Origin of the sequence: Ornithinimicrobium cerasi (assembly GCF_003702705.1) — a bacterium.
GTDB classification, from domain to species: domain Bacteria; phylum Actinomycetota; class Actinomycetes; order Actinomycetales; family Dermatophilaceae; genus Ornithinicoccus; species Ornithinicoccus cerasi.
On sequence record NZ_QZMN01000002.1, the window covers coordinates 55,977 to 168,415 of the forward strand.

Consider the following 112,439-nt stretch of genomic DNA (forward strand, 5'->3'; position numbering starts at 1 on the left):
GTCGCGCGCCTGCATGACGATGTTCTCCAGTCCCATGCTCCTCACCGTAGGGGTCGCCCCGGACGGACGCCGTCCACGACACCGTCGCGTGGCACCGTCCTGGTGGCACGATGAGGGGGTCACAAGGTGCGGGACGGAGAGGAAGAGCGCGATGTGGTGGCAGGACCTGCTGTGGGGAGTCTGGAACGGGGTCACGGCCTGGGTCGTGTGGGTAGCGCACGTGTTCGGGGCGTGGGAGCGCTTCCCGGTGTATGACGTGGAGCGCACCGGGAACTGGTACGACCTCGGCTTCCTCCTCGGTGCGGGCTCGCCGCTGCTCGGCATGCTCGGCGGGCAGCGGGCCGCGCGCTCCCGGCGTTAGCGTCCCGAGCCGGCCCCGGCCGGAGGGACGACGGGCAGGGCGCGGCGCGAGGTGATGCGTCGGGCCCCTCCGGTGAGCGGGTCGGTGAAGGTCACCTCGCGCGCCACGAGCTGCAGAGGGGTGGTGAGGTCGTCGGGCTCGACCTGCCGCACCGTGGGGTACAGCGGGTCGCCGACGATCGGGATGCCGAGGCCGGCGAGGTGCACCCGCAGCTGGTGGGTCTGCCCGGTCGCGGGCGTGAGCCGGTAGCGGGCGGGGTCGCCCGGCTCGAGCAGCTCGACCGTGGACTCGGCGTTCGGCTCCCCGGGCTCCACCCGTGCCTGCAGCTGCCCTCTGTGCTTGACCAGCCGGTCCCGGACGGTCACGGGCAGCGGCAGGTCCGGCCGGAACGGCGCCAGCGCCTCGTACGTCTTGCGCAGCCCGCCGGCCTGGACCATCTGTTGGTACGGGGCCCTGGACCCGCGGCGGGTGGTGAGCAGCAGGACCCCGCTCGTCAGCCGGTCCAGCCGGTGGACCGGGGCGAGCTCGGGGAGGTCGAGCTCCCGCCGCAGGCGGACGACCACCGTCTGCACGACGTGCGAGCCCCGCGGCATGGTCGCCAGGAACGGCGGCTTGTCCACGACGAGAAGGCCGGTGTCGTCGTCGCGCAGGAGCACGCTCACCTCGCCCGGGACCTCGACCTCCCGCGGCAGGTCGCGGTACAGGTAGACGGCCGCCCCCGGCTGGTAGGTCGTGCCGGCCCCCACCGGTGTCCCGTCGCCCAGGAGCACCTCCCCCGCCCGGACGCGACGCCATACCCCCTGCGCGTCGGCCGTGGTCGCGACGAGGAAGTCGACCACCGTGGGCCACGATCCGTCGACCGGCATCCGGACGCGGGCAGGCCCGAGGCCCTCACGCTGCGGGAGCGGGGGCTCGGGCCTGCCTCGGCGTGCCACCGGGACGGGGCGGGGTCAGTCGCGGGTGAGCTTGCGGTAGGTGACGCGGTGCGGGCGGGCCGCCTCGACGCCGAGCCGCTCCACCTTGTTGTCCTCGTAGGCCTGGAAGTTGCCCTCGAACCAGTACCAGCTGGCCGGGTCCTCCTCGGTCCCCTCGTAGGCGAGGATGTGCGTCGCCACGCGGTCGAGGAACCACCGGTCGTGGCTGATGACGACGGCGCAGCCGGGGAACGCCTCGAGCGCGTTCTCCAGGGAGCCGAGCGTCTCCACGTCGAGGTCGTTCGTGGGCTCGTCGAGCAGCAGCAGGTTGCCTCCCTGCTTGAGGGTCAGGGCGAGGTTCAGCCGGTTGCGCTCACCGCCGGAGAGGACGCCCGCCTTCTTCTGCTGGTCAGGACCCTTGAAGCCGAACTGGCTGACGTAGGCGCGGCTGGGGATCTCCACCTGGCCCACCTGGATGAAGTCGAGCCCGTCGGAGACGACCTCCCAGAGGGACTTCTGCGGGTCGAGGCCCTCGCGGGACTGGTCCACATAGCTGATGTTGACCGTGTCCCCGACCCGGACCGTGCCGCTGTCCGCGTCCTCGAGCCCGACGATGGTCTTGAACAGCGTCGTCTTGCCGACACCGTTGGGCCCGATGACGCCGACGATCCCGTTGCGGGGCAGGGTGAACGACAGCCCGTCGATGAGCACCCGGTCACCGAAACCCTTGCGCAGGTCCTTGACCTCGATCACCTGGCTGCCCAGGCGGGGACCCGGGGGGATCTGGATCTCCTCGAAGTCCATCTTGCGCGTCTTCTCGGCCTCGGACGCCATCTCCTCGTAGCGGGCGAGGCGTGCCTTGCTCTTGGTCTGCTTGGCCTTGGGGTTGGAGCGCACCCAGGCCAGCTCGGTCTCCAGGCGCTTGGCCAGCTTGGCGTCCTTCTTGCCCGCGATGGCCAGGCGCTCGCGCTTCTTCTCCAGGTACGTCGAGTAGTTGCCCTCGTAGGGGTAGAGGTGACCGCGGTCCACCTCGGCGATCCACTGGGCGACGTTGTCGAGGAAGTACCGGTCGTGCGTCACGGCGAGCACGGCGCCGTGGTAGGAGGCCAGGTGCTGCTCCAGCCACTGCACGGACTCGGCGTCCAGGTGGTTGGTGGGCTCGTCGAGCAGCAGCAGGTCGGGCTTGGAGAGCAGGAGCTTGCACAGCGCGACGCGGCGACGCTCTCCACCGGAGAGGACGGTGACGTCGGCGTCCGGGGGCGGGCAGCGCAGCGCGTCCATGGCCTGCTCGAGCTGGGCGTCGAGGTCCCAGGCGTCGGCGTGGTCGATCTCCTCCTGCAGCGTGCCCATCTCGGCCATGAGCGCCACGAAGTCCGCGTCCGGGTCGGCCATCAGCTCGCCGATCTCGTTGAAGCGGTCGACCTTCCCCTTGATCTCCCCCAGGCCCTCCTGCACGTTGCCGAGAACCGTCTTGTCCTCGGTGAGCGGCGGCTCCTGCAGGAGGATGCCCACGCTGTAGCCGGGGCTGAGGCGCGCCTCACCGTTGGAGGGCTGGTCCATGCCGGCCATGATCTTGAGGATCGTCGACTTGCCGGCGCCGTTCGGTCCCACGACGCCGATCTTGGCGCCGGGGTAGAAGGACATCGTCACGTCGTCGAGGATCACCTTGTCGCCGACCGCCTTGCGGGCGCGCGACATGGTGTAGATGAATTCGGCCATGCGTCCCAGGGTATCGGCCGCGCGGCGGCGCTCCGAATCGCCGACGGGCCCCGGACCGGCGCCGGGGCCCTCGGCGTACCCGGTCTCAGGCCGCCGGTTCGTGGGCGAGCAGCTCGGCGGCGGCCTCGTCACTCACCTCCCCGTTCTCGTCGGCGTACTCCTCCAGCCGGTCCGCGTCGGGGATCTCCTCCTCGGGGTGGTACTCGTCCACGCGGTCCAGGCCGTAGCCGACGCTGCCCTTGGCGAAGCTCGCCGTCCCGAACGACACGTCCGGGCCGACGGCGTCGGCGTCGATCGTCGCGTTGGCCCTGGTGCCTTTCTCGGTCGACCACTCGCTGAGCCGGAAGCGCCCGTGGGCGATGACCGGGTCGCCCTTCTTGAACGTCAGCAGCGCGTTCGCCCCCATGTCGCGCCAGCAGAGCACGTCGAAGAAGGTCGTGCCCGTCGTCACCCACCGGCCCGACTCCTTGTCGTGGCGTCGGTTGTTGACCGCCACGGCCAGCACCGCGAACGGCTCCCCGGACCGGCTGCCGATCCGCAGCTGCGGGTCGCGGGTCAGGTTGCCCATGATCGTCATCCTGCTGTCCACCATCGTTCCCCTCCTTGGTCGCGCCCGTCGGCGACGGGCCGTGCCCCCACCCTGCTGCCCGGGGCAGGGTCCCGGGAACCCCGCGGGCCAGGGCTGTGGACGACGCCGTCACGCCGGAGGAGGGTGTGGACGGGCGGGCCTCAGCCGTGCGACGGTGACGGTGCCGCCCCGGGCACCTCGAACCCCAGCTCGTCGGCGTAGCACCACCACCAGTCCTCGCCCGGCTCGAAGGACCGGACGAGGGGATGCCCGACGGCGCGCCAGTGCGCCGTCGCGTGCTTGTTGGGCGAGCTGTCGCAGCACCCCACGTGCCCGCAGGTCATGCACAGCCGCAGGTGGACCCACCTGTCGCCGGTGCGCAGGCAGTCCTCGCACCCGTCGGCGGAGGGTATGACGTCGCGCACCTGGTCCAGGTGCGAGCAGCTCGTCGCCACGTCGGGTCCTTCCTCGGGGGTCGTCCCGAGGCTACCGGGGCGACCGCCCGGCCCGCAGCCGTGGCGCCGCCCCGGACCCGCAGCCGTGGCGCCGCCCCGCCCGGCAGCCGTCAGGAGGCGGCGCGCTCCAGGTGCTGACGCGTCTTCTCGTGCCGGTCCAGCACGGCCAGGACCGGCCGCCGCACGTGCTGGTAGGACACCTCGTCGATGGCCTCGTCCAGCCGCTCCTCGATCACCCGGCGACGGCGCCGCGCGCCGACCCGCGCCGCGGCCGCGGACAGGACCGCCAGCAGGAGCCCGCCGAGCAACCCACCCACGAGCAGCGCCAGCGGCACCGGGACCGGCCCCCAGAACGGCGCGTCCACCGGCATCTGCGCCCAGCCCAGGACGGCCAGCAGCACGAGCCACAGCAGACCGACCACCGCCGCCGCCACGAGGAGGAGCTGCAGGACCCCGACCACCGGCCACCAGACAGGGGTCCGGGTCCGCAGGGGCGTGCCGACGACCGCCTGGTCGAGGGCGTCCGACAGCGTGTCCTCGTCCGGGATCGCCGCCTCGACGAGCGCGTCCGCCCAGCGTGGGGGCAGTGGCGCCCCGGCCTGCTCGGCGACCTGCCGCGTCGCCAGCTGCACGTTGGCACGGGCCGCCGGCGTGGGGCTCGGCAACGAGGAGCGGCCCAGGACGGCGCGCACGTCGGACGGGGCGATCCCGGCCGGGCCGGCGCTGTCGTCGCCCAGGCGCAGCCGCCTGAGCGGGTCGGGGCGCAGCCCGGACAGCCACCGGGTCACCGGCCAGCCGGCCCGCGCGTGCGACTGGCGGACGTAGTCGCGCTCCACGGCGTCGAGCACGACGGGCACCCCGGAGGCCACCTTGAGCGCCTGGTGCAGCCGACCGTCGGCCTCCTCGGAGAAGGTCGGCGTGGCGGGAGCCACGCCCTCGCCGACGTGCTCCGCGGCGGTGCGCACGTCGCCGGCGAGACGTGCCTCGGCGGCGGTGCGGGCCCGCACGACGCTGCCGATGCGCCCGCGCAGCTCGTCCAGGCCGGTGCCCATCCGCGCGGAGGTCGCGATCACCTCGTGGTCACCCGCCCCGTCGCTGCGGACCAGACGACGCAGGTCGTCGCGGACCCTGTCGAGGTCGCCCTCGCCGCGGAGCCGGTCGGCCTGGTTGAGCACGACCAGCATCACGGTCTCGTGATGGCGCAACGGTCGCAGGTAGTCGTCGTGCATCCGCGCGTCGGCGTACTTCTGCGGGTCGGCCACCCACACGAACACGTCCGCGCGCTCCAGGATCCGGTCGGCCTCGACGCGGTGCCGCAGCTCCCGCGAGTCGAAGTCGGGCAGGTCCACGAGGACCAGGCCCTCGAGCGGGATGTTCTCCGGGGTGGGGGTCACATGGTGACGGTTGTGGATGCCCAGCCAGTCCAGCAGCTCCCCCGACTCCTCCTCGCCCCACACCGCGGCCGCCGCCTCGGCGGTCGTCGGTCGGCGCGGGCTGATGACCGAGACGTCCTCCCCGACGAGGGCGTTGAACAGGCTCGACTTGCCCGAGCCGGTCGCCCCCGCGAGCGCGACCACGGTGCGCCCGCCCTTGAGGGCCCATCGCTCCTCCGCCCGCGCCACCACGGCCCGCGCCCGTCCCGCCTCCTGCGGGTCGAGCTGATCCCCACCGACGTCCAGGCCGGCGCGCAGGGCCTCGGCCCGCTCGGTGAGCGGCAGCTGGCCCTGCGACGACTTCCGGCGCCCGATCATCGGGCCCCCTCCACCGTGGACGCGGCCGCCTGCAGCTCGGCGATCGCGCTCGCGTCCACCGGTACCTCCTCCAGGGCCCGCTCGAACCGGGCCCGCTCGTCGTCGTAGAGCTGCTGGGTCCGCTCCATCAGCGCGTCACGCGCCTTGACCGCCATCTTCCGGACGGCCTGGTCACCGAACACGGCCTCCAGGAGCCGCTGGGCCAGGACCGCCGACCCCGCTCCCACCGCCACCTCGGCCCCCGTCGGGATGAACACCGTGGCGTGGAAGACCACGATCATCAGCAGCACGCCCAGCCCGTTGACCCCGAAGGCCAGGTAGCGCGCCGTGGCCCGTCGCGACCCCGCCTCCTCACGGACCAGCTCGAAGATCTCGCGCTGCCAGTCCCGGATGAGCCGCTCCACCGTCTCGGGGAAGTCGGGCGAGGCCTTGCCCAGCTCCGGATGCGCCTCCAGCAGCTGCGGGCCGCCGGCGGCCGACTTCCACGCGCGGGTGGCGGTGCTCGCCGCGACCTGGCCGTGGGAGGTGATGAGCGCCGCGGCGCCGGTCTGCAGTGCTTCGCCCAGGGGCTCGGAGGTGACCTGCTTGCCGGTGAACCACGCCCCGACCCGGTCGCGCATCCGACCGACCCCGACCTCGACCGAGCGCAGGAACTCCCCCGTCCCGACCAGCTCCTGCCAGCGCGCGAGCACCTCGCCGCGCAGCAACGAGCCGTCGTTGATCCCCGCCTCGACCCCGGCGAGGGCGTCGGAGTATGCCGCGCGCGGCGCCTCCGCGAGCACGTCCCGCGCGGCGTCCTGCGCCCTTCCGGCCACGACGAGGCCCTCGGCGCGGGCGCCGAGGGATCCCAGCGTCCCGGCCAGGGTCCGCCGGATCACGACCGAGCGCGCCCGCGCGTCGCCGGCGAGCGACTCCAGCCAGCCCCGCAGCCGCCGGACGTCGCTCCCCGGGATCCGGCCGTCGTCCAGGTCGACCTCGTTGATCGTGAAGATCGGCGACTTGCCCAGCCCCTGCTCCTTGAGCATCGACGCGAGGTGCAGCCGGATCTGCGAGAGCGCCTCCGGTGGCACCCGGTTGAGCACGACGGCGACCGAGGTGCCGCGCTCGCTGGCCTCGCGCAGCAGGTCCCAGGGGACGGCGTCGGCATACCGGGCGGCGGTGGTGACGAAGAGCCAGAGGTCGGCGGCGGAGAGCAGCTGCTTGGACAACGAGCGGTTGGCCTGCACCACCGAGTCGATGTCCGGTGCGTCCAGGAGCGCCAGCCCGGAGGGCAGCGCGCCGGAGGGCACCAGCCGCACCGAGCCCGGGTCGTCCGAGGTGAGGCTGCGCTCCCCCACGACCCGGGCCAGCCCGGGGAGCACCCGCTTGTCGGTGAACCAGCGCGTGTCCGCCTGGTGGTGCACGAGCACGGAGGCCCGGGTGGTGGGCCGGATCACCCCGGTGGCCGTGACGTCCTCCCCGACGACCGAGTTGACGATCGTCGACTTGCCCGCGCCGGTGGACCCCCCGACCACCGCCAGCAGCGGGGCGTCGAGCGAGCGGAGCCGGGGAAGGACGTAGTCGTCAAGCTGCTGGACCAGCTCGCGCTGGCTGGTCCGCGCCGCGTCGGCGCCCTCCAGGTCCAGGGGCAGGCGCACGGCGCCGACCGACGCCCGCAGCCCTTCGACGGCAGCGAGAAGGACAGCGGGGTCTGAGGTCACGCCCCTAGTTTCGCAACTCGGGGAGCCGCAACCAAAGTGAACCGACCTCAGCGCGTCGCGTCGGCGTGCGCGAGCAGGCCGCGGGACTCCGCCAGGAAGGTCTCGGCATGGTCGCCGAACCAGTTCCCGATCTCCCGGAACCGTGCCACGAACTCTTCCCGGTCCCCCCGCAGCAGCAGCTCGAAGGCCTGCGCGTAGCGGGTCAGGTAGCGCTGGATGAGCGCCACGACGTCCGGGGAGGCGGTGATGATGTCGTAGTAGAGCTCGGCGTCCTGGGCGAACAGCCGGCCGACCATGACCAGCTCCAGCCGGTAGATGGGCGACGACAGCGCGAGCAGCTCGTCCAGGTCGTGGTCCTCGTGGGCGAGGTGCCAGCCGTAGACGAACGTCGAGAAGTGCCGCAGCGCCTGGATCAGCCCCATCAGCTCGTCGTGCGTCTCAGCCGGCAGCTCGTGCACCCGCGCGCCCCACAGCCGGATCTGCTCGACCAGCCACCGGGACGCGGCCTCGTCGCGGCCGGGCACCACCGCCACGACCTGCTTGGCGAGGCTGTCCACGTCGGGGCCGAACATCGGGTGCAGCCCCAGGACCGGCCCCGGGTGCACCTCGAGCATCGTCGCCATCACCGCTCGCTTGGTGGAGGTGAGGTCGACCAGCAGGCAGCCGGGGGGCAGCGGGGGCAGCGAGCGCAGCACGGCGACGGTGTCGTGGATCGGCACCGAGACCACGACCAGGCCGGCGTCCGCGACCGAGCGGGCCACCTGCTCGGGCGGGTCGTCGCGCTCGACCACGCGCACGTCATACCCGGAGAGGGTGAGCATCCGCGCGAAGAGGGAACCCATCCGGCCCCCGCCGCCGACGACCACCGCCGGCCCCAGGTCGGGGGCCCGGCGGGTGAAGCCCATGTTCTTCTCGTGCGTGTAGGACTCGCGCATGCAGCGCCGCAGCACGTCCTCGACGAGGTCCGGCGACAGCCCGCGCTGGGCGGCGAGCGCGCGCTTGGCGGAGATCATCGCCGCCTCGCGGTCGGGGGCGTAGATCGGCAGCCCGTGCCGTCCCTTGACCTCCCCGATCTCACCCACCAGCTCCAGCCGCCGGGCGAGGAGGTCGAGGATCTGGGAGTCCACGTCGTCGATCTGTGCGCGCAGCGCCGCCAGGGGCTGGTCGGCCCCCGCGTTCCCCTCGGTCATGGGAGGTGATCCTATCGGCGGGTCCGCCTACACTCGGTTGCGGTCAGGCCCCCGTAGCTCAATGGATAGAGCACCGGCCTTCTAATCCGTAGGTTGCGCGTTCGAGTCGCGCCGGGGGCGCACGAGCGGGTGCTGTCCTCCCCCGCGTGGGGCGTCCGAGCACCGGACTGGGCCGCGGGCCACGTCGGAGCCGCGTCCCAGTCCGGTGCGCGCCGGTCGCTACGCCCTCGCCGAGCGGGCCAGGGCCTCGCGCACCTGGGCCGCGTGATCCTCGTCGTCGAAGCGGTCCGTGAGACAGATCAGGCCGTCCGTGCACGCGATGTACTCACCTGGCGGCATGCCCGCCTGATCCAGGTCCGGGCCCGTGGTGACAGGCACGATGTTGAACAGGTGCCTGCTCAGCCATTCGGACAGCCACCGCGGACTCAGCGGGCCACCGCTCTGCAGCGCGACGTCCGGGTGAGCGTCGAGGTAGTCCGCGATCGCCTGGTTAGTCGGGACGATGACCAGGGTCTGCAGATTGCTGTCGCCGAAGGCGTCGGTGAGCCAGTCCGACTCCAGCGCTGCCAGGAAGGTGTCCGTCTGCCCCGGCTGACCCGGCCCCTGGGAGGCGAGTGATCTGAGTGTCTCCAGGATCGTCATGCTGGGTGGCTGCTGACCCTCCACCCCGGTCGTCGCCTCCTCTGCGGCGGGCGGGTAGGAGCTGGTGACCGAGTCGGTGAAGGACCGTGCGGTGATACCTCTCGTCCAGTCGTACTCGAAGTCGACCGACAGCGTGGCCGTGACCTTGAAGTCGGCCCCGACAGGCACGCGGTAGATCAGTGCCGGGCTCCACTCGTACCCGGCGTAGGAGGCCCGGAACGGGTTGGCGGGCACTGCCGGCGAGACGAATCCCACGCCCGGCAGGTCGGTCCGCCACTCCATCGAGCTGAGGGTCGGACGTGCGGCGAACCTGACGGAGTCCGAGGAGAAGCTGACACCGACGCTGGCGTTCAGTCCGATCTCGGCTGATCCCTCGGGACCGTCCGGCCCGACACCGCCGCCCCCACCGACGCTCCCGCCGAGGGTGAAGCTGACGCTCACCTGCTCCACCGTGCTGTTGGGCCCGAACTCGACCACCTTGGCGTGCGGTGTCGGGGAGGAGATGACCAACGAGTGGTAGTTCGCGAAGAACCCGACCGAGACCCAGTTGGCTTCCGGCTTGTCCGGAGAGCCGGAGATCCCGTGGAAGACGGTTCCCACGAGGAGGTAGAAATCATCTTCCAGAGTCGCGGCCGTGCGGACCAGTTTGTAGACCCCGATCTCGCCGGAGAAAGTCAGCTGCTGCTTCTTGGTCGGCACCGTTCCCCAACCAAAATCGTCACCCCCGTCCCGGACCTTCTGTAGACCGTCCAGCCTGCCGACCTGGCGCCAGACGCCAGGGTCCTCGATGTTGTACGTCACGATCTGACCCTTCCCCGAGTCATGAGGGTGATCCGTCGCTGACGACCGAGGTAAACTTCGGGAGGCGACGAATCGATGTCGTGCACGCGTTTCAGCGCGGGTTGGACCGGCCACTGTGCATCATCGAGAGACGTTGCTGAGCCCCCGGTCGGACAACTACCAACAGGACGATCCTCGCGCAGGATCGGCCCCGGCGCAATGGCTGGGACCGAGGCTCGGGGAGCCGTTCCTCGTGGATTACCGGTCCGTCTCGGCCGAGGCAGCAGCGGGTGTGCCGCGCCGGCCCGTCTCAGCCGTCGGTGCGGGTGTGGCGGGCGGCGATCTGCTTCAGGGTGGCGGTGTCCGGGCCTGGCTGCGGCACGAAGATCGCCTCCCGGTAGTAGCGCAGCTCGGCGATGCTGTCGACGATGTCGCCGAGGGCGCGGTGGCCTCCGGTCTTGGCGGGGGCGTTGAAGTAGGCGCGGGGGTACCAGCGGCGGGCCAGTTCCTTCAGGGAGGAGACGTCGACGATGCGGTAGTGCAGGTGGGCGTCGAGCTCGGGCATGTCCCTCGCCAGGAAGGCCCGGTCGGTGCTCACGGTGTTGCCGCCGAGCGGCGCCTTCCGCGGCTCCGGTACGTGCTCCCGCACGTAGGCCAGCACCCGTGCCTGCGCCTCCTCCAGGGTGATGCCCTGCTCGAGCACCTCGATGAGGCGGGAGGTCGTGTGCATGTCGCGGACGAAGTCGGTCATCTGCTCCATGGCCTCGCGCGGCGGGCGGATGACGACGTCGACGCCCTCGCCCAGCACGGTGAGCTCGGCGTCCGTCACCAGACAGGCCACCTCCACCAGGGCGTCGGCGACCAGGTCGAGCCCGGTCATCTCGCAGTCGATCCAGACGATGCGTTCAGCAGCCACGACGGGAGAGCCTAACCCTCCCGGCTGACGGGTAACCTCGGCGCCATGGTCCAGCCCGCCCGCTCGTCCCAGCCTGCCCCGGACGGGTCCGGGTGGGAGCACCTGATGACCTATCAGCCGGACGCGCCCTCACCCCGCAACGTCACCCGACGGCCCCTCATCCGCCGTGTCCTGGTGTGGAGCGCCGTGCTCACCGTCTTCGCGCTCGCGGCGCTGGTGATGGGGGCGCTCCTCACCGAGTCCCTCGGCCTGGTCACCGTCGGGCTGGCCCTGGCGACCTCGACGCTCGCCCTGGGGATCGTCGTACCGACGTTCCTGTGGGTCGACCGGCTCGAGGCCGAGCCCGCGCGGCTGCTCTGGTTCGCCTTCCTCTGGGGTGCCCTGATCTCCACCCTGATGGCCATCGTGCTCAACGAGCTCGGGGTCGCCTTCTTCGGCGGCCTGCACGAGGACCCCCTGGTCATCGGGGCGGTCGTCGTGGCGCCGGTGACCGAGGAGGTCGCCAAGGGCCTGGGGGTGCTGCTCATCTTCCTGGTGGCCCGGCGCGAGTTCAACGGGGTCACGGACGGCATCGTCTACGCCGGGATCGTCGCCGCCGGTTTCGCCTTCGTGGAGAACATCCTCTACCTCGGCAACGCCTACCTCGAGGTGGGCACCCCCGGGCTGGTGGGGTTGTTCATCATGCGCTGCCTGGTCAGCCCCTTCGCCCACCCGATGTTCACCGTCTGCATCGGCCTGGCGCTGGGCCTCGTCGCGCACCGGCGCCGGGCCTCCTCCGTCTGGGTCGTGCTGCTGGGCCTGGCGGCGGCGGTGCTGCTGCACGCGCTGTGGAACTACAGCGCGGTCGCGGCCGCAGAGTCCTTCGTGGCGATCTTCGCCATCGTCCAGGTGCCACTGTTCGTCGGGTTCCTCCTGCTCCTGCGCTGGGCCTCACGGCGTGAGTCGAGGCTGCTCCGGGACCTGCTCACCGGCTACGGCCTCAACGGCTGGTACACCCCGGCCGAGGTCGCGATGCTGGCCGACCCGGGCGAGCGGCGCCGGGCTCGGCAGTGGGCCCGGCAGGCAGGTGGACGACGGGCCGAGCGGGCGATGCTCGCCTTCCAGGACGAGAGCGGCGAGCTGGCGATGGTGCGCAAGCACGTCAACCTGCAGGGCCCCGACGCCCACTGGGCCGCCCGCGAGGAGTCGCTGCTGCGGACGATCACCGCGCACCGGCGAATCTTCGTCCCGGGGGTGTGAACGTCCGGGTCAGGTCCCCGCGACGATCCTCGCGTAGACCACCGTGTTGTCCCGGTAGTGACCGGTTCCCGGGTCCCAGGACCCGGCACAGGTGATCAGTCGAAGCTCCGGTCCGGGTGTGTCGCCGTAGACGGCTGCCGTAGGGAAGGAGTCCTTGGGGTGCTGCTCGACGCGGTAGACCTCGAAATCGACCTGCGTCCCGTCCTCTCGGCTGACGGTGACCCGGTGACCCGACGCCAGCTCGGCGAGCCGATAGAAGACCGATGGGACTCCGGCGGCACCGTCGACATGACCCAGCAGCACCGCCGGACCGTCGTCGCCCGGCCGCGGTGACCCTGTGAACCACCCCGCCTGGTCGTAGAGCGCGCCGGAGGCGGGGACCTCGAGCGTCCCGTCGGCGTTCAGACCCAGTGGCTGCAGGACCGAGCTGACCCCGATCGCCGCTACCTGCAGAGTCGAGGGCCGTCCTGTCGGCGCTTTCGCGTCTGCCTGGTCGGACGTGGGCGGCGCCGGATCCTGCGTCGCGTCGCGAGGGGACGCGTCCGGGCCCTCGGCCGGTACCGCCTTCACCTCTGGCAGCGGCGTCTCGCCCTGCGCCTCGCTCGGCCGGGGCGCTTCCGGCCGCTCGGCGACCGTCGGCGTGGCCGCGCGAGTCACGAGACCAGGCGGGTCGTCGGCAGCAGGCCCCGCAGGCAGGGCAGGGACGCCGGCGACGGCAGGCGCCGCGGCAGCCCTGAGATCGGCGGGGACCCACGGCCAGTCCTCGGCGATCATGAGGGTGGACAGCCCCAGGGCGAGGAGGGCCCAGCAGCAGGTCACAGCCACCTGGCGATGGCTGTGATCTGCTGCCCGGTGTCGCGCTGCCCGGTGTCGAGCGGTCACATCACCCGGTGGGAGCCCGTGGAGCGGGTCATGACCAGTCCGCCGAGACCGATGACGATGGCCAGGAGACCAGCTGCGAGCATCAGGGCATCCATCCCGCCGGCAGGTGAACCGCCGGTCTGCACACCTCCGACCGGCCAGGTCTTGATCTGACCGTCACTCGGCTCCGTGGGCTGCGGCTCGGTGGGCTGCGGCTCGGTGGGCTGCGGCTCGGTGGGCTGCGGCTCGGTCGGCTGCGGCTCCGTGGGCTGCGGCTCCGTGGGCTGCGGCTCCGTGGGCTGCGACTCCGTGGGCTGCGGCTCCGTGGGCTGCGGCTCCGTGGGCTGCGGCTCCGTGGGCTGCGGCTCCGTGGGCTGCGGCTCCGTGGGCTGCGGCTCCGTGGGCTGCGGCTCCGTGGGCTGCGGCTCCGTGGGCTGCGGCTCCGTCGGCTGCGGCTCCGTCGGCTGCGGCTCGGTCGGCTGCGGCTCGGTCGGCTGCGGCTCGGTCGGCTGCGGCTCCGTGGGCTGCGGCTCGGTCGGCTGCGGCTCGGTCGGCTGCGGCTCGGTCGGCTCCGGCTCCGTGGGCTGCGGCTCGGTCGGCTGCGGCTCGGTCGGCTCCGGCTCGGTCGGCTCCGGCTCGGTCGGCTCCGGCTCGTCGATGCACGTGGGGACGGTGATGGTGTTGGTGTCCAGGGTAACCGCCCCGTTGCGGGCCAGGAGGCGACCCTGCACGGTCACGCCGGTGGTGGCCGTGATCGAGGTGAGCGCCATCACGGTCCCGGCGAAGGCCGTGGCGGTCCCGAGCGTCGCGGAACTGCCCACCTGCCAGTAGACATCGCACGCATCGGCGCCATTGATGAACACGATCGAGCTGCTCGAGCCCGTGATCAGGGTGCTGGCGGCCTGGAAGATGAACACTGGGTCCGTCTCATTCGCACCATCGAGCGTCAGCTGTCCGTTGAGGGCGAGGGTCGCCCCGGTATACACCCCCGGGGTGAGCGTCTGTCCGGCGAGGTCGGCGGTGATCGTCACGTCGGTCGGTCGACCGGCCGCGTCGTTGTAGGCGATGGTGAGATCGTTCTGCGCGATGCCGGCCGGTGCGTCGGCCGCGTGGATCTCGCCGTTGACCAGGCCGGGTGGGAATCCCGTGACGGCGGACCCGGGGGATACGCCCAGGTTGCCGTTGATCACGGAGGGCCCGGTGTTGGTCACTGTGGAACCGGCGAGGACGGCGTAGCCGGCTGCAGTCCCGAGACCGACGCGAGGAACAGCGGCAACCGGGCCCACCCCGGTCATGACGACCAGGGCCAGAGTGATCCCCAGACCGAGAATCATGGCGAAGAGTTTTCGGGGCAGGAAAGATTGTTGAACGATGGCGTGGGATGGCATGAAAGCCCCAGACTGAGCGCAGAGCGCGGATGTAGCAGAAAAGCCAGTCGACCATGGAAGGAGAATAAAGTCAATTGCGAAACAATTCTGACCAGGCGTTTTTCATCGGCCCGGGCAACACCTCCGCGAACATATTGTCCGAGCGAAGACCCTAGCTCCTGCCAGACCCCGCTCTGACCAATTGCACCCGTTAATGAGTAAAGGTTTGACAGGTTCGGTCACGTTTTGGCAAAAGTGCCCCATGGGGACGTGCACCAGCCCCGGAGAATACCCATGAATGATTTTTCCACCTCCGACCCACCTGCAGGGTTTCGGAGGACCTCGTCGACGTCCCACCGACGCCGTCGTCGCTGCTGGTGAGAACAGGTAGACCCCGATACCCGCCTGGCGCGGAGATCGGGGCCTACCTTCGACGATGTCTGGCTGTCGTTCCTACCTGGGGTGAGTGACGGGACTTGAACCCGCGACATCCGCGACCACAACGCGGCGCTCTACCTGCTGAGCTACACCCACCATGCGTCACCCTGCGCACCTGGGGTGCGTCCGGACAACGCGGACCATCCTACCCCCTGCCCGGGAGTGATCCGAAACGCGACCCTCAGTCGCGGCCGCGCCCCTTGAGGCCGACCTTGCGGCCCGCCCCCCGCAACCGTCCGGCCGCGGTCATCCGCAGCTCGCGCGCCTCACGCACCAGCGCGGCGGACTTCTCGGCCTTCTTCTCGGTGCCCCGGGCGTCGCGCGGCGGGAGCTGGATGACCTCCTCGGCCGGCATCCCGGCGGCAAGCTCGCGGCCCCGCTCGAGCTCGGCGTCGAACTCGGCGCCGAAGATCAGGGCGACGTTGGTCAGCCACAGCCACAGCAGCAGGACGACGACCCCGGCCAGGGTGCCGTACGTCTCGTTGTAGGAGCCGAAGTTGGAGACGTAGAAGCCGAACCCGGCGGAGGCGATCGCCCACACCACGATGGCGAGGATCGCACCGGGGCTGACCCAGCGGAACGACGGCGGGCGCACGTTGGGGGTCCCCCAGTAGAGCAGCGCCACGATGAGCACGACCACCACGAACATGACCGGCCACTTGGCGATGTTCCAGACGGTCGTGAACGCCCCGCTCAGCCCGATCGCCCCGAAGATCACCTCGCTGACCGAGCCGGAGAGGACCAGCAAGCCCGCGACGAGCACGATCATGATGAGGATGACGAAGGTCAGCAGCAGCAGCCAGGGACGCAGCTTCCAGACCGGCCGGCCCTCCTCGACCTCGTAGATCGCGTTCATCGCCCGGCTGAAGGCGTTGACGTAGTTGGAGGCCGCCCACAGCGCACCGAGCAGACCCAGGACGAACGCCAGCCCGGCCGCCTCGCTGCTCGCGAGGTTCTCGATGACCGGCCGCACCGCCTCCAGCTGCGTGCCGGCGCCCATCTGGTCGAGGATGTCGAGGAGCGAGCTCACCGTGGCGGTCGGGTTGCCGAAGAGCCCGATGACCGAGACGAACGCGATGAGCATGGGGAACATGGACAGCACGCTGTAGTAGGTCAGCGCGGCCGCGAGGTCGGTCCCCCCGTCGCTGCCGAACTCGGCCACCGTGCGCTTCAGCGTCGCCTTCCAGTCCGGTGCGGGCAGGTCGGTCGGGCCGTCAGGCGCCTGGTCGTCGGCGGCGTGGAACTCCTCCGAGCTCTTCGCGCGGCTCACGGTCTGGCGTGCTTCCTGGTGCTGGTCGGTCACCCGGCCAGTCAAGCACGGGCACGACGAAGGGGCAGGTCGTGTCGACCTGCCCCTCCGGAACCGTGCGCCCACAGGGACTCGAACCCCGAACCCGCTGATTAAGAGTCAGCTGCTCTGCCAATTGAGCTATAGGCGCAACAGCAGAAAACTCTAGCACCGCAGGGCGTTCCGACCCAAAACGCGCGGGGTCGAGCACCACCTCCAGGGTGCCTGACGACATACGCGAGGATGGGTCCATGCGCGCACTCGTGAAGCCCACCGCCGGGCCCGGTCTGGAGCTCAGGGACGTCCCGGAGCCGGACCCGGGGCCGGGTGAGGTGAAGATCCGGGTGCTGCGGGCGGGACTGTGCGGGACGGACCTGCACATCGAGGGCTGGGACGACTGGGCCGCGTCGATGCTCCGGCCGCCGCTGGTGGTGGGCCACGAGTTCTACGGCGAGGTCGTCGAGCTGGGCGAGGGCGTCTCCGACGACGAGCGATACGGGCTCCGGGTCGGCCAGCGGGTCTCCGTCGAGGGGCACGTGGTCTGCGGGGCCTGCCGCAACTGCCGGGCGGGCCGGCAGCAGATGTGCGTGCGCACCTCCAACCTGGGGGTGAACCGGGACGGCGCCTTCGCCGACTACGTCGTGGTGCCGCACACCAACGTGTGGGCCCAGCCGGACCTCATCGACCCCGAGCTGGGCGCGCTGTTCGACCCGCTGGGCAACGCGGTGCACACCGCCCTCTCGTTCCCGCTGACCGGGGAGGACGTGCTCATCACCGGGGCCGGGCCGATCGGGGTGATGGCCACGGCGATCGCCCGGCACGCAGGGGCGAGGTATGTCGTGGTGACCGACCTGTCGGACGGCCGCCTGGCGCTCGCCAGGGAGGCCGGGGCCGACGTGGTCGTCAACGTGGGCAGGGAACGGATCGCCTCGGCCCAGGAGCAGCTGGGGATGAGCGAGGGCTTCGACGTGGCGCTGGAGATGTCCGGCAGCCCGAAGGCGGTCGCCGAACTCATCGAGAACTGCACGCACGGGGCCAAGGTGGCGCTGCTCGGGCTGCCCGGGGAGCCGTTCGCGATCGACTGGGGCAAGGTCATCACCCACATGCTCACCCTCAAGGGGATCTACGGCCGGGAGATGTACGACACCTGGTACAAGATGACCTTCATGCTGCAGACCTCCGAGGTGCTGCGCGACCGGGTCCGCTCGGTCATCACCCACCGCTTCCCTGCCGAGCAGTGGCAGGACGCCTTCGACGTCGCCCGCTCCGGCGAGGTCGGCAAGGTCATTCTGGACTGGAGCTGAGGAGAGCCATGTATGCAGTGCGTGACCAGCTGCGCGCGGAGCTGGACCAGATCGAGGCCGACGGCCTCACCAAGCGTGAGCGCCTCATCACCACCCCGCAGTCCTCGCACATCGGGACCACCGGCGGAGAGGCCCTGAACTTCTGCGCGAACAACTACCTCGGGCTGGCCGACCACCCCGACATCGTCGCCGCCGCCCACGCAGCCCTGGACGACTGGGGCTTCGGTATGGCGTCGGTGCGGTTCATCTGCGGCACCCAGACCCAGCACCGCGACCTGGAGACGGCGATCGCCGACTTCGTCGGGACCCAGGACTCGATCCTCTTCCCCTCCTGCTTCGACGCCAACGGCGGCATCTTCGAGGTGCTCCTCGGGCCGCAGGACGCGGTGATCTCCGACGAGCTCAACCACGCCTCGATCATCGACGGGGTCCGGCTGTGCAAGGCGCAGCGGTTCCGCTACAAGAACCGCGACATGGACGACCTGCGCGCCCAGCTGGAGGCCGCGAGGGACGCCGGTGCCCGCAGGACGCTGGTCGTGACCGACGGCGCGTTCTCGATGGACGGCTACCTGGCCCCCCTGGCGGAGATCTGCGACCTCGCCGAGGAGTTCGGCGCGATGGTCATGGTCGACGACTCCCACGCCACCGGCTTCGTCGGCGAGGGTGGCCGCGGCTCCCACGAGGCCTGCGGGGTGATGGACCGCGTGGACATCGTCACCGGCACCCTCGGCAAGGCGCTCGGCGGCGGATCGGGCGGCTTCGTCGCCGCCCCCACGGAGGTCGTCGAGCTGCTCAAGCAGCGCGCCAGGCCCTACCTCTTCTCCAACGCGGTCGCCCCCTCGGTCGTCGCCGGGTCGCTCAAGGCCCTGCAGATCGCGCGCGACTCCGACGAGCCGCGCAGGGTGCTGCGCCGCAACGCCGAGCTCTTCCGCTCCCTCATGACCGAGGCCGGCTTCGAGCTGCTCCCCGGCGAGCACCCCATCGTGCCGGTCATGTTCCCCGGCGAGGACGGGGCGCGCACGGCCTCGCAGGTCGCGGACGCCATGCTCGCCCGGGGCGTGTACGTCATCGCCTTCTCCTACCCGGTCGTGCCCAAGGGCCGGGCCCGCATCCGGGTGCAGCTGTCCGCCGCGCACTCCGAGCAGGACGTCCGCACCTGCGTCGAGGCGTTCGTGGCCGCGCGCGACGAGGTGGGCTGAGCGTGGGACGGCCCGGACGCTGATGGCCGGGCGTTCGCTCACGGAGGAGGAGGCGCTGCGTGCCCTGCACCGTGCCTCCCGGGTCAACGCGGTGCCGCTCGTCGTGGGGTGGCTGCTGGCCGGCACGGTGCTCGTCGCGGTGCGGCTGTGGCTCCGCGACAGCACGCTGACCGGGTCCCTCCTCTTCGGCGGCGGGATCGCGGGGCTCGCCCTGCTGGTGCAGCTGGCCGCGGAGACGCGCCGGGCCGCGGGCCTGCGGCATACCCGGGAGTGGACCCACCTCGAGCGGGCGACCGTCACCGCCCGCTCCGGACGGAAGGTGTCGGTCAGGGGCCGAGGTGGCCGCTCCGTCACCGCCCCCGTCCAGGCTGCCTGGTCCTTGGACGCGGACACCCCGGTGTGGGTGGGACCCCGCCTCGCCACGGGCGAACGGATCGTGCTGGTCCGCGACTCCAGCGCCGCCTGGGCCTCTCCCGTCCACGCGGCCACCGGCGAGGCGATCAGGACCTAGCTGGACGACCCGACGGGGGTGGCCGCGGTGCCCGCTCTCAACTCACAGGGGGAAAGTCCCACCCCCACGGTGATGCATCTGCCGGGCGACATGGTTGGCGCCTGTGAGTTGGGGCGAGGGGCGGCTGCGCGAGCGGGAGGGTCAGGTCGGGAGGGTGGCTCAGGCTGACGAGGCGCAGCCCCCGGCGCCGCACGCGCACCCGCCCAGCGCGTCCCCGCCGCACCCACCACCACCGGCGTCGAGCGCCGCGGCGCCGGCGAGCTCCTGCGCCGACCGCGGACGGGCGCCGATCCGCTCCCCCAGCGTGGCGAAGACCTCGACCAGCCGGCGGACGTGCCACTGGTGCTCGTCCAGCTCGTGACGGTGCACCGCCGACGAGACGAGCCGGTCCGCGATCCAGCGGGCGTGGCCCGCGGGGCTCACCGACGAGTCCGTCCCCCACCACACGTCGACGGGGCAGCGCACGTCGCCGGGGTCGACGTCCCACGGCTCCTGGACCTGCGCGAGGTCGGTGACGATCCCCTCCGCGCCGGCATGGGCGCCGAGGTGCAGCTCGAGCTGGTCGCGCAGGAACACCGGGTCCTGCACCGCCAGACCGTGCAGGCCGCGCTGCTGGTCGTCCATGTCGAGCAGCCACTCGCGCCGCCCCATGCCGGGGCTGCCGGGCTCCTCCACGCACGGGGCGACGGGCCAGACCAGCGTCAGGGCCGCCACCCGCTCCGGGTGGACGGCCGCGAGGGCGAGCGCCGCGGCGCTGCCGCCCGAGCCGGCGAGCACCCCGACCGGACCCACCAGACCGGCGGCGTCCAGCACGGCGACGACGTCGGCCGCCAGCGTGCGGACCGGACGGGGCTCACCCGCGGGTGAGTCGCCATACCCGGGGCGGTCGAAGGTGAGGACCCGCAGACCGAGCGCGTGCAGGGCGTCCCGGGAGGGTGTCCCGCTGAACCGGGAGCCGGGGGTGCCGTGGAGGGCGACCACGGGGACACCGTCCGGGTCGCCCTGGACCCGGTAGGCAAGGCCGGTCGCCGTGGTGAGGAGGTCGGGCGCGCTCGTGGTCACCCGGCCATCGTCTCAGAGCCAGCCGGAGCGCTTGAACGTCCGGTGGAGCAGGGTGACGACCACCACCATCAGCAGGAGGGCCAGCGGGTAGCCGAGCAGCCAGTGCAGCTCGGGCATGTGGTCGAAGTTCATGCCGTAGATCCCGGCGATGAGGGTGGGCACGGTGATCATCGCGGCCCAGGCGGAGATCTTGCGCATGTCGGAGTTCTGCTGCACCCCGATCTGCGAGAGGTGAGTGGCAAGAACGTCCGAGAGCAGCGCGTCGTAGGACTCGATGTCGGCCAGCACCGCCGAGAGGTGGTCGGCCACGTCGCGGAACTGGAGGCGCAGCTCCTTGGACCGCACGATGCCCCCCTTCTCGACGAGCTGGTGCATCGAGAACCGCAGCGGCTGCGCCGCCCGACGGAACTCCAGCACCTCCCGCTTGAGGCGGTAGATGGTCGTGGAGTGGGACTGGTTGCCGCCGCCGAAGACGTCGCGCTCGATCTCGGCGAGGTCCTGGGCGACCTCCTCGTCGATCTCCTGGTAGGTGTCGACGACCTTGTCGACGATCGCGTGCAGGACCGCGACGGGGCCCTCGCGCAGCAGCTGCTGCTCGTGGCGCTCGAGCCGCTCGCGCACGTGGTGCAGCGGCGCGACGTCGCCGTGCCGCAGGGTGACGGCGACGTGGTCGCCGATGACCGCCATGATCTCGCCGGTCTCGATGTCGGAGGTGCTCTCGACGTAGCGCAGGGTCTTGACGACCGCCAGCACCGTGTCGTCGTAGACCTCGATCTTGGCGCGCTCGTTGCCCGCGAGGACGTCCTCGACCGCGAGCGGGTGCAGCGCCAGCTCGGAGACGACGAAGGCGAACTCCTCGGCGCTGGGATCCTTCAGGCCCACCCAGACGAAGTCGTTGTCGGGCGCCCCCTCGGCCCGGAGCCGGGCGAGCGCGTCGCCGAGGTCGACGCACTCACCACGCTGCCCGCCCCGGTAGACCGCCTGGTCGACGATCACGGGCGGGCGTCAGCCCTTGTTGAACGTGCGGCGCAGCAGCCCGAGGAGGAGCGCGGCGCCGGCGGTGCCACCCAGCACCTTCGCGAGGCGGTCGAGCCGCGGCTCGCCGTCCGCGTCGAAGGCGGCGTCGTTGGCCTTGCCCTTGAGCGAGGCGATGGTGTTGGTCTTGATCGTCTCGGGGCTGACCCGGTAGGCGAGCTCGTCCACCGTGCGAGCCAGTCGGTTGCGGGTCGCGGCGAGATCGGCCTCGATCTCCTTGGGCGAGCGGGCGGGCTGCGTGCTGGCCATCTGCGTGTGTCGTCCTCTGGGAGGGGGTGTCGGTGTCCTTTGAGACGATAACGCAGAACATCGGCCCACGAACCCCGGAGGAACACCCATGACGCGTCTTGAGCCAGGTCAGCCCGCCCCCGCCTTCACCCTCCCTGACGCCCAGGGCCGCGAGGTGAGCCTGTCCGACTTCGCCGGGCGCAAGCTCATCATCTACGTCTACCCCGCCGCGATGACGCCCGGCTGCACCACCCAGGCCTGCGACTTCCGGGACAACGAGGCGGTGTTCACCAGGGAGGGGTATGCCGTGGTCGGGGTCTCCCCGGACGCCCCGGCGAGGCTGGCGCAGTTCGCGGAGAAGGAGTCGCTGCCCTTCCCGCTGCTCTCGGACGAGAGCAAGGAGATGCTCACCGCCTACGGCGCGTACGGCGAGAAGCAGAACTACGGCAAGACCGTGGTGGGGGTCATCCGCTCGACGTTCGTCGTGGACGAGCAGGGGGTGCTGGAGGTGGCCAAGTACAACGTCAAGGCCGCCGGTCATGTCGCCTCGCTCGCCAAGCAGCTCGGGGTCGACCTGGGCTGAGGGTGGTGTCGGGGTGCGCCCGGCGGGACTCGAACCCGCACACCGCGAGGCACAGGAACCTAAATCCTGCGTGTCTACCAGTTCCACCACGGGCGCGCGAGGGGCCACTCTAGCCATCCCTCCGGGCAGCCGGACAGGCGGTTTACTGACAGCCTGGGTCCCGGAGGTCTAGCGTGCGCTCATGACCACCCCCGCCCGCCGCGCCAGGCCCGCCCTCGCCGCCCTCGCCCTCGCCGTCCCCTTCGTCGTCGCCGGTGCCCCGGGCGCGTCGGCGGCGCCACCCACCGCCGTCTACGACGCGCTCGGTGACTCCTACGCCGCCGGGTTCGGGACCGCCCCCTTCTCCCCGCCGTGCGCCCGTTCGCCCCTCGCCTACCCGGAGGTGCTGGACGGGAGGATGCGGATCGACCTGGACGACTTCGCCGCCTGCTCCGGGGCCGTCGCCGCACCGGTGGGGAACACCATTCACGCGCAGCTGGGGGCACTGGACGCGGAGACCGACCTGGTGACCATCTCGATCGGCGGCAACGACATCGGCTGGGCAGCAGTAGTCGTCGCCTGCCTCGGCGGGAGCGACGCTCAGTGCGACGGGGCGATCACCGCCGCGCGCACTGCCGTCACCACCATGCTCCCGGGTCTCCTTGACGACGCCTACACGGCCGTCGACGCGGCGGCCCCCGACGCTCATGTCGTGGTGACCGGGTATCCGCACCTCCTCTCCCCCGAGTACGGCGCCTTCCTCGGTGCCTCGGTGGAGGAGCAGATGGCCCTCAACGCCGCGGCCGACCTGCTCAACAGCGTGATCGCCGCGGAGGCGGCCGAGGCCGGTTTCCAGTACGTCGACGTGACGAAGCGTTTTGGCGGCCACGGCGCCAACTCGCCCGACGCCTGGATCAGCCCTGCCAACTTCCACCCCACCGCGGACGGCCAGAACGCCTACGCCGCGGCCCTGACCGCCGCGATCAAACCCCGCGACCTTCGCTGAGGCGCGCCAGCATCGTCGTCGCCTCGTCGTCGTCCGGGTCCAGCTCGACCGCCCGGCGCAGGTGCCGGCGGGCGTCCTCGAGCCGCCCGTCGATCTCGTGGGCCCAGCCGGTGTTGAGCTCCATCTGGGCCGAGTCCGGCTGGACGCGCTGCCACAGCTCCAGCAACGCCCAGGCCAGGTCGGTGCGGTGCATCTCGATCACGCCCCACACCGCGTCCGAGAACCCGACCTCGTCCAGGTCGACCTCTTCGGCGTCCGCCTCCGCGAGCCGGCGGTAGAGCTCGGCGGCGGGGGTCACCCCAGACCTCTCGAGCACGGGCGCCAGCGGCACCGTGACCGGTGGCAGAGGCGGGTCGGCCAGCTCCTGGCCGAGAAGCACGTCGAGCGCCGTCTTCGTGAGGGTGAAGGTCGGGGCGGTGTTGCTGTCGGCCAGCACGACGACCCCGACCCCCCGCTCGGGCACCATGGCCAGGCTCGTGCTGAACCCCGGGTCCTCGCCCGAGTGGCTCACCACGGCATACCCGCGGTGCGTGCCCCGGAACCAGCCGAGCGCCATCTCGGCGTGCCACTGGCCCCCGGCTCCGCCCTCGGAGGTCCACATGGTCTCGTGGCTCCGCGGTGACATCAGCCCGGCACCACCGGCCAGGTGGGCGACCATCCACCGGCCCAGCTCGGCGGCGCTGCTGTGCAGGGTGGAGCTCGGGGCGTGCCGACGGGTGTAGGGGTAGGCCCCGTCCACCACCCTCGGCGGCAGCCCCAGGTGCGGGAGGGCGCCGAGGTGGGCCGGCACGTCGGCGCGCAGGAAGGTGCTCGTCGTCATCCCGACCGGCTGGAGCACCCGCTCCCTGACGGCGTCCTCGAACGGTCGCCCGGCGACCGTCGCGACGAGGTGGCCGAGCAGCTCGTAGGCCGCGTTGGAGTAGGCGAACCCGGCGCCGGGGTTCCGCTCGAGGGTCCAGCCGGCGACCCGGGCCGCGAACCGGGCCAGGGCGCCGTCGTCGAGCTCCGGCTCGTGCCAGCCGTAGTCGCTGACGTCGCCGAGGCCGGAGCGGTGGGACAGGAGGTGGCGCACGGTCATGCCCCCCGCGCGCGGGTCCGTCCACGAAAGGTCGGGCAGGTATGCCGTCACACCCGCGTCGAGGTCGAGCTCGCCCGCCTCGACGAGCTGCAGCACCGCGGTCGCGACGAACGTCTTGGACACCGAGGCGAGGTGGAACAACGTGTCCTCGGTGACCGGGTCGCCGGTCCTCACGTCGCGGGCGCCGAAACCCCTGGTCTGGACACGGTCCCCGTCGTGCACCACGCACATGGCCACCCCGGGCAGCTGCCACGACTCCACGAGGCGCTCGACGAACGGCCACAGCAGGGACTCGACACGCTCCTCGGTGCTCACCGGCGGGCTCACGCATCGGACGATACTCCTGACGCACGGGCCGAGGCGGTCCCCGGCCCGGTCAGCCCCGGGCGCCGTCCCCGCCGAGGACGTGCAGCCCGACGGTGGGCACCCCCGGCGCGAGCACCTGCCACCCGTCGCCCCACGAGCCCACCTCGGAGACGACGATGTCGACCAGCTCCACGGTGGTCAGGCACAGCACCGTCGGCCCGGCTCCCGAGACGACGGCGGCGTGGCCCTGGGTGCGGAGCCGGTCGACCGCCTCCATCGTCACGGGGTAGACCGGGCGGCGCTGCTCCTGGTGCAGCCAGTCCTGCGTCGCGTCGAGCAGCAGACCGGGCTCGCCGGTCAGGGCGTGCACGAGCAGCGCCGAGCGCCCGGCCTGTCGCACCGCGTCCGAGCGGGGCACCTGCGGGCCCAGCACCGCCCGTGCGGTGGCCGTGTCAAGGCGCGCGCCGGAGGGGAGCAGCACGACGGGGACGACGTCCCGGTGCAGCACCGGGCGCGCCGTGCGCACCACCTTCGACGTGGGCATCCACGAGACCGTCAGGCCGCCGTAGGTCGAGGCCGAGGAATTGTCCGGGTGGCCCTCGGCGATCCCGGCGTGGGTGTTGACCAGCCCGAGGTCGGCCTCGGTGAGGTCCCCGCCCCGGGCCAGCGCGAAACCCAGCCCCAGCCCGCCGACGATCGCCGCCGCGGACGACCCCAGCCCGGCCGACATCGGGATCCCGTTGCGGCAGGTCACCCGCAGCCCGTAACCGTCCAGCCAGCCGATCCCGCAGGCCTCCAGCGCCTCCCGCAACCGTGCGACGACGAGGTGGCGCGCGTCGGTCGGCAGCGCCTGCGACCCCTCCCCCTCCAGCTGCACGCGGAGGCGACCGGACTGGGGGAGCACCTCCACGGCATACCCGTCGAGCAGTCCCAGCGCCAGACCCACCGCGTCGAAGCCGGGGCCGAGGTTGGCCGAGCTCGCGGGCACGCCGACCTCGACGGTGAGGCCCGGCTCGAGCGCGGCCATCACTCCAGGCCGAGCGCGTCGGCGGCGCTCACGACGTCGACGCTGACCCGGACCGGCTCCACGTCGGAGCCGTCGGCACCGCGCAGCGCCCACTGCGGGTCCTTCAGACCGTGCCCGGTGACCGTGCAGACGATCGTGGAGCCCGCCGGGACGAGCCCCGCGGCGTGCGTCTTGAGGAGGCCCGCCACGGAGGCGGCCGAGGCAGGCTCGACGAAGATGCCCTCGCGTGCCGACAGCAGGCGGTGCGCCGTGAGGATCTCCTCGTCCGTGACCATGTCGATGAGCCCGCCGGACTCGTCCCGGGCAGCCTCGGCCTGCTGCCACGACGCCGGGTTGCCGATGCGGATCGCGGTGGCGATGGTCTCCGGCTGGTCGACCGGGTGGCCGAGCACGATCGGGGCAGCACCCGCGGCCTGGAAGCCGAACATCCTCGGCAGGCGCGTCGCAGGTGCCACGCCGCCGCCGCCCGGGGCGCCGGGATCGGCATACTCGGTGTAACCCCGCCAGTAGGCGGTGATGTTGCCGGCGTTGCCGACCGGCAGGCAGTGGATGTCGGGCGCGTCGCCGAGCGCGTCGACGACCTCGAAGGCGGCGGTCTTCTGGCCCTCGATGCGGGCGGGGTTGACGCTGTTGACCAGCTCGACGGGGTAGGCTTCGGCGAGCTTGCGGGCCAGCGTGAGGCAGTCGTCGAAGTTGCCGTCGACCTGGATGAGGGTGGCGCCGTGGGCGATGGCCTGGCTCAGCTTGCCCATCGCGATCTTGCCCTCCGGCACCAGCACCCCGCACGTCATCCCGGCCTTGGTCGCGTACGCCGCGGCGCTCGCGCTCGTGTTGCCGGTGGAGGCGCAGATGACGGCCCTCGCCCCCTTCCGTGCGGCGTCCGAGATCGCCGCGGTCATCCCCCGGTCCTTGAAGGAGCCGGTGGGGTTGAGGCCCTCGTACTTGACGTGGACCTGCCCCCCGACCAGCTCCGAGAGGTGCTCGGCGGGGATCAGCGGCGTCCCGCCCTCGCGCAGGGTCACGACGTGCTCGGTGATCGTCGCGGGGAGACGGTCGGCGTACTCGGCGATCACGCCGCGCCACTGGTGCGCCATGTGCGGGTCCTCTGGGTGCGGGGGGAGGTCGAGGCAAGGGTATGCCGTGCCCGGCGCGCGCCCCCACGCGCACCGTCCGGGCTACGGCAGGAGGTGGACCAGGTCCTCGGCGAGGGCCCGAAAGGCCTGCCCGCGGTGGGAGACCGCGTTCTTCTCCTCGGCGGAGTGCTCGGCGAGGGTCCGGCCGTCGGGGCGGACGAGCAGCGGGTCGTAGCCGAAGCCGTTGCCCCCGCGCGGCGCCCGGGCCAGGACGCCGCGGCAGTGTCCCTCGCGCACCACCTGCGCCCCGTCCGCGGTCACCAGCGCTGCCGCGCACACGAAGCCGGCATCCCGGTGCTCGTCGGGGACGTCGGCGAGCTGGGCCAGGAGCAGCCGGTTGTTCGCCTCGTCGCGGTCGAGCCCCGCGATCTCGGCCAGCGGCCCCGCCCACCGGGCGGAGAAGACCCCCGGCGACCCGCCGAGCACGTCCACCGCCAGCCCGGAGTCGTCGGCGAGCGCGGGCAGGCCGGTGGCGCGGGCGGCATACCGGGCCTTGATGAGCGCGTTGTCGGCGAAGGTGACCCCGGACTCGACGACGTCCTCGAGCCCGTCGAAGGAGTCCAGCCCGACGAGCTCGAGCCCCGCCGTCTCCAGCGCGACCGCGAGGATCTCGCGCAGCTCGACGACCTTGTGCGCGTTGCGCGTCGCGAGGACCAGGCGGGGGTCCCTCACCGCGGGCTCACCACGTGGGCGGGCCCTGGTCGACGTCGGCGCCGACCTCATGGGCGTCGGCGCCCCCCATGTCGTCGGCGCCGAAGGCCGCGGCCTGGCGCGCCGTGAGCTCGGCGCACCCCTCCGCCGCCAGGTCGAGCAGCGCGTCGAGCAGCTCCCGGTCGAACGGGACGCCCTCGGCCGTGCCCTGCAGCTCGACGAACCGCCCGTCCCCGGTCATCACGACGTTCATGTCGGTGTCCGCGCCGGCGTCCTCCTCGTAGTCGAGGTCGAGCACCGGCTCCCCGTCGACGATGCCGACGCTGACCGCGCACACCGACCCGGTGATCGGCTCGGCGTCCGCGGCGATGAGCCCCTTCGCGCGGGCCGCCTCGACCGCGTCGACCAGGGCGACGTAGGCGCCGGTGACGGCGGCGGTGCGGGTGCCGCCGTCGGCCTGGAGCACGTCGCAGTCGAGCTGGAGGGTGTTCTCACCGAGCGCCCCGAGGTCGACCACCGCCCGCAGCGAGCGCCCGATGAGCCGGCTGATCTCGTGGGTCCGGCCGCCGATGCGGCCCTTGACCGACTCGCGGTCGGAGCGGGTGTGCGTGGCGCGCGGCAGCATGGCGTACTCCGCCGTGGTCCAGCCCTGCCCGGAGCCCTTGCGCCAGCGCGGGACCCCCTCGGTGAACGACGCGGCGCACAGCACCCGCGTCCGGCCGAACTCGACCAGCACGCTGCCCTCGGCGTGGTCGAGCCAGTTGCGGGTGATGCGGATGTCGCGGAGCTGGTCGGGGGTGCGGCCGTCGTGGCGGGAGCCGGTCGTCATGCCCTCAGCGTATGCCGTGCCGTTCCCCCGACGCCTCAGCCGTTGCGCGCATCCCGCCAGGCCAGCCAGGCGTCCAGCTCGTGGAGCGCGAAGTCAGGCCCGTCGGCGCTGATCGTGAACAACCGGGCCCCGGCGTCGTGCAGCTCCTGCGCCTGCTCCCCCGGGGTCCCGCGCACCGCGGTGGAGACCTCCACCTCGCTCATGTCGCGCCCCACGTCGTCGCCGTGCCGACGCAGGATCTCGAGCTTGCGGCGCAGCGTGTCCACGTCCGAGAAGGAATGCCAGATGGTCGCGTGCTCGGCGACGATGCGCAGCGTCTTGCGCTCGCCGCCGCCACCGACGAGCACCGGGATCGGACGGGTGGGCGCGGGGTTGAGCCGTGCCCAGCGGTCCCGGATCCGCGGCATCGCCTCGGCGAGGGCGTCCAGCCGCGAGCCGGCGGTGCCGAACTCGTAGCCGTACTCGTCGTAGTCGCGCTCGAACCAGCCGGACCCGATGCCGAGGATCAGCCGGCCCGGGCCGTCCTCCCCCGCGCTGATGTGGTCGACGGTCCGCGCCATGTCAGCCAGCAGGTCGGGGTTGCGGTAGGAGTTGCACGTCACGAGCGCGCCGATCTCGGCGTGCTCCGTCTGCTCGGCCCAGGCCGCCAGCATCGTCCAGCACTCGAAGTGCTCGCCATCTGGCGGGCCGCTGAGCGGGTAGAAGTGGTCCCAGTTGAAGATCACGTCGACGCCCGCCTCGTCGAGGCGCCGCACCGCGGCCCGCAGCTGCGCGTAGGAGGCGTGCTGCGGCTGCAGCTGGACGCCCAGGCGGGTGGGGCGGTCGGTCGGTGTCGGCATGCGTCCCAGCCTGCCACGGCATACCGTCGAGGGCATGGCACCGAGGAACGACGGCAAGCGCGAGGATCCCGGCCCCAGCGTGAAGGACCCGGAGGTCTACGAGGCCCTGCGCGAGGACGGCGCGAGCAAGGAGAAGGCGGCGCGGATCGCCAACGCGGCCGCCAACAGCTCCCGCTCGGAGGTCGGCGAGCGCGGCGGTCACGCCGAGAGCTACGAGGACCGGACGGTCGAGGAGCTGCGGGACCGGGCCGGAGAGCTGGACATCCAGGGTCGGTCCTCGATGACCAAGGACGAGCTCATCGACGCTCTCCGGAACCGCTGACCGGCTCCAGCGGCACGACGAACCACGGCAGCATCGCCTGGGTGATCGGCCCGATGACCAGCGCGTAGGCGACCGTCGCCAGGCCCAGCACGCCACCGAGCGCCCACCCGACCAGCACGACCGCCACCTCGAGCGAGGTGCGCACCAGCCGGATCGACCGGCCGGTGCGACGCGCGAGCCCGGTCATCAGGCCGTCCCGCGGCCCCGGACCGAGCTGCGCGCCGATGTACATCGCCGTGGCCATCCCGTTGAGCAGCAGCCCGGCCACGACCAGCAGCAGCCGGGGTGCGAGCCCGTCGACCGCGGGGATGAGCGCGATCGCCGGGTCGACGACGACGCCGATGAGCACGGCGTTGGCCACCGTCCCCAGACCCGGAGCCTGACGGATCGGGATCCACAGGAGCAGCACGACCACGGACACCGCGATCACCACCTGCCCGAAGGTCAGCGGGACGTGCCGGGCAACGCCCTGGTGGAGCACGTCCCAGGGCATGACGCCCAGCGTCCCGCGCACGAGCAGGGCCATCGACACGGCGTAGAGCACCAGTCCGACGACGAGCTGCGGCAGCCGCCGGCCCAGACGCCCGGCGCGTAGCTGCTGCAGCGGCCCGTGCCCGGTGAGCTGGCGGCGAGGGTCGGCGGCGCGGGCGCGGGCCCGCTCGGCGGTCATGGACCAAGCGTTCATGAGCCCCACCCTGCCCGCGACTGGACCTCACCTCCATAGCCACTTTCCGGCCGGTGGCCCTCAGGTGGCTATGGACACCCAGTCCACTTCCCACCACCCTGGGGGTATGCCGCGTCTCGTCACCGCCACCCGCGTCGCCTCCCTCGTCGGTCCGCTCGTGGACCGCGGCGACGCCCCGGCCTACTCCCGGCTCGCCGACGCGCTGCGCCAGGTCATCGCCGACGGCCGGATCCCGCAGGGCACCCGCCTCCCCTCCGAGCGAGACCTCACCGGCCCGGTCGGTCTGAGCCGGACCACCGTCACCCGGGCCTACGCCGAGCTGCGGGAGCAGGGTTACGTCCTCACCCGACGCGGCTCAGGCAGCGTCGCCCGCGTCCCGGACGTCCCCGGCGGCCGGGTCGACCACCTCCTGGCGCCCAGCAGCCTCGGCGACGACGGGCGCGTCGTCGACCTCACCTGCACCGCCCAGGGCGCCCCGAGCGGGCTCGTGGAGGCCTACCAGCGGGCGCTCGAGCAGCTCCCGACCTACCTCCAGGGCACCGGCTACTACCCCAGCGGCCTGCCCGCCCTCCGCGAGCGCATCGCCGCCCGGTTCACCGCACGCGGCCTGCCCACCGACGCCGACCAGGTCCTCGTCACGGCCGGTGCGCTGGCCGCGGTCGCCACGGCCTGCGGCCCCCTCGTCGGACGCCGCGCGCCGGTCCTCGTCGAGAGCCCGACCTACCCCAACGTCGTCGCCGCCCTCCAGGGCGCCGGTGCCCGGCTGGTCGCCCACCCCCTGGACCACCTCACCCAGGACTGGGACGTCCCGGGGCTGGCCGCCGCGGTCCGCGCGAGCGGCGCGCGGGCGGCATACCTGATCCCGGACTTCCACAACCCCACGGGTGCGCTGATGGGCGCCGGGCAGCGTGCCGAGGTCGCGCGGGTGCTGCGCGGCGCCGGCGTGGTCGCGGTGATCGACGAGTCGCTCGTCGACCTGTCGCTGGAGGGTCAGGTGATGCCGGGCCCGCTCGGCGCGCACCTGCCCACGGCGGTGACCGTCGGCAGCGCCAGCAAGAGCCTGTGGGGCGGGCTGCGGGTGGGGTGGCTGCGGGCGCCGCGCGGGCGCGTGGACGAGTTCGCCTCCAGCCGGCTGCGCCTCGACCTCGGCGCCCCGGTCATGGAGCAGCTCGTCGTGACCCACCTGCTGGACCGGTACGACGAGATCCTGGCCGAGCGTCGCGCCCACCTGCGCGAGGGCCGGGACGCGCTGGTCGCCGGGCTGGCGCGCCACCTGCCCGACTGGCGGGTGCGTGTGCCGGCGGGCGGCATGGCGCTGTGGTGCGCGCTGCCCTCCCCCGGCTCGACGGCGCTGGCGGTCGCGGCCCGCTCGCACGGCGTCGTGCTCGCCGCGGGACCGGCGTTCGCCCCGGCAGGAGGCATGGACGGCTGGGTCCGGCTGCCCTACTCGCTGCCCGCGGACCAGCTGGCGGGGGTGCCCGAGCGGCTGGCCGCCGCCTGGGACGACGTGGTGCGGGGTCGCGTCCGGCCCGGGCTCGCCGGCGCGCGTCGGATCATCGCCTGAGACCGCGTACACTGGAGGTGTTGCTAAGGGTTTCGCGCGCCGGGTGGCTGGGACGGCGCGCACGTCCATCGACGGACCTGTCGAAAGGCGACCCCCGTGTCACCCACCCAGTCCTACCACCAGCTCTTCGCCCTGACCGGGCCCCTCTACATCGCGATCGCCTTCGTCGGCCGGATCCCGCTGGCGATGTCGCAGATCGCCTCCCTCCTCGCCGTCTCGGCAGCGACCGGGTCCTACACCGCCGGCGGCGCGACCGCCGGTGCGCTGGCCGTCGCCAACGCCGTGGGTGCCCCGGTGGCCGGTGCCCTCACCGACCGGGTCGGTCAGCGCTCCGTCCTCCTCGTGCAGAGCGTCCTGGGCACCCTCGGCCTCGCCGCGCTGGCCCTCCTCACCGCGACGCACACCGCCGGCGAGGCGTGGTGGCCGCTCCCCCTCGTCGCCGCGCTCGGCGGGGCCTTCGTCCCGCAGGTGGGCACCATGGCGCGGGTGCGCTGGCGCCCCATCAGCCGCGCCTCGCGGTCGCAGGACCCGCGCGTCATGGACGCCGCCTTCTCCTACGAGGGCGCGGCGGACGAGGCGTCCTTCGTGCTCGGCCCGGCCCTCGTCGGCGTCATCGCCGCGGTGGCCGCCCCGGTGACCTCGCTCGTGGTGGCCGCCCTCCTGCTCGGTGCCTTCGGCACCTGGTTCGCGATCCACCCGACCGGTGCGCTCGTCGGCCCGTCACCCCGCGCCACCACCGCCACGCGGGGGCGCCTGATCACCCCAGCGCTGCTCGTCCTGGGCGCCACCCAGCTGAGCATCGGGATGCTCTTCGGGTCCGTCCAGACCGGCACCTCGGTGCTCACGACGCAGGCGGGCAACCCGGGTCTGACCGGTCTCTTCCACGCGCTCCTGGGGGTCGGCAGCGTCCTCGCCGGGCTCGCCGTCGTGGCGCTGCCCGAGCGGTACGGCTACGTCCTGCGCCTGCGCTGGTTCGCCGCCGCCCTCGTCCTGCTGGCGCTGCCGCTCCTCGCCGTCGACACGCTGGGCGGGCTGGCCCTGGTGCTGCTCGGCCTGGGCTTCGCGGTCGCCCCGTCGATGATCACCACCTTCACCCTCGCCGAGCGCGTCACGCCGGTCCGCCGGCTGGGTGCCGCGATGACGCTCCTCGCCGCCGCCACCGGGACCGGGTATGCCGTGGGCGCCGCCCTCGCCGGACGCCTCGCCGACCTCGGCGGGCACGCCCCGGCCTTCGCGGTGACGGTGGTCGCGACCGTGCTCGCGCTCGCGCTGGCCCTGCTGGGCGGGCGTGTCGTGCGGCGCTCCCCGGGGGCGCAGGCGGAGCTGGCGGACCGGGCCGGCAGCACGGTCCCCGAGACCGCCGAGCTCGAGCCCGTCGGCTGAGCCGAGCTCCCTGACCCGAGCTCCTCGGGGCCATCACGGGCGCGCCGGACGGGGTGCGATGCGATCGATGTGCGCGGCTGTCGCTGGCCGCCATCGATGTGCGCGGCTGTCGTGTCACGAGCAACGCCCTGGCGACCACCGTGACACGAGAGCGCCTTCCCAGGGTGGCTCGCAGGTGCGGTGGGCGCCCGGGTGAGGTGGGGGCGGGCAGGGTGGGCGCCCGGGTGAGGTGGGCGGGGTGGCGCGGGGTGGGCGCGCGGGTGGGGCCCCCGGTCAGCCCACCGAGACCCGGACGGTGTGCCAGCCGCTGGCGCCGTCCGGCGCCGGAGGGGCGGGCAGGTCGGTCTGCACCTCGCCGGCCCCGTCGGTGGCCCGCACGCTGAGGACATGCTCGCCGGTGGTCGCGTCGGGCCAGGTCCAGCGCCACAGCCGCCAGGCGTCGACGCTGGGCTCCTCGAGCAGCTGCGCCTCCTGCCAGGGCCCGTCGTCGACCCGCACCTCGACCGCCGTCACGCCCCGGTGCTGGGCCCACGCGACACCGGCGACCGTCACCTCGCCCGGCCCCACCGTGTCCCGCGCCCGCGGCACGTCGATCCGCGACGCCGTCTTGATCGGCCCACGCTCGGCCCAGCCGCGCGGCGTCCAGTAGCCCTCGTCCGCGTCGAACCTCGTCACCTTGAGCTCGGTGACCCACTTGGTCGCGGACACGTAGCCGTAGAGGCCGGGCACCACGAGCCGCACCGGGAACCCGTGCTCCGGCGGCAGCGGCTCGCCGTTCATCGCGACGGCGATGAGCGCGTCCCGGTCGTCGGTGAGCACCTCGAGCGGGGTGCCCGCCGTCCAGCCGTCCACGCTGCGCGAGAGCACCATGTCGGCCTCCGGCTGCACCCCGGCGCGCGCCAGCAGCTCGCGGACCGGCCAGCCCTGCCAGCGGGCGTTGCCGACGAGGTCGCCGCCGACCTGGTTGCTCACGCAGGTGAGCGTGACCAGCGCCTCGACGTGCTCCTCGGCGAGGAGGTCGGCATACGTGATCTCCACCTCCTGGTCAACCAGCCCGGTGACCCGCAGCCGCCACTCGGCGGGGTCCACCCGGGGCACCCGCAACGCGGTGTCGATCCGGTAGAAGGACTCGTTCGGCGTCAGGTATGCCGAGTGGCCGGGGACGTCGCTGACGGCACCGGCGGGGACGGTCACCCGCCGTCGCGGGGCGGGCAGCGACACGGCCCTGGCCACCGCCTGGGCGGCGCGGCCGGCCCCGGCGAGCGCCTGGCCCGCGACCACGCCCAGGGCGCCGAGGACGGTGAGGCCCCCGGCGGTCGCGAGCAGGGTGCGCCGCGAGGGTGCGGACCCCGCCGCGACCCTGCGCGAGCGGTGGTACCCGGCAGTCCCGTTCGCCGGCTCAGCGCCGCGGGTCAGCGCGGTGTGCCGCTGCAGCAGCTCCGACAGCACCCAGGTGCCTGCCAGCACCCCCAGCCCGGTGGGCACCAGGTCCAGCGGTGCGGCTCCCGCCCGGGAGAGCACGGCGGCCACGCCCACGACCCCGACCAGCGCGAAGCCGGACAACCCCACGGTGCGTCGACGCGCCGCCAGCACGCCCAGCCCGGCGCACACCAGGGTGAGCACGAGACCCATGCCGATCCCCAGGGCCAGCTTGTCGGCCGTCCCGAAGGTCGCCACGGCCCAGTCCTTGAGCCACGGCGGCGTGCGGTCGACGAACGCCCCACCCACCGCCAGGAGCGGCGACGGGGTGCCCACCGACCCCAGCCACGACGTCCAGGCAGCCGCGAGCAGCTCCGCGACGCCGAGGGTCACCGCGCCGGCGGCGACGCCGGCGGCCGCGGGGGTCAGCCGCTCCGGCCGGGAGCTGGGCTCAGGACCCGCCGGGTCGACCCCCGAGGGGGCGGGGACGGTGCTGGAGGAGGCGGCGGGCGGGGGCATACCTCAATGGTGCGGGACGAGGCTGCGCGAACGCTGACCACGGCGTGGCGACGTCAGCGCCAGACCCCACAGCGCGAAGCCGGCGGCGAGCGCCTCGCCGACGATGCTGACGACCTTCTCCGGGGACCAGAGGGGGTCGTACATCGACGGGATCGGACCGATCGCCGGCACGTCGACGAAGTGGTAGAGCAGTACCGGCCCGAGCGCGGACAGGGCGACGGCGGCGGCCAGGGCATAGGTCCACCAGCGCGGCAGCACGAGCAGGAGGAGCGCGACCGCGGCCGCGACGGCCCCCTGCAGGCGGAACAGGTTGCCGCCGCCGATCCCGCCGGGCGCCGCGATGTCCATCACCGGAGCCATCCGCAGGTGGACGAAGGCGTCGACGACCAGCCCGAGGACCACGACGGCACGCACCACGACCTCCCGGGTGCCGGTGACGGGAGCGTCACCACGGCGGGAGTCGGCCCGGGTGGCCGCGCGGCCGGTGGTCATCTCAGCCCTCCTCCACGACGAGGGTGGCCTTCATGTTGGGGTGCGGGCGGCAGAAGAAGGGGAACTCCCCCGCCTCGTCGGGCGCGGTCATGGTGACCTCCTCGCCGGGGCCTACCTGCACGTCGAAGGTCGTCTCGTCGTCCGAGGTGACCGTGTGGCCGACGTTGTCCTCGTTGCGGATGGTGATCTCGGCGCCCGGGGCGACCGAGTCGGGCACCTCGTACTCGAAGTCCGCGATGACGATGGTGACGTCCTCGGCCTCCACCTCGTCGTCGTCCGAGGTCTGGTCGTCGTCAGACGTCGTCGCGTCCGCGCTGGCGTCGGAGGTGGCGGCGTCGGAGGTGGCGGCGTCGGAGGTCTGCGGGGCGATGGTCTCGGTGGTCGGGGCGGCTGCCGGGTCGTCGTCGGTCCCCACGCAGGAGGCGAGGAGGCCGACGGAGAGCACGAGGGCGGAGCCGCGCAGGAGAAGGCGGGGCGCGCCGGGGGCTGGGAGCGGTGTGGTGACGTCCATGGTGGTCATACGGGCGGTCGGGCCGCAGGGATTGCCCTGGACGGGCACCCTCGGGTCAGAGCCGGGCGCTCGCCCAGGTCCGCCCGCTCTCGGCGACCAGCTCGATCCCGGAGACCTCGCCGTCCGCCACCGGCACCACCCAGCTGTTGGGTCGGTCGTCCGAGAGGTCCCACGTGCCCACGTCCCTGCTCGAGCCGTCGGCCAGGCGCAGCCGGCAGGTGTAGGTCCGACCTGCCTGCCCGCCGGTGACGTCGATGACGAGCACGTCGCCGCGGTCGTCGTAGCTCGGCGCGGCGTAACCCACCGTGGTCCCGTCGGCGGTGAGCAGGGCCGCGCTCCAAGGGGTGGGGGTGTCGTCACCCTCACCGGTCAGGTATGCCGTCGCGCCGGCTCCCGCGGCGACGCCCAGCACCGCGGCGGCGGCTGCCCAGAGGACGGTCCGGCGGCTCGGCGGCCGGCCGCCGTCCGGGGCGGGGAGGGCCTGGCCCCGCCGCGCGTCGGCGAGCGTCGCCAGCGCCGCGCTCTCGAAACCGGGCGGCGGAGCGACGCGGGGGACGGCGGGCAGGACCAGCTCGACCGCGTCGGCCACCTCGTCGTACTGCCTCCGGCACGAGGGGCACAGCGCCAGGTGCGCGGTCACCTCGTCGCGCCGGGCACGGTCGGCGTGACCCAGCGCCACCTCCACGAGGTCGTCGTCCTCGGCGTGCCGGTCGTCACGGGGTACCGGCTGCTCAGCCATGCTCCTCCTCCATCACTGCCCGCAGCCGGCGCAGGCCGGTGCGGATACGGGTCTTGGCGGTGCCCAGGGGGATCCCCTCGCGCTGGCCCACCTCGGCGGCGGTGCAGCCCCCCAGGACCGCGAGCACGACCGCCCGGGCCTGCTCCGGGGCGACGGCGTGCAGCCGCCGGACCGCCTGCTCGGTCTCGAGGCGGTGCACGGCGCTCTCCTGCAGGTCTGGCGCGGTCGCGGTGGCGTCCTGGACGAGCTGGCCGAGGAGGTCGTCGTCGGTGGGCGTGCTCCGCCGCGCCCGGACCGCGTCGATCGCCGCGTTGCGGGTGATCGTGAGCAGCCAGGTCAGGACGGAGGCGCGGCGCACGTCATACCCCCCGGCGGCACGCCAGGCGCGCACGAAGACCTCCTGGGCCACGTCCTCGGCCAGGGCGGGGTCACGGGTGATGCCCACGGCCAGCCCGAAGACGGCGCCCTGGAACCGTCGCACGAAGGCCGCCGAGACGGCGGGGTCGTCGAGAGCGAGGCCGGCCAGGAGGGCGGCGTCGTCCGCGCGGTCGGCGCGGGACACGGGGACCATGTCTGAGGGTACGGGCGGGAGCGTCGCGCGGATTGCGGTGTGACGCGGCTGACACGCCGGCGGAGGTGGTCTACGACGTAGGATAGGAGCAGGACGACCGCCTCGGCGGCACCCCGTCCGCCGGTCGCGTCGCCCCTTCGACGAAGGAGTGGGCGTCATGCGTGTCACGGCCAGGATCCTCCGGTGGTCCGCGGCAGGTGTCCTGCTGCTCGTCGCCGTCCTCGGCGCGGTGTTCGCGGCGGGGTATGCGGCACAGGACCAGTCCGTGCTGTTCACCACCGTGGCGGCGGCGGCCTGGGTGGTGGCCGCCGGGGCCCTGGGGTGGCTCGCCCTGCGCGGGACCGGCCTCGCGGTGCCCACGCTGCTCGCGGTCACCGTCGCGGTGGCCGTCGTGGCGGTCCTCGACGCCCGGTTCGACCTCTTCGCGCGGAACACGCGTGGACCGGTCATGACCGTCGCCGTGCTCGCGCTGTTCGTGCCGCTGGCCCTGCTGGGTCTGCGGCGCGCGACCGAGGCCGGCCTGATGCTGCTGCTGGTCGGCGCAGTCCAGCTGCTGAGCTCCGGCCTGCTGCAGTCTGTCGCCGACGGTGAGCCGCAGTGGGGCAGGCTGCTGGCCGGCTCGTCGGGGGTGGTGGTGATCCCGGCGCTGCTCGGCGCGGCGCTCCTCCTCGTCGCGGGGCGGGTGGACCACGACCACGTCAGCTTCCGGAGCACCCCGCACGGGTTCCGCACGGCCCACTGACCGACCTCGGGCGTCCCGGCCGGCTGGTGGCCGGGGCGCCCGCCCACGCCGGGGAGCCCTCGACCCGGCGGCTACACGGTCAGGGTGAGGTCCGGGCGCGCGAGCTCGACCTCCCCGCGCCACACGGGGGCCGCCTCGGCGACGGCCTCCTCGGGACGCGTCCACGGTGGCAGGTGGGTGAGCACCAGCCGCCGCGCGCCGGCGTCCACGGCCGCCTCGGCCGCGCGACGGGCCGTGAGGTGCACGCCGCGGGTGGTGTCCCGGCCCTCGAGGTAGGAGGCCTCGACGAGGGCCAGGTCCGCGTCCGCCAGCAGCGGCCGCAGGCCCGGGCAGCTGTCGGTGTCACCGGAGTAGGCAAGGACCACGCCGTCCGCCTCGACCCGCACCCCGAACGCCGGGACCGTGTGCCGGACGGCGTGCGGGGTGATGCGGAACGGGCCGACCGTGACGGGGACGCTGTCGAGCAGCTCGGAGAACGTCATGCCCCGCATCGGCTCGGGTGCCTCGACGCCGTAGGCGCGGGCCATCCGCTCCCCCGCCCCCGCGGGGGCGTGCACCGCCAGGTCGCCCTCGGCGGGGCGCGGGCCGTGCGCGCGCAGCACCCGCAGGCCGGTGAGGTCGAGGCAGTGGTCGGGGTGGAGGTGGGAGAGGACCACGGCGTCCAGCGCGAGCGGGTCGGTGTGCCGCTGCAGCGCACCGAGAGCGCCCGAGCCCAGGTCGAGGAGGATCCGCCAGGTGCGGCCGGCGTGCTCCGCGGTGACCAGGTAGCAGCTGGCGGGCGAGTCCGGGCCCGGGAGCGACCCGCTGCACCCGACGACGGTGAGGTCCATGGGTCCATGGTGCATGGTGCATGGTCGGCGCACCCTGGTGGCCTCAGCCGCGGCGGGCGACGGCGAAGACCCGGCGGAACGGCAGCACCACCCCGTGCCCCCGGTCCGGGTAGGCCTCCCGGAGCCGGCGGCCGAGCTCGGCCTCGAAGCGGGAGCGCAGGGGCTCCGGCAGCGCCTGGAGCGTGGGCCGTGCCCCGGTGCCGGACACCCAGGTGAGCACGGGGTCCTGGCCCCGCAGGACGTGCAGGTAGGTCGTCTCCCACGCGTCCACCTCGCAGCCGCACGCCTGCAGCACCCGCAGGTAGGTCTGCGCGTCGTGCGCCCGGGGGGTGGCGACGCCCTGGGTGTGGGCCGCGTAGTCGGCCTCGGCGGCCAGGTCGCGGCGGATCGTGTGGCTGGGCTCGTCCATGTTGCCGGGGACCTGGAGGGCGAACCAGCCTCCTGGCGCCACCCGGTCCACGAGGTCCGGGAGCAGCGCCAGGTGGTCCGGGACCCATTGCAGCGCAGAGTTGGTGACGACGACGTCGGAGGGCGGACGCGAGGTCCCGGACCGGGCAAAGTCCTCGATGGTCGCCACCCGGGCGGTGACTCCCTCGACCCGCCGTGCCCGCTCCACCATCTGCGGGCTGGAGTCGAGGCCCAGCACGTCGGCGCCCGGCCACCGCTGCGCCAGCAACCGGGTGAGGTTGCCTGTGCCGCAGCCGAGGTCGACCACGGTGGCCGGGCCGGTCGCGGCGATGCGGGAGAGCAGCTCGACGAACGGCCTCCCGCGCTCGTCGGCGTAGGTCAGGTAGCGGTCCGGGTCCCAGGTGTGGGCCATCGGTGTCTCCTCGGTGGGTGTCCTGACGCTGTCCTCGCCGGGCCGGCCGGCTCAGACCCGCTCCTCGGCCCTCCCGACGAACGCCCGGTGCACCTGCTCGACCTCCGGCCCGAGGAAGCGGCGCGCCAGGAAGGTGAACCCCTGGGGGTCACCGGTGGTCAGCCACTGGTGACCGGGCTCCGCGTCGGGCGGTGCCAGGAGGCCACCGTCGGTGAGCACGCGGAACAGGTCCGCGGCCGTGGCGGCCGCGGAGGAGACCAGCGTCACCCCCTCACCGAGGACGTACTGCAGGGCCGAGGTGAGGAGCGGGTAGTGGGTGCACCCGAGGATGAGGGTGTCGATGCCCTCCTCCTGCAGGGGTGCCAGGTAGTCGCGCGCCGTCCCGATCACCTCCGGCCCGCTGGTGACGCCCGCCTCCACCAGCTCCACGAAGCGCGGGCACGGTCGTGAGAAGACCCGCACGTCGGGCGGGGCGGCGACGAAGCTGTCCAGGTAGGCGCGCGACTGGTGCGTCGCCTCGGTGGAGATCACGCCGATGCGGCCGGAGCGCGTCACCGCCATCGCCCGGCGCACGGCGGGGCGGATCACCTCGACGACCGGCACGTCATACCGCTCCCGGGCGTCGGCGAGCACCGCGGCGGACGCGCTGTTGCAGGCGATGACGAGCGCCTTCACCCCGTGGTCCACGAGCCGGTCGAGGCACTCCAGCGCGTACTGGCGCACCTCGGCGATCGGGCGGGGTCCGTAGGGCGTCCGCGCCGTGTCGCCCAGGTAGAGGACCGACTCCTGCGGCAGCTGGTCGAGGACCTCGCGGGCGACGGTGAGCCCGCCGTAGCCCGAGTCGAAGACCCCGATCGGGGAGTCGGTCATGCCGGCTCAGCCGTGGTCGTCCGCGGCCACGAACGGGTTGGCGAGCACGCCGATCCCCTCGACCTCGACCTCGCAGCGCTGCCCGGCCGTGATCGGTCCGACGCCGGCGGGCGTCCCGGTGAGCAGGATGTCCCCCGGCAGCAGGGTGAAGGCCGCCGAGGCGTGCGCGACGATCTCGGGCACACCGAAGACCATGTCGGCGGTGGTGCCGTCCTGGCGCAGCTCGCCGTCGACCGTCGCGGTCAGCCGCAGGGCGGACACGTCGAGGTCCGTCTCGATCCACGGCCCGATGGGCGTGAAGGTGTCCATGCCTTTGGCCCGCGCCCACTGCCCGTCGCGGCGCTGCAGGTCCCGGGCGGTGACGTCGTTGGCGACCGTGTAGCCGAAGATGACCGACCGCGCGTCCTCGGCGGCGACGTCCTTGCACATCCGGCCGATGACGACGGCCAGCTCCGCCTCGTAGGAGATCTCCTGCGCGAAGGAGGGGATGACGACGGGGTCGTCCGGGCCGCAGACCGAGGTGTTGGGGATGAAGAACATCATCGGCTCCGCCGGCAGCTCGGTGCCCATCTCACGCACGTGGTCGGCGTAGTTGCGCCCGATGGCGACGACCTTGCTCCGTGGGATCACCGGCGCGAGCAGCCGGACCTGGTCGACCTCGAACGTCTCCCCCGTGAGCTCGATCCGGGTGTAGAGCGGGTCCCCGGTGATCTCGGCGATCCTCTCCCCCGCCCCGTCCACCAGCCCGAACCGCGGGTCGTCCCCCGTGATGAATCGACAGATGCGCATGCGCCAAGGGTATGGCGTGCCCGCGCGGCTCTCGCGCGCGGCGGCGCGGGTGCCGGCGAGCGAGGTCTGGACGGCGCGGACTGTCGAGCTGCAGACTGGCGGCACCGCCACTCCGCCACGACCTGAAGGACACCCCATGAAACTCAGGCACGCTGCCGTCGGCCTCGGGGCCGTCAGCCTCCTCGCCGCGGGCGCCGCGCCCGCCGCGCTCGCAGGCCCGGCCGACACGACCTACCTCGTCATCAGCAACAGTCAGACCCTGCCCAAGAACCTCGGCGCGGCCGTGACCAGGGCGGGGGGCACGGTGACCAAGACCTACCCGTTCGGCGTCGCGGTCGTCGAGGCGGGCGCCTCCTTCCGCGGGGTCGCCGGCACCACCGTGGTCCGCGACACGGGTTTCGACGCGGACCTCGGCACCCACGTGGCGTTCGACGCCGAGCAGCTGCCGCCCAGCTCGGGCAACGACGACGCCCGCTTCGACCTGCAGTGGGGTCACGTCCCCGTCGGTGCCGTGGAGGCCTGGGAGGACGGGGTGACGGGCGAGGGGGTGCGCGTCGCGGTGCTGGACACCGGTTTCGACCTGGACCACCCGGACCTCGTACCGAACGTCAACCTGGCGCTCAGCGCGGACATGACCGGTGAGGGGCTCTCCTACGCGCTCCCCGATGCCTTCAGCCACGGCACCCATGTCGCGGGCACGATCGCGGCGGCGGACAACGGGTTCGGGACCATCGGTGTCGCGCCCGACGCCGAGCTGGTGCTGGTCAAGGTGCTGGGCGACGCGGGCTCCGGGTCCTTCGAGGACGTGATCGCCGGCATCGACCATGCGACCGACGTCGACGCCGACGTCATCAACATGTCGCTGGGCGGCCTCGTCCCGCGGACCGAGGACAGCAACGAGGTGACCAAGCTGGCCGACGCCACCTACCGGGCCGTCCGCCACGCCTACCAGAACGGCACGACCGTCGTCGTGGCCGCCGGTAACGACGAGCACGACCTCGACGGTGACGGCAACATCCTCAACCTCCCGGCCTCGGCGCCGCACGCGATCCGGATCTCTGCCTACGCCCCGACCGGCTGGGCCTCGGAGAACTGGGACGGCAACTTCTTCGTCCCGGCCACCTACACGAACTACGGCACGTCCGGCATCACCTTCTCCGGCCCCGGCGGTGACGTCGCCTACCCGACGAACGAGCCGTGCACCGTCGGCGGTGTCACGCAGCCGTGCTGGGTCTTCGACCTCGTCTTCAGCACGGGGTCCAACCTCAACCCGGCCATCGCGTCCTACTACTGGTCCGCAGGCACCTCGATGGCCGCACCGCACGCCGCCGGCGTCGCGGCACTCATCATCAGCGAGCACGGCGGGGAGATGAGGCCGGCCCACGTCGAGCGCGAGATGCGGCTGCGCGCGATCGACGCCGGCAAGCCCGGGACCGACGACTTCCACGGTCGCGGCGCGGTGCACTCCGGTCACTGACCCACGGCCGTCCGACAGCCGCCACCGGGAGCCCCCGGGGGCGGTTGTCTAGTCTGAGGCATCGTGGAGGTGCTTGCCGAGCAGGTATGGCGTGGACGCGCGGCCGCCCACGCGGCCGCCGTCGCGCAGGTGTCCGCCGACCGCGTCGAGCGTCGCGTCTCCGGACGCACCCACCCCGTGGACGACTTCCTCTGGGAGTACTACGCCTTCCGCCCGGCGCAGCTCGCCCGGTGGCACCCGGGTCCGGGCGTGGGCCTCGAGGGCGCCGCCGAGCGTGCCTCCTGGGGCTCCTACCTCGTGGACGGGAGCGGCACGGCATACCTCGACGTCCCCGGGTTCCTCGCCAGACGGGGCCGGACGGTGGAGTTCGTGCGCTCGCTGCTGACCGCGACGCTCGCGCGGCCGGGGCGGTTCGGCTGCTTCGGCCTGCACGAATGGGCGATGGTCTACCGGGCCGACGACCAGGAGGTCCGGCACGGAGGCTGGCCGCTGCGGCTGGGGAGGGCCGGGACCGACGAGGTCGTGGAGTCCCACACCCTCGCGTGCTCGCACGTCGACGCCTACCGGTTCTTCACCCCGGACGCAGCGCCGCGCAACACGCTGACCCCGACCCGCGAGGGGCAGCTGGCGGGTGAGCAGCCGGGTTGCCTGCACGCGGGGATGGACCTCTACAAGTGGTGCTTCAAGCTCGCCCCGGCGGTGCCGTCGGACCTGACGCTGCAGGCCTTCCGGCTGGCCCGCGACGTCCGCGAGCTGGACATGCGCGCGGCGCCGTACGACCTGCGCGGCCTGGGGTACACGCCCGTCCGTATCGAGACGGCCGAGGGCAAGGCGGAGTACGTCGAGGCGCAGCGCGCCTTCACCCAGCGCTCGAACGCGCTGCGCCGCGAGCTCGTGGCGGCCCTGGACGGTCTGGCTCAGACCAGCCGGTAGAGCCAGCCGTGGCTGTCCTCGGCGCGTCCGTACTGGATGTCGAGGAGCTCCTGGCGCAGCGACATCGTCACCTCGTGGGAGTCGGGCATGGTGAGCTCGCCACCGTTCCAGGCCAGCCGTCCCACCGGCGAGATGACCGCAGCGGTGCCGCACGCGAAGACCTCGGTGATCTCGCCGGAGGCCACGCCCTCCCGCCACTCGTCGATGGTGAACTTGCGCTCCTGCACGTCGAGGCCGCGCTCTCGCGCGAGCTCTACGAGCGAGGAACGGGTGACCCCGGCCAGGATGGTGCCGGTGAGCTCCGGGGTGACGACCCGGCCGTCGGCATACACGAAGAAGAGGTTCATGCCGCCGAGCTCCTCGACGTAGCGGTGCTCGGTCGCGTCGAGGAAGACGACCTGGTCGCAGCCGTGCTCGATCCCCTCGGCCTGGGAGGCGAGCGAGGCGGCGTAGTTGCCGCCGCACTTGGCCGCCCCGGTCCCGCCCGGCGCGGCCCGCACGTAGAGGTCGCTCACCCACAGGCTCACCGGGGTGAGCCCACCGGCGAAGTAGGACCCTGCCGGGGAGGCGATCACGCTGAACAGCGCCTTGTTGCTGGGTCGCACACCCAGCGCGGCCTCGGTGGCGATCATGAACGGGCGCAGGTAGAGCGAGGTCTCACCCGACCCGGCCTCCGGCACCCACCCCTGGTCGAGGGTGACGAGCTCCTTGATCGCGTCGAGGAACATCGTCGGCGGCAGCTCGGGCAGCGCCAGCCGGCGGGCCGAGGCGTTGAGCCGCTCGGCGTTGCGCTCGGGCCGGAAGGTCCACACGGACCCGTCCTCGTGCCGGTAGGCCTTCATCCCCTCGAAGATCTCCTGGCCGTAGTGGAACACCGCGGCCGACGGGTCGAGCTGGAGGGGGCCGTAGGGGACGATCCGGGCGTCGTGCCAGCCCTGCCCCTTGTCCCACTCGACCTGCACCATGTGGTCGGTGAAGACCGCGCCGAAGCCGGGGTTCTGCAGGAGCCTGGCGATCTCCTCGGGAGAGGTCCGCGAGCTCGCGTCCCGCTCGGTGACGGCGAAGGAGGTGCTGGGCGACGTCGTAGTCATGGGTCCGAGACTAACCGGACGCCGTGCCTCAGCGGATCCAGCTCATCATGGCGCGCACCCGACGCCCCACGCGCTCCAGCGGGTGCGCGGCCCGGGCCGCCTCCCTGCGGCTGGTCGCGCCGGAGGCCGGGTCGGAGCCGGGCCGGCCGTCCGGGCCGTGCTGCGTCGCGAACCCGCCGTCGACGATCTGGTCGACGCGCTCCTTCAGTCCGTGCACGACCGCCAGGTAGGCCACCTCCTCCTCGACCCCGCGCGCCACCAGCTCCTCGAAGGCGCGCTCGACCATACGCTGCACGGGCGCGTGGAGGTGCGCCTCGGCATACGCCACCGCCTCGGCGTCGTGGGCCAGGGTGGTGACGATCGCGCCGGAGCGCAGCGCGCCCATCGCCGCGGCGTAGGCCGTCAGCGTCGCCCACGCGGCGCCGCTGCCGTCCCGGGCAACGGCCACGAGGGCGGGGCAGCCGCGACCGTCGAGGTACTCGTCGCGGACCCGGTCGCCGTCGCCGACGGCCTTCAGCATGGCCAGGTCGACGCCCTCGGGGACCGCGAGACCCGCCTCGCGGACGATCCCCGCGGAGGTGACGATGACGAGGTCACCGGGCTCGGTGTGCTCGGCGACCAGTCCGCGCAGGGCCGCCGTGTCGTACTCACCGTGCCGCTCGACGGAGCCGGGGAGCAGGACGACGTCGCAGCGGCGCACCGCCTCCTCCGGCGAGGCGACGGACAGGCCCTCGGTCTCGGCGCGGGCGGCCAGCCGCGACTCCGGGGAGACCCCGACCCACACGTCCACCCCGCTGTCGCGCAGGTTGAGCGCGTGCGCGGCGGCCAGCGCGTCGTAGCCGATCACCGCGACCTGCCGGTCCTGCAGGAGGGACAGGTCGGCCGAGTCGGGATCCAGCACGCTGCTCACGTCCCCACCCTACGCACCCGGTCGCCGGGGGAGCTCAGCGGAGGAAGAGGGCCCGCAGCCGCACCGTCGTCAGCCACAGACCGGCCGCGGTCATCCCGACGAAGTAGCCGACGTGGAGCACGGTCATCGCGGTGAGGTGCCCGACCGAGAGCTGCCGCATCAGCTCCACCCCGTGCCACAGGGGCATCGCCATGACGAACCACTGGATCGCCTCGGGGTAGACGCTGATCGGGTAGAGGGTCGCGGAGAAGAGGAACATCGGCAGCATGACGAAGTTCACGACGTCCATCTGCTGGAAGTTCTTCAGGTAGCTCGTGACCGCCATCCCCAGGGCCGCGAAACCGAACGCGATGAGCACCGCGACAGGCACCATCGCCAGCGCCCACCACGACGAGACCAGCCCCATCACGGCGAGCACGCCGAGGAAGCCGAGCGCGTAGACGAAGCCGCGGAAGAGCGCCATGAGGATCTCGCCCAGCGCGACGTCGAGCGGTCCCAGGCTGGTCTGGAGCATCGCCTCGTAGAGACGGGCGAAGCGCAGCTTGAAGAAGACGTTCCACGTCGAGTCGTAGATCGCCCCGTTCATCGCCGACGTCGCCAGCAGTGCCGGCGCGATGTAGGCGGCGTAGGTGATCGGGCGCCCGCCGGGGCCGCTCACCTCGCCCACGAGACCGCCCATCCCGATCCCCATGGCGAGGAGGTAGAAGACCGGCTCGAAGAAGCCGGAGAGGAGGATCATCCAGTTCTGGTTCCTGATGACCGTGAACCCGCGCTCGAGGACCGCCCCGACGTTGCCGGAGGTCAGGCCCGCGAGCACCGGGGGTATGGCGACCCGCCGGGCGGGCGTGGACGTGGTCACGAGCGCAACCTCCGGGTGTAGACGCGCACGGCCAGCACCATGCCTAGGACGGTGAGGCCGAGGAGGAAGGACAGGTGGAGGAGCACCATCGGCAGCGGGACGTCGGCGCCGTAGGTGGCCAGCCGCGCCAGCTGGGTGCCGTGCCAGACCGGGGAGATCCAGCCGATCCACTGCAGGTAGACGGGCATCACCGAGAGCGGGAAGAAGGTGCCCGCGAAGAGGAACATCGGCATGACGAGGAAGCGCTGGATGAAGGCGAACTGGAGTCCCTCGTCCTTGACGGACGCGGCATACGCCTGGAGGGGGGCGCCGAAGGCGGTGGCGCTGAGCACCCCGATCGGGATCACCAGCAGGGAGGTCGACCACCCCGACGGGGTCGCGCCGAAGGCGACCATCACGGCCCAGAAGATGGCCGACTGGAGCACGAAGCGGATGACGACGGCCAGCAGGTGCCCGAGCGCGATCTGCCCCGGCGAGACCGCGCTGGCGAGCGGCCCGTAGTAGAGGCGGTGCCACTTGAAACCGCCCATCACCGGGTAGGTCAGCTCGCCCGAGACCGACATCACCACCGTCGAGACGAGCAGCGCGGGCGCGACGAAGGTGAGGTAGTCGACGCCGTCCACCGAGCCGACCCCGCGGGTGACGAGGGTGCCGAGGCCGACTCCCATCGCGATCATGTAGAGCAGCGGCTGCCCGACCGAGTAGAAGAGGATCGGCCAGAAGTAGGCGCGCATGCCGCGCAGCGTGGTCTCGGCGTAGTACCAGACGCCGAGGCGTCGGGCCCGCTCGGCCATCACCGCGTGCGAGGGGGCGCGTCCGGAGTAGGCGAGCCGGTTGGTGTCCAGCTCGACCCCGCCGGCGCGGGTCTGGGGCTCAGTCAACGAGCGACCTCCCGGTGAGGCGGAGGAAGACGTCCTCCAGCGAGGAGCGGCGGACCAGCGAGGTCACCGGGTGCAGGCCGCGCCGGGTGATCTCCTCCAGCGCCCCCTCGCCGTCCGGGGTGTAGATGAGGATGCGGTCCGGCAGCACCTCGTTGCGCACGCCCACCCCCTCCAGCTCGGCGACGACCTGGGCGTTGCGCTCGGAGCCGAAGCGCACCTCGACGACCTCCCGCGTGGAGTGCTCCCGGATGAGCTGCGCCGGTGAGCCATGGGCCATGATCCGACCCTTGTCGACGACGATGAGGCGGTCGCACAGCTGCTCGGCCTCGTCCATGAAGTGGGTGGTGACCACGAGGGTGGTCCCTGCCTCCTTGAGCCGGAACAACCGGTCCCACAGGATGTGCCTGGCCTGCGGGTCGAGGCCGGTCGTGGGCTCGTCGAGCAGGAGGATCCTCGGCTCGTTGACCAGCCCGCGGGCGATGGTGAGGCGACGCTTCATGCCACCGGAGAGATCGCCGACCTTGGCGGTGGCCTTGGCCTCGAGCTGGGCGAAGGCGAGCAGCTCGTCGGCCTTGGGGCCGAGGTAGGAGCGGGGCAGCCCGAAGTAGCGGCCGTACATGACGAGGTTGTCGCGCACGCGCAGCTCCTCGTCGAGGTTGTCCTGCTGCGGGATGACGCCCAGGTGCGCCCTGACCTCCGGCCCCCTCTCGGCGGGGTCCATCCCGAGCACCTGCAGGGTGCCGCCGGAGCGGTCGAGGGTCCCGCCGATCATCCGCATGGTCGTCGACTTGCCCGCGCCGTTGGGCCCGAGGAGCCCGAAGCTCTCCCCCGGCTGCACCTCGAAATCGATGCTGTCGACGGCCGCGAAGTCGCCGTACATCTTGCGTAGGCCCTCAGCCCGGATCACAGGTGCAGTCACGTCGCAGGATCGTACGTCCGCGGACGGACAGACCCGAAACCGTTTTGGCCGGCCCCCGCGACCTGTGCACCCCAACCGGTGTTCTGCGGTTGAAATATCACGTGCACATGATCATCTGCGATGCACAGGTCGGGAGGGGATGTTCGGGAGGAGGGGATGTTCGGGAGGAGGGGATGTTCGGAAGGAGGCCGGGACGGGGGCGGCCCTCAGCCCCGGGCGGTGTGCACCGCCGCGAGCCTCGCCATACCCTGCCCGAGCTCCGCCCAGGCCCCGTCGAGGGTCAGGACGGCGGCGGTGCCGGTGGGGACGTGGTCACGGACGCTCGCCAGGGCGGTGCCCGCCGAGGCGGTCTCGTCGGCGAGGGTGAGGGTGAGGGTGCTGATCGAGGGCTCGTGGCCGACGGCCCAGACGGTCCCGACCCCCTCCGGGGTCTCCCGGACCGCCTCGAGCACCCCCTGGGCACCACGCTCGTACAGAGCCCTCCCCGCCCAGACCTCGGCGTCGTCGACCCCCGCACCGACGAGCAGGTGGTCGGTGGTCTGGCGGGCGCGCGCGGCGGTGGAGACGAGGACGAGGTCGGGCAGGAGCTCCTCGTCGGCGAGCCACCTCCCGAGCGCCAGGGCATCGGCCCCGCCCCGGTCGACGAGCTCGCGCTCGTGGTCACCACCCGGGTGGGTCCGCTCGGTCTTGGCGTGCCGGATCAGGACGAGCGTGCGAGCCATGACGCCACCGTAGCGCGGTGGACGGCCCGGTCGCGGCGCTCCTAGGATCGGGTCACGGGCCCGGCCCGTGCTGCACCCGGTCACGCACCAGTACGACTCAGCGATGAGTCCACCCGCACGGTGGTCCCGTCTGGCCACCACCGCGTCGGTCCGCAGAGCCAGACGCGCTCAGGGGAGATGGCGATGCACGACGACGACACCGGATGCGGCTGCTGCGGGGACGAGGGGCCGTACTTCTTCGACGAGCAGGGCGACCTCGTCGAGGACTGGGGGGAGGGTGCCGACTGGTCCGCGCCCACCCCGCCGCACCTCGCCGCCGGTCTGCGCGAGAGGGTCAGGCCCGAGACGGCGCGCCCGGTCCTGCGCCAGCGGTCCTGCGGCCTGCCGGTGCTGAAGGGCTCCTGGCTGATCGAGCTGACCTCCCGGGTGCGGGAGCCTGCGGTCGCGCGGCGCTCCATCCGCGGTCCGATGCGCATCGAGGTCCAGGAGCGCGCGCTGCGCATCAGCGGTGACATCTACGTGCACAGCCTGCCCGACCCGAGGACCGAGCGGTCGATGCTCACGCGCGTCGTCCACGACGGGGACGGGTCCGCGGACGACCCGACCTACCCCCAGCTGCCCCCGAACCAGTACTCCTGGTACTTCCGCTCCACGGGGGTGAGCTACGCCTCCGGCGTGCTCAGCTTCGGGCTGCGACGCCACCTGTGGGACCGCACCAGCCAGGACTTCGTGTCCGAGGACGCCGGCAGCATGCGGCTCACCTGCCGTCGCTCGATCCTCGCCCGCAGCGGATCGGCAGCGGTGCTGAACGGGACGGCCACGATCGGCGGTCGGCTCTACGACGTCCGGGCGACGAGGACCTCGACCATGTACCGCGGTTGCGCCGTCGAGGTCGACGTGATGACGGGGCGCTCGTGGCCGCAGTCCGCCATGCACCAGGGCGTCGCCCGGACGTTCCGCGACGTCTTCGCCACCAGCGGGTGGGACGTCAGCGTCCGGGTCGACGAGCTCGGTGTGCCCGACGACGCCAGCCTGTCGATGGCCGAGCTGCAGACCCTGCTGACCACGCACAGGGCCCCCGGCTCCGGTGACCCCTGGCGGCTCTGGCTCCTGGTGGGTTCGGCCCAGGGCGGGCTGTTCGGGGTGATGTTCGACGACGACTCCGTCCCCCGCGAGGGTGCCGTCGGCTTCGCCGACGCGACCCTGGGCGACCAGTCGTTCATCGAGCCGTCCGCCCGGAACCAGCCTCTCGACGCGGTGCCCGCCGCCTTCCTGCGCACCCTCGTGCACGAGGCCGGTCACGCGCTCAACCTCTTCCACCCCAAGCACGACACGCACAACCCGCCCATCGGCACCGAGATCATGAACCAGACCGGCGACGTCATGGGCTTCGCCTCCGCCACCGACACCTACCCGGGCAACGCGACGTTCGCGTTCGCCCCGCACGACCACGACTCGCTCGTGCACGCCCCGGACCCGCAGGTGCGCCCCGGCTGGAAGAACTTCGGCTGGGGTCACGGCAGCCTGTCCGCCGGGGTGCCCATCCCCGCGGACGCCGCCGGCCTGCAGGTCGGCGACGACGCCGAGGACCTCGCCCTGACGATCGACCTGCCCACCGACACCTTCGTGGGAGAGTTCGTCACCGCCTCGGTGACGCTCACCAACACCGGTGCCGAGCCCCGGACGGTCACCGGCCGCCTCAACCTGGCCGAGGGCTACCTGCGCTTCCACCACGTCCTCCCGGACGGGGCCGTGGAGCAGGTCCGCGACGTCATCGTGGCCTGCGGTCCGCGCGCGGTCACCGAGCTGGCCCCCGGCGAGTCGATGACCGCGCGGATGCAGGTGTTCTTCACCAGCGAGGGAGTCACCTTCGAGCAGCCGGGCACGCACGTCGTGCGGGCCGAGTTCGTGGCCGATACCCTCACGACCGTGCGCAGCAACCGGGTCCGCGTCCACGTCCGCACCGCGGCCACCGAGACGGAGGTCGACATCGCCGAGCAGACGATGGACGCGGGGGTCGGCCGCGCCTTCGCCCTGGGAGACTTCGGCAGCGATCTCGACGCCAGGGCGCGCCTCGTCACCGTGGCGGAGGCCCACCACGACGTGGACACGGGCGGTGCCGCGGCCCTCGTGCTCGCCAACTCCCTGGCGCGTACCCACACGGACTACCGACGCTCCGCCCGGCGGTCGGGCGGAGGGTCCGACGGCTCAGGAGACCACCCGACGGACGACGCGGCACCCGGTGCGGAGGACGTGACGGCCGGTGCGGACGACGTCGGTGCGGGAGCGGCGGCGTGGGGGGTCGACGCCACACGCGAGGCCGCCCCGGACGAGGCCAAGCACTTCCTCGACCTCGCCATGCAGGGGCGCACGGCCGAGGAGATGGTGCACCTCGCAGCCACCGTCGCCAGCCCCGTCGAGGCGGGTGCCCCGGTCGTCGGAGCCGCGATGACGCGGGCCCGCCGGGCCCGCAAGGGCAAGGCCGACCTCGCTGCCGCGGAGGCCATCGTGGCCGACTTCGGGACGGCGGCCCCTTCATGAGCGACTCGGGGATGAGCGACTCCGGCGCGAGCGACGTCGGGATGAGCGACTCCGGCGCCAGCGACTCCGGCCCGGCCAGCTCCGGCGAGAGCGACACCGGCCTCAGCGACGCCGGCCTGCGACTGGTTCTGGACGTTCCGTCGCCGTCCGGCCTGGACGAGGTGCTCGTCGGCCGGGTGAGCCTGACCAACGAGACCACCGAGCCGGTCAGCGTCAACGGCCGGCTCACCCTCGCCGAGGGTGACCTGGGGGTCACCGCGACCGGCGCCGGCGGGGTGCTGGAGGCCGGCTGGCCGTGGCCCGCCGACTCCGGCCTCCGCACCCTCGAGCTGGCCCCCGGCGCCGCGCTCGAGACCGGCGTGCTGCTGCTCAGCACGCCCACGTCCCAGCCCCTCTTCCCGGCTGCCGGCCGCTACACCCTCGTCGCCACCTACGACGTCGGGGGTGGCGGGCGGGGACCGGTGGTCACCAGCGAGCCGGTGTCCGTCACGCGCACCGAGCCCCGGACCGACGCGGCCCGCGCCGACCGTCGGGCGCTGCAGGACCGCGACGTCATCCAGTCGGTGGCGGCGGGCGGGACGATGGGCACGGCCGGCCCCTCGCTCGCCGATCTGGCCGAGCACGCCACCGGTCCCACGGCGCTGCTGGCGCGGCTCGCGGGCGGGTCCGCACCGGCGTCCGGCGACGAGGCAGGCAGCGAGGACCCGGTGGCCGCGGCCGCCGCCCTCACGGCGGTGCTCCTGCCGGGCGACGAGCGGCGCGAGGCGCTCGGTGCCGCCCTCGACCTCGGTCGCGACGCCCGGGCGCGAGCCATGCTGCGGGCGGAGCCGACGCCCTGACCCCGGTCTGACCGGCCCGCACGGGGCCCGGGGAGGGCGCGTGCGGCATACCGGTCAGGCGGTGTGCACCACGTGCTCGAGGCGTCCGCCGTCCCGGTATGCCGTGAGCTGGCGGGTCACGTACGCGCCCATCCGGGGGTAGGCGGCGGGGGTGCCACCCCCGACGTGCGGGCTGACCAGGACGCCCGGGGTCGAGAGGAAGGGGTGGCCGTCCGGGAGCGGCTCGGGGTCCGTGACGTCGACGGCGGCACGGAGCCGTCCGGCGGCGCACTCTGCCAGGAGCGCGTCCGTGTCGACGACCGCGCCGCGGGCCACGTTGACCACGAGCGCGTCGTCGGGCAGCGCGGCGAGCACCGCGGCGTCGACGAGGCCGCGGGTGCGCCCGCTGAGGGGGACGGCCACGACGAGCACCTGCGCCCCGGCGAGCAGCCCCGGGAGGTCGCCGCTCCCGTGGACGGTGTCGACGAGGTCGTCGCCCGCGCGGGGCCGGCTCGCGACGGCGACCACCTCGCACTCGCACGCCAGCAGCCGGCGGGAGAGCGCCCGACCGATGCCGCCGTAGCCGAGGACGACCACCCGGGAGTCGGCCAGCGCCCGCCGCTGCCCGACACCGCTGGTGTCCCAACGACCCTCCGCCTGCGCGAGCGCGTAGGTGGCGAGGCCGCGCTGGGCGGCGAGGATCAGCGCCAGGGCCATCTCCGCGGTCGGCGTGTCGTGGACGCCGACCGCGTTGGCCACGGCGACCCCGGCCGGCACGTGCGGCAGGGCGTGCTCGTAGCCGGCCGAGGCGAGGACCACGGCCCGCAGCCCAGGCACCTCGCGCAGCCGCCGCAGGAGGGGGCCGGCCGAGAAGGGCAGGACCAGGACGTCGACGGCCCGGCCGCCGCCGGGGAGGGTGTCCCCGTCGGCGCCGTCGTAGGCCAGCACCTCGACTCCCTCGACCGGGCCGAGGTGGTCGAGGAGCTCCTGCGGGACGGCGGCGACGGGTCGCGTGGGGGTCATGGCGCCACGGTATGCCGTGCCCGCACGTCCGCGGTCAGGCGTCGACGCCGAGCGTCGCGAGGATGAGCTCGCGCGCCCTGGCCGCGTCGGCCTGCCCGCGCATCTCCTTCATCACCTGACCGATGAGGGCACCGGCCGCCTGCACCTTCCCGCCCCGGACCTTCTCCGCGACGTCGGGGTTGGCGGCCAGCACCTTCTCCACGGCTGCCTGGAGAGCGCCGTCGTCCTGGACCAGCTCGAGACCGCGCGCGTCGGCGACCTCGGCGGGGCCGCCCTCCCCCGCGACGACACCCTCGAGCACCTGGCGCGCCATGGAGTCGTTGAGCCGACCCCCGGTGACGAGCCCGTCGAGCTCGGCGACGTGCGCCGGGGTCACGCCCAGGTCGGTCACCGCGACCCCCTGCGCGTTGGCCCGCCGCGCGAGGTCACCGGTCCACCACTTGCGGGCCGCAGCCGGCGAGGCGCCGGACGCGACGGTGTCCTGGATGACCTCCACGGCGCCGGCGTTGACGACGTCGCGCATCTCCAGGTCGGTGTAGCCCCACGCGGCCTGCAGGCGCCGGCGGCGCTCGGCCGGGTTCTCCGGCAGCGTGCCCCGCAGCCGTTCCACGTCCTCACGGCTCGGCGCGACGGGGACGAGGTCGGGCTCGGGGAAGTAACGGTAGTCGTCGGCGTCCGACTTGGGGCGCCCGGCGGTCGTGATGCCGGTGTCCTCGTGCCAGTGCCGGGTCTCCTGGAAGATCTTCTCCCCCGCGTCGAGGATCGCCGCGTGCCGGGTGATCTCGTAGCGGATCGCCCGCTCGACCGAGCGCAGCGAGTTGACGTTCTTGGTCTCGGTGCGGGTCCCGAGGACCTCCGCGCCGACCGGCATCAGGGAGACGTTGGCGTCGCAGCGCATCGAGCCCTGCTCCATCCGCACGTCCGAGACGTCGAGCGCGCGGAGCAGGTCGCGCAGGGTCGAGACGTAGGCCTTGGCCACCTCGGGGGCGCGGTCGCCCGCACCGAGCATCGGCTTGGTGACGATCTCGATGAGCGGGATGCCGGCCCGGTTGTAGTCGACGACGGAGTAGTCGGCGCCGTGGATGCGCCCGGTCGAGCCCCCCACGTGGGTCGACTTGCCGGTGTCCTCCTCCATGTGGGCCCGCTCCACCTCCACCCGGAAGGTGAACGGCGGCTCCCCGGCCTCGTTGGCCGGCACCTCGACGTCGATCCAGCCGTCGAAGGCGATCGGCTCGTCGTACTGCGAGGTCTGGAAGTTCTTCGGCATGTCCGGGTAGAAGTAGTTCTTCCGCGCGAACCGGCACCACTCCGCGATGGTGCAGTTGAGCGCGAGCCCGATCCGGATCGCCGACTCGACCGCGGTGGCGTTGACGACGGGGAGCGCGCCCGGCAGGCCCAGGCAGACCGGGCAGGTCTGGGTGTTGGGCTCGGCGCCGAAGGTGGCCGCGCAGCCGCAGAACATCTTCGTCGCGGTGTTCAGCTCGACGTGCACCTCCAGGCCCATGACGGGCTCGTAGCGGCTCAGCGCCTCGTCGTAGGGGACCGTGTCCTCCTGGTGGACCGGCCGGGTCGAGATCGTCATGCCGTTCCCTCCTGCGTCGTGCCCGCGGCGGTATGCCGTCCCGGCTCCGGTGCCGTCTCCGGCACCTCGGGCAGACGGTCGATGACCGGGCCGCCCTGCTCCTGCGCGAGGCGGGCCTCCAAGGCCGCGCCCACGGCATACAGGCGCTGGTCCTCCATGGCGGGGGCGAGCAGCTGGATGCCCGCCGGGAGGCCGTCCTCGTCCGCGAGACCGGAGGGGATCGACATCCCGGGGATACCGGCGAGGTTGGCGGGGATGGTGGCGATGTCGTTGAGGTACATGGCCATCGGGTCCTCCATCTTGTCCCCGATCCGGAACGCGGTGGTCGGGGCGGTGGGGCTGACCAGCACGTCGGCCTGCTCGAAGGCGGCCCTGAAGTCGTCCGCGATGAGGGTGCGGACCTTCTGGGCCTGGCCGTAGTAGGCGTCGTAGTAGCCGCTGGAGAGCGCGTAGGTCCCCAGGATGATCCGGCGCTTGACCTCGTCGCCGAAACCGGCGTCGCGGCTGGTCGCCATCACCTGCTCGGCGGACGGGCTGCCGTCGGGCGCCACCCGCAGGCCGTAGCGCATCGCGTCGTAGCGGGCCAGGTTGGAGCTGGCCTCCGAGGGCAGGATCAGGTAGTAGGCGGCCATCGCGTAGACGAAGTGCGGGCAGGACACCTCGACGATCTCGGCACCGAGCGCGCGGAGGTGGTCCAGGGCCTCCTGGAAGCGGGTGAGCACGCCGGGCTGGAAGCCCTTGCCGGAGATCTCCTTGACGACGCCGACCCGCAGACCGGTCAGGTCGCGCGTGCCGGTGGCGGCGGCGACGACCGGCGGGACCGGGGCGTCGATGCTCGTGGAGTCGAGGGGGTCGTGACCGGCCAGCACCTCGTGCAGGAGGGCCGCGTCGACGACGGTGCGGGCGCACGGGCCGATCTGGTCGAGGCTCGAGGCGAGCGCGATGACGCCGTAGCGGCTCACCCCGCCGTAGGTGGGCTTGGTGCCCACGGTGCCGGTCACCGCGGCGGGCTGGCGGATGGAACCTCCGGTGTCGGACCCGATCGCCAGCGGCGCGAGGAAGGCGGCGACCGCCGCGCTCGAGCCGCCGCCGGAACCGCCGGGAATCCGCTCCAGGTCCCACGGGTTGCGGGTCGGGCCGAAGGCGGAGTGCTCGGTGGAGGAGCCCATCGCGAACTCGTCCATGTTGGTCTTGCCGAGGATGGGCATCCGGGCGTCCCGCAGGCGGGTGACGATCGTGGCGTCGTAGGGCGGGACGAAGTGCTCGAGCATCCGTGAGCCGGCCGTGGTCGTCAGGCCCTGCGTGCAGGCGATGTCCTTGACGGCGACGGGGACCCCGGCCAGGCGCGGCAGCTCCTCGCCGGCCGTGCGCGCCTCGTCGACGGCGCGGGCGGCGGCCAGCGCGCCGTCGGCGTCGACGAGGAGGAAGGCGTTGAGCGCGGGGTTGAGGCGCTCGATGCGGTCCAGGTGCGCCTGCGTCAGCTCGACGGAGGTGAACTCCCCCGCCGCGAGCCCGTCGGCCATCCGGACCGCGGTGAGGCGGGTGAGGTCGCGGGGGGAGGTGCCGCTGCCGGTCGTGGCGTCAGTCATCTGCGGCCTCACTCCTCGTCCAGGATCCGCGGCACGCCGAAGCGCCCGTCCTCGGCGTCCGGCGCGTTGGCCAGGGCCTGCTCGGCGGTCAGGCTGGGGCGCACCTCGTCCGGGCGGGTGACGTTGACCAGGGGCAACGGGTGCGACATCGGCGGCACGTCGGCGGCGGCGACCTCGTTGACCTGGCCGACCCAGTCGACGATCTGGTCGAGCTGGCCGGCGAGGCGGTCGAGCTCGTGGTCCTCGAGCTGGATGCGCGCCAGCATGGCGACGTGCGCGACGTCGTCGCGCGAGAGGTTGGACATGCGGGCCAGTCTAAGGTCGGCGCCGCAGCGGCCCGGACAGCCGTCGGAACCGCTGGGAGGACGCTCGCGGTGCCGCATCGATGAGTTCGGCCGTCGAGGTCGGTCACCCCTCCACGGGCGGCATCAGGTATCCCACGAACGACGGGAGAAGAGATGACACGTCTCAGCAGCGTGATGCTCGGCACGACCGACCCGGAGCGGCTGCACGCGTGGTACTCCGCGGTCCTGCAGCCCGAGACCGACACCCGGACGGGCGACTACCGGATCCTGGGCCTGGCCGGCGGCGTGTACCTGTTCATCGACTCCCGCGACGACGTGCAGCCGGACCACCCGGACCCCGCCAGGACCATCCTGAACCTCGAGGTCGAGGAAGCGCGAGCGTTCGCGGACCGTGCGGAGGCGGCGGGAGCCCGCTGGGTCGCCCCGCTCGAGGACCGCAACGGCAGTCTCTTCGCCACCGCGCAGGATCCGGACGGCAACTACGCGCAGGTGATCCAGCTCACGACGAGCCGATGGGCCTGCTCGGCATCGAGCTCGGGGCGCGGCGCGTCATGGTCTATCTCAAGGAGGACCATGCGCCCGCCGGCTACACGGTCCTCAACTTCCCGGTGACGGACGTCCGGACGGCCGTGCGCGCGCTCGGCGAGCGCGGGGTGGAGTTCCTCCGCTACGACGGCTTCGAGCAGGACGAGCTCGGGATCACCGGCGGCCAGGGGCCGGAGATCGCGTGGTTCGCCGACCCTGCCGGCACCGTTCTCTCCGTGCTGTCCAGGCGCTGACCGGGCGTAGGTCTCAGGAGGTGGCCAGTCGTTCGAGCACGACCCCGGCGTCCGGGTTGGTGTGGGGAGTTCCGTCGATCACCACGGTCGGCACCGTCTCGTTGCCGTCGTTGACGCTGCGCACGAAGGCGGCGGCCTCCTCGTCCTGCCAGATGTTCACCCAGGTCACGCGCTCGGTGTCCGCGCCCAGCGCGAACTTCAGGCGCTGGCAGTAGCCGCAGCCAGGGCGCCAGTAGACGACGACGGGGCGCTCGGACTCGGGCATGGCGAGGACCTCCTGGTGGGTGGTGGTGCGTCCGCCCCGGCGGGGAGCGGTCCACCACACGAGGGCGAGCCCGCCCGCGGCGTAGGCGAGGGCGAACAGGTAGTCGCCCTGGTACAACGACGTCCCGACCACCACCACGACGAGGGCGAGCAGGACGATCCACAACCGGCGCATGATCCCAGTGTGCCAGCGGACCACCAGGGCGTCCCTGGCCCCGTCGGTGCCCCCGGCACGGTCCTACGCTGGGCGGGTGAGCGACACGACCGCGGAAGGTTATCTGGACAGGCGCTCGCCCCGGGGGCGCGCCATGCTCGCCGCCGTGACGCTCGGGTCCGGCATCGCCATCCTCGACGGGTCCATCGTCAACGTGGCCCTCCGCGCGGTCGGCGAGGACCTCGGCGCGAGCCTGCCGCAGCTGCAGTGGGTGCTCGGGGGCTACCTCCTGACGCTCGCCTCCCTCGTCCTCGTCGCGGGTGCCCTGGGCGACCGTCACGGACGGCGTCGCGTCTACCTCGTGGGGGTGACGTGGTTCATGGTCGCGTCGGCGCTCTGCGCGCTCGCGCAGGACCCCGCCCAGCTCATCGCCGCGCGCGTGGTGCAGGGCGTGGGGGCGGCGCTGCTCACGCCCGGTGCGCTCGCCCTCATCGAGACCAGCTACGCCCCCGAGGACCGCGCGCCGGCGATCGGCACGTGGGCCGGGGTGTCCGGCATCGCGGCTGCCGTCGGCCCGTTCGTCGGCGGCCTCATCGTGGACGTGACGACGTGGCGCTGGATCTTCGCCATCAACGTCCCCCTCTGCGTGCTGGTGATCGTCCTCGCCCGCTGGTCGGCCCCGGAGAGCCGGGACGAGGAGATGCAGGGCCGGTTCGACCTCGTGGGCTCCACGCTCGTCGTGGTGTCCCTGGGGGCCTCCACCTGGGCCCTCACGACCGCCGCGGACGCGAGCGCCGGTGCGCTCACCGTCGCCTGGGTGGTCGCCGCTGCAGCGACGGCGGCCTTCCTCGTCCGCATCAGGCGGGTGCCCCACCCGCTGGTGCCGCCGCACCTGTTCGGCTCCCGGGTCTTCTCGGCCGCCAACGCCATGACGCTGCTGGTCTACGGGGCGTTCGGCGCGGTCCTCCTCTTCGTCGTCATCCAGGTCCAGGTCACGTCCGGCTGGTCCGCGACCGCCTCGGGACTCGTCAGCCTGCCGATCACCGTCGCGCTGATGATGTTCTCCTCCCGCGCCGGTGCGCTCTCCGCGCGGATCGGACCCCGGGTCCCGATGACCGTCGGTCCGATCCTGTGCGGTGCCGGCACCCTGGGGATGGTGGGCGTCGGCGAGGGCACCGGCTGGCTCGGCGTGCTCCCCGGCATGGTGGTCTTCGCGCTCGGCCTGGCCCTGCTGGTCTCCCCGCTCACCGCGACCGTGCTCGCGGCCGTCGCCGACCGGTATGCCGGCCTCGCCAGCGGGATCAACAACGCCGTGGCCCGCACGGGTTCGCTGCTGGCGGTGGCGGCCCTGCCCGCGCTGGTGGGGCTGTCGGGGACCGATTACACCGACCCGGTCGCCTTCACCGAGGGGTACCGACGGGCGATGGTGATCTGCGCCGTCCTCCTCGCGGCCGGCGGTGTCATCAGCTGGTTCGGGCTGCGCCCCGGTGCGGTCGGTGGGTCGAGGGGCACGCCACCGACGGCCGTCGATCGCTAGTGGAACGCTAGTCGGGCGACCCCGTCTCCAGCAGCCGCACGAAGCCCTCCTCGTCCAGGACCGGCACCCCGAGCTCCTCGGCCTTCGCGGCCTTGGACCCCGCGTTGGCGCCGACGACCACGAAGTCCGTCTTCCTGCTCACCGACCCGGACGCCTTGCCGCCGCGGGTGATGATCGCCTCCTTGGACTCGTCCCGGCTGAAGCCCTCCAGCGAACCGGTGACGACCACTGTCCTGCCCTCCAGCGTGCGCTCGACCGACGCGTCGCGCTCGTCCGCCATCCGCACCCCGTCGGCCGCCCACCGGTCCACGATCTCGCGGTGCCAGTCGACCTCGAACCACTCGCGGACCGACTCGGCGATGACCTGACCCACCCCCTCGGTCGCGGCCAGGCGCTCCAGCGACGCCTCCCGGACCGCGTCCATCGAGACGAACTCGGTGGCCAGAGCCCGCGCCGCCGTCGGTCCGACGTGCCGGATCGAGAGCGCGACGAGCACCCGCCACAGCGGCTGGGACCGCACCTGGTCGAGGTTCGCGACGAGCTTGGCACCGTTGGCCGACAGCACCCGCCCGTCCACCACCTCCTCCGGCGGGTCGGTCTTGCGCGCTGCGCGCGTGTAGAGCGGGACCGTCGCGATGTCCTGCGCCGTGAGCGAGAACAGCGTCGCCTCGTTGGTCAGCACCCCTGCCTCGAGCAGCGCGTTGACCCCCTCGAAGCCGAGGGCCTCGATGTCGAACGCCCCCCGACCGGCCAGGGAGGAGAGCCGCTCCCGGATCTGGGCGGGGCAGGCCCGGCTGTTCGGGCAGCGGATGTCCTTGTCCCCCTCCTTCTCCGGCCGCAGGGCGGTGCCGCAGGAGGGGCACTCGGTCGGCATGACGAACGCCCGCTCGCTCCCGTCCCGCTTGTCCACGACCGGGCCCAGGATCTCGGGGATGACGTCGCCGGCCTTGCGCAGCACGACCGTGTCGCCGATGAGCACCCCCTTGCGCTCCACCTCGGAGGCGTTGTGCAGCGTCGCCCGCTCCACGGTCGAGCCGGCCACCTGCACCGGCTCCATGAGGCCCCAGGGGGTGACCCTCCCGGTGCGCCCCACGTCGACGCGGATGTCGAGGAGCCTCGTGGTCACCTCCTCGGGGGGGTACTTGTAGGCGACCGCCCACCGGGGCGCCCGGGACGTCGACCCCAGCCGCCGCTGCACGACGACCTCGTCGACCTTGACGACGACACCGTCCAGCTCGTGCTCCACGTCGTGGCGGTGCTCGCCGTAGTGGGCCACGAACTCGCGCACCTCCTCCAGCGAGCCCAGCACCCTCGTGCGGTCCGACACCGGCAGCCCCCAGGCCGCCAGCACCTCGTAGGCCTCCGACTGCCGCGAGATGTCGAAACCCTCCCGGGCGCCGATGCCGTGGACGAGCATCCGCAGGCCGCGCGAGGCGGTCACCCGCGGGTCCTTCTGCCGCAACGACCCGGCCGCCGTGTTGCGCGGGTTGGCATAGGGGGCCTTGCCGGCCGCCACCAACGCCGCGTTGAGGTCCTCGAAGGCCGCGACCGGGAAGAACACCTCCCCGCGCACCTCGACCAGCCTCGGCACCGGTACGGGGTCCGGCTCCGCCCCCTCCTCGCCGCGGTCTGCGACGGCCCCCTCCACGACCACGTCGTCCAGGACACCGACGGCCTGCTGCTCCTCGGGAGCCCGCAGCTGGTGCGGCACGCCCTCGATCGTGCGCACGTTGAGTGTCACGTCCTCCCCCGTCCGCCCGTCGCCGCGGGTGAGCGCGCGGACCAGGCGACCCTCCTCGTACAGGAGGTTGACCGCGAGGCCGTCGATCTTCAGCTCGCACAGGTAGTGCACCTGCGCGCCGCCGGCGTCCCGCTCCACCCGCTCGGCCCAGGCCGTCAGCTCCTCCACGGAGAACGCGTTGTCCAGGCTGAGCATCCGCTCGAGGTGGTCCACCGCCTGGAAGTCCGTCGAGAAGGTGCCACCGACGACCTGGGTCGGGCTGTCCGGGACCCGCAGCGCCGGGTGCTCCTCCTCCAGCGCCTCCAGCTCCTGCACGAGCGCGTCGAACTCGCCGTCGCTGACGACCGGCGCGTCCCTGACGTAGTAGGCGAACTGGTGGCCGCGGATCTGCTCGACGAGGTCCGCCCACCGGTGCCGCACCGCGTCGGGGACGTCGTCCTCCGGCAGCTCGGTCGGTGCGTCGCGCGGGTCCTCGGGGCTCTGCGTCACCCGTCCATCCTGGCAGGGTCCACCGACAGGCCCGGGGTATGCCGTGCGCGTCCCCCCGGGCGGGGCCGACCCCCGCGCGTGATGAGCATCGACCCGGCGAGGACGACGACCGCCCCGAGCACCGTCAGGCCGCCCAGCCGCTCCCCGAGGAGGATCACGCCCAGCGCGACGGACACCACCGTGATCGGGTAGGTGACGCTCGTCGCCACGGTGGGGCCGGCGGCGCGGACCACGGAGTACTGCATCGCCTGGGCCAGCCCGGTGCCGACCACGCCCAGCGCGACGACCGCGAGGACCGGTCCCCAGAGCTCCCACCCCTCCGGCGCCGCCCCGGCCGGCGGGAGGGACAGCGGCCCTCCGGACCGGGCCCCCCGCCACCACCAGTCGAGCACGAGCAGGAAGGGCGCCTGGGCCACGGCGACGAGCACCTGGGCGGCCGGCATCGAGAGCCCGCCGGGGTCGACGCCGGACAGGAACCGGCGGACGTAGGTCCAGCCCACGCCGTAGCTCGCGGACGCCGCGAGCACCATCGCCAGCCCGACGGGGTCCGGACCGTGGTCCATCGACCACGGCTGGGCGACCAGGACGACGCCCAGGAAGCCGACGGCCACCCCCGCCTGGCGGCGCCGACCGACCGGCTCGCCCGGCAGGAGCAGGGCCGTCGCCAGGACTGCGGTCACCGGCGTGGTGGCGTTGGAGATCCCGGCGACGGCCGAGCTGACCCGCTCCTCCCCCACGGCGAAGAGGAACCAGGGCAGGGTGCACAGCAGCGTCCCGGTGACCAGCAGGTGGCCCCACGTCCGCCACCCCCTCGGCAGCCGGGTCCGGGTGAGGGCGACCAGCGCGAGCAGCACGGCGCCGCCGCAGACGATCCGCAGCCCCGCGACCTGGGCGGCGCCGAGCACCTCGAGACCGACCTTGATCAGGAGGTAGCTGGACCCCCAGATGAGGGCGAGCGCGGCATACCAGACCTGCCAGGGCACCGCACCGGCGCGGGAGGTCACCCGGCGGCCACCTCGGCCAGCACCGCCGCCGCCTGCACGGTCGCGACAGTCGACGCGCGTGCCCCCTCCGGGGTGCGCCCCGCCAGCCCGCACGCCGGGCTCACCGTGAGGCCGGACAGCTCGCGGGCCGGCAGCCCCAGCTCGTGCCAGCGCCGGACCAGGGTCGCGACGTGGTCCCGGTAGGACGAGGGGTCGCCGTCGCTGGGCAGGGCCCCCGCCCAGAGGGAGACCTTCGCGTCGAGCAGCTCGGCGACCGTCTCCCAGGCACCCACCCCCAGCAGCGAGGTGTCGAGGCTGACCGCGTCCACGCCGGCCCGACGCAGCACGTCGAGGGGGACGTCGGGCGCGCACGAGTGCACGACGACGCGGCCGGCACCGGCCCCGCGGGCGGCGTCCACGACGTCCTGCAGCGCACCGACGAGCTCGGCCGGCTCGGGAGTCCGCAGCACCCGGTAGCCCGACTCGGACCGGATCCGGCCCAGCCCGACCGCGGTCAGCGTGGGCTCGTCGACCTGCAGGACGACCTCGGCCCCCGGCACCAGCCGGCGCACCTCGGCCACGTGCGCGGCGGACCCCTCGGCGAGGGAGCCGGCGAGGTCACGCGTGGCGCCGCGGTCGGCGAGGACGCGGTCGCCGAGCGGCAGCCACAGCGCGGCCGCCATCGTCCACGGCCCGGCCACCTGCACCTTCAGCGGCCCGCGGTAGCCGTCGAAGACCTCGGCGAGCCCGTCCAGGTCCTGCCGCCACCACGAGCCCGTCCGTGCGGCGTCCCGCCCGGGCCGGTCGACCAGTCGCCAGCCCTGCGGCTGGAGGTCGACGGAGAGGTCGACGAGGAGCGACGCCGCGCGGCCGACGAGGTCGGTGCCGGGCCCGCGGGCGGGCAGCTCGGGCAGGTACGGCAGCCCGCCGACCCCCTCCGGGAGGGAGCCCGCCAGCTCCCCGCGCACCACCCGCAGGGCCTCGCCGACGTCGCTGCCGGGCCAGGACCCGACGCCGGTCGCGGTCACGCCGGCCGAGCTCGCCCGCCCGTCCCCGGGGGCCTGGTCGTCGTGGCGGGCGGGAGGCTCGGAGTGGGGTTCGGAGGGGTGCACGGGCCAACCCTACGGCCGCCCGCGGGCACCTCCGCCGCCGTCAGGGTCCCGGTTCCTCCGGCGGGTCGCTCAGCGCCGCCCGCTCGCGGTGATCGTCGCCGACCCGACGACCCGCGTGCCGTCGTAGAGCACCACCGACTGTCCCGGTGCCACCCCGCGCGTGCGCCGGTCCAGGTGCACCGTGACCCGCGGGGGTATGCCCTCCCCCGCCTCCACCCGGGCGCTGCCCGGGTGCTCCTCGCCGTGGGCGCGCAGCTGGGCGCCGACGCGCACCGGGCCGGTGCCGGCCGGTGCCGGGCCGCACCAGCGCAGGTGCTCCCCCACGACCACGTCGACCCCGAGCAGCTCCTCCGGCCCCACGACGACCGTGTTGGTCCGGGTGTCGGTGGAGACGACGAACCTCGGTCGGCCGTCCGCCGCGGGCACCCGCAGTCCCAGCCCGCGGCGCTGACCGACCGTGTAGCCGTGGGCGCCGGCGTGCTCACCCAGGACCGCCCCGTCGGTGTCGAGGACGGGCCCGGGGCGCTCGCCCAGCCGCTCGGCCAGCCAGCCGCGCGTGTCCCCGTCGGCGATGAAGCAGATGTCGTGGCTGTCCGGCTTGCGCGCCACGCTGAACCCCCGCTCCGCCGCCTCCGCGCGGATCTGCGGCTTCGTCGAGTCGCCGAGCGGGAAGAAGCTGCGCCCGAGCTGGTCGGCGTCGAGGACCCCGAGCACGTAGGACTGGTCCTTGGCGGGGTCGACCGCGCGGTGCAGCTCGCGCCGCACCCCCGTCTCGGCCGACGGGTCGGGCACCTCGACGACCTGCGCGTAGTGCCCCGTCGCGACCGCGTCGAAGCCCAGCGCCAGCGCCTTGTCCAGCAGCGCGGCGAACTTGATCTTCTCGTTGCAGCGCAGGCACGGGTTCGGGGTGCGGCCCGCGGCGTACTCCGCGACGAAGTCCTCCACCACGTCCCGGCGGAACCGCTCGGCCATGTCCCACACGTAGAACGGGATCCCGAGCCGGTCGGCCACCCGCCGCGCGTCGCCCGCGTCCTCGATCGTGCAGCACCCGCGCGCGCTCTCGCGCAGCGTCGCCGCGGACTGGGCGAGCGCGAGGTGCACGCCGACCACCTCGTGCCCGGCGTCGAGCATCCGGGCCGCCGCGACGGCCGAGTCCACCCCGCCGCTCATCGCCGCCACCACCCGCATCAGCCGGCCCTCCCCGCCGCGTGCGCGCGCCGGGCCCGCCCGACCGCCTCGGGCAGGGCGGCCAGGAAGGCCGCCACGTCGGCGGCGGTGGAGCCCCGCCCGAGGGTCAGCCGCAGCGCCCCGCGCGCCTCCTCCTCCGGCACCCCGATCGCCAGCAGGACGTGGCTGGGGCGCGGGACGCCGGCCGTGCAGGCGGAGCCCGTCGAGCACGCGACGCCGGCGGCGTCGAGGAGGTACAGCAGCGAGTCGCCCTCGCAGTCCGGCACGCGCAGGTGCGCGTTGCCGGCCAGCCGGCGGGTCGTGTCACCGGGCTCCCACGGCCCGCTCACGGTGATCCCGAGGTCGAGCGCCAGGGCGCCGGTGACCAGGGCGTCGCGCAGGCCGGCGAGGTATGCCGCGTGCCCGGCCCTGCGCTCGACCGCCAGGCAGACCGCCTCCGCCAGCCCGGCGATCCCCGCCGTGTCCGGGGTGCCGGCGCGCAGCCGGCGTTCCTGGCCGCCGCCGTGGACGAGCGGCACCGGGCTGAGGTCGCGGCGGACGGTGACGGCACCCGCACCCACCGGACCGCCGACCTTGTGCCCGGTGACGACGCCGAGGTCGACCGTCGAGAGGTCCAGCGGGACCTGGCCGAGGGCCTGCACCGCGTCGGAGTGGAGAGGGACGTCGTGCCCGTGCGCCACGTCGGCGAGCCCGGCCACCGGCTGCACCGTGCCGACCTCGTTGTTGGCCCACATGACGCTCGCCAGGGCGACCGTCCCGGGTCCGCCGTCGGCCCGCAGCGCGTCGTCCAGCGCCACCGGGTGGACGACGCCGTCGGCGTCCGGCTCGACCCAGGTGACCCGGGCGCCCTGCGTCGCGACCAGGTGCTCCACCGCGTCGAGCACGGCGTGGTGCTCGATCCCGCTCACCACGAGGCGGTCGCGACGTTGGTCGGCGGCGACGCGCGCGGCATACCCGCCCTTGACGGCCAGGTTGTCCCCCTCGGTGCCGCCGGAGGTGAAGACCACCTCCGAGGGGCTCACGCCCAGGGCCTGGGCGACGCGCTCGCGGGACTCCTCGACGACCCGCCGGGCGGCGCGCCCGGGGGCGTGCAGCGAGCTGGGGTTGCCCAGACCGTGGTCCCGCATGGTGCGCGCGACCACCTCGACGACCTCGTCCAGCACCGGGGTGGACGCGGCGTGGTCGAGGTACGTATGACGAGGGGCGGGGCCGGGCACCGTCCGAGTCTACGGACCGTGGGCCGGGACCCCGCCCCGTCGTGCCTGCGTCGTGGGTCGAGCTGTCGGTCAGTCCTTGCGGGCGTTGACCTGCTCGGTCGCCTGCGGCAGGACGGTGAAGAGGTCGCCGACGACGCCGAAGTCGACGAGCTCGAAGATCGGCGCCTCCGGGTCCTTGTTGACCGCGACGATCGTCTTGGACGTCTGCATGCCCGCGCGGTGCTGGATCGCGCCGGAGATGCCGGCGGCGACGTAGAGCTGCGGGGAGACCTGCACCCCGGTCTGCCCGACCTGGGAGGCGTGGGGGTACCAGCCGGCGTCGACCGCAGCGCGCGAGGCCCCGACCGCGGCTCCGAGGGAGTCGGCGAACTGCTCCACGGGAGCGAAGTCACCGCCCGTGCCTCGCCCGCCGGAGACGACGATCGCGGCCTCGGTCAGCGACGGGCGGCCGGAGGCCGCCTTGGCCGAGCGCTCCACGATCCGGGCCGCGCGGGCCACGTCGGAGAGCTGGATGTCCACGCTCTCCTCCACGCCCGCACCGGGCGACTCCTCCACCGGGACCGAGTTCGGCTTGAGGGTGATCACCGGGCTGCCCCGGGTCACCGAGGACACGACGGTGTAGGACCCGGCGAAGACGGACTGGGTGGTCCGCACCCCGCCAGCCTCGCCCGGCTGCACGTCGACCGCGTCGGTGATCAGCCCGGAGGAGGTCTTGATCGCCAGCCGCCCGGCGATCTCCTTGCCGTCGTTGCTGCTGGGCAGCAGCACCGCGACCGCACCGGTGCGCTCCACGAGCTGGGCCAGCGCCTCGGCGACCGGGGCCACGAGGTGGTCGGTCAGGTCGGGCGACTCGAGGCGGTAGATCTTCGCGGCGCCGTAGCGGGCGAGCGTCTCGCGCGCGGTGTCGCCACCGGCGCCGACGAGGACCGCCGACGGCTCGCCCAGGCGGGCGGCCGCGGTGAGCAGCTCGGCGGTGGACTTGCGGACCTGCCCGTCGACGTGGTCGACGAGGACCAGAACTTCAGCCATGTCTCTACTCTCTCTTCGTGCCGGGACGGGCGGGTCAGACGAACTTGCGGGAGGCCAGGAACTGCGCCAGGGCGGTGCCGCCCTCGCCCTCGTCGGCCACGACCTCGCCGGCCGTGCGCGGCGGGCGGGCGGTGACCTCCTCGACCCGCGACCAGGCGGCGTCCAGCCCGACCTGCGCGGGGTCGACGCCCAGGTCGGCCAGCGACCAGGTCTGCACCGGCTTCTTCTTCGCCGCCATGATCCCCTTGAACGAGGGGTAGCGCGGGTCGTTGATCTGGTCGGTCACCGACACCACCGCGGGCAGCGTCGACTCGATCGTCTCGCTGGCGGTCTCGTCGTCGCGACGGATGCGCACCGTGCTGCCCTCGACGGTCAGCTCGGAGGCGAACGTCACCTGCGGCAGGCCCAGCCGCTCGGCCAGCATCGCCGGCACCACGCTCATCGACCCGTCGGTGGAGGCCAGGCCCGTGAGGACGAGGTCCACCGGGGTCTCCTCGCCGATCTTGCGGACGGCCTCGGCCAGCACCAGCGAGGTCGCGACCGCGTCGGAGCCGGCGATCGCCTCGTCGGTGACCAGCACAGCCTTGTGGGCCCCCATCTGCAGGCTCTTCTTCAGTGCTGCGGCGGCGTCCTCGGGGCCCATCGTCAGCACCGTCACCTCGCCCTCGCCCGCCTCGACGATCTTCAGGGCCTCCTCCACGGCATACTCGTCGAGCTCGGAGAGCAGGCCGTCGACCCCCTCGCGGTCGGTGGTGTGGTCAGGTTCGAAGCCGCGGTCGCCCTGGGCGTCCGGCACGTACTTCACACAGACGACGATGTTCATCCGTCACGTCCTCGTAGTCGGGATCCGGTGGTTCGCCGTCCATCTTGTCATCCGTCCCGGGGTGCCCCGGACACGGGACCGCCCGCCCCGGTGGGTGCCGGGGCGGGCGGGAGGTCTGCCGTGACGCGGCTCAGGAGAGGGCGTGCAGGACCCAGGTGAGCCCCAGCAGGAGGAGGGTGAGGAGCGGCAGGAGGAGAGCGGTTCCCCACCGGGCCGCACCCGTCGGGGCAGGACGCTGCCCGGGCGCGAGGATCTCGTCACCCTCCGGCGGGGCGTCCGCCCAGGTCGCCACCGCGCCGGCCGCCGAGAGGACCACGGCCAGCACGGCCACCGGGAGGACGCCGACCTCGAACCACGTCTGGCGGAACAGCAGCAGCACCGCCACGAACGACCCGATCAGGACGACCGGGGCGCCGAGGGCGAACGTCCATCGGTGCTCCACCAGCATCCGCACCGCGGCGGGCGCCCACCTCAGCACCGCCGTCAGGAGCAGCAGGACCAGACCCAGGGCCAGCAGGTCGCCGACGGTGACCGCCACCCTCTCCCCCGCCAGCCAGCCGGTGAACGCCCGGACGGCGGCGAGCATCCCGACCAGGCCGACGACGTTCCCGACGACGGTCAGGGCGCTGACGCTCCAGGCGGGGCCGTCAGCCAGCTCGTTCTCCGCCAGGTCCCTGGCGTAGGGCCTGGGCTCGCCGAAGGCCTCCCGTGCGCCCTGGCCCGACTCGACAACGTGGCTCTCGACGGTGACGAGGGCGTCCCCGATGCGGTCCCCGGGCACCCCCAGGAGCCGCAGCTCGACGATGAAGTCGTCGCGCCAGTCCTTCTCGACGCTCGGCGCGATCCGCCCCGGGTCGGCGAAGATGCCTGCGCGGCGGCGGGTTGTGCCCTGCTCCTGGATGTCGTTCATGCGGTCCTCCCTGCGATGGGCGCGCTGTCCGTCAGCGCGCGGGTGGTGGTGGTGAAATCCGCCCAGCGACGCACGAGCGCCTGGGTGTGCGTCCGGCCGACGGGGGTCAGCGCGTAGAACTTGCGGCCCGGGCCACCCTCGCCCGGACGCCACTCGACCTCGACCAGGCCCGCCTCCTCGAGGCGGCCCAGCAGCGGGTAGAGGGTGCCTCCCTTGACCTCGCCGAGACCTGCCCCGGCGAGCGACTGGGTGATGGCGTAGCCGTAGCTCGGCCCGTCGAGGAGGACCCGCAGCACGCAGACCTCCAGGACGCCCCGCAACCACTCGCTCGGCCACGACTCTTCTGACTTCATGACTAGACCGTATATCTGACTAGTCAGATATGTCAACTAGTCAGGGTGGCAGTCCTGTGCCCGAGGGGCGACTCTCCCGACGGCCGGGGAGAACGACGACGCGCGCCCCGCGGTGGCGGGGCGCGCGTCGGTGAGCGGTGGGGTCAGCGTCCCTCGAACGTCGCCTTCCCCGGGCCCTCCTTGACGAACGACGTCATGCCGATCTCCCGGTCCTTCGTGGCGAAGACCCCGGCGAACTGCATCGCCTCGATGGCCAGGCCCGTCTCCAGGTCGCCGTCCAGACCCCGGTCGATCGCCTCCTTGGCGGCACGGAGCGCGAAGGCCGGGCCGTGCACGTAGCGCTGGACCAGCTCGCGCGCGGTCGCGTAGGCCGCACCGGGCTCGCAGACCTCGTCCACGAGACCGATCTCGGCGGCCTCGACGGCGTCGATCATCCGCCCGGAGAAGACCAGGTCCTTGGCCCTGGTCACCCCGACGAGCCGGGCCAGCCGCTGCGTGCCTCCGGCGCCCGGGATGACCCCGAGCAGGATCTCGGGCTGACCCAGCCGGGCGTCCGAGGCGGCGACGCGGAAGTCGCAGCACAGCGCCAGCTCGTTGCCGGCGCCGAGCGCGTAGCCCTCGATCGCGGCCACCGTCGGCTTGGGGATCCGCGCGACGGCGGAGAAGGCGGCCTGGATGAGCGGGGCGCGCTGCACCATGTCGGTGTAGCTCATCCGCTGCATCTCCTTGATGTCCGCCCCGGCGGCGAAGACCTTCTCGCCGCCGTAGAGGACGACCGCCGCGACCTCGTCCTCGGCCGCGACGATGCCGGCCGCCTCGCCCAGCGCGTCCTGCACCTCGATCGAGAGCGGGTTCATCCTGGGGCGGTCGATCCGGACGGTGGCGATGCTCGCCTCGATCTCGACCCGCACGAACTCGCTGCGGGTCTCGACGGTGCGGCTCATGCGCTGCCGTCCTGCTCGGGGTCCGGACCGGTCGTGCCCTCGGCCGCGCCCTGGCCGGAGGTCCCGACCGAGAGCCACGGCCCCACGACGGTGCCCTCGGGCGCACCCTCGGGGATCTGCGGCTCCTGCCCCGCCTCCACGCGGGACTTGGCGACGACGTTGCGGTGCCACAGGGCCAGGGCCTGCAGGACGAGACCGACGGCGATCTGCAGCTTGCCCTTCGGGTCCTCGGGCCGGGCCACGATCTGCTCCACGGCCAGGACCAGGTTGCCGTTGGCGATGCCGGCCTTGACCAGGTTCACCCCCAGCGTGACGTCGTTGCAGCCGTTGAGCCGCGTGAGCAGGTCGTCCGGCACCGAGGAGGCGATCTGCCACTGGCCGAAGACGCGCATGATGTCGAACTGGTTGCCCGGCACGGACTTCACGAAGAGCTTCTGGTCGCGGGCCTGGAAGGCGACGTCACCCTCCTTGTCGAGGTCGGGCTGCATCTGCAGGTCCTGGAGCGCGTCCAGGACCCGGCCGGTCAGCGGCCGCTCCTGGGGCGGCGGCGGGAAGTTGGGCAGCGAGGTGGGGTCGGTCATGGCCCCCAACGTACCCGCCGCCGCCGACGGCTCCCAGACGGGCGCCGCGCCCGAGGCGGCACCGGTCCGGCCCCACCCCGCTCGGGCCTAGGGTTGTACCCCTATGCCGCCCCACGTCCGTCCGCGCCGCAGCACCGACGTCCCCCCGCCCCTGGGCGTCACCCGGTGGGGGTCGGGCACCGAGGTCGCGGTGGTGGCCCGGCACGCCACAGCCGTCGACCTGTGCCTCTTCGACGCCGCCGGCGAGCGCCGGATCCCGTTGCGGCGCACGGCGTACGGCATCTGGTGGGACGACGTGCCGGAGCTGGTGCCCGGGACCCGCTACGGGTTCCGGGTCGACGGACCCTGGCAGCCGGAGCACGGGCACCGCCACAACCCGGGCAAGCTGCTGCTGGACCCCTACGGCGGGGCGGTCGAGGGCTGGGTGCACTGGCGCCCGGAGGTCTTCGGGCACGCCGTCGACGACGCCGGCCACAGCGCCCCGGACAGCCTCGACCCGCGGGACAGCGCCCCCTACGTGCCCCGCAGCGTGGTCCTCGACCACACCTTCGACTGGGGCGAGGACCAGCTGCCCTCCGTCCCGTGGACCGACACCGTCGTCTACGAGGCTCACGTCCGCGGGCTGACGATGCGCCACCCGGCGGTCCCGCCGGAGCTCCGGGGCACGTATGCCGCGCTCGCGCACCCCGCGGTCCTGGAGCACCTCACCGGCCTGGGGGTCACCACGCTGGAGCTGCTGCCGATCCACGCGTTCGTCTCCGAGCCCGCGCTCGTTCGGCAGGGGCTCCACAACTACTGGGGCTACAACACCCTCGGCTTCTTCGCCCCGCACGCCGGCTACGCCGCGGCCGGCGACCCGCAGGGCGTCGCGGACGAGCTCAAGGGCGCCGTGAAGGCCCTGCACGCGGCCGGCATCGAGGTGCTGCTCGACGTGGTCTACAACCACACCGCCGAGCAGAGCTCGTGGTCCGGACCCACCCTGTCCTGGCGCGGGCTGGACAACGCGACCTACTACCGGCGGGACGCCCGGGGCCGGGACATCGACGTGACCGGGTGCGGCAACACCCTCGACCTGCGCCAGCCGCTCGTGGCCCGCATGGTCCTGGACTCCCTGCGCCACTGGGTGGAGAACTACCACGTGGACGGCTTCCGCTTCGACCTGGCGCCGGCGCTGGCCCGGGGGCGGGACGACGCCTACGAGCGGGACCACGCCTTCCACGTCGCCCTGCAGACCGACCCGGTGCTCTCCCGCGTCAAGCTCGTGGCCGAGCCGTGGGACGTCGGCGTGCACGGCTGGCGGACGGGGCAGTTCCCGGCACCCTTCGCCGAGTGGAACGACCGGTTCCGCGACACGGCGCGCTCCTTCTGGCTGGCCGACGTCGCACGTCAGCTGCACGACCAGCCGGGGCACGGGGTGCGCGAGCTGGCGACCCGGATGGCCGGGTCCGCCGATCTCTTCGCCGACGGCAACCGCGGCCCGATCGCCTCGATCAACCTCGTCACCGCGCACGACGGCTTCACCCTGGCCGACCTGACCGCCTACGAGCAGAAGCACAACCACGCCAACGGCGAGGACAACCGCGACGGCCACAGCGACAACCGGTCGTGGAACCACGGCGTCGAGGGCCCCACCGACGACCCCGCGGTGACGGCCGCCCGCCACCGCTCCGTGCGCAACCTCCTGGCGACCACCATCCTCGCGACGGGGGTGCCGATGCTCGTGGCGGGCGACGAGGCCGGACGCACCCAGCACGGCAACAACAACGCCTACTGCCAGGACAACCCGCTGACCTGGCTGCGGTGGGACCACGCGCCCTGGCAGGAGGAGCTCCTCGCGGACACCCGCGAGCTGCTCGCCGTGCGCCGCGAGCTGTCGCTGCTGCGGACCCCCGAGTTCCCCCGCTTCGCGCCCGAGGCCGGGCGGACCCGGCTGCGCTGGTACGACGAGACCGGTGACGTCGTGGACGGCACGCAGTGGCAGGACCCGTGGCGGCGCACGGTCGTCGCCGTCTACGACACCCTGCACGCCGAGACGGACCGGCAGGCGGTCGCCCTGGTGCTGCACGCCGGGCCCGACCAGCTCGAGGTCGTCGCTCCTGCCGTGGAGGGTGTCGCCGGGTGGCGGGTGAGGTGGTCCAGCGGGGGTGGCCGGCGGGCGACCGGGCCGGTGGCACCCGGTGGCACCCTGACGGTGTCGCCGACGACCTTCACCGTCCTGGGAGGCGAGCCGCAGCGCTGACGACGGCGGCCCGGCCACCGCCTGGGTGACCGGGCCTCGCGCGTGCCTGCCGCGGTCAGGGCAGGGTGACCAGGCCCAGCTCGGCGTCGGCCGACATGTGCGGGTGCATCGGCAGGACGCGCACCGTCCAGCCGAGGGACCCGGTCCGCTGGAGGCGCACCCGGCCCTCGAACCGGTGGCGGCCCTCGCCGTCGGACTGCGTCGGGGTGAGCTGGACGAGCTCCACGTCCGTCAGCGTGTCGTTGGCGTTCGCGCGCCCGTAGGCCATCTGCACCCGCACCGTCCGCGGGTCCAGCTCACCCAGGGCGACGTAGGCGTGCACCGAGATCTCGTCACCGATCTGCGGCGCGTCCGACAGGCCCTCCGCGTCGACGTGGTCGACGCGCACGCGCGGCCAGTTCCGGTAAACCTTGGCCACGTACTCAGCCAGGTCGCGGGCACCGGCGTGGTCCTCGGCGGCCACGGCCCACGCCGCGTGGGCGGCCGGCCAGTAGTACTTCTCGGTGTAGTCGCGCACCATCCGGTCGGCCAGCACCTTGGGGCCGAGGGTGGACAGGGTGTGGCTGACCATGTCGAGCCATCGACGGGGTATGCCGTGCTCGTCCCGCTCGTAGTAGGTCGGCACGACCGTCTTCTCGAGCAGCTCGTAGAGGGCCGCGGCCTCGAGGTCGTCACGACGGTCGGGGTCCTCCACACCGTCGGCGGTCGGAATGGCCCACCCGTTCTGGCCGTCGTACCACTCGTCCCACCAGCCGTCGAGGATCGAGAGGTTCAGGGCGCCGTTGAGGGCGGCCTTCATCCCCGAGGTGCCGCACGCCTCGAACGGGCGCAGCGGGTTGTTCAGCCACACGTCGCACCCGGGGTAGAGCTGCTGCGCCATCGCGATGTCGTAGTTGGGCAGGTAGATGATCTTGCCCCGCACGTCGGGGTCGTCGGTGAAGCGCACCATCTCCTGGATGAGCGCCTTGCCCGTGTCGTCCGCGGGGTGCGACTTGCCGGCGATGATGATCTGGACCGGCCGCGCCGGGTCGTTGACCAGCTTCTTGAGCCGCTCCGGGTCGCGCATCATGAGCGTCAGACGCTTGTAGGTCGCCCCGCGCCGGGCGAACCCGATCGTCAGCGTGTCCGGGTCGAGCACCGAGTCGATCCAGCCGAGCTCGGCCTCGCTCGAGCCGCGCGCCACCATGGACTTGCGCAGGCGGGAGCGGGCGTCGCGGATGAGCTGCTGGCGCAGCTCGCGCTTGGTCGCCCAGAACGCCTCGATCGGCACCTCGTGGATGCGCGTGAACACCGAGCGGGCCGCGATGTCGGAGCCGAGGTGGTTCTTGGCGAGGTCGTAGAGACGGCTGTCGACCCAGGTCCCGGCGTGGACGCCGTTGGTCACCGACCCGATCGGCACCTCCTCGACGTCGAAGCCCGGCCACAGGCCCTTGAACATGTCCCGGCTCACGGCACCGTGCAGCTCCGAGACGCCGTTGACGCGCTGGCCCAGGCGCATGCCCATGACCGCCATGTTGAAGCGGGACCGGTCGCCGCCCTCGTAGTCCTCGGCGCCGAGCTCGAGCAGCCGCTCCACCGGGACGCCGGGGATGGCGCAGGTCGGGTCCCCGAAGTGGGTGGCGATGGCCTGCACGTCGAAGCGGTCGATGCCCGCCGGGACCGGGGTGTGGGTGGTGAACACCGTGCCGGCCCGGACCGCCCGGATCGCCTCGTCGACGGTGAGGCCGGCCTCCCCGGTGACCAGCTCGCTGATGCGCTCCACGCCCTGGAAGCCGGCGTGGCCCTCGTTGGTGTGGTAGACGGTCGGCGTGGGGGCCTGGCAGATGCGGGCAAAGGCACGCAGGGCCCGGACCCCGCCGATGCCGAGCAGCATCTCCTGCTCCAGGCGCTGGTCGCCGCCGCCGCCGTACAGACGGTTGGTCACCTCGCGACGGGCCGGGTCGTTGGACTCGACGTCGGAGTCGAGCAGGAGCAGGGGCACCCGCCCGACCTGGGCGCGCCACACGTGCGCGTCGAGGTGGCTGCCGCGCGGCATGTCCAGCCGGATCACGACCGGGCTGCCGTCCTCCTCGCGCAGGAGCGACAGCGGGAGGTCGTCGGGGTCGAGGACCGGGTAGGACTCCTGCTGCCACCCCTCGGCGTTGAACCGCTGGGCGAAGTAGCCGGACTTGTAGAAGAGGCCCACGCCCACGATCGGGATGCCCTGGTCCGAGGCCGCCTTGAGGTGGTCCCCGGCGAGGATGCCCAGGCCGCCGGAGTACTGCGGCAGCACCGCCGTGATGCCGAACTCCGGGGAGAAGTAGGCGATGGACTCCAGGGTGCGGCCGTCCCAGCGCCCGGCACCCTGCTCGTGGTACCAGCGCGGCTTGGTCAGGTAACGCTCCAGGTCGGCCGCAGCCTCCGCCACCCTCCGGACGAACCCGGCGTCGGAGGCCAGCCGCTCGATGTCCTCGCCGCGCAGCGAGGAGAGGATGGCGACGGGATCCTGACCCGTCACGGCCCACAGCTCGGGGTCGATCCCGGCGAAGAGGTCACGGGTCGGCGGGTGCCAGGACCAGCGGAGGTTCACCGCGAGGTCGTGCAGCGGGGACAGGGACGCAGGGAGGACGGTGCGCACGTGCATGCGACGGATAGCCTTCACGGTGCCGAGGATAGGCCAACCCCCTGCAAGATCTTGCATCGACCCGGAGCGCCCGGGGCGATCGTGCCGCGGACCGCGCCGGGCGGGTAGCGTGAGCCGCGTGACCGAGCACTCGACCACGCCCACGCCGCACGATCCCCACCCCGTCCCCGAGGGCGCCGTCGATCCCGGTCGCCCCGGCACCGCGCCCGACACCTCCGTGCTGGCGCTCTTCGGCCAGCGTCCCGTCGGGCGCATCCCCGTCCTGGACGTCCAGCCGGTCACCGACGGGGGCGACCGGCCCACCAGGTCGGTCGTCGCCGAGCTGTTCACCGTCAGCGCCACCGTCTTCCGGGAGGGCCACGACGCGGTCAACGCCACCGTGGTCCTCACCGACCCGGACGACGTGGAGCACCACGTGCCGATGACCCAGGTCAACCCCGGTCTGGGGCACTGGCAGACGGTGGTCTACGCCGACCGGGAGGGGATGTGGAGCTTTCGCGTCGAGGGCTGGTCGGACCCCTACGGCACCTGGGTCCACGACGGCACCATCAAGGTGCGGGCCGGTGTCGACGTCGAGCTGATGCTCGAGGAGGGGGCCCGGGTCCTGGAGCGCGCGCTCGACGAGGTCGAGCGGTCCGCGGAGGACCGCGCGGTCCTGGAGGCGGCGATCACCCGCCTGCGCTCCAGCGCGCTGACCCCGGAGGAGCGTCTGCAGGCCGGGATCGAGGACCGGGTCCGTCAGGTGCTCGCCGCGTCGCCCCTGCGCGACATGGTCTCCGGAAGCCGTGACCACCCCTGGTGGGTCGAACGCCGGCTGGCCCTCACCGGTGCCTGGTACGAGATCTTCCCGCGCTCGGAGGGGGCGACCCTGGACGAGACGACGGGCCTGTGGACCACCGGCACCTTCCGCACCGCCGCCGACCGGCTCCCGGCGATCGCCGGCATGGGGTTCGACGTCGTCTACCTCACGCCGGTCCACCCGATCGGGCGGACCAACCGCAAGGGGCGCAACAACACCCTCGAGGCCCAGGAGCACGACCCCGGCTCCCCCTACGCCATCGGCTCCGCCGAGGGGGGTCACGACGCGCTGCACCCCGACCTCGGCGACTGGGACGACTTCGACGCCTTCGTGGCCCGGGCGCGGCAGGAGGGGCTGGAGGTCGCGCTCGACCTCGCGCTGCAGGCCTCGCCGGACCACCCGTGGGCCACCGAGCACCCCGAGTTCTTCACGACCCGGGCCGACGGCTCCATCGCCTACGCGGAGAACCCGCCGAAGAAGTACCAGGACATCTACCCGCTCAACTTCGACAACGCCCCCGAGACGGTGTACGCCCAGGTGCGCCGTGTCGTCCAGGTGTGGATCGACCACGGGGTCACGCTCTTCCGCGTCGACAACCCGCACACCAAGCCGGTGGAGTTCTGGCAGTGGCTGATCGCCGACGTGGCCGTCGACCACCCCGAGGTGATCTGGCTCGCGGAGGCCTTCACCAAGCCGATGATGATGCGGACCCTGGCCAAGGTGGGGTTCCAGCAGTCCTACACCTACTACGCCTGGCGCAACACCGTCCCCGAGCTGCGGGAGTACGTCACGGAGCTGGCGACCGAGACCGCGCACTACATGCGACCCAGCTTCTGGCCGACCACCCACGACATCCTCACGCCCTACATGCAGACGGGGGGCGTCACCGCCCACCTCGTCCGCTCCGCGCTCGCGGCGACGCTGGTCCCCACCTACGGGATCTACGCCGGCTACGAGCACGTCGAGAACGTCAACCGGCCCGGCGCCGAGGAGCACGTCGACAACGAGAAGTACGAGTTCAAGGACCGGCGCTGGGGTCAGCACGTCCCCGGGCGCGAGGACCTCGGCGGCTGGCTGACCATGCTCAACCGGGTCCGGGCCGAGCACCCAGCCCTGCACTGGCTGCGCAACATCACCTTCCACGCGGCGGAGGACGAGAACGTCCTCGTCTTCTCCAAGCACGGCGGCGGCGCGCACGACGGGTCCGACCGCGACACCGTGCTGGTCGTCGCCAACCTCGACCCGCACCAGGTCCGCTCCACCCGCCTCCACCTGAGCATGCCCGACCTCGGTCTGGGGCTGGGCTGGGACGACCGTTTCGCCGCGCACGACCTGGTCACCGGCAACCGCTGGGTCTGGGACCGCTCGCCGTTCGTCCGGCTGGGGCCGGGCTACGGCGAGGAGCCGGTGCACATCATCCACGTGACGAGGAGCTGAGCGACACAGATGCGCGGACTCAACCTGCACCAGCCCGGTCTGCGGAACGACCCCGACTGGTTCCGCAAGGCCGTCTTCTACGAGGTCCTCGTCCGGGCGTTCGACGACTCGACCGGGTCCGGTTCGGGTGACTTCACCGGCCTGATCAACCGGCTGGACTACCTGCAGTGGCTCGGGGTCGACTGCCTGTGGCTACCGCCCTTCTACGCCTCGCCGCTGCGCGACGGCGGCTACGACGTGGCCGACTACACCGCCGTGCTGCCCGAGTTCGGCACCCTGCCGGACTTCCGCGAGCTCATCTCCCAGGCGCACGCCCGCGGCATCCGCATCATCACCGACCTCGTCATGAACCACACCAGCGACCAGCACCCCTGGTTCCAGGCCTCGCGCTCGGACCCCGAGGGCCCCTACGGCGACTTCTACGTCTGGTCCGACACCGACGAGAAGTACAGCGACGCCCGGATCATCTTCGTGGACACCGAGACGTCCAACTGGACCTTCGACGCCGTCCGCCGACAGTTCTTCTGGCACCGCTTCTTCTCCCACCAGCCCGACCTCAACTTCGAGAACCCGGCCGTCCAGGAGGCGATGTTCGACGTCGTCCGGTTCTGGATGGACATGGGCATCGACGGCTTCCGGCTCGACGCCGTCCCCTACCTCTTCGAGGAGGAGGGGACGAACTGCGAGAACCTCCCGCCGACCCACGAGTTCCTCGCCCGGCTGCGGGCGATGGTCGACCAGGAGTTTCCCGGCCGCGTCCTCCTCGCCGAGGCCAACCAGCTGCCTGCGGAGGTCGTGGACTACTACGGCACCGAGGAGGCGCCGGAGTGCCACATGTGCTTCCACTTCCCGGTGATGCCCCGCCTCTACTACGCCCTGCGCGAGGAGAAGGCCGAGCCGGTCATCCGGGTCATGGAGGAGACTCCCGCCATCCCCAGGGGCACCCAGTGGGGCACGTTCCTGCGCAACCACGACGAGCTGACGCTGGAGATGGTCTCCCCGGAGGAGCGCTCGGCCATGTACGGCTGGTACGCCCCGGACCCGCGCATGCGGGCCAACGTCGGCATCCGCCGCCGGCTCGCCCCCCTGCTCGACAACTCGCGCAGCGAGGTCGAGCTGATCAACGCGCTGCTGCTCTCCATGCCCGGCTCCCCCTGCCTGTACTACGGCGACGAGATCGGGATGGGCGACAACATCTGGCTCCACGACCGTGATGCCGTGCGCACCCCGATGCAGTGGACCCCGGACCGCAATGCCGGCTTCTCCACCGCCGACCCCGGCAAGCTCTACCTGCCGGTCATCAGCTCGCTCGTCTACCACTACAACAACGTCAACGTCGAGGCCCAGATGGCGACGAGTTCCTCGCTGCTGCACTGGATGCGCGGCATGCTCGCCGTCCGCGCCGGCCAGGACGTCTTCGGCCTGGGCGACTTCGTCGTCTGCGAGTCGGACAACGGCGGGATCCTGTCCTTCCTGCGGGCCATGCCCGTCGAGGACGATCTGGCCGCCGGGTACGAGGGGCACCGGGCCGTCCTGTGCGTCAACAACCTCACCTCCCGTCCCCAGGCCGCCCGGGTCCAGCTGCCCGAGCGGTTCGCCGGCGCCGCCGTGCGCGACCTCTTCGGGGGCACCGGCTTCCCGGGCATCGGCGACGACGGCTCGGTCACCCTCACCCTCGGCTCGCGCGACTTCTTCTGGCTCGGCCTCAACCCCCACGAGGAGAACTCCTGATGCCCACCCTGACCCCGTCGTTCGAGGAGTTCCTGCCGGCCTGGATCGCGTCCCAGCGCTGGTACCGGGGCAAGAGCAGCGGCACCTCCCCCCGTCTGCGCCGCATCGCCTCGTTGCGCTGGGAGGACCCGCTGGGCGAGGTCGGCCTCGAGGACCACCTCGTCCTCGACGAGTCCGGCCCCGAACCGGTCGTCTACCAGGTCCCCCTGTCCTACCGCGCCGAGCCGGTCGAGTTCATGGCCGCCGCGCTCGTGGCGACCGCCGAGCACGAGGATCTCGGGACCCGCTACATCTACGACGCGACGCACGACCCGGTCTTCGCCCAGGTGCTCCTGCAGGAGATGTACGCCGAGCACGACGTCCCCTCCGCAAGGTCCCGCCGGGTGGTCGCGGGCGGGACCGCCCCCGCCCTGCGCTCGGCGCGGGTGCTCAGCGGTGAGCAGTCCAACACCTCGATCATCGTCGAGGCGCACGGGGAGACCCGCCCGGTGATCATCAAGATCTTCCGCGTGCTCCAGCCCGGCGCGAACCCGGAGGTCGTCGTGCTCACCGAGGTCGGGCGCACCGGCAACCGCCTCGTCCCCGGTCCGATCGGGTATGTCGAGGGTCGCTGGCCGCTGGCGGACGCCACCGAGGCCCGGGGTCACCTCGCGTTCGCGCAGGAGTTCCTGCCCGACACCCAGGACGCCTGGCGCACGGCCCTCGAGGCGGCCCGCGCCGGGGAGGACTTCACCGACCGGGCGCGCACCCTGGGCGAGGCCACCGCCTCGATCCACGCCGTGCTGCGCGAGACCTTCCCCACGGCGACCCCCGACCCGCAGTCCCGCGCCACCCTCGTGCAGCAGCTGCGCCGGCGAGCCGAGACCGCGTTCGCCGAGGTGCCGGAGCTGGCTGCCCACCGCCAGGACGTCGAGGACGTCTACGCCGGGCTCGACGACCTCGACCTGCCCGCCCTGCAGCGGGTGCACGGCGACTACCACCTCGGCCAGGTGCTCGACGCACCCGGCCGCGGCTGGGTCCTCCTCGACTTCGAGGGGGAGCCGCTCCGCCCCCTGGAGGAGCGCTCGGCCCCCGACCTGGCGCTGCGCGACGTCGCCGGCATGCTGCGGTCCTTCGACTACGCCGGTGCCACCGTGACCCACGAGGGGGGCGGCGACCGCGACGCGTGGGTCACCGCTGCCCGGGTCGCCTTCCTCGAGGGGTACGCCGCCGCCAGCGGTGACGACCTCGACGGCGCCGAGCGCCGACGGCTGCTCGACGCGCTGGAGCTCGACAAGGCGCTCTACGAGGTCGTCTACGAGGCCCGCAACCGCCCAGACTGGATGCCCATCCCGGTCGGCGCCGTCCAGCGGCTGGTGACCGGTGGGCGTGCCGGTCGGCACCTCGCCACCGACCCCCCGGCCGACGCCGCCGCAGCAGTTCCCGGACGACACCGTGCGAGCGGGGACCAGGACGGGACGGACGGCGCCGAGGAGCACGCCCCCGTCGCCGCGGACTTCGGCGTCGGCGGCGCGGCCGGCCACGGCGCGGGCTCGCTCACCGACCCCGAGGGTCACGTCGTCTCCGAGGCGCAGCCCGAGGAGTATGCCGCAGCGCCGGTCCCGGGGCTGCGTGACCTCGACCCCGCCGTCCACGGTCCCTCCTCCTCCGACCCCGAGGACCGTCCTGCCGGTGCTGCGGACGAGGACGCGTCCGCGGCGCCCCCGGTGGACGACGACCAGGACGAGGACGGGTCCGCGGCCCCCCCGGTGGACGACGACCAGGACGTCGCGGTGCACCCCGGTCGGGGCCGCCCCCGCGACGACCTCGCGGACTACGCCGCCTCCGCCCACCCCTACCCCCCGGCCAGCGGCGGCTACCCGCACGCCCCCGTCCCCGCCCCGCCGGAGATGCTGGCGGCGTTCGGCGAGGCGGAGCCCGGGTTCGTGCCGACACCCGCCTCCGGACGCCCCGCCAGCGGCGGCGTGCCCCACGCCCCCATCCCGGCGCCGGCCGAGATGACCGAGGCACCGCCCACCCCGGACGCGCCCTCCGCGCCCGTCCCGCCCCGGGTGGGAGCCTCCCAGCCCCTCCCGTCGGTCGACGAGAACGAGCCTGCGACCGCACCGCGGCACGTCGCCGCCAGCGGTCTGGCGCCGCGCGCCGCGGGCTGGGAGCCGCAGGACCCCCAGGTCGAGCGCGACCGCGCCTGGTCCGACGCCTCCTCCTCCCCGGCCGTCGTGACCGGTGAGGTGCTCGACTCGCCGTGGGTCTCCGGCCGGGCCGAGCGGGTCCTGCTGGACGCGCCCGAGGCGCCACCCGCACCGCATACCCGCCCCCTCGACCTCGAGGAGGCGACCGACGTCGTCTTCGGTCTGCACCCCGACCCGCACAGCATCCTCGGCGCGCACGCCCACCAGGGCCACGTCACGGTGCGCACCGTGCGCGCGGAGGCCGACGCGGTGACCGTCGTGCTCGCCGACGGTCGCGAGTTCCCGATGCAGCCGGAGACCGGCGGCATCTGGGTGGCCGTCGTGCCGCAGCCGCAGGTCCCGACCTACCGCCTGCGGGTCGAGGAGCGCGGCCACCAGCGGCTGGTCGACGAGGCCTACCGCCACGGCGGCTCGATCAGCGGGCAGGACCTCGCCCTCGTCGCCGCGGGTCGCCACGAGGAGCTGTGGAAGGTCCTGGGGTCGCACGTGGTGACCGTCACCGACGAGATGGGCGACGTCACCGGCACCCGCTTCGCGGTCTGGGCACCCAACGCGCTCGCGGTCCACGTCATCGGCGACTTCAACGACTGGGACGGTGCCCGGCACGCGCTGCGGGTGCACGGGGAGGCGGGGGTCTGGGAGATCTTCGTCCCCGACGTGCTCGCCGGCGCCCACTACAAGTACGACATCACCGGCCCCGACGGCACCCGGCGGGCCAAGGCCGACCCGATGGCCAGGGCCACCGAGGTGCCCCCGTTCAACAACTCCGTCGTCACCGTCTCCACCTACCGCTGGAACGACCACGAGTGGCTGCGCCGACGGGCCTCGACCGACATCCACCACGGCCCGATGAGCATCTACGAGGTGCACCTCGCCTCGTGGCGCCAGGGGCTGGGCTACGAGCAGCTGGCCGAGGAGCTCGTGGCCTACGTCAGCGACATGGGCTTCACCCACGTCGAGCTGATGCCTGTCATGCAGCACCCCTACGGCCCCTCGTGGGGCTACCACGTGACCGGCTACTACTCGGCCGACAGCCGGTTCGGGCACGAGGACGGTCTGCGCCACCTCATCGACCGCCTGCACCAGGCGGGGGTCGGCGTGATACTGGACTGGGTCCCGGGCCACTTCGCGACCGACCCGTGGGCACTGGCCCGCTTCGACGGGACACCCATCTACGAGCACCCGGATCCGCGCAAGGGCTGGCACCCCGAGTGGGGGTCCTACATCTTCGACTACGGCCGGCCCGAGGTGCGCAACTTCCTCGTCGCCAACGCCACCTACTGGATGGAGGAGTTCCACGCCGACGGCCTGCGCGTGGACGGCGTCGCCTCGATGCTCTACCTGGACTACTCGCGTGAGCACGGACAGTGGGTCCCGAACAAGCACGGCGGCCGCGAGAACCTCGAGGCGGTGGAGCTGCTGCAGGAGACCAACGCCACGGCCTACCGTCGCAACCCGGGGATCGTCATGATCGCCGAGGAGTCGACCTCCTGGCCGGGTGTCACCACCGACGTGCACAAGGGGGGTCTGGGCTTCGGCTTCAAGTGGAACATGGGCTGGATGCACGACACCCTGAACTACCTGGCGCAGAATCCGTACTCACGCTCCAAGCACCACCACGCGGTCACGTTCTCGCTGGTGTACGCCTACTCGGAGAAGTACATCCTGCCGATCAGCCACGACGAGGTCGTGCACGGCAAGGGCTCCCTGGTGCGCAAGATGTCGGGCGACCCCTGGCAGAAGTTCGCGACCACCCGTGCCTTCCTCGGCTACCAGTGGAGCCACCCGGGCAAGCAGCTGCTGTTCATGGGCAGTGAGTTCGCGCAGTCGCGCGAGTGGGCCGACGGTGGCGAGCTGCAGTGGGAGCTGACCGACCGGTGGGGGCACGCCGGGATGCAGCGCCTGGTGCGCGACCTCAACCGCCTCTACGCCGAGCACCCCGCCCTGTGGGAGATCGACCACCACAAGGACGGGTTCAGCTGGCTGGACGCCAACGACGCGGGCCGCAACCTCTACTCCTACCTGCGGTGGGGCAACGAGGGTCCCGACGGGCTGCGGTCGGTCGTGGCGGTGCTGGTCAACTTCAGCGGTATCCCGCAGGAGCAGGTGCACGTCGGCCTCCCCTACGGCGGTCGCTGGCGCGAGGTGCTCAACACCGACGCCGAGCACTACGACGGCTCCGGCCAGGGCAACATGGGCTTCGTCCGGGCGCACGACTACCCGCACCAGCACCAGCCCTTCTCGGCGCTGATCACGGTGCCGCCGATGGGCACCGTGTGGCTGGTCCCGGACCCCGAGCCGCAGGCCCCGGCCGCGCTGGAGGCTGCCGAGGACGAGACCGACGTCACGGACGGCGGCGCTGCCGCGACCGCGTCCGCCACCCCGGACACCGACGACGCCGAGGAGACGGGCACGCACCCGCGCGCCGGGCAGACCGCCCAGCAGCGGGACCTCGTCGACCTCGAGGCCCTGCTCGCCGCCTACGCGCAGATCGTCCCCGACCCCGAGGACGTGGACCAGCAGGTGGCGTTCGGCACCTCCGGCCACCGGGGCAGCTCTCTCGACGGTGCCTTCAACGAGCACCACATCCTGGCCACGACGCAGGCGATCTGCGACTACCGGCGCGACCAGGGCACCGACGGCCCGCTGTTCCTGGGCCGTGACACCCACGCGCTGTCGGAGCCGGCGTGGCGCAGCGCCCTCGAGGTCCTGGTGGCCAACGGGGTCGACGTGCGCGTCGACTCCCGGGACAGCTGCACCCCGACCCCGGCCGTGTCGCGCGCGATCCTGCAGCACAACCGGGAGACCGACGGTGCGGTCGGCGAGGCCGACGGCATCGTCGTCACGCCCTCGCACAACCCGCCTCGCGACGGCGGGTTCAAGTACAACCCGCCCCACGGGGGCCCTGCGGACACGGACGCGACCGGCTGGATCGCGGACCGGGCCAACGACCTGCTCCGGACCGGACTCGACGGCGTCCGGCGGGTGCCGCTCGCCGAGGCTCGGGCGGGGGCGACCGCCTACGACTTCATGGGCGAGTACGTCCGCGCGCTGCCGAGGGTCGTCGACGTGGAGGCGATCAGGCGGGCCGGCGTGCGGATCGCCGCCGACCCGCTGGGCGGTGCGGCCGTCGGCTACTGGCAGGCGATCGCCGACGAGCACCGGCTGGACCTCACCGTCGTCAACCCCGAGGTGGACCCCGCGTGGGGCTTCATGACCCTGGACTGGGACGGCAAGATCCGGATGGACTGCTCCTCCCCGCACGCCATGGCCTCGCTGATCCGCCGGATGGAGGGCGGGGGCGAGGACGGCTCAGGGTTCGACGTCGCGGTCGGCAACGACGCGGACGCGGACCGGCACGGCGTGGTCACCCCGGACGGGGGTCTGATGAACCCCAACCAGTACCTGGCCGTCGCGATCGACTACCTGTACGGCGGGGCCCGCCCCGACTGGCCGGGAGAGACCGCCATCGGCAAGACGCTCGTCTCCTCGACCATGATCGACAAGGTCGCCGAGGGTCTGGGTCGCCGCCTCGTCGAGGTCCCCGTCGGGTTCAAGTGGTTCGTGCCCGGCCTCCTCGACGGCTCGATCGCCTTCGGCGGCGAGGAGTCTGCGGGCGCGTCCTTCCTGTGCCGCGACGGCTCGGTGTGGTCGACGGACAAGGACGGGATCATCCTGGCCCTGCTCGCCGCGGAGATCATCGCCACCACCGGGTCGAGCCCCTCGCAGCGGTATGCCGAGCTCCTCACCCGGTACGCCCCGGGCGCCGAGGTGGCCTACGCCCGGGTGGACGCCCCGGCCGACCGGGAGCAGAAGGCGAAGCTGAAGAACCTGTCGGCCGCCGACATCACCGCGACCGAGCTGGCGGGCGAGCCGATCACGGCCGTGCTCACCGAGGCGCCCGGCAACGGGGCCGCGGTCGGCGGGGTGAAGGTGACGACGGAGCACGCGTGGTTCGCGGCGCGCCCCTCCGGGACCGAGGACGTCTACAAGATCTACGCCGAGTCCTTCCGCGGCCCCGAGCACCTGGCGCAGGTGCAGGCCGAGGCGCAGCAGGTGGTGGACGCCGCCCTCGCCTGACCCCTAGAAGAGGGCGCTCATGAGCGACCCGCGCGCCTTCTGGACGCGCGGGTCGGCGGGGCCGACGACCTCGAAGAGCTCGAGAAGGTGGGTCCGGGCTCGGTCACGGTCCGCGCCGCTCGTGCGTCGGACGGTGTCGACGAGCCGCAGGAAGCCGTCCTCGACGTGTCCCCCGACGAGCTCGACGTCGGCCGCGTCGATCTGGGCCGTCACGTCCGCGGGGTCGGCGGCGGCCGCGGCACGCACGGCGGTCAGGTCCATCCGGCTGGTCCGCTCCAGCAGCCGCACCTGCCCGAGCCCGAGCCGGGCCATCTCGTCCGAGGCGTCCTGGGCGAGGGCCTGCTCGTAGGCGCTGACGGCGGCGGCCCAGTCCCCCGCCTCGATCGCGTCGTAGGCCTGCTGGTGCAGCGGCGGCAGCACCGGCTCGCCCGTCTCGTCCTCCTCCGGCGCGGCGTCCCCGGCACCGAGCTGGACCCGCCCCGTGATGCCGTTCGTGACGGCGGCCTGCAGGAAGGTGTCGAGCAGCTGGTCAACCTGCGCGAGGTCCTGCACGCCGAGGTAGAACGGCATCGGCTGACCTCCCATCAGGCCCAGCACGACCGGCAGCGCGGTGACCTGCCCGAACGTCTGCTGCAGCACCGGCGTGAGCGCCTGCATGATCCCGGGGTTCGCGGCGAGGTCGACGCCGACCACCTGGAAGCGTCCCTCCTTGCCGGCGACCGCCCGCACCAGGTCGTCCAGGTGCTGGGCCGACTCCGGCGCCTGGGGGGTCCAGAGAACCAGCACCAGCGGGGTGGTCATGCTGGCGGTGACGACCGCCTCGAAGCTGGCGTCGGTGGCGTGCACCAGCGCGCCGCTGCGACCCGGCACACCCTCCGCGCCGCTCCCGGCGGACCCCGTCGTCGTCCCGGTGGCGGCCGCCCCCGGGACGCCCGCCCCGCCGGGCGCCGACGGCATACCGGCCCCCTTCGCCCCGGCACCCCGGCCGCGCAGGCCGGACAGGTCGACGGCACCGCGGAGCGCGGCGGGGGTGAGGGGCTGCTGGGACATGGGTCTCCTTGACGTGCGGGTGGGTGCGGACCGGTCTCCAGGGTATGCCGTGCTCCCCCGCCCAGCGAGGGGCCGGGGGCGACGCCGACCGGGTCAGCTGCCCCAGGCGTCGACGAGCTGCTCGCGGGCGGCGATGACGCTCGGCGGGCCGTCCTGCCCCTCGGCGGGCAGGTGCATGCCGATGAAGACCGAGGTCCGCAGCACCGCCTCGTCGGTGAGCTCGCTGTCCTCGCCGAAGACGAGGAAGCTCTGCGGCGGCGTGAGCACGGCGTCGCTGTTGACGCTGAAGGTGGTGTCGCGCAGGAGGCTGCCGATGACGAACGCCGAGCCGTCCTCGAACATCAGCGTCTTGACGTCCTCGCTGACCAGCCAGTTCTTCTCCCGCAGCCCGGCCTGGGCGGCGACGGCGTCGGCCTGCTCCTGGGCCGCCGCGCGGACGGCCTCGGCGTAGCCGTTGGTCTCGTAGCCGGGGTCCTCCTCCGGCTGGGGGAAGCTGACGAAGGTGGCGAGCTTCTTCAGCGCCTCGCGGGGGACCTCCACGAGGTCGCCCTGACCGCTGCGCAGCACGGGCGTCCCGACGGAGCGGCGGTCGAACGTGGGGAGCTCGGTGCCCGGCAGCATCGACGCCTCCCAGATGATCCGGAAGTCCTCGGTCTCCCCGGTGCGGCTCTCCATGAGGTGGAGCAGCGGCACCCCGCTCTCGGGCACGGACTGCACGAGGAGGAGCTGCGGCAGCTCGCCGTCCTCACGGCTGATCGCCAGCACGTTGGGCTCGAGCTCCTCCGCAGGGGCGTCCTCGGCGAGGCCGAGCTCGGAGCGCAGCCTGACCTCCGCCTCGGTGGCGGTGCGCGCGGTCGCCATGTAGGCGGTCTGCTGGGCCGCCCGGAGCCGGTCGGCGGGCGCGGTGTAGGCCTCGTAGCGGGCGTCGAGCAGCCGGGTGGCGACCTCCTCGGCCTCCTCGACCCCCAGCACCGCCTCACCCTCGTCCGTGGTCATCGCCACCGTCGTGGAGGACGCGTCGTCTGTGCCCGCCGCGACGTCGGTGGTGGCGGAGCCGGCGTCGGTGCTGCCGGTCGCGGTGCTCGCAGCGGCGTCGGACGTGGCCGCGGAGTCGTCGGCGGGAGCCGACGGGGCGGACGTCGACGCGCCCGTGCCAGGGTCGTCCGCGCCGGTGCAGGCGGTGACGAGCAGGGCGGAGGACAGCGACACGGCGACGGTCAGGCGGGAGAACTGCATAACAAAACGGTAAAGTCACTTCGGCCTACCGCCAAATCAGGGTTCTTCCAGGCTCCCCCCGGCCCCGTCGGCGAAGCCGTCGGTCGCCCGGACCAGGGCGTCGAGGGTGCCCGGCTCGGAGAAGGCGTGCCCGGCGTCCGGGACGAGGACGAAGCGGGCTCCCGGGAGCCGTTCCGCGAGGTCGAAGGCGGTCCGTGCGGGCGTGCACATGTCGAGGCGCCCTTGCACGATGACGGTCGGGATGTCCTGGATCCGCGCGAGGTTGCCGGGGTCCAGCAGCTGCCCCTCCCGCAGGAACCCCCCGTTGACGAAGTAGTGGTTCTCGATGCGCGCGAACGCGACCGCCTGGTCGTCCTCGACCGCCCTGCGGTAGCCCTCCTCGTCGGGCAGCACCGTGATGATGCGTGCCTCCCACCCGCTCCACGCCCTGCCTGCCGGGACGTGCACCGCGGGGTCGTCGTCGAAGAGCAGCTCGTGGTAGGCCACCTGCATCTCGTGGCGGCGGGCGGGGGCGACGGGGGCCACGAACTCCGCCCACAGGTCGGGGTAGACGTGCTCGAGGTGACCGCGCTCGTACATCCACGCCAGCTCCCCGCGCCGCAGCGTGAAGATGCCGCGCAGCACGAGCTCGGTGACCCGGTCCGGATGGGCCTGCGCGTAGGCGAGCGCCAGGCACGAGCCCCAGGACCCGCCGAAGACCTGCCACCGGTCGACGCCGAGCCGCTCCCGGACCGCCTCCAGGTCGGCGACCAGGTGGGGCGTGGTGTTGGTCGACCAGAGGGCCGGGTCGGTGGTGGAGGCGGCGTGCGGAGTGGAGCGGCCGGCCATCCGCTGGTCGAGGAGCACGATCCGGTAGCGCTGCGGGTCGAAGACCCTGCGCTGCTTCGGCGAGGTGCCGCTCCCGGGCCCGCCGTGGACGAACACCACCGGCCGGCCCTCGGGGTTGCCGGACTGCTCGACGTAGATCTCGTGCCCGTCCCCGACCGGAAGCTGGAAGGTGTCGTACGGCTCGATCTCGGGGTAGAAGGTCCGCAGCTCGCTCACCGGCCCGACCCTACCGGCGCACCATCCGCAGCTCCACGACCCCGTCGTGCTGGTCCTCCGCCTGCGTCCCGTCGAGAGTGAAACCGTTGCGCTCGTAGAACCGGATCGCGCGGTCGTTGCCCCGGGCCACCCACAGGTAGGCCGGACCGTCGGGCAGCACCTCGTCGAGCAGCTGCTGCGCCACGCCGCTGCCCTGGTGCTCGGGAGCGACGTTCAGCGACCAGACCTGCCGCGGCGCCGGCGCGTCGTCGTCGCGGGCGGGTCCGACCATGGCGAACCCCACGGCCTCCTCCTCCCGCAGCGCGACCCGCACGGCACGGCCGTCGTCGGCGACCGTGCCGTGCTCGTAGGCCCGGGCGATGGCGTACCACCGTGGCCGGAAGGTCTCGACGGCGAGGCCGTCCACGACCCGGTCGTCCATGATCCCGCGGTAGGTCTCGCGCCAGATGCGCACGTGGAGCTCGGCGAACGCCTCGACGTCGGCCGCCCCCGGCTCACGGACGAGGTATGCCGCGCCGCCCGGGTCCTCGCTCATGCGCCACCCTCCCCCTCGTCCTCACCCAGCGCGGCGCGCTCGGCGGCGGAGTATGCCGCGAACGTCGCCCCCGCGTCGCCCTGCCTCGCCCGCCGCAGGTCGGCGACCTTGCCCGAGGCCATCCGCAGGCTGTCCCCGGCCTTGCCGCGGGCGTAGGTCACCGAGCTCGCGGCGGGGACGCCGAGGCCCCGGCCGACCTCGACGGCGTCCTGGTCGGCGCCCATGTAGAGGAACTGCCACCCGTAGTCCCTCGTCTGCTGCTCCACGAGCGAGCGGATGGCCGGGTGCGTCCACTCCCGGCTGGCGTTCTCGAGCCCGTCGGTCATCACCGCCACGAGCACGGTGCCGGGGCGCTGCTCCTCGGGCAGGTCGGCCAGCCCGGCACCGGCCTCGGTGACCAGCCTCCCCATCGCGTCGAGGAGCGCGGTCCTCCCCCGCGGCCGCAGGTCGAGGGGAGGGACCTCCGAGACCGGGCGCGCGGCATACACGACCTCGTAGGTGTCGTCGAACTGCGCCAGGGTGACGCGGCACTCCCCCTCGGCGGCGCGCTGCTCCTCGACGAAGGCGGCGAAGCCGCCGACGGTGTCGCTGCGGATCGACTGCATCGAGCCGGAGCGGTCGAGGAGGAAGTAGATGTGGGTGAGCCGGCTGTCGGTCATGGCGCTCCTTGCGTGATGGGTCGGTGGGTGGCGCGGCGGGGGAGCCTCAGCCGCGGGGGCGCCGCGGCTTGAACCGCAGCGGGGTGGTCGGTGGTGCGGGCGGCGGCGTGCCCTTCTCCAGGTCGTAGCGGGCACGCTCCACGCCCCCGGCCGTCACCCGTCCCGCGTCGTTGGCGTAGGCCGCCAGGGCGGGGGTCCTGGCCAACCGTGGTCCGACGGCGTTCTCGGACAGCCCGGCCCGTGCGGCGACGGAGCGCAGCGAGGTCCCCGGCTCGAGCACCGCGGCGGCGAGGCACCCGTCGAGGAGCGCCGTCAGCTCCTCTGCCGCCACCCGCAGGTGGGGCAGGGCCTCCGCCGGGGGCAGGCCGTCGGCGGTCTGCAGGGCGCGGCTCACGGCGGCGGTGGAGACGGAGGAGGTGCTCATGCGTCCAGAGTTACGCATAAAGTGCGGTGACGTCAAGGGTGCGGATGCTTCATGTGTGCGGATGCGTCAGGCGGCGGGGGTCGGGGTGCGCTCGGCTGGTCGGGTGCCCGTCGCCACACCACCGCCGTCAGTCGGCGAGGCTGGCGACGACGCGGTCGGCGGCGGCGTAGGGGTCGAGCCGTCCGGCGACGACCTCCTCGACCGCGGCGTCGAGCGCACCGTCCCCGTGCAGCCCGGTCATCCGCGAGCGCAGCTCGGCGAGCGCGAGGGCCTCGACCTCGTGCCGGGCGCGCAGCTGCCGTCGACGCTCCAGCTCCCCGTGCTCCTCCATCCAGGCCCGGTGCGCCTCGAGCGACTCGAGGACCTCCTCGACACCCTCGCCCCGGTCGGCCACGGTCCGGACCACCGGCGGGCGCCACAGGTGCGGCTCGGTGCGGTCGCCGAGGGAGATCATGTGCCGCAGCTCGCGGACCGTGGCGTCGGCGCCCTCCCGGTCGGCCTTGTTGACCACGAAGACGTCGGCGACCTCCAGGATGCCCGCCTTGGCGGCCTGCACGCCGTCACCCATGCCGGGGGCGAGGAGGACGACGGTGGTGTCCGCCAGCCCGGCGACCTCGACCTCGCTCTGCCCGACCCCGACGGTCTCCACGATGATCACCTCGCAGCCCGCCGCGTCCATGACCCGCAGCGCCTGCGGCGTGGCCCGGGACAGTCCGCCGAGGTGCCCGCGCGAGGCCATGGAGCGGATGTGGACGCCGTCGTCCAGCGCATGCTCGGTGAGCCGGATCCGGTCCCCGAGCAGGGCACCGCCCGAGAAGGGGCTGGAGGGGTCGACGGCCAGCACCCCGACCCGTCGCCCCTGCGCGCGGAGGGCCCGCACCAGCATCGAGGTGCTCGTCGACTTGCCGACCCCCGGGCTGCCCGTGAGCCCGATGACCCGTGCCCGGCCCGCGTGCGGGGCAAGCGCTGCCATCACCTCCCGCAGGGCCGGGTCGGCGTTCTCGACCAGGGTGATGAGCCGGCCGAGGGCGCGCGGACTCCCGGCCCTGGCCTGGGTGACCAGGGCCGGGACGTCGACCGGCCGGCGGGAGCGCAGCGTCAGGCCTGCTGGCCCGCGGGGACGCGCACGATGAGGGCGTCGCCCTGACCGCCGCCGCCGCACAGGGCCGCGGCGCCCACGCCGCCCCCGCGGCGCTGCAGCTCCAGGGCGAGGTGGAGCAGGATGCGGGCGCCGGACATGCCGATCGGGTGGCCCAGCGCGATCGCGCCGCCGTTGACGTTGACGCGCTCCGGGTCGAGCCCCAGCTCCTTGGTCGAGGCCAGCCCGACCGCGGCGAAGGCCTCGTTGATCTCGACGAGGTCCAGGTCCGTCGGCTCGATGCCCTCCTTCTTGCAGGCGGCCAGGATGGCGCGGGCCGGCTGGCTCTGCAGGCTGGAGTCGGGGCCGGCGACCATCCCGTGCGCGCCGATCTCGGCGATCCAGGACAGGCCGAGCTCCTCGGCCCTGGCCCGGCTCATGACGACGACCGCGGCGGCCCCGTCGGAGATCTGCGACGCCGACCCGGCCGTGATCGTGCCGTCCCGGGAGAACGCGGGACGGAGGGCGCCCAGCGACTCCACCGTCGTCTCCTTGCGGATGCCCTCGTCGGCCTTGAAGGGCACCGGGTCGCCCTTGCGCTGCGGGACGTCGACGGCGACGACCTCCTCGTCGAACACGCCCCGCTCCCAGGCTGCGGCCGCCAGCTGGTGGCTGCGGGCGGAGAAGGCGTCCTGCTCCTCGCGGGTGAACTCGCGGTCGGCGGTGTTGGCCGACTCGGTGAGGTTGCCCATCGCCTGGTCGGTGAAGGCGTCCCACAGGCCGTCGTAGGCCATGTGGTCGCGGACGGTCACGTCGCCGTACTTGTAGCCGCTGCGTGACTTCTCGAGCAGGTGGGGGGCGTTGGACATGGACTCCTGGCCGCCCGCGACGACGATGTCGACCTCGCCCGCCCGGATCAGCTGGTCCGCCAGCGCGATGGCGTCCACGCCGGACAGGCAGACCTTGTTGATCGTCAGGGCGGGGACGTCCATGGGGATCCCGGCCTTCGCCGCGGCCTGCCGGGCCGGGATCTGCCCCGCCCCGGCGGTGAGTACCTGGCCCATGATGACGTAGTCGACCTGGTCGCCGCTGACGCCGGCCTTCTCCAGGGCGCCCCTGATCGCGAAGCCGCCGAGCTCAGCCGCGCTGAAGCCGGACAGCGAGCCGAGCAGGCGGCCCATCGGGGTGCGGGCCCCGGCGACCACCACGGACGTCGTCGCCGTGCTGCGCGTCGTCCCGGTGCTCGCGGCGGGGGTGGTGGACGTCGTGCTCTCGGGGATGTTCTCGGACATGGGGGTGCGCCTCCAGCGTCGGTGGTGGGTGCCGGTATTCGCCGCCAACTGTAGTCCCCGGCCCCGGCGCCCCCTCAGCCGCCGTGCACCACCTGACCGTCCACGACGGTCGTCGACACGGTCGTCGCGCGCAGCCGCGCGGCCTGCTCGCCGGAGGTCAGGTCGTGGCCCGCGAGCGGGTCCTCGTCGACCAGGACGACGTCCCCGCGAGCCCCCGGCGCCAGCCGCTGGCCGTCGACCGAGCACGCGAGCGCCTCGCGCGGCGTGATCGCCTGCTCGGGGTGCCAGCTGGCCTCCTCGACCGGCCCGCGGTGCACGGCCGCGGCCGCCGCCAGCCACGGGTCCAGGCGCGACACGGGGGCGTCCGACCCGAGCACGACCTCGATCCCCCGGTCGAGGAAGGCGCGCAGCGCGAAGGTACGACCCGCCCGGTCCGGCCAGCACTGCTCGGTCGCCGGGCGGTCGTCGAGCAGGTGGGCCGGCTGGACGCTCGCGCGCACCGGCAGGCGGCTCCACAGCTCCAGGTCCTCCAACGCCACCAGCTGCGCGTGCTCGATCCCGCCCTCGGCGCCGGTCGCCTCGAACACCTCCAGCGCCTGACGCACCGCTGCGTCCCCGATGGCGTGCACCGCGGACCGGATGCCGGCGTCGTGGGCCAGCCCGACGAGCGCGGCCAGGTCGTCGGCGCCGAGGTTGGCGGCCCCGTGGGGCAACGGCAGCTGCGCGCCGTCGGCGTAGGGCTCGCAGCACCAGGCCGTCCGGGTGCTCAGCGACCCGTCGGAGATCACCTTGAAGGGCCCCATCGTCACCAGGCCCCGCGCCCCGACCAGCGGGTCTCCGGTGCGCAGCCCGGACCGCACGACCTCCTCGAGGCCGTCGGGGTACACCCCCACCCGGGCGCGTACGTGCGGCATACCCCGGTCCTCGCGCTGCCGCCACTGCTCCCACGGGCGACCGAACTCCAGGTCCGTGACCCCGACCACCCCGCGCTGCTGCGCCTCGCGCAGCGCCCGGGCCACGCCCACCTCGGCCACCTCACGGGCCCCCGGCAGGGCGGACAGCCTGTCGTAGACGGGGAACCACTCCCACTCCTCGACCACGCCGAGGGTGGCGGGCGCGCCGAGGAGCCGGAGGGCCGGCGTGTTGAGCCAGCCGTGGTGCGCGTCACCGCTGATCAGCACGAGCGGGACCGCCGTCGTCACCGCGTCGAGGTCGGCCACGGTGGGCTGCTGGGCCCACGTCGCGGTGCGGTGGCCGAAGGCGACGAGCACCCCGGTCGCCGGGACCGGTCCGTCGGTGAGCGCGCGGCGCACGAGGTCCTGCGCGTGCGCGACGGAGGTGGCCGCGGAGGTGTCCAGCCGGCTGCGCGTCAGGCCCCACTGCGTGGCGTGCACGTGGTGGTCCCAGAGCCCCGGGAGGGCCCAGCGCCCGGCGCCGTCGACCTCCGGTATGCCGTTCCGCGCCTCGGTCCGAGGTCCCACGCGGGCGACGCGGCCGTCGACGACGAGGACGTCGGTGGGACCGGGGTCGGGGCCGGCGGTCGGGTCGAGCGGCACGATGCGCACCTCGCGCAGCAGCAGGTCATGCATGGGTGCAGGGTAGACTGGCGAGGGGCGGCATCCTCTGTCGGCGGGCGGCTCTAGGCTGGGGTCATGAGCGCGACGCCGGGCAGGGTGCCAGAGGGCAGGACCGGGGCCGGGAGGCCGGGGATGGGTGACCTGGGGCCGTTCCTGCTGGCGATCGACCACGTCGGGATCGCGGTGCCCGACCTCGACGCGGCGATCGCCTTCCACCAGGACGTGCTCGGCAACCGGCTGGTCCACGAGGAGGTCAACGCCGAGCAGGGCGTGCGGGAGGCGATGATCGCCGTGGGCCCGGCCGACACCGGCGGCGGGGAGCACCAGCCCGCGATGATCCAGCTCCTCGCCCCCACCGGGCCGGAGTCCACGATCGCGCGGTTCATCGACCGCAGCGGTCCGGGCCTGCAGCAGCTGGCCTACCGGGTCACCGACGTCGCGGCGGTGACGACCCTGCTCCGGGAGCGCGGGTTGCGGCTGCTCTACGACGAGCCCCGACGGGGGACGGCCGGGTCCCGCATCAACTTCATCCACCCCAAGGACGCCGGCGGGGTGCTCGTCGAGCTGGTGGAGCCGGCCGGGTGACCGGGGGCATCCTGCGACGGGGTCGGCGCGGTGGCCCGGGGGGACGCCCCGGGCGGGGCGGCGCGCTGTCGCGGCTGCGGCCGCACCACCTCCCGCGCGCCGGACGCCGAGCGATGCGCTCCTGGCAGGACTACCGCGAGCGGCAGCTGGCGCTGCTGGAGGAGAACAACCCCGGCGCCACGCTGCTGGGCCCGCACGAGGTCGTGCAGCGGGTCGAGCGGGTCCGCGGCGAGCAGGTCCGCACGAGCCCGTCCGCGACCGCCCCCGGGGTGGTGGCCGCCGAGGCGTCCGCAGAGCTGCCCGTCGGCGCCCGGGGTGCCGACGCCGCTCCCGAGCCCGCCCGGGGGTGGCCGTTCGCCTCGCCGTTCTACCTCGGCTTCACGCTGGCGCTCGGGGCGCTCGTCGCCTGGCTCCTCGTCCAGAACCTGACCCGCCTGACGTCGGTGTTCACCTTCCTCCTGGTGTCGCTGTTCGTGACGCTGGCCCTGGACCCGGTGGTCCAGTGGCTGACGCGGCGGGGGCTGGGGCGGGGCGCGGCCGTCAGCCTCGTCTTCCTGGGCCTGGTGGGTGCGATCACGGTCGTGGGTCTGCTCGTCGTGCCGCCCACGGTCGCCCAGGCCACCGTGCTGACGGAGCGGGCACCGGGATACGTGCGCGATCTGCTGAGCTCGCCGTGGCTCAACGACCTCGACGCCCGCTACGACCTCTCCGACCGGCTGACCGCGGAGTTCGAGCGGCTGGCGATGGACCGGAGCACGATCTCGACGGTCTTCGGCGGGGTCCTCGGTGCGGCGGGCTGGGTCGCGGGCAACCTCATCGGCCTGCTGACCTCGATCATCCTCACCCTGTACCTCCTGGCGACGCTGCCGACCGTCAAGGAGGCCGCCTACCTGCTGGTGGCCCAGAGCCGCCGCCCCCGCGTGCGGGCCCTGGCCGAGGAGATCATGCGCCGCGTGGGCGGCTACGCGCTGGGACAGACCGCGGTCGCCACGGTCAACGCGCTGTGCTCCTGGGTGATGATGCAGGTCCTCGGCATCCCCTACTCCGCCATGCTCGCGGTGCTCGTCGGTCTGCTGGGCCTCATCCCGATGATCGGCGCCACCCTCGGTGCGGTCATCGTCGCCCTCGCCGCGCTCACGGTCAGCCCGACGGCGACGCTCGCGGTGATCATCTACTACATCGTCTACCAGCAGTTCGAGAACTACGTGATCGTCCCGCACGTGATGCGCCGGACCGTGGCGGTGCCCGGGGCCGTGACCGTGGTCGCGGTGCTCGTCGGCGGCACGCTGCTGGGGGTGCTCGGGGCGCTCATCGCCATCCCCGTGGCCGCAGGCCTCCTGCTCATCTACCACCAGGTCCTCGTCCCCCGCCAGGACAGCCTCTGAGACACCCCTCGGTCGGGGGACAGGCAGAGGGGTTCTGGTGCGCGGACGATCAGGCGAAGGAGCCGCCGGGGCGGCGGCGGTCGCGCGCGGCCCAGCACACCGAGTGCCAGTGCCGCCGGTTCTCCACCGTCTGCATCGCCTCCGCCGGCCAGACGACCGCGTGGGCGACGTCGGCGCCGACCTCCCCCTGGCAGCCGGGGCACCGGTAGCTGCGGCCCGAGTCGTTGGGGCGGACCTGCCGCACGGCCCACACCGCCCCGGCGTAGGACACCTCGGTGACCGTCGGCCGCCGCAACGACGTCGGCAGCCCGCCGGCCCCGGGGGCTGCGCGCCCGGAGCGACGGGGGCGGTTGGACCGGGGCATCGCGTCCCCGGGGCTCAGGCGCCGGTGAACGGGCGGTCCAGCAGCACGTGCTCCACGAGCAGCGGGGAGGGCTCGACCGCGTCGCGGGGCAGGCCGGAGCTGCCCGAGGCGAGCTCCTCGCACACCGCCAGCACCTCGTCCGCGCCGATCGCGTCGATCATCGCGAACGGCCCGGTCGGGTAGCCCAGTCCGTGCTGGAGCGCGGTGTCGATGTCCGACACGCTCGCATAGCCCTCGTCGAGCATGCGCACCGCGTCGTTGAGGTGCGGCACCAGGAGCGCGTCCACGACCAGGCCGGCCCGGTCCCGGCAGACGACCGGCTCCGCGCCGAGCCGCGTCACCACCTCGCGCAGCATCGCCAGAGCGGCCTCGTCGGTGACCGAGGTGCGACCGATCTCCACGACCTGACCGTTGCCCGTCGGGGCGTGCACGCGCAGCACCACGCAGCGCTCGGGCCGTCCGGAGATCGCGCCGAGCGCCACCGCCGCCGCGGCGTTGACCGTCGCCAGCACGGTCTGCGGGCCGGTGATCTCCCCGAGCTCGGCGAAGAGGTCGTCCACGTCCCGCCCGGGCAGCTCCGCGCCGTCCTCGAGGTCCGCCAGGTCGTCGACGTCGGTGTCCAGCTCCTGCGCCTCGATGACGAGCCCGGCCGGGGCCAGCCGGGCGAGCTCCGCCGAGTCCTCGGCGTCGGGGACGTGCACGACGCCATACCCGCCCTCCTCCAGGCGCGAGGCGAGCTCCTCCGCGACCTCGCCCGCCCCGACGACCCCGACCGTGCTGAGGGTCGGCGCCTCGAGCGGCGCGGGGGTCTGGGCGTCCTCGACGACCTGGCCGCCGCCCGGCCTGGCGTAGGTGTAGAAGCCGCGCCCGCTCTTGCGACCGAGCAGCCCGGAGGTCACCATCCGGCCCAGCATCGGGCTGGGGGCGTGCATCGAGGACCGGGTGTGGGAGTAGATGACGTCGCCGATGTGGTGGCACACGTCGAGGCCGACGAGATCCATCAGGGTGCAGGGGCCCATCGGCAGCCCGGCGCCGACGCGCATGGCGGTGTCGAGGTCCTCGCGCGAGACGTGACCGTGCTCGAGCATCCGCAGCGCCGACGTGAAGTAGCCGAAGAGCAGGTAGTTGGCCACGAAGCCCGCACGGTCACCCACCACGACCGACTTCTTCCCGAGCCGCTCCGAGACGGCGACCACCGCCTCGACGACGGCCGGGTCGCTGCGCAGCGTCGTGATCACCTCGACCAGCTTGAGCACCGGTGCGGGGTTGAAGAAGTGCAGGCCGACCACCCGCCCGGGGTGCCGGGTCGGCGCCGCGATCTGGGTGATCGACAGGCTCGACGTGTTGCTCGCGAGCACGGCGTCCTCGGCGACGATGTCGTCGAGCTTGCCGAAGACCTCGTGCTTGAGCCCCATGATCTCCGGCACCGCCTCGACCACCAGGTCCGCCCCGGCGAGGTCGCCGAGGTCGGTGCTGATCGTGACCCGGCCCAGGATCTCGGCCTGCCCGGCCTCGTCCAGCCGGCCCCGGGCGACGGCCCGGTCGGTGGACGCCTGCAGGATCGCGCGGCCCCGCTCGGCATACTCCTGCGTCGTCTCGACCCCGACCACGTCCAGCCCTCCCCGGGCGAAGACCTCGACGATGCCCGCACCCATGGTGCCCAGCCCGATGACTCCGACGGTGGTGATCTCACGCATGGGCCGATCCTCTCATTGCCCGCCCGGGGGGTATGGCGACGGGCCGGGTCCTCCGCTCCCGTCCGGGGGCGCCCGGGGCCGGGTTAGTCTGGCGCGCGTGCGTGTCGTCATCGCCCGTTGCTCCGTCGACTACCAGGGCGCCCTCGAGGCGCACCTGCCCCTCGCCACCCGCCTGCTCATGGTCAAGGCCGACGGGTCGGTGCTCGTCCACTCCGACGGCGGGTCCTACAAGCCGCTGAACTGGATGGCCCCGCCGTGCTCGATGGCCGAGGTCGAGCCCGACGACCTCGAGCGCGAGGAGGGGGTGGGGTCGGTCTGGCTCGTCCGGCACGGCAAGCGCGACGACACCCTGCGGATCCGGCTGCACGAGGTGCTGTCGGACAGCTCGCACGAGCTGGGGATCGACCCCGGCCTGGTCAAGGACGGTGTCGAGGCGCAGCTCCAGGCGCTGCTGGCCGAGCATATCGGCACGCTGGGCGAGGGGTTCGCGCTGCTGCGGCGCGAGTACATGACGGCGATCGGCCCCGTCGACATCCTCTGCAGGGACGCCACGGGCACCACCGTCGCGGTCGAGATCAAGCGCCGCGGGGACATCGACGGCGTCGAGCAGCTCACCCGCTACCTCGAGCTGCTCAACCGCGACCCGCACCTGGCACCGGTCCAGGGGGTCTTCGCCGCGCAGGTCATCAGGCCGCAGGCCCGGGTGCTGGCCACCGACCGCGGGATCCGCTGCGTGACGCTGGACTACGAGGCGCTGCGCGGCCTGGACGACGCGGGCGCGCGGCTGTTCTGAGGGCCGGACGCACCACGCTCCTGGTCCGGACGCAGCGCGCGCCCGGTCGACACGGCACAATCGGGCCCATGGTCAGACGCGCCGCGATCGCCGCGCCCAACGAGCACGCCACCCGCGCCGCCGAGCACGCCCTGGCGTCGGGGGGCAACGCGGTCGACGCCGCCGTCGCGGCGATGGTCAGCGCCACCGTCACCGAGCCCGGGATCGTCTCCCCGCTCGGCGGCTGCTACCTCAACATCTGGCCGACCACCGGCGACCCGGTCGTCGTCGACGGCAACGTCGAGATGCCGGGCCGCGGCCAGCCGCGCGAGGCCTTCGGCCGCGGCCTCATCGAGGCGGCCAGCGACTACGGCGGCGGCATGGTCACCTACGTCGGCGCCGGCTCGGTGGCGACCCCCGGCATGTTCGCCGGCATGGGGCTCGCCCACGCACGCTACGGCGCCGCCCCCTGGGCCGAGCTGCTGCGACCGGCCGCCGACACCGCGCGCCAAGGGTTCGCGCTGTCCCGCACCGCCCAGTCCTACCTCGTCCTCGTCACCGGCACGATCCTCGCCTGGGACCCGGCGACGCGGGCGATGCTGACCGACGACGGCGCCGCACCCCCGGTCGGCATGCCCGTCCGGGACCCCGCCCTCGCCGACGCTCTCGAGCAGATCGGCGAGGAGGGTGCCGCCTGCGTCCACACCGGCGACCTCGCCCGCGCGATCGCTGCCGACGTCGCCGACCGCGGCGGCCTCCTCACGCTCGAGGACCTCGCCGCCTACCGGGCCGTCGTGCGCCCCGCCCTGCGCAGCTCCCTCGGCGAGTGGGACCTCGCCTGCAACCCGCCGCCCTCGATCGGCGGACCGGTCCTCACCGCGCTGCTGCGCCTGCTGTCGGCGGTCGAGCAGGAGATCACCCCCGCCCGCGCCGCCACGGTCATGAAGGAGGTCCTCGACATCCGCCTCGACCGCATCGACACGGCCGAGGACCTCGCCGCGGCCGGCGCCGAGCTGCTCGCCACCCTCCACGAGATCGGCTCGGCCGGCCTGCCGACCTCCCCCTCGACCGCGCACGTCTCCGTCGTCGACGGCGAGGGCATGGCGTGCGCGCTCACCGCGAGCGCCGGCTACGGGTCCGGCATGACCGTCCGCGGCACCGGCCTCATCTGCAACAACGCCCTGGGTGAGCTCGAGCTCAACCGCCTGGGACTGCACGCCCTCGAGCCCGGCACGCGACTCGCCTCCAACATGGCCCCCACGACCGCCCGGCGCAGCGACGGCACCGTGCTGGCGATCGGCACCCCGGGCGCCGACCGCATCACCACCGCCCTCGCCCAGGTGATGACGCACCTGGCCCGCCACGGCGAGGACCTGCAGACGGCCATCGAGCGCCCGCGGATGCATCCCCGGCGGCTCGAGGACGGCACGGACCGCATCGAGCACGAGCAGGACGAGACCATCGCGGCGAGCCTGGACGCGGCCGGCATCCCCCGCCACGAGCACCCTCCCCTGGCGATGTACTTCGGCGGCGTCGGCGCGGCGCTACGGCACGTCGACGGTCGGCTCGAGGCGGGCGCCGACCCCCGCCGGGCCGCCGCGACGCGCGTCACCTGACCCGCGCGCGGACGGCATACCCCGCCTCTGCGACGATCGGCACCATGGTCAACCTCACGCGCATCTACACCCGCACCGGCGACGACGGCACGACGGCGCTCGGCGACAACGGTCGCACCACCAAGACCGACCCGCGGCTCGAGGCCTACGCGGACACCGACGAGACCAACTCCCAGATCGGCGTGGCGGTCGCCTCGGGGAGCCTGCCGGCCGAGGTCGCGCAGACCCTCACCCGCATCCAGAACGACCTCTTCGACGTCGGCGCCGACCTGTGCATGCCGCTGCGGGAGAGCTACGAGTGGGAGCCGCTGCGGGTGCAGGAGGCGTGGATCGACGAGCTCGAGGCGGACTGCGACCGCTACAACGAGGAGCTCGAGCCGCTGCGCTCCTTCATCCTCCCCGGAGGCACCCCCGGTGCGGCGCAGCTGCACGTGGCACGGACCGTGGCACGGCGGGCCGAGCGCGCGGCCTGGCGGGCGCTGGAGCAGTATGGCGACGCGCCCGCGGGCGCGGACGCGGGCAAGGGCGAGGGCGGGGTCAACCCGTTGACCGCGAGGTACCTCAACCGGCTCTCGGACCTGCTGTTCATCCTCGGCCGGGTGGCCAACCTGTCGGTCGGGGGCGACGTGCTCTGGCAGCCCGGGGGCGGTCGCGCGGAGGCGCCGGACAAGCGTCGCCGCTAGGCGACCTGGCTGTTCCAGCCCGGCGGGACGGCCTCGACCCAGGAGCGCAGGGCGGTGTAGTGCTGCTCGTCGAGCGCGAGCTCGAAGGTGGAGCTGCCGTAGCACACCGGCACGGTGATGAGACCGGCCCGCCCGATGAGCCGGGAGTCGTCCTCGGCGACCGGAGCGGCCATCCCCAGGTCGAGGTTGCCGCGGATCCAGGGGCCGGCAGCGAGACCGCCCGGCCCCCGCAGGGCCAGGCGGTCGTCGCTGAAGCGGAGGGTGCCGCGCCGCCACTGCTCCCCGTGGCCGCGGTAGGCGGTCGGCATGGGCGCGAACGAGGACCCCTGGTCCCCGAACGCCCGGAACGCGAGCAGCCCCACCCCGAGGATCAGCAGCGCGCCGAGCGCCGCCATGATCACCAGGAGGAGGGCCGGGTCCGGCACGTCCGGCCTAGGCGGTCTCGGCCGGGGTGGAGAGGCCGGCCGCGTCCACGTTGTCCGCGACGATGACGACGCGGTCGTGGTCGACGGAGAGGAAGCCGCTGTCGATGCTCACCGACTCGGTGCGACCGGAGGTCTCGATGCGCACCTCGCCCGCGGCGAGGACCGCCAGCAGCGGGGTGTGCCCGGGCATGATGCCGAGGTCGCCGTCGATGCTCCGGGCGCTCACCATGGAGGCCTCGCCCTGCCAGACCTGCCGGTCCGCGGCGACGAGCTCGACCTTCAGTTCACTCACGACATCTGTCCTCTCGGGGTTGCTGCGGGGGCTCGGGTCAGTCTACCCGCCGGGCGGGGTCCTCCCAGGAGGGGTTGTCGACCTCAGGCTCGGCGTTGGTGGGGCCACCGACCTCGAGGTGACCCTCGGCGGCGACCGCCCCCGTGAGCCGGTTGACCGCGTGCATGCCGTGGTAGAGGACGAGCGCCGCGGCGGTGCCGAGGGCGATGCCCTCGAAGGCCAGCGCGCCGACCGTCCAGGTGTAGTTGGCGATGCCGACGACGAGCGCCACGGCCCCCGTGGTGAGGTTGATCGGGTTGCTGAAGTCCACCCGGTGCTCGACCCAGATCCGGAACCCGAGCACGCCGATCATCCCGTAGAGCACCGTCGCGGCACCGCCGAGGACACCCACCGGCACGGTCTGGATCGCGGCGCCGAACTTGGGCAGGAAGGCCAGCGCCACGGCGGTGAACCCGGCGACCCAGTAGGCGGCGGTGGAGTAGACCTTGGTGGCGGCCATGACGCCGATGTTCTCCGCGTAGGTCGTCGTGCCGGACCCCCCGCCGGCGCCGGCGAGCGTGGTGGCCAGGCCGTCGGACATCAGGGTGCGGCCGATCATGTGGTCGAGGGAGTCCGCCGAGCTGCCGGTCATCTGCGCGACCGACTTGACGTGCCCGATGTTCTCCGCGACGAGCACCAGCACGACGGGCAGGAACAGCCCCACGACGCTCCAGTGGAACTCCGGCAGCATGAGCTCCGGCGCGCCCAGCCAGGCCGCGTCGCCGATCGCCGTGGTGTCCACCTCCCCGCGGAGGGCGGCCACGGCATACCCGACGAGCACGCCGAGCAGGATGGACAGGCGACCGAGCAGACCCCGGAACAGCACCGCGCTGAGCACGATGGCCAGCAGCGTGACGAACGCGGTGACCGGTGCCTGCTCGACGTTGTTCCACGCCGCGGGGGCGAGGTTGAGGCCGATGAGGGCGACGATCGCGCCGGTGACCATCGGGGGCATCAGCCGCCCGACCCACCCGTGCCCGACCACCTGCACGAGCGCGCCCACGAGCGCGAGGGCGACGCCGGCCATCACGACACCCCCCAGCGCCCCGGCCGGCCCGTGCTGACCCTGCGCGGCGGCGATGGGCGCCAGGAAGGCGAAGGAGGAGCCGAGGTAGGACGGCACCCGGTTGGCGGTGATCAGGAGGAAGAGGAGCGTGCCCACCCCGCTGAAGAGCAGCGTCGTGCTCGGGGGGAACCCGGTGATGAGCGGCACCAGGAACGTCGCGCCGAACATCGCGACGACGTGCTGCATGCCGATCCCGACCGTCGGCGCCCAGGCGAGCCGCTCATCCGGACCGACCACCTGCCCGGGCTCGATGCGGTAGCCGTCGCCGTGCAGTCGCCAGGTCCACAGGCTCACGCGGGTCTCCTCGGGGGTGGGGCAGGGGCGGGTATGCCGTCGGCCGGCTCGGGTGCGCGACCGCGCGCGAGCCTACCTGCCGGACCGGGCAGGCCACGCGGCGGTCGTGCCCCCGCTCGACCGGCCCTGCGGCCCCCTCTGCACTCGCGACGCCGTTCTGTGCTGTGAGTCTGATCGATCAGACTCACAGGACACCTTCGCGTCGTGAGACGGCCCTCAGGCCAGCCCGAGGTGGTGCGCCTCCTCCCACAGCTCCTCGCGGACCCGGGGGTGGGCGGCGTGCTCGATGAGGTGGCGGGCCTGGTCCTTCTCGCTGTGACCGAACAGCTCGGCGACCCCCTGCTCGGTGACGATCGCCGAGGCCTGGAAGGAGGTCACCGGTTCCTCCACCATGGGCACGATCGTGGAGACGTCGGCCTTGGGGTGCCACGAGCGCAGCGCCATGATCGCCTGCCCGCCCTGGGAGTGCAGCGCCCCGACGATGAAGTCGGTCTGGCCCCGAAGCCGCTGTGGATCCGGGCGTCGATCCGGGAGGCGTTGGCCTGCCCGAAGAGGTCGACCTCGAGGGCGGTGTTGATCGAGGTCATCGACCGCTGCCGGGCGATCAGCGCCGGGTCGTTCGTCCGCTCGGTGCGCAGCATGTGCACCCTGCGGTTGTCGTCCAGCCAGTCATAGAGGTCCTGGCTGCCGAAGAGGAAGGAGGTGGTGAGCGGGTGGTCGGCGTCGAGCGCGCCCGCGGCGTCCAGGGCGAGCACGCCGTCGGAGAACATCTCGGTCCACAGCCTCAGCCCCCGGTGGCCGGTCAGCGCCGCCAGCACCGCGTCGGGCACCGCGCCGATCCCCATCTGCAGGGTGGCGCCGTCCGGCACCATCGACGCCACCCGCTCGCCGATGGCCGTGGTGTCGGCCCCGAGCGCGGCCGCCGCGGGCGGGGTCGGCAGCGGGCTGCTCACCTCGAGGGCCAGGTCGACGTGCTCGAGAGGCACGAGCGCGTCACCGTGGGTGAAGGGCATCCGGTCGTTCACCTGGGCGACGACCAGGCCGCCCCGCTCCCGGCACGCCTCGATGGCCGCCGGCAGCACGTTGACCTCGATGCCCAGCGAGACGACGCCGTCGCGCGGCGCGGAGCAGTGGAGCAGGACCGCGTCCACCGGCAGGGAGCGCCGGAAGAGGATCGGCACCATCGACAGCCGCGAGGGCACGTAGCGCAGCCCCGGGTGCCGTCGCTGCCCGGCCCCGACGAAGCTGGTCTCGACGACGACGCCCTCGCGTTCCGGCAGCCCGGGAGGCCCGTTGAGGGTGTTGAGGACGTAGCTGCCCACGTGCTCGTCCAGCAGCCGCACCAGCTCCCAGGGGACGCTGTGGTTGCCGGAGGCGACGACGCGGCCGCCGTCGGGGAGGGCGCGCAGAGCACCGGCCAGGGCCGGGGTGTCGACGGTGATCACGAGGGACATTCTGCTACGACGCGACGTCGGAGGTCTCGGCGGGGGCGGAGGGCACGCGCACCGTCGGTGCGCGTGGCCCGGCCCGGACCACACCGGGTATGCCGCGGGGCCGGTGAGTCGATCGACTCACCGGCCCCTCGGCATACTCCGTGCCTGTGCCTGTGCCAGCGCCTGGGTCAGGTGCTCAGCTGTTCTTCTCCAGCTCGGCGGCCTGGCGCTCGACGTCGTCGAGGCCACCGCACATGAAGAAGGCCTGCTCGGGCAGGTGGTCGTACTCGCCGTCGGCGACCTTGGTGAACGCCTCGATGGTGTCGACCAGCGGCACCGTCGAGCCCTCGATGCCGGTGAACTGCTTGGCGACGTAGGTGTTCTGCGACAGGAAGCGCTGGATGCGCCGCGCACGGCCGACGAGGATCTTGTCCTCCTCGGACAGCTCGTCGATGCCCAGGATCGCGATGATGTCCTGCAGCTCCTTGTAGCGCTGCAGGATCGACTTGATCCGGACCGCCGTGTCGTAGTGCTCGCGGGTGATGTAGCGCGGGTCGAGGATCCGGCTGGTCGAGGCCAGCGGGTCCACGGCCGGGTAGATGCCCATCGAGGCGATCGGCCGGGACAGCTCGGTCGTCGCGTCGAGGTGGGCGAAGGTGGTCGCCGGGGCCGGGTCGGTGTAGTCGTCGGCCGGCACGTAGATCGCCTGCATCGAGGTGATCGAGTGACCGCGCGTGGAGGTGATGCGCTCCTGCAGGGTGCCCATCTCGTCGGCGAGGTTGGGCTGGTAGCCCACCGCGGACGGCATGCGACCCAGCAGCGTGGAGACCTCGGAACCGGCCTGGGTGAAGCGGAAGATGTTGTCGATGAAGAGCAGCACGTCCTGCTTCTGCACGTCGCGGAAGTACTCCGCCATCGTCAGGGCCGACAGCGCGACGCGCAGGCGGGTGCCCGGCGGCTCGTCCATCTGGCCGAAGACGAGGGCGGTCTGGCCGAGGACGCCGGCCTCCTCCATCTCGACGATGAGGTCGTTGCCCTCACGGGTGCGCTCGCCGACGCCGGCGAACACGGAGACACCACCGTGGTCACGGGCCACGCGGGCGATCATCTCCTGGATGAGGACCGTCTTGCCGACGCCCGCACCGCCGAAGAGGCCGATCTTGCCGCCCAGGACGTAGGGGGTGAGGAGGTCGATGACCTTGATGCCGGTCTCGAACATCTGGGTCTTGGGCTCGAGCTGGTCGAACGCGGGAGCCTGGCGGTGGATGCCCCAGCGCTCGGTGATCTCCAGCGTCTCGCCCTCCTCGAGGTCGAGCACGTCACCGGTGGCGTTGAAGACGTGGCCCAGGGTCACGTCGCCCACGGGCACGGTGATCGGGCCGCCGGTGTCCTGCACGGCCTGGCCGCGGACGAGCCCGTCGGTCGGCTGCAGCGAGATCGCGCGGACCATGTTGTCGCCGATGTCCTGCGCGACCTCGAGGTTGATGACCTTGGTCTCGCCGCCGAGGGTGACCTCGGTCTTGAGGAGGTTGTAGAGGGAGGGCATCTGCCCGGGCGGGAACTCGACGTCGACGACCGGGCCGATGATCCGGGACAGACGACCGACGCCGCCCTGCGACTGCTCCTGTGCCGGAGCCTCAGTGGTAGCCATGCTCATGGTTCAGTGCTTCCTTCTCACTTGGCGTCGGCGAGGGCGCTGGCGCCGCTCACGATTTCGCTGATCTCTTGGGTGATCTCGGCCTGCCGGGCCTGGTTGGCCAGCCGGGTGTAGGTCTTGATGAGCTCGTCCGCGTTGTCCGTGGCCGACTTCATCGCGCGCTGGCGGGCCGCCAGCTCGGACGCCGCCGCCTGCAGCAGGGCGTTCCAGACCCGCGACACGATGTAGTGCGGCAGCAGCGCGTCGAGGGCCTCGGTCGGGCTGGGCTCGAACTCGTAGAGCGGGAGGAGGTCCTCCTGCCCCACCTCCTCGGCCTCGACGACCTCCAGGGGGAGCATCCGCACGACCTGGACCTCCTGGGTGACCATGCTGACGAACCGCGTGTAGACGATGTGCAGCTCGTCGACGCCGCCCTCCTCCGAACCCTTGAGGAACTCGGCCAGACCGAGCTGGGCGATCTCCTTGGCGGTCTCGAAGTCGGGTCGGTCGGAGGAGCCGGACCACGACGCCGCGAACTCACGGCCGCGGAAGCGGTAGAACGACTCGGCCTTGCGACCGTAGAGGAACGGGACGACCTCCATGCCCTCGTCGGTCAGGGTCTCGCGCAGCTGCTCGCTGCGCTTGAGCACGCTGGCCGAGTACGCCCCGGCGAGGCCGCGGTCGGAGGTGACGATCAGCACCGCGGCGCGCCGGGGGTTCTCCCGGGCGGTCGTCAGCGGGTGGTCCGCGTCGGAGTAGCTGGCCACCGCGGACACCGCACGGGTGATCGCGCGGGTGTACGGCGAGGTCTGCGTCACCCGCTGACGGGCCTTGACGACGCGGGAGGCGGCGATGAGCTCCATCGCGCGGGTGATCTTCTTGGTCGACTGGACGGACCGGCTGCGCTGGCGGTACTCCCGCTGCTGCGCTCCCATATCTCGCCTCTCTCGTTGCTGTCGCGGTGGTCTGCGGTGGTCTCTGATCTGCGGTCCGGCGGGGTATGCCGTGGCGCGAGCCACGGCATACCCCCTCGCCTCAGCGGCGCTGGACGGTGATCTGCTCCTGGTCGATGTCGTCCTCGGGGAGGGCGTCGATGTTGTCGTCGTCCTCGTTGGAGCCGGCGTGCACCTCGTGGCTGTCGTCCGGGGCGAACTCCTGCTTGAAGGCCGCCATGGCCTCGACCAGGGACGCCTCGGTGTCGTCGCCGAGCTTGCCGCTCTCGCGGACGCCGGCGAGCAGGCCGTCCTGCTCGCGGCGAAGGTAGTCGACCCACTCGGACTCGAACCGGCGCACGTCGGAGACGGGGACCGAGTCGAGGTGACCGTTGGTGCCGGCCCAGATGATCGCGACCTGCTCCTCGACCGGGACCGGGGAGGACTGCGGCTGCTTGAGGATCTCGACCATGCGGGCACCGCGCTCGAGCTGCGCCTTGGACGCGGCGTCCAGGTCGGAGGCGAACATGGCGAACGCCTCCATCTCGCGGAACTGCGCGAGGTCCACCTTGAGGCGGCCCGAGACCGACTTCATCGCCTTGATCTGCGCGGCACCACCGACGCGGGACACGGAGACGCCCACGTCGATCGCCGGGCGGACGTTGGAGTTGAAGAGGTCCGACTGCAGGTAGATCTGGCCGTCGGTGATGGAGATGACGTTGGTCGGGATGTAGGCCGAGACGTCACCGGCCTTGGTCTCGATGATCGGCAGCCCGGTCATCGAACCGGCACCCATCTCGTCGGAGAGCTTGGCGCACCGCTCCAGCAGCCGCGAGTGCAGGTAGAACACGTCGCCCGGGTAGGCCTCGCGGCCCGGCGGGCGGCGCAGCAGGAGGGACACGGCGCGGTAGGCCTCGGCCTGCTTGGACAGGTCGTCGAAGACGATGAGGACGTGCTTGCCCTGGTACATCCAGTGCTGGCCGATGGCCGAGCCGGTGTAGGGGGCGAGGTACTTGAAGCCCGCGGCGTCCGAGGCGGGGGCCGCCACGATCGTCGTGTAGTCCAGCGCGCCGGCCTCCTCGAGGGTCGCGCGCACCGAGGCGATCGTCGACCCCTTCTGGCCGATGGCGACGTAGATGCAGCGGACCTGCTTCTCCGGGTCGCCGGACTCCCAGTTGGCGCGCTGGTTGAGGATGGTGTCGACGGCGACCGTGGTCTTGCCGGTCTGTCGGTCGCCGATGATCAGCTGACGCTGGCCGCGGCCGACCGGGATCATCGCGTCGATCGCCTTGATGCCCGTCTGCAGCGGCTCGTGGACCGACTTGCGGGCCATCACGCCGGGAGCCTGCAGCTCCAGCGCGCGACGCTCGTCGGTCTCGATCGGGCCGAGCCCGTCGATCGGGGCGCCCAGCGGGTTGACCACGCGGCCGAGGTAGGCGTCGCCCACGGCGACGGACAGGACCTCGCCGGTGCGGCGCACGTCCTGGCCCTCCTCGAGGCCGGAGAAGTCACCCAGGACGATGACACCGACCTCGTGGACGTCGAGGTTCAGCGCCAGACCGAGGGTGCCGTCCTCGAACTCCAGCAGCTCGTTGGTCATGACCGAGGGCAGGCCCTCGACGTGGGCGATGCCGTCGCTGGCGTCGACGACGCGCCCGACCTCCTCGCGGGAGGCGGCGCTCGGCTCGTAGGACTGGACGAACTGGTCCAGTGCGTCGCGGATCTCTTCCGGACGGATGGAAAGCTCCGTCATGTCTGTCTCCTCGTCGTCGGTCCGCTCGCGCGGCCGGGTCTCTGTCGGGGCGGGGTAGGGGGTGGGCTCAGCTGGTCATCTGGCGGCGGGCCTCCACCAGCCGGTGACCGACGGTGCCGTCGATGATCTCGTCGCCGATCTCCACGCGGATGCCACCGACGACGCCCTCGTCGATGATCACGTTGGTGTGGATCTGCCGGCCGTACTGGCTGCTCAGCGCGGCCTCCAGGCGGTCGAGCTGCGTCGCCGAGAGCGGCACGGCCGTGGTGACCGTCGCGCTGACCTGGTCCTGCCGGGCGGCGGCCTGCTCCAGGAAGGACGCGACGGTGAGGTCGAAGCGGCGGCCGCGCACACCGGCGACGGCCTGCTTGGCCAGGCGCACGGTCTGGGGCGCGGTGCGCACCGACAGGAGACGCTCCACGAGCGCACCCTTGGCCTGCGCGTCGGCCCGACGGTCCGCCAGCGCCGCCTGCAGGTCCGGGGTGGCGCCGACGATCCGGTCGAACCGGAACAGCTCGTCCTCCACCTGGCCCAGCCGGCCCTCGTGCTGGGCGTGGGCCATGACGGCCTCCACGCCGAGCCGCTCCAGGGCGAGGCCGAGGTCTCCCGCGGCGGGCCAGCGCTGGGCCACCACGGCACGCACGATGTGCAGCGAGTTCCCGTGGACCTTGCCGGTGAGCAGCCCCTGCGCGAGAGCCGCCCGGTCGGCACCCTCCCGGGAGGGGTCGGCCAGGTTGCGGCGCAGCGTCGGCGTGCCGTCGACGAGGCGGGCGACGGCCCACAGCTCCTCCGCCACCCGCAGCGCCACGTCGATCCCGTCGGCCCGCAGGACCTCCTCCAGGGCCGCCTCGGCCTCGGAGTAGGCCCGGCGGAACGCGGAGGTCTCCATCACCGGCCCCGCTCGCTGCGGGCGTCCAGCCGCTGGGGCGCGATGGCCCCGGACTCCAGGTCGGCCAGGAACCGGTCGACGATGCCGCGCTGGCGCGTCTCGTCGTGCAGCGACTCACCGACGATCTTGCTGGCCAGGTCGGTGGAGATCGCGCCCACCTCGCCGCGCAGCTGGACCATGGCCTGCTGACGCTCGGCCTCGATCTGCTTGTGCGCGGTGTCGGTGATGCGCGCCGCCTCGGACTGCGCCTGGCCCCGCATCTCGGCGACGATCTGCGCGCCCTGCTCCTTGGCGTGCTCGCGGATGCGGGCCGCCTCGGCACGGGCCTCGGAGAGCTGGTCCTCGTACTGCTTCTTGGCGGCGTCCGCCTCGGCCTGGGCCTGCTCGGCCGCGGCCATGCCGCCCTCGATCGCCGCGCGGCGCTCGCCGTAGGCACGCTCGAGGTTCGGGACGACCTTCGTGGCGACGAACCAGTAGAAGATCCCGAACATGATCAGGCCGAAGATCAGCTCCGGCAGGTAGGGCAGGATCGGGATGGCGTTCTCCCCGGCGCCCACCGGCTCGGCCTCCTCGGACGACGCCATCAGGACGCCCGACGCGATCGTGGTGAACTCCACGAGCGGCTCCTCACGTGTAGGTGTCCATCAGCCGTCCCCGCGGGTCGCGGGGCTGCTGCGGGACGGGTCTGGACGGGCGGGATGGTCAGCCGACGAAGAAGGCGATGAAGAAGAGGACCAGGCCGAAGATGGCCAGGGCCTCGGCCAGCGCGAAGCCCAGGATGGCGATCGGCTGGAGCTTGCCCTGCGCCTCGGGCTGGCGCGCGACACCGTTGATGTAGGCCGCGAAGATCAGACCCACGGCGATGGCCGGCCCGATGGTGGAGAGGCCGTAGCCGAGGAGGGTGATGTCACCAGTCACGTCGAATCTCTTTCTGTGTGTGGTCCCGGCGCCGCGGGGAGGGCGCCGGAGCGTTGTCGTGCGTATTCAGTTGTGGGAACGGGGAGGGACGGGCTCAGTGCTCGTCCGCGAGCGCGCCGCCGATGTAGGAGGCGGCCAGGAGGGTGAAGACGTAGGCCTGCAGGAACTGGATCAGACCCTCGAACACGGTCAGCATGGCACCGAGGATCCAGGCGGGGATCGCCACGAGCATGAGGCCGGGCTCGAAGGTCTTGAAGAGGTACCAGCCGCCGACGATGAAGACGACGAGCAGCATGTGCCCGGCGAACATGTTGCCGAAGAGTCGCAGGGCGAGCGTCAGCGGGCGGGTGATGAAGAAGGTGATGAGCTCCAGGAGAAGGATGAACGGCTTGATCCAGCCGGGCAGCCCGCTGGGCAGCATCGAGGCGAGGTAGGGGCCGACGCCACCCTTGTGCCGCAGACCGACCCAGTGGTAGACGACGTAGACGATGAGGGTCAGGCCGAGCGGGAAGCCGATCCGGGCCATCGGCGGGTTCTGGAACGGCGGGACGATGCCGAAGAGGTTGTTCAGCAGGATGAAGGTGAACAGCGCGAAGAGGAAGGGCACGAACCGCATGAAGTCGCGGCTGCCGATCATGTCGCGGGCGATCCCGTTGCGGGCGAAGTTGTAGACCTGCTCGGTCACCCACTGGCCC

Annotated in this window: 103 protein-coding genes, 4 tRNA genes and 1 pseudogene (2 of these 108 cut by a window edge); 28 read left to right on the plus strand and 80 right to left on the minus strand. The window is 73.1% G+C overall.

Going from position 1 to position 112,439, the window contains the following annotated elements; translation table 11 throughout:
• Nucleotides 1-36: the beginning of a VOC family protein gene (locus D4B81_RS02170; RefSeq protein WP_122260896.1), read on the minus strand. 690 nt of this gene lie to the left of the window's left edge; only the first 36 of its 726 coding nucleotides appear in the window; the start codon lies at nucleotides 34-36; its stop codon lies beyond the left edge, outside the window.
• A 115-nt stretch (nucleotides 37-151) separates the two neighbouring features.
• Between D4B81_RS02170 and D4B81_RS02175 the strand changes: the two genes are divergently transcribed.
• On the plus strand, nucleotides 152-361 hold the full coding sequence (locus tag D4B81_RS02175) for a hypothetical protein (protein WP_097186860.1): 210 nt from the start codon (nucleotides 152-154) through the stop codon (nucleotides 359-361).
• Here the strand turns inward: D4B81_RS02175 and D4B81_RS02180 are convergent.
• The 7 genes from D4B81_RS02180 to tyrA all read right to left on the minus strand — a co-directional run bounded on the left by D4B81_RS02180 (nucleotide 358) and on the right by tyrA (nucleotide 8,658).
• Nucleotides 358-1,227, minus strand: coding sequence for a pseudouridine synthase (locus D4B81_RS02180; RefSeq protein ID WP_122260897.1), 870 nt, complete (start codon nucleotides 1,225-1,227; stop codon nucleotides 358-360). The two genes, D4B81_RS02175 and D4B81_RS02180, sit on opposite strands and share 4 nt — an antisense overlap.
• An 84-nt stretch (nucleotides 1,228-1,311) precedes the next feature.
• Nucleotides 1,312-2,994, minus strand: coding sequence for an energy-dependent translational throttle protein EttA (gene ettA, locus D4B81_RS02185; RefSeq protein ID WP_122261109.1), 1,683 nt, complete (start codon nucleotides 2,992-2,994; stop codon nucleotides 1,312-1,314).
• Nucleotides 2,995-3,079: 85 nt separating this feature from the next.
• The gene (locus D4B81_RS02190; protein ID WP_097186863.1) at nucleotides 3,080-3,586 is read right to left on the minus strand and encodes a single-stranded DNA-binding protein; all 507 of its coding nucleotides are present in this window, start codon (nucleotides 3,584-3,586) and stop codon (nucleotides 3,080-3,082) included.
• 137 nt (nucleotides 3,587-3,723) lie between these two features.
• Complete coding sequence (locus D4B81_RS02195) at nucleotides 3,724-4,017, minus strand: ubiquitin carboxyl-terminal hydrolase 14 (protein ID WP_122260898.1); 294 nt, start codon at nucleotides 4,015-4,017, stop codon at nucleotides 3,724-3,726.
• A 110-nt stretch (nucleotides 4,018-4,127) separates the two neighbouring features.
• Nucleotides 4,128-5,768 carry a YfjP family GTPase gene (locus D4B81_RS02200; protein ID WP_122260899.1) on the minus strand — a complete coding sequence of 547 codons (1,641 nt, stop codon included), beginning with the start codon at nucleotides 5,766-5,768 and terminating at the stop codon, nucleotides 4,128-4,130.
• Nucleotides 5,765-7,468: a dynamin family protein gene (locus D4B81_RS02205; RefSeq protein ID WP_122260900.1), complete on the minus strand. Its 1,704-nt coding sequence runs from the start codon at nucleotides 7,466-7,468 to the stop codon at nucleotides 5,765-5,767. The genes D4B81_RS02200 and D4B81_RS02205 overlap by 4 nt, the downstream gene beginning before the upstream one ends.
• A 47-nt stretch (nucleotides 7,469-7,515) precedes the next feature.
• The gene (tyrA, locus tag D4B81_RS02210) at nucleotides 7,516-8,658 is read right to left on the minus strand and encodes a bifunctional chorismate mutase/prephenate dehydrogenase (RefSeq protein WP_122260901.1); all 1,143 of its coding nucleotides are present in this window, start codon (nucleotides 8,656-8,658) and stop codon (nucleotides 7,516-7,518) included.
• Between the two features lie 47 nt (nucleotides 8,659-8,705).
• Between tyrA and D4B81_RS02215 the strand changes: the two genes are divergently transcribed.
• Nucleotides 8,706-8,778, plus strand: a tRNA-Arg gene (locus D4B81_RS02215).
• A gap of 99 nt (nucleotides 8,779-8,877) precedes the next feature.
• On the opposite strand, the gene D4B81_RS02220 is transcribed toward D4B81_RS02215, so the two are convergent.
• Together D4B81_RS02220 and orn are read right to left on the minus strand one after the other, a co-directional pair.
• On the minus strand, nucleotides 8,878-10,101 hold the full coding sequence (locus tag D4B81_RS02220; RefSeq protein WP_122260902.1) for a hypothetical protein: 1,224 nt from the start codon (nucleotides 10,099-10,101) through the stop codon (nucleotides 8,878-8,880).
• A gap of 289 nt (nucleotides 10,102-10,390) precedes the next feature.
• Complete coding sequence (gene orn / locus D4B81_RS02225; RefSeq protein WP_097186869.1) at nucleotides 10,391-10,996, minus strand: oligoribonuclease; 606 nt, start codon at nucleotides 10,994-10,996, stop codon at nucleotides 10,391-10,393.
• Between the two features lie 45 nt (nucleotides 10,997-11,041).
• Here orn and D4B81_RS02230 point away from each other — a divergent pair, with 45 nt between their 5' ends.
• Nucleotides 11,042-12,235 carry a PrsW family intramembrane metalloprotease gene (locus D4B81_RS02230; protein ID WP_122260903.1) on the plus strand — a complete coding sequence of 398 codons (1,194 nt, stop codon included), beginning with the start codon at nucleotides 11,042-11,044 and terminating at the stop codon, nucleotides 12,233-12,235.
• 9 nt (nucleotides 12,236-12,244) lie between these two features.
• Here the strand turns inward: D4B81_RS02230 and D4B81_RS02235 are convergent, their stop codons facing one another.
• From D4B81_RS02235 to D4B81_RS02255, 5 genes are all read right to left on the minus strand, one after another.
• Entirely contained in the window at nucleotides 12,245-13,060 is an 816-nt protein-coding gene (locus D4B81_RS02235; RefSeq protein WP_237565759.1) for a class F sortase, read from the minus strand.
• A gap of 53 nt (nucleotides 13,061-13,113) precedes the next feature.
• The gene (locus tag D4B81_RS18660; RefSeq protein WP_237565760.1) at nucleotides 13,114-14,430 is read right to left on the minus strand and encodes an ice-binding family protein; all 1,317 of its coding nucleotides are present in this window, start codon (nucleotides 14,428-14,430) and stop codon (nucleotides 13,114-13,116) included.
• Nucleotides 14,431-14,921: 491 nt separating this feature from the next.
• Nucleotides 14,922-14,997: transfer RNA gene (locus D4B81_RS02245), tRNA-His, on the minus strand.
• Between the two features lie 85 nt (nucleotides 14,998-15,082).
• Entirely contained in the window at nucleotides 15,083-16,204 is a 1,122-nt protein-coding gene (locus D4B81_RS02250) for a YihY/virulence factor BrkB family protein (protein ID WP_122260905.1), read from the minus strand.
• A 63-nt stretch (nucleotides 16,205-16,267) separates the two neighbouring features.
• Nucleotides 16,268-16,340 (minus strand) — tRNA-Lys (locus D4B81_RS02255).
• A gap of 100 nt (nucleotides 16,341-16,440) precedes the next feature.
• On the opposite strand from D4B81_RS02255, the gene tdh reads away from it, so the two are divergent.
• From tdh to D4B81_RS02270, 3 genes are read left to right on the plus strand one after another with little or no spacing between them, the layout of a single operon-like run.
• Nucleotides 16,441-17,493 carry an L-threonine 3-dehydrogenase gene (gene tdh, locus D4B81_RS02260; RefSeq protein ID WP_122260906.1) on the plus strand — a complete coding sequence of 351 codons (1,053 nt, stop codon included), beginning with the start codon at nucleotides 16,441-16,443 and terminating at the stop codon, nucleotides 17,491-17,493.
• An 8-nt stretch (nucleotides 17,494-17,501) separates the two neighbouring features.
• Complete coding sequence (locus D4B81_RS02265) at nucleotides 17,502-18,692, plus strand: glycine C-acetyltransferase (RefSeq protein WP_122260907.1); 1,191 nt, start codon at nucleotides 17,502-17,504, stop codon at nucleotides 18,690-18,692.
• 22 nt (nucleotides 18,693-18,714) lie between these two features.
• Nucleotides 18,715-19,203 (plus strand): hypothetical protein, encoded by a 489-nt coding sequence (locus tag D4B81_RS02270; RefSeq protein WP_122260908.1) that lies wholly within the window; start codon nucleotides 18,715-18,717, stop codon nucleotides 19,201-19,203.
• A 159-nt stretch (nucleotides 19,204-19,362) separates the two neighbouring features.
• Here the strand turns inward: D4B81_RS02270 and D4B81_RS02275 are convergent, their stop codons facing one another.
• From D4B81_RS02275 to D4B81_RS02285, 3 genes are read right to left on the minus strand one after another with little or no spacing between them, the layout of a single operon-like run.
• Nucleotides 19,363-20,265, minus strand: a complete 903-nt coding sequence (locus D4B81_RS02275; RefSeq protein ID WP_122260909.1) for an alpha/beta fold hydrolase — start codon at nucleotides 20,263-20,265, stop codon at nucleotides 19,363-19,365.
• Between the two features lie 12 nt (nucleotides 20,266-20,277).
• Nucleotides 20,278-21,261: a magnesium/cobalt transporter CorA gene (gene corA / locus D4B81_RS02280; RefSeq protein WP_122260910.1), complete on the minus strand. Its 984-nt coding sequence runs from the start codon at nucleotides 21,259-21,261 to the stop codon at nucleotides 20,278-20,280.
• Between the two features lie 9 nt (nucleotides 21,262-21,270).
• The gene (locus D4B81_RS02285) at nucleotides 21,271-21,549 is read right to left on the minus strand and encodes a DUF3618 domain-containing protein (protein WP_097186877.1); all 279 of its coding nucleotides are present in this window, start codon (nucleotides 21,547-21,549) and stop codon (nucleotides 21,271-21,273) included.
• 88 nt (nucleotides 21,550-21,637) lie between these two features.
• Between D4B81_RS02285 and bcp the strand changes: the two genes are divergently transcribed.
• Complete coding sequence (gene bcp / locus D4B81_RS02290; protein ID WP_122260911.1) at nucleotides 21,638-22,111, plus strand: thioredoxin-dependent thiol peroxidase; 474 nt, start codon at nucleotides 21,638-21,640, stop codon at nucleotides 22,109-22,111.
• Nucleotides 22,112-22,125: 14 nt separating this feature from the next.
• Here bcp and D4B81_RS02295 read toward each other — a convergent pair.
• A tRNA-Leu gene (locus tag D4B81_RS02295) sits at nucleotides 22,126-22,207 on the minus strand.
• An 85-nt stretch (nucleotides 22,208-22,292) separates the two neighbouring features.
• Between D4B81_RS02295 and D4B81_RS02300 the strand changes: the two genes are divergently transcribed.
• A complete protein-coding gene (locus D4B81_RS02300) occupies nucleotides 22,293-23,096 on the plus strand; it encodes an SGNH/GDSL hydrolase family protein (protein WP_122260912.1) in 804 nt (267 codons plus the stop codon).
• On the opposite strand, the gene D4B81_RS02305 is transcribed toward D4B81_RS02300, so the two are convergent.
• The 6 genes from D4B81_RS02305 to D4B81_RS02330 form a co-directional block, all read right to left on the minus strand.
• Nucleotides 23,074-24,501 carry a serine hydrolase domain-containing protein gene (locus tag D4B81_RS02305; RefSeq protein ID WP_161964962.1) on the minus strand — a complete coding sequence of 476 codons (1,428 nt, stop codon included), beginning with the start codon at nucleotides 24,499-24,501 and terminating at the stop codon, nucleotides 23,074-23,076. The two genes, D4B81_RS02300 and D4B81_RS02305, sit on opposite strands and share 23 nt — an antisense overlap.
• Before the next feature lie 49 nt (nucleotides 24,502-24,550).
• Nucleotides 24,551-25,507 (minus strand): homoserine kinase, encoded by a 957-nt coding sequence (locus D4B81_RS02310; RefSeq protein ID WP_122260914.1) that lies wholly within the window; start codon nucleotides 25,505-25,507, stop codon nucleotides 24,551-24,553.
• On the minus strand, nucleotides 25,507-26,601 hold the full coding sequence (thrC, locus tag D4B81_RS02315; RefSeq protein ID WP_122260915.1) for a threonine synthase: 1,095 nt from the start codon (nucleotides 26,599-26,601) through the stop codon (nucleotides 25,507-25,509). Before thrC ends, D4B81_RS02310 begins: the two co-directional genes overlap by 1 nt.
• Before the next feature lie 81 nt (nucleotides 26,602-26,682).
• Entirely contained in the window at nucleotides 26,683-27,312 is a 630-nt protein-coding gene (gene rdgB, locus D4B81_RS02320; RefSeq protein ID WP_237565761.1) for an RdgB/HAM1 family non-canonical purine NTP pyrophosphatase, read from the minus strand.
• Between the two features lie 7 nt (nucleotides 27,313-27,319).
• Nucleotides 27,320-28,120 (minus strand): ribonuclease PH, encoded by an 801-nt coding sequence (gene rph, locus D4B81_RS02325; RefSeq protein ID WP_122260917.1) that lies wholly within the window; start codon nucleotides 28,118-28,120, stop codon nucleotides 27,320-27,322.
• A 35-nt stretch (nucleotides 28,121-28,155) separates the two neighbouring features.
• Nucleotides 28,156-28,959 (minus strand): LLM class F420-dependent oxidoreductase, encoded by an 804-nt coding sequence (locus tag D4B81_RS02330; RefSeq protein WP_122260918.1) that lies wholly within the window; start codon nucleotides 28,957-28,959, stop codon nucleotides 28,156-28,158.
• 34 nt (nucleotides 28,960-28,993) lie between these two features.
• Between D4B81_RS02330 and D4B81_RS02335 the strand changes: the two genes are divergently transcribed.
• Nucleotides 28,994-29,281 carry a DUF7218 family protein gene (locus tag D4B81_RS02335; RefSeq protein WP_122261111.1) on the plus strand — a complete coding sequence of 96 codons (288 nt, stop codon included), beginning with the start codon at nucleotides 28,994-28,996 and terminating at the stop codon, nucleotides 29,279-29,281.
• On the opposite strand, the gene yczE is transcribed toward D4B81_RS02335, so the two are convergent.
• Nucleotides 29,256-29,966, minus strand: coding sequence for a membrane protein YczE (gene yczE / locus D4B81_RS17955; protein ID WP_161964963.1), 711 nt, complete (start codon nucleotides 29,964-29,966; stop codon nucleotides 29,256-29,258). The genes D4B81_RS02335 and yczE overlap by 26 nt on opposite strands.
• A 106-nt stretch (nucleotides 29,967-30,072) precedes the next feature.
• On the opposite strand from yczE, the gene yczR reads away from it, so the two are divergent.
• Both yczR and D4B81_RS02350 read left to right on the plus strand, forming a co-directional pair.
• Complete coding sequence (gene yczR / locus D4B81_RS02345; protein WP_237565762.1) at nucleotides 30,073-31,530, plus strand: MocR-like transcription factor YczR; 1,458 nt, start codon at nucleotides 30,073-30,075, stop codon at nucleotides 31,528-31,530.
• Nucleotides 31,531-31,626: 96 nt separating this feature from the next.
• On the plus strand, nucleotides 31,627-32,913 hold the full coding sequence (locus D4B81_RS02350) for an MFS transporter (protein ID WP_202613537.1): 1,287 nt from the start codon (nucleotides 31,627-31,629) through the stop codon (nucleotides 32,911-32,913).
• A 273-nt stretch (nucleotides 32,914-33,186) separates the two neighbouring features.
• Here D4B81_RS02350 and D4B81_RS02355 read toward each other — a convergent pair whose 3' ends face one another.
• Genes D4B81_RS02355 through D4B81_RS02375 form a run of 5 tightly spaced genes read right to left on the minus strand, consistent with a single transcriptional unit; the run spans nucleotide 33,187 to nucleotide 37,164 of the window.
• A complete protein-coding gene (locus D4B81_RS02355; RefSeq protein ID WP_122260920.1) occupies nucleotides 33,187-34,851 on the minus strand; it encodes a molybdopterin-dependent oxidoreductase in 1,665 nt (554 codons plus the stop codon).
• 3 nt (nucleotides 34,852-34,854) lie between these two features.
• Nucleotides 34,855-35,343 (minus strand): hypothetical protein, encoded by a 489-nt coding sequence (locus D4B81_RS02360; RefSeq protein WP_202613538.1) that lies wholly within the window; start codon nucleotides 35,341-35,343, stop codon nucleotides 34,855-34,857.
• 1 nt (nucleotide 35,344) lies between these two features.
• On the minus strand, nucleotides 35,345-35,854 hold the full coding sequence (locus D4B81_RS02365) for a cupredoxin domain-containing protein (RefSeq protein ID WP_161964964.1): 510 nt from the start codon (nucleotides 35,852-35,854) through the stop codon (nucleotides 35,345-35,347).
• A gap of 55 nt (nucleotides 35,855-35,909) precedes the next feature.
• Nucleotides 35,910-36,593, minus strand: a complete 684-nt coding sequence (locus D4B81_RS02370) for an anti-sigma factor (RefSeq protein WP_122260922.1) — start codon at nucleotides 36,591-36,593, stop codon at nucleotides 35,910-35,912.
• A complete protein-coding gene (locus tag D4B81_RS02375; RefSeq protein ID WP_097186891.1) occupies nucleotides 36,586-37,164 on the minus strand; it encodes an RNA polymerase sigma factor in 579 nt (192 codons plus the stop codon). The genes D4B81_RS02370 and D4B81_RS02375 overlap by 8 nt, the downstream gene beginning before the upstream one ends.
• A 157-nt stretch (nucleotides 37,165-37,321) precedes the next feature.
• Here D4B81_RS02375 and D4B81_RS02380 point away from each other — a divergent pair, with 157 nt between their 5' ends.
• Nucleotides 37,322-37,906 carry a hypothetical protein gene (locus D4B81_RS02380; protein ID WP_122260923.1) on the plus strand — a complete coding sequence of 195 codons (585 nt, stop codon included), beginning with the start codon at nucleotides 37,322-37,324 and terminating at the stop codon, nucleotides 37,904-37,906.
• Nucleotides 37,907-37,977: 71 nt separating this feature from the next.
• Here the strand turns inward: D4B81_RS02380 and D4B81_RS02385 are convergent, their stop codons facing one another.
• From D4B81_RS02385 to D4B81_RS02400, 4 genes are read right to left on the minus strand one after another with little or no spacing between them, the layout of a single operon-like run.
• The gene (locus D4B81_RS02385) at nucleotides 37,978-38,736 is read right to left on the minus strand and encodes an MBL fold metallo-hydrolase (protein ID WP_122260924.1); all 759 of its coding nucleotides are present in this window, start codon (nucleotides 38,734-38,736) and stop codon (nucleotides 37,978-37,980) included.
• Nucleotides 38,737-38,779: 43 nt separating this feature from the next.
• Nucleotides 38,780-39,556, minus strand: a complete 777-nt coding sequence (locus D4B81_RS02390; protein WP_122260925.1) for a methyltransferase domain-containing protein — start codon at nucleotides 39,554-39,556, stop codon at nucleotides 38,780-38,782.
• A gap of 51 nt (nucleotides 39,557-39,607) precedes the next feature.
• The gene (murI, locus tag D4B81_RS02395; RefSeq protein ID WP_097186894.1) at nucleotides 39,608-40,426 is read right to left on the minus strand and encodes a glutamate racemase; all 819 of its coding nucleotides are present in this window, start codon (nucleotides 40,424-40,426) and stop codon (nucleotides 39,608-39,610) included.
• Between the two features lie 6 nt (nucleotides 40,427-40,432).
• Nucleotides 40,433-41,215, minus strand: a complete 783-nt coding sequence (locus D4B81_RS02400; RefSeq protein ID WP_122260926.1) for a fumarylacetoacetate hydrolase family protein — start codon at nucleotides 41,213-41,215, stop codon at nucleotides 40,433-40,435.
• Between the two features lie 136 nt (nucleotides 41,216-41,351).
• Between D4B81_RS02400 and D4B81_RS02405 the strand changes: the two genes are divergently transcribed.
• On the plus strand, nucleotides 41,352-42,692 hold the full coding sequence (locus D4B81_RS02405) for a S8 family peptidase (protein ID WP_122260927.1): 1,341 nt from the start codon (nucleotides 41,352-41,354) through the stop codon (nucleotides 42,690-42,692).
• Nucleotides 42,693-42,755: 63 nt separating this feature from the next.
• On the plus strand, nucleotides 42,756-43,625 hold the full coding sequence (locus D4B81_RS02410; protein ID WP_122260928.1) for a 3-methyladenine DNA glycosylase: 870 nt from the start codon (nucleotides 42,756-42,758) through the stop codon (nucleotides 43,623-43,625).
• On the opposite strand, the gene D4B81_RS02415 is transcribed toward D4B81_RS02410, so the two are convergent.
• The 6 genes from D4B81_RS02415 to D4B81_RS02440 form a co-directional block, all read right to left on the minus strand.
• Nucleotides 43,610-44,716, minus strand: a complete 1,107-nt coding sequence (locus D4B81_RS02415; protein ID WP_122260929.1) for a branched-chain amino acid aminotransferase — start codon at nucleotides 44,714-44,716, stop codon at nucleotides 43,610-43,612. The two genes, D4B81_RS02410 and D4B81_RS02415, sit on opposite strands and share 16 nt — an antisense overlap.
• Nucleotides 44,717-44,744: 28 nt before the next feature.
• Nucleotides 44,745-45,626, minus strand: coding sequence for a ketol-acid reductoisomerase (locus D4B81_RS02420; protein WP_122260930.1), 882 nt, complete (start codon nucleotides 45,624-45,626; stop codon nucleotides 44,745-44,747).
• Between the two features lie 34 nt (nucleotides 45,627-45,660).
• Nucleotides 45,661-46,485: an ABC transporter permease gene (locus D4B81_RS02425; RefSeq protein WP_122260931.1), complete on the minus strand. Its 825-nt coding sequence runs from the start codon at nucleotides 46,483-46,485 to the stop codon at nucleotides 45,661-45,663.
• On the minus strand, nucleotides 46,482-47,366 hold the full coding sequence (locus D4B81_RS02430; RefSeq protein WP_237565763.1) for an ABC transporter permease: 885 nt from the start codon (nucleotides 47,364-47,366) through the stop codon (nucleotides 46,482-46,484). Before D4B81_RS02430 ends, D4B81_RS02425 begins: the two co-directional genes overlap by 4 nt.
• The gene (locus D4B81_RS02435; protein WP_202613554.1) at nucleotides 47,359-48,246 is read right to left on the minus strand and encodes an ABC transporter ATP-binding protein; all 888 of its coding nucleotides are present in this window, start codon (nucleotides 48,244-48,246) and stop codon (nucleotides 47,359-47,361) included. The genes D4B81_RS02430 and D4B81_RS02435 overlap by 8 nt, the downstream gene beginning before the upstream one ends.
• Nucleotides 48,247-48,491: 245 nt before the next feature.
• Complete coding sequence (locus D4B81_RS02440; protein ID WP_122260933.1) at nucleotides 48,492-49,007, minus strand: SixA phosphatase family protein; 516 nt, start codon at nucleotides 49,005-49,007, stop codon at nucleotides 48,492-48,494.
• 183 nt (nucleotides 49,008-49,190) lie between these two features.
• On the opposite strand from D4B81_RS02440, the gene D4B81_RS02445 reads away from it, so the two are divergent.
• On the plus strand, nucleotides 49,191-51,548 hold the full coding sequence (locus D4B81_RS02445) for a hypothetical protein (RefSeq protein ID WP_122260934.1): 2,358 nt from the start codon (nucleotides 49,191-49,193) through the stop codon (nucleotides 51,546-51,548).
• 11 nt (nucleotides 51,549-51,559) lie between these two features.
• Entirely contained in the window at nucleotides 51,560-52,387 is an 828-nt protein-coding gene (locus D4B81_RS02450) for a hypothetical protein (RefSeq protein WP_122260935.1), read from the plus strand.
• A gap of 54 nt (nucleotides 52,388-52,441) precedes the next feature.
• On the opposite strand, the gene D4B81_RS02455 is transcribed toward D4B81_RS02450, so the two are convergent.
• Genes D4B81_RS02455 through gatC form a run of 4 tightly spaced genes read right to left on the minus strand, consistent with a single transcriptional unit; the run spans nucleotide 52,442 to nucleotide 56,865 of the window.
• Nucleotides 52,442-53,389: an NAD(P)-dependent oxidoreductase gene (locus D4B81_RS02455; RefSeq protein WP_122260936.1), complete on the minus strand. Its 948-nt coding sequence runs from the start codon at nucleotides 53,387-53,389 to the stop codon at nucleotides 52,442-52,444.
• A gap of 34 nt (nucleotides 53,390-53,423) precedes the next feature.
• Nucleotides 53,424-54,971, minus strand: a complete 1,548-nt coding sequence (gene gatB / locus D4B81_RS02460; protein ID WP_122260937.1) for an Asp-tRNA(Asn)/Glu-tRNA(Gln) amidotransferase subunit GatB — start codon at nucleotides 54,969-54,971, stop codon at nucleotides 53,424-53,426.
• Nucleotides 54,968-56,560, minus strand: a complete 1,593-nt coding sequence (gene gatA / locus D4B81_RS02465; protein ID WP_122260938.1) for an Asp-tRNA(Asn)/Glu-tRNA(Gln) amidotransferase subunit GatA — start codon at nucleotides 56,558-56,560, stop codon at nucleotides 54,968-54,970. Before gatA ends, gatB begins: the two co-directional genes overlap by 4 nt.
• An 8-nt stretch (nucleotides 56,561-56,568) precedes the next feature.
• Nucleotides 56,569-56,865 (minus strand): Asp-tRNA(Asn)/Glu-tRNA(Gln) amidotransferase subunit GatC, encoded by a 297-nt coding sequence (gatC, locus tag D4B81_RS02470; RefSeq protein WP_097186908.1) that lies wholly within the window; start codon nucleotides 56,863-56,865, stop codon nucleotides 56,569-56,571.
• 153 nt (nucleotides 56,866-57,018) lie between these two features.
• Here gatC and D4B81_RS02475 point away from each other — a divergent pair, with 153 nt between their 5' ends.
• Together D4B81_RS02475 and D4B81_RS18400 are read left to right on the plus strand one after the other, a co-directional pair.
• A complete protein-coding gene (locus D4B81_RS02475; protein ID WP_202613539.1) occupies nucleotides 57,019-57,477 on the plus strand; it encodes a VOC family protein in 459 nt (152 codons plus the stop codon).
• Entirely contained in the window at nucleotides 57,474-57,644 is a 171-nt protein-coding gene (locus D4B81_RS18400) for a hypothetical protein (RefSeq protein WP_202613540.1), read from the plus strand. The genes D4B81_RS02475 and D4B81_RS18400 overlap by 4 nt, the downstream gene beginning before the upstream one ends.
• 13 nt (nucleotides 57,645-57,657) lie before the next feature.
• Here the strand turns inward: D4B81_RS18400 and D4B81_RS18665 are convergent, their stop codons facing one another.
• Nucleotides 57,658-58,083, minus strand: coding sequence for a glutaredoxin domain-containing protein (locus D4B81_RS18665; RefSeq protein ID WP_237565764.1), 426 nt, complete (start codon nucleotides 58,081-58,083; stop codon nucleotides 57,658-57,660).
• 76 nt (nucleotides 58,084-58,159) lie between these two features.
• On the opposite strand from D4B81_RS18665, the gene D4B81_RS02485 reads away from it, so the two are divergent.
• On the plus strand, nucleotides 58,160-59,599 hold the full coding sequence (locus D4B81_RS02485; RefSeq protein ID WP_237565765.1) for an MFS transporter: 1,440 nt from the start codon (nucleotides 58,160-58,162) through the stop codon (nucleotides 59,597-59,599).
• Nucleotides 59,600-59,606: 7 nt separating this feature from the next.
• On the opposite strand, the gene ligA is transcribed toward D4B81_RS02485, so the two are convergent.
• The 11 genes from ligA to D4B81_RS02540 all read right to left on the minus strand — a co-directional run bounded on the left by ligA (nucleotide 59,607) and on the right by D4B81_RS02540 (nucleotide 70,969).
• Nucleotides 59,607-61,829 (minus strand): NAD-dependent DNA ligase LigA, encoded by a 2,223-nt coding sequence (gene ligA, locus D4B81_RS02490; protein ID WP_122260940.1) that lies wholly within the window; start codon nucleotides 61,827-61,829, stop codon nucleotides 59,607-59,609.
• Nucleotides 61,826-62,833 (minus strand): DMT family transporter, encoded by a 1,008-nt coding sequence (locus D4B81_RS02495; RefSeq protein WP_122260941.1) that lies wholly within the window; start codon nucleotides 62,831-62,833, stop codon nucleotides 61,826-61,828. Before D4B81_RS02495 ends, ligA begins: the two co-directional genes overlap by 4 nt.
• Nucleotides 62,830-63,924, minus strand: coding sequence for a uroporphyrinogen decarboxylase/cobalamine-independent methonine synthase family protein (locus D4B81_RS02500; protein ID WP_122260942.1), 1,095 nt, complete (start codon nucleotides 63,922-63,924; stop codon nucleotides 62,830-62,832). The genes D4B81_RS02495 and D4B81_RS02500 overlap by 4 nt, the downstream gene beginning before the upstream one ends.
• Nucleotides 63,925-63,993: 69 nt before the next feature.
• Nucleotides 63,994-65,112, minus strand: coding sequence for a tRNA 2-thiouridine(34) synthase MnmA (mnmA, locus tag D4B81_RS02505; RefSeq protein ID WP_122260943.1), 1,119 nt, complete (start codon nucleotides 65,110-65,112; stop codon nucleotides 63,994-63,996).
• The gene (locus tag D4B81_RS02510; protein ID WP_122260944.1) at nucleotides 65,112-66,329 is read right to left on the minus strand and encodes a cysteine desulfurase family protein; all 1,218 of its coding nucleotides are present in this window, start codon (nucleotides 66,327-66,329) and stop codon (nucleotides 65,112-65,114) included. The genes mnmA and D4B81_RS02510 overlap by 1 nt, the downstream gene beginning before the upstream one ends.
• Before the next feature lie 69 nt (nucleotides 66,330-66,398).
• Nucleotides 66,399-67,358, minus strand: a complete 960-nt coding sequence (locus tag D4B81_RS02515) for an electron transfer flavoprotein subunit alpha/FixB family protein (protein WP_122260945.1) — start codon at nucleotides 67,356-67,358, stop codon at nucleotides 66,399-66,401.
• A gap of 34 nt (nucleotides 67,359-67,392) precedes the next feature.
• Nucleotides 67,393-68,181: an electron transfer flavoprotein subunit beta/FixA family protein gene (locus tag D4B81_RS02520; RefSeq protein WP_122260946.1), complete on the minus strand. Its 789-nt coding sequence runs from the start codon at nucleotides 68,179-68,181 to the stop codon at nucleotides 67,393-67,395.
• Nucleotides 68,182-68,311: 130 nt separating this feature from the next.
• On the minus strand, nucleotides 68,312-69,091 hold the full coding sequence (locus D4B81_RS02525) for a hypothetical protein (protein ID WP_122260947.1): 780 nt from the start codon (nucleotides 69,089-69,091) through the stop codon (nucleotides 68,312-68,314).
• The gene (locus D4B81_RS02530) at nucleotides 69,088-69,444 is read right to left on the minus strand and encodes a PadR family transcriptional regulator (protein WP_122260948.1); all 357 of its coding nucleotides are present in this window, start codon (nucleotides 69,442-69,444) and stop codon (nucleotides 69,088-69,090) included. Before D4B81_RS02530 ends, D4B81_RS02525 begins: the two co-directional genes overlap by 4 nt.
• Before the next feature lie 143 nt (nucleotides 69,445-69,587).
• The gene (locus D4B81_RS02535) at nucleotides 69,588-70,388 is read right to left on the minus strand and encodes an enoyl-CoA hydratase/isomerase family protein (RefSeq protein ID WP_122260949.1); all 801 of its coding nucleotides are present in this window, start codon (nucleotides 70,386-70,388) and stop codon (nucleotides 69,588-69,590) included.
• Nucleotides 70,385-70,969, minus strand: coding sequence for a hypothetical protein (locus D4B81_RS02540; RefSeq protein ID WP_202613541.1), 585 nt, complete (start codon nucleotides 70,967-70,969; stop codon nucleotides 70,385-70,387). Before D4B81_RS02540 ends, D4B81_RS02535 begins: the two co-directional genes overlap by 4 nt.
• 103 nt (nucleotides 70,970-71,072) lie before the next feature.
• On the opposite strand from D4B81_RS02540, the gene glgX reads away from it, so the two are divergent.
• Nucleotides 71,073-73,208 (plus strand): glycogen debranching protein GlgX, encoded by a 2,136-nt coding sequence (gene glgX, locus D4B81_RS02545; RefSeq protein ID WP_122260950.1) that lies wholly within the window; start codon nucleotides 71,073-71,075, stop codon nucleotides 73,206-73,208.
• Nucleotides 73,209-73,263: 55 nt separating this feature from the next.
• Here glgX and glgP read toward each other — a convergent pair whose 3' ends face one another.
• A complete protein-coding gene (gene glgP, locus D4B81_RS02550) occupies nucleotides 73,264-75,849 on the minus strand; it encodes an alpha-glucan family phosphorylase (RefSeq protein ID WP_122260951.1) in 2,586 nt (861 codons plus the stop codon).
• Nucleotides 75,850-75,949: 100 nt separating this feature from the next.
• Here glgP and D4B81_RS02555 point away from each other — a divergent pair, with 100 nt between their 5' ends.
• From D4B81_RS02555 to glgB, 3 genes are read left to right on the plus strand one after another with little or no spacing between them, the layout of a single operon-like run.
• A complete protein-coding gene (locus tag D4B81_RS02555) occupies nucleotides 75,950-78,067 on the plus strand; it encodes a maltotransferase domain-containing protein (protein WP_419866225.1) in 2,118 nt (705 codons plus the stop codon).
• A gap of 9 nt (nucleotides 78,068-78,076) precedes the next feature.
• Entirely contained in the window at nucleotides 78,077-79,798 is a 1,722-nt protein-coding gene (gene treS / locus D4B81_RS02560) for a maltose alpha-D-glucosyltransferase (protein ID WP_122260952.1), read from the plus strand.
• A complete protein-coding gene (gene glgB / locus D4B81_RS18670) occupies nucleotides 79,798-86,070 on the plus strand; it encodes a 1,4-alpha-glucan branching protein GlgB (protein WP_161964966.1) in 6,273 nt (2,090 codons plus the stop codon). Before treS ends, glgB begins: the two co-directional genes overlap by 1 nt.
• Nucleotides 86,071-86,073: 3 nt before the next feature.
• On the opposite strand, the gene D4B81_RS02570 is transcribed toward glgB, so the two are convergent.
• The 9 genes from D4B81_RS02570 to D4B81_RS02610 form a co-directional block, all read right to left on the minus strand.
• On the minus strand, nucleotides 86,074-87,120 hold the full coding sequence (locus D4B81_RS02570; RefSeq protein ID WP_122260953.1) for a co-chaperone YbbN: 1,047 nt from the start codon (nucleotides 87,118-87,120) through the stop codon (nucleotides 86,074-86,076).
• Nucleotides 87,121-87,213: 93 nt separating this feature from the next.
• On the minus strand, nucleotides 87,214-88,356 hold the full coding sequence (locus D4B81_RS02575) for a hypothetical protein (RefSeq protein WP_122260954.1): 1,143 nt from the start codon (nucleotides 88,354-88,356) through the stop codon (nucleotides 87,214-87,216).
• Nucleotides 88,357-88,392: 36 nt separating this feature from the next.
• Entirely contained in the window at nucleotides 88,393-89,391 is a 999-nt protein-coding gene (pip, locus tag D4B81_RS02580) for a prolyl aminopeptidase (protein WP_122261115.1), read from the minus strand.
• 19 nt (nucleotides 89,392-89,410) lie between these two features.
• The gene (locus D4B81_RS02585) at nucleotides 89,411-89,935 is read right to left on the minus strand and encodes a GNAT family N-acetyltransferase (protein WP_122260955.1); all 525 of its coding nucleotides are present in this window, start codon (nucleotides 89,933-89,935) and stop codon (nucleotides 89,411-89,413) included.
• On the minus strand, nucleotides 89,932-90,594 hold the full coding sequence (locus D4B81_RS02590; protein WP_122260956.1) for a vWA domain-containing protein: 663 nt from the start codon (nucleotides 90,592-90,594) through the stop codon (nucleotides 89,932-89,934). Before D4B81_RS02590 ends, D4B81_RS02585 begins: the two co-directional genes overlap by 4 nt.
• Nucleotides 90,595-90,640: 46 nt before the next feature.
• Nucleotides 90,641-91,018 (minus strand): hypothetical protein, encoded by a 378-nt coding sequence (locus D4B81_RS02595; RefSeq protein ID WP_202613542.1) that lies wholly within the window; start codon nucleotides 91,016-91,018, stop codon nucleotides 90,641-90,643.
• 127 nt (nucleotides 91,019-91,145) lie between these two features.
• Nucleotides 91,146-92,114: a methylmalonyl Co-A mutase-associated GTPase MeaB gene (meaB, locus tag D4B81_RS02600; RefSeq protein WP_122261117.1), complete on the minus strand. Its 969-nt coding sequence runs from the start codon at nucleotides 92,112-92,114 to the stop codon at nucleotides 91,146-91,148.
• Nucleotides 92,115-92,116: 2 nt separating this feature from the next.
• Nucleotides 92,117-93,388: an acetyl-CoA C-acetyltransferase gene (locus D4B81_RS02605; protein WP_122260957.1), complete on the minus strand. Its 1,272-nt coding sequence runs from the start codon at nucleotides 93,386-93,388 to the stop codon at nucleotides 92,117-92,119.
• Nucleotides 93,389-93,462: 74 nt separating this feature from the next.
• Nucleotides 93,463-94,977 carry an amidohydrolase gene (locus tag D4B81_RS02610; protein WP_122260958.1) on the minus strand — a complete coding sequence of 505 codons (1,515 nt, stop codon included), beginning with the start codon at nucleotides 94,975-94,977 and terminating at the stop codon, nucleotides 93,463-93,465.
• A gap of 120 nt (nucleotides 94,978-95,097) precedes the next feature.
• Between D4B81_RS02610 and mce the strand changes: the two genes are divergently transcribed.
• Together mce and D4B81_RS02620 are read left to right on the plus strand one after the other, a co-directional pair.
• Nucleotides 95,098-95,550, plus strand: a complete 453-nt coding sequence (gene mce, locus D4B81_RS02615) for a methylmalonyl-CoA epimerase (protein ID WP_122260959.1) — start codon at nucleotides 95,098-95,100, stop codon at nucleotides 95,548-95,550.
• On the plus strand, nucleotides 95,547-96,935 hold the full coding sequence (locus D4B81_RS02620; protein ID WP_237565766.1) for an AI-2E family transporter: 1,389 nt from the start codon (nucleotides 95,547-95,549) through the stop codon (nucleotides 96,933-96,935). Before mce ends, D4B81_RS02620 begins: the two co-directional genes overlap by 4 nt.
• 49 nt (nucleotides 96,936-96,984) lie before the next feature.
• Here D4B81_RS02620 and D4B81_RS02625 read toward each other — a convergent pair whose 3' ends face one another.
• Entirely contained in the window at nucleotides 96,985-97,299 is a 315-nt protein-coding gene (locus D4B81_RS02625) for a hypothetical protein (RefSeq protein ID WP_097186933.1), read from the minus strand.
• 14 nt (nucleotides 97,300-97,313) lie between these two features.
• Entirely contained in the window at nucleotides 97,314-98,996 is a 1,683-nt protein-coding gene (locus D4B81_RS02630) for a 3-hydroxyacyl-CoA dehydrogenase family protein (RefSeq protein ID WP_122260961.1), read from the minus strand.
• A gap of 97 nt (nucleotides 98,997-99,093) precedes the next feature.
• Between D4B81_RS02630 and nucS the strand changes: the two genes are divergently transcribed.
• The 3 genes from nucS (at nucleotide 99,094) to D4B81_RS02645 (ending at nucleotide 102,067) form a co-directional block, all read left to right on the plus strand.
• Nucleotides 99,094-99,789, plus strand: coding sequence for an endonuclease NucS (nucS, locus tag D4B81_RS02635; protein WP_097186935.1), 696 nt, complete (start codon nucleotides 99,094-99,096; stop codon nucleotides 99,787-99,789).
• Between the two features lie 68 nt (nucleotides 99,790-99,857).
• Nucleotides 99,858-101,384 (plus strand): gamma-glutamyltransferase, encoded by a 1,527-nt coding sequence (locus D4B81_RS02640; RefSeq protein ID WP_122260962.1) that lies wholly within the window; start codon nucleotides 99,858-99,860, stop codon nucleotides 101,382-101,384.
• Nucleotides 101,385-101,428: 44 nt separating this feature from the next.
• Nucleotides 101,429-102,067, plus strand: a complete 639-nt coding sequence (locus D4B81_RS02645) for a cob(I)yrinic acid a,c-diamide adenosyltransferase (RefSeq protein ID WP_122260963.1) — start codon at nucleotides 101,429-101,431, stop codon at nucleotides 102,065-102,067.
• Here the strand turns inward: D4B81_RS02645 and D4B81_RS02650 are convergent.
• From D4B81_RS02650 to atpB, 11 genes and pseudogenes are all read right to left on the minus strand, one after another.
• Entirely contained in the window at nucleotides 102,064-102,492 is a 429-nt protein-coding gene (locus D4B81_RS02650) for a DUF2550 family protein (protein WP_122260964.1), read from the minus strand. The two genes, D4B81_RS02645 and D4B81_RS02650, sit on opposite strands and share 4 nt — an antisense overlap.
• Nucleotides 102,493-102,499: 7 nt before the next feature.
• Complete coding sequence (locus D4B81_RS02655; protein ID WP_122260965.1) at nucleotides 102,500-102,784, minus strand: F0F1 ATP synthase subunit epsilon; 285 nt, start codon at nucleotides 102,782-102,784, stop codon at nucleotides 102,500-102,502.
• Between the two features lie 37 nt (nucleotides 102,785-102,821).
• On the minus strand, nucleotides 102,822-104,183 hold the full coding sequence (locus tag D4B81_RS02660; protein WP_097187066.1) for a uracil-xanthine permease family protein: 1,362 nt from the start codon (nucleotides 104,181-104,183) through the stop codon (nucleotides 102,822-102,824).
• Nucleotides 104,184-104,399: 216 nt separating this feature from the next.
• Nucleotides 104,400-105,637: pseudogene (locus D4B81_RS02665) on the minus strand (acetyl-CoA hydrolase/transferase family protein).
• A 175-nt stretch (nucleotides 105,638-105,812) separates the two neighbouring features.
• Complete coding sequence (gene atpD, locus D4B81_RS02670; protein WP_419866226.1) at nucleotides 105,813-107,267, minus strand: F0F1 ATP synthase subunit beta; 1,455 nt, start codon at nucleotides 107,265-107,267, stop codon at nucleotides 105,813-105,815.
• Nucleotides 107,268-107,290: 23 nt separating this feature from the next.
• Entirely contained in the window at nucleotides 107,291-108,187 is an 897-nt protein-coding gene (locus tag D4B81_RS02675; RefSeq protein WP_122260967.1) for a F0F1 ATP synthase subunit gamma, read from the minus strand.
• A gap of 100 nt (nucleotides 108,188-108,287) precedes the next feature.
• Nucleotides 108,288-109,937 (minus strand): F0F1 ATP synthase subunit alpha, encoded by a 1,650-nt coding sequence (atpA, locus tag D4B81_RS02680; RefSeq protein ID WP_122260968.1) that lies wholly within the window; start codon nucleotides 109,935-109,937, stop codon nucleotides 108,288-108,290.
• A 67-nt stretch (nucleotides 109,938-110,004) separates the two neighbouring features.
• Nucleotides 110,005-110,826, minus strand: a complete 822-nt coding sequence (locus D4B81_RS02685; protein ID WP_122260969.1) for a F0F1 ATP synthase subunit delta — start codon at nucleotides 110,824-110,826, stop codon at nucleotides 110,005-110,007.
• Complete coding sequence (locus D4B81_RS02690) at nucleotides 110,826-111,410, minus strand: F0F1 ATP synthase subunit B (RefSeq protein ID WP_122261118.1); 585 nt, start codon at nucleotides 111,408-111,410, stop codon at nucleotides 110,826-110,828. Before D4B81_RS02690 ends, D4B81_RS02685 begins: the two co-directional genes overlap by 1 nt.
• A 118-nt stretch (nucleotides 111,411-111,528) precedes the next feature.
• Entirely contained in the window at nucleotides 111,529-111,744 is a 216-nt protein-coding gene (locus D4B81_RS02695) for an ATP synthase F0 subunit C (protein ID WP_075957433.1), read from the minus strand.
• Nucleotides 111,745-111,838: 94 nt separating this feature from the next.
• A protein-coding gene (gene atpB / locus D4B81_RS02700; RefSeq protein ID WP_237565769.1) for a F0F1 ATP synthase subunit A crosses the window boundary here: on the minus strand, nucleotides 111,839-112,439 show its 3' portion. It continues 221 nt past the right edge of the window; only the last 601 of its 822 coding nucleotides appear in the window; its start codon lies beyond the right edge, outside the window; its stop codon occupies nucleotides 111,839-111,841.

Excerpts from the sequence above, each read along its gene's own strand:
- D4B81_RS18665 (WP_237565764.1), bottom strand. The coding sequence starts at position 58,083 with ATGCGCCGGTTGTGGATCGTCCTGCTCGCCCTCGTCGTGGTGGTGGTC.
- D4B81_RS02530 (WP_122260948.1), bottom strand. The coding sequence starts at position 69,444 with ATGAAGTCAGAAGAGTCGTGGCCGAGCGAGTGGTTGCGGGGCGTCCTG.
- D4B81_RS02590 (WP_122260956.1), bottom strand. The coding sequence starts at position 90,594 with ATGACCGACAGCCGGCTCACCCACATCTACTTCCTCCTCGACCGCTCC.
- thrC (WP_122260915.1), bottom strand. The coding sequence starts at position 26,601 with ATGGCGCACCAGTGGCGCGGCGTGATCGCCGAGTACGCCGACCGTCTC.
- murI (WP_097186894.1), bottom strand. The coding sequence starts at position 40,426 with ATGACCGACTCCCCGATCGGGGTCTTCGACTCGGGCTACGGCGGGCTC.
- D4B81_RS02330 (WP_122260918.1), bottom strand. The coding sequence starts at position 28,959 with ATGCCGACACCGACCGACCGCCCCACCCGCCTGGGCGTCCAGCTGCAG.
- gatC (WP_097186908.1), bottom strand. The coding sequence starts at position 56,865 with ATGTCCAACCTCTCGCGCGACGACGTCGCGCACGTCGCCATGCTGGCG.
- D4B81_RS02230 (WP_122260903.1), top strand. The coding sequence starts at position 11,042 with ATGGTCCAGCCCGCCCGCTCGTCCCAGCCTGCCCCGGACGGGTCCGGG.
- treS (WP_122260952.1), top strand. The coding sequence starts at position 78,077 with ATGCGCGGACTCAACCTGCACCAGCCCGGTCTGCGGAACGACCCCGAC.
- D4B81_RS02375 (WP_097186891.1), bottom strand. The coding sequence starts at position 37,164 with ATGGTCCCCGTGTCCCGCGCCGACCGCGCGGACGACGCCGCCCTCCTG.
- D4B81_RS02450 (WP_122260935.1), top strand. The coding sequence starts at position 51,560 with ATGAGCGACTCCGGCGCGAGCGACGTCGGGATGAGCGACTCCGGCGCC.
- D4B81_RS02335 (WP_122261111.1), top strand. The coding sequence starts at position 28,994 with ATGGCACCGAGGAACGACGGCAAGCGCGAGGATCCCGGCCCCAGCGTG.
- D4B81_RS02300 (WP_122260912.1), top strand. The coding sequence starts at position 22,293 with ATGACCACCCCCGCCCGCCGCGCCAGGCCCGCCCTCGCCGCCCTCGCC.
- ettA (WP_122261109.1), bottom strand. The coding sequence starts at position 2,994 with ATGGCCGAATTCATCTACACCATGTCGCGCGCCCGCAAGGCGGTCGGC.
- D4B81_RS02610 (WP_122260958.1), bottom strand. The coding sequence starts at position 94,977 with ATGCATGACCTGCTGCTGCGCGAGGTGCGCATCGTGCCGCTCGACCCG.
- D4B81_RS02690 (WP_122261118.1), bottom strand. The coding sequence starts at position 111,410 with ATGGCGTCGTCCGAGGAGGCCGAGCCGGTGGGCGCCGGGGAGAACGCC.
- D4B81_RS02390 (WP_122260925.1), bottom strand. The coding sequence starts at position 39,556 with ATGGCCCACACCTGGGACCCGGACCGCTACCTGACCTACGCCGACGAG.
- D4B81_RS02605 (WP_122260957.1), bottom strand. The coding sequence starts at position 93,388 with ATGTCCGAGAACATCCCCGAGAGCACGACGTCCACCACCCCCGCCGCG.
- D4B81_RS02385 (WP_122260924.1), bottom strand. The coding sequence starts at position 38,736 with ATGGACCTCACCGTCGTCGGGTGCAGCGGGTCGCTCCCGGGCCCGGAC.
- D4B81_RS02440 (WP_122260933.1), bottom strand. The coding sequence starts at position 49,007 with ATGGCTCGCACGCTCGTCCTGATCCGGCACGCCAAGACCGAGCGGACC.
- D4B81_RS02435 (WP_202613554.1), bottom strand. The coding sequence starts at position 48,246 with ATGTACGGCGACTTCGCGGCCGTCGACAGCATCGATTTCGAGGTGCAG.
- glgB (WP_161964966.1), top strand. The coding sequence starts at position 79,798 with ATGCCCACCCTGACCCCGTCGTTCGAGGAGTTCCTGCCGGCCTGGATC.
- atpD (WP_419866226.1), bottom strand. The coding sequence starts at position 107,267 with ATGGCTACCACTGAGGCTCCGGCACAGGAGCAGTCGCAGGGCGGCGTC.
- mnmA (WP_122260943.1), bottom strand. The coding sequence starts at position 65,112 with ATGCGGGTGGTGGCGGCGATGAGCGGCGGGGTGGACTCGGCCGTCGCG.
- D4B81_RS02445 (WP_122260934.1), top strand. The coding sequence starts at position 49,191 with ATGCACGACGACGACACCGGATGCGGCTGCTGCGGGGACGAGGGGCCG.
- D4B81_RS02685 (WP_122260969.1), bottom strand. The coding sequence starts at position 110,826 with ATGGAGACCTCCGCGTTCCGCCGGGCCTACTCCGAGGCCGAGGCGGCC.
- D4B81_RS18660 (WP_237565760.1), bottom strand. The coding sequence starts at position 14,430 with ATGATTCTCGGTCTGGGGATCACTCTGGCCCTGGTCGTCATGACCGGG.
- D4B81_RS02645 (WP_122260963.1), top strand. The coding sequence starts at position 101,429 with ATGGTCAACCTCACGCGCATCTACACCCGCACCGGCGACGACGGCACG.
- D4B81_RS02595 (WP_202613542.1), bottom strand. The coding sequence starts at position 91,018 with ATGAGCACCTCCTCCGTCTCCACCGCCGCCGTGAGCCGCGCCCTGCAG.
- gatB (WP_122260937.1), bottom strand. The coding sequence starts at position 54,971 with ATGACGATCTCGACCCGGCCGGTCCACCAGGAGGACACGGTCCCCTAC.
- bcp (WP_122260911.1), top strand. The coding sequence starts at position 21,638 with ATGACGCGTCTTGAGCCAGGTCAGCCCGCCCCCGCCTTCACCCTCCCT.
- D4B81_RS02525 (WP_122260947.1), bottom strand. The coding sequence starts at position 69,091 with ATGAACGACATCCAGGAGCAGGGCACAACCCGCCGCCGCGCAGGCATC.
- D4B81_RS02400 (WP_122260926.1), bottom strand. The coding sequence starts at position 41,215 with ATGCGCATCTGTCGATTCATCACGGGGGACGACCCGCGGTTCGGGCTG.
- D4B81_RS02355 (WP_122260920.1), bottom strand. The coding sequence starts at position 34,851 with ATGCCCCCGCCCGCCGCCTCCTCCAGCACCGTCCCCGCCCCCTCGGGG.
- yczE (WP_161964963.1), bottom strand. The coding sequence starts at position 29,966 with ATGAACGCTTGGTCCATGACCGCCGAGCGGGCCCGCGCCCGCGCCGCC.
- D4B81_RS02455 (WP_122260936.1), bottom strand. The coding sequence starts at position 53,389 with ATGACCCCCACGCGACCCGTCGCCGCCGTCCCGCAGGAGCTCCTCGAC.
- D4B81_RS02265 (WP_122260907.1), top strand. The coding sequence starts at position 17,502 with ATGTATGCAGTGCGTGACCAGCTGCGCGCGGAGCTGGACCAGATCGAG.
- D4B81_RS02675 (WP_122260967.1), bottom strand. The coding sequence starts at position 108,187 with ATGGGAGCGCAGCAGCGGGAGTACCGCCAGCGCAGCCGGTCCGTCCAG.
- D4B81_RS02625 (WP_097186933.1), bottom strand. The coding sequence starts at position 97,299 with ATGCCCCGGTCCAACCGCCCCCGTCGCTCCGGGCGCGCAGCCCCCGGG.
- D4B81_RS02200 (WP_122260899.1), bottom strand. The coding sequence starts at position 5,768 with ATGATCGGGCGCCGGAAGTCGTCGCAGGGCCAGCTGCCGCTCACCGAG.
- D4B81_RS02585 (WP_122260955.1), bottom strand. The coding sequence starts at position 89,935 with ATGAGCGAGGACCCGGGCGGCGCGGCATACCTCGTCCGTGAGCCGGGG.
- D4B81_RS02285 (WP_097186877.1), bottom strand. The coding sequence starts at position 21,549 with ATGGCCAGCACGCAGCCCGCCCGCTCGCCCAAGGAGATCGAGGCCGAT.
- D4B81_RS02415 (WP_122260929.1), bottom strand. The coding sequence starts at position 44,716 with ATGACTACGACGTCGCCCAGCACCTCCTTCGCCGTCACCGAGCGGGAC.
- D4B81_RS02570 (WP_122260953.1), bottom strand. The coding sequence starts at position 87,120 with ATGTCCCAGCAGCCCCTCACCCCCGCCGCGCTCCGCGGTGCCGTCGAC.
- rph (WP_122260917.1), bottom strand. The coding sequence starts at position 28,120 with ATGACGACCGGCTCCCGCCACGACGGCCGCACCCCCGACCAGCTCCGC.
- D4B81_RS02190 (WP_097186863.1), bottom strand. The coding sequence starts at position 3,586 with ATGGTGGACAGCAGGATGACGATCATGGGCAACCTGACCCGCGACCCG.
- tdh (WP_122260906.1), top strand. The coding sequence starts at position 16,441 with ATGCGCGCACTCGTGAAGCCCACCGCCGGGCCCGGTCTGGAGCTCAGG.
- D4B81_RS02370 (WP_122260922.1), bottom strand. The coding sequence starts at position 36,593 with ATGGCTGAGCAGCCGGTACCCCGTGACGACCGGCACGCCGAGGACGAC.
- D4B81_RS02535 (WP_122260949.1), bottom strand. The coding sequence starts at position 70,388 with ATGAGCCGCACCGTCGAGACCCGCAGCGAGTTCGTGCGGGTCGAGATC.
- D4B81_RS02310 (WP_122260914.1), bottom strand. The coding sequence starts at position 25,507 with ATGGCCGCGCTCGAGCCGGGCCTCACCGTCGAGGTCGGCGTGCCCGCG.
- D4B81_RS02520 (WP_122260946.1), bottom strand. The coding sequence starts at position 68,181 with ATGAACATCGTCGTCTGTGTGAAGTACGTGCCGGACGCCCAGGGCGAC.
- gatA (WP_122260938.1), bottom strand. The coding sequence starts at position 56,560 with ATGACTGACGCCACGACCGGCAGCGGCACCTCCCCCCGCGACCTCACC.
- D4B81_RS02640 (WP_122260962.1), top strand. The coding sequence starts at position 99,858 with ATGGTCAGACGCGCCGCGATCGCCGCGCCCAACGAGCACGCCACCCGC.
- yczR (WP_237565762.1), top strand. The coding sequence starts at position 30,073 with ATGCCGCGTCTCGTCACCGCCACCCGCGTCGCCTCCCTCGTCGGTCCG.
- D4B81_RS02475 (WP_202613539.1), top strand. The coding sequence starts at position 57,019 with ATGACACGTCTCAGCAGCGTGATGCTCGGCACGACCGACCCGGAGCGG.
- glgX (WP_122260950.1), top strand. The coding sequence starts at position 71,073 with ATGCCGCCCCACGTCCGTCCGCGCCGCAGCACCGACGTCCCCCCGCCC.
- D4B81_RS02575 (WP_122260954.1), bottom strand. The coding sequence starts at position 88,356 with ATGCAGTTCTCCCGCCTGACCGTCGCCGTGTCGCTGTCCTCCGCCCTG.
- D4B81_RS02515 (WP_122260945.1), bottom strand. The coding sequence starts at position 67,358 with ATGGCTGAAGTTCTGGTCCTCGTCGACCACGTCGACGGGCAGGTCCGC.
- D4B81_RS02365 (WP_161964964.1), bottom strand. The coding sequence starts at position 35,854 with ATGGACGTCACCACACCGCTCCCAGCCCCCGGCGCGCCCCGCCTTCTC.
- D4B81_RS02405 (WP_122260927.1), top strand. The coding sequence starts at position 41,352 with ATGAAACTCAGGCACGCTGCCGTCGGCCTCGGGGCCGTCAGCCTCCTC.
- D4B81_RS02270 (WP_122260908.1), top strand. The coding sequence starts at position 18,715 with ATGGCCGGGCGTTCGCTCACGGAGGAGGAGGCGCTGCGTGCCCTGCAC.
- tyrA (WP_122260901.1), bottom strand. The coding sequence starts at position 8,658 with ATGACCGAGGGGAACGCGGGGGCCGACCAGCCCCTGGCGGCGCTGCGC.
- D4B81_RS02175 (WP_097186860.1), top strand. The coding sequence starts at position 152 with ATGTGGTGGCAGGACCTGCTGTGGGGAGTCTGGAACGGGGTCACGGCC.
- D4B81_RS02380 (WP_122260923.1), top strand. The coding sequence starts at position 37,322 with ATGCGTGTCACGGCCAGGATCCTCCGGTGGTCCGCGGCAGGTGTCCTG.
- atpA (WP_122260968.1), bottom strand. The coding sequence starts at position 109,937 with ATGACGGAGCTTTCCATCCGTCCGGAAGAGATCCGCGACGCACTGGAC.
- D4B81_RS02360 (WP_202613538.1), bottom strand. The coding sequence starts at position 35,343 with ATGACCACCGGCCGCGCGGCCACCCGGGCCGACTCCCGCCGTGGTGAC.
- D4B81_RS02180 (WP_122260897.1), bottom strand. The coding sequence starts at position 1,227 with ATGCCGGTCGACGGATCGTGGCCCACGGTGGTCGACTTCCTCGTCGCG.
- mce (WP_122260959.1), top strand. The coding sequence starts at position 95,098 with ATGGGTGACCTGGGGCCGTTCCTGCTGGCGATCGACCACGTCGGGATC.
- D4B81_RS02540 (WP_202613541.1), bottom strand. The coding sequence starts at position 70,969 with ATGACCGACCCCACCTCGCTGCCCAACTTCCCGCCGCCGCCCCAGGAG.
- D4B81_RS02630 (WP_122260961.1), bottom strand. The coding sequence starts at position 98,996 with ATGCGTGAGATCACCACCGTCGGAGTCATCGGGCTGGGCACCATGGGT.